Origin of the sequence: Hymenobacter qilianensis (assembly GCF_014489555.1) — a bacterium.
GTDB classification, from domain to species: domain Bacteria; phylum Bacteroidota; class Bacteroidia; order Cytophagales; family Hymenobacteraceae; genus Hymenobacter; species Hymenobacter qilianensis.
Window position 1 is genome coordinate 1 of record NZ_CP060784.1, and the last position, 115,343, is coordinate 115,343.

At 56.7% G+C, this 115,343-nt stretch carries 105 protein-coding genes, 1 tRNA gene, 10 pseudogenes and 1 riboswitch; of the genes and pseudogenes, 68 read left to right on the forward strand and 48 right to left on the reverse strand.

The genetic code is table 11. The features are described from left to right. Window positions 1–97 precede the first annotated feature (97 nt). Complete coding sequence (locus H9L05_RS00005; protein WP_187732515.1) at window positions 98–442, reverse strand: hypothetical protein; 345 nt, start codon at window positions 440–442, stop codon at window positions 98–100. A 391-nt stretch (window positions 443–833) separates the two neighbouring features. Between H9L05_RS00005 and H9L05_RS24525 the strand changes: the two genes are divergently transcribed. The 6 genes from H9L05_RS24525 to H9L05_RS00035 all read left to right on the forward strand — a co-directional run bounded on the left by H9L05_RS24525 (window position 834) and on the right by H9L05_RS00035 (window position 7,578). Next, on the forward strand, window positions 834–1,790 hold the full coding sequence (locus H9L05_RS24525; RefSeq protein WP_187732516.1) for a serine hydrolase domain-containing protein: 957 nt from the start codon (window positions 834–836) through the stop codon (window positions 1,788–1,790). Next, window positions 1,715–2,314: a serine hydrolase gene (locus H9L05_RS24530; RefSeq protein ID WP_187732517.1), complete on the forward strand. Its 600-nt coding sequence runs from the start codon at window positions 1,715–1,717 to the stop codon at window positions 2,312–2,314. Before H9L05_RS24525 ends, H9L05_RS24530 begins: the two co-directional genes overlap by 76 nt. Before the next feature lie 444 nt (window positions 2,315–2,758). Then, window positions 2,759–3,655, forward strand: a complete 897-nt coding sequence (locus tag H9L05_RS00020) for a hypothetical protein (protein WP_187732518.1) — start codon at window positions 2,759–2,761, stop codon at window positions 3,653–3,655. Window positions 3,656–3,657: 2 nt separating this feature from the next. Continuing rightward, complete coding sequence (locus H9L05_RS00025) at window positions 3,658–4,287, forward strand: sensor histidine kinase (RefSeq protein ID WP_223284624.1); 630 nt, start codon at window positions 3,658–3,660, stop codon at window positions 4,285–4,287. Between the two features lie 215 nt (window positions 4,288–4,502). Further along, on the forward strand, window positions 4,503–5,174 hold the full coding sequence (locus tag H9L05_RS00030) for a LytR/AlgR family response regulator transcription factor (protein ID WP_187732519.1): 672 nt from the start codon (window positions 4,503–4,505) through the stop codon (window positions 5,172–5,174). A 784-nt stretch (window positions 5,175–5,958) separates the two neighbouring features. Further along, window positions 5,959–7,578, forward strand: a complete 1,620-nt coding sequence (locus H9L05_RS00035) for an SBBP repeat-containing protein (protein ID WP_187732520.1) — start codon at window positions 5,959–5,961, stop codon at window positions 7,576–7,578. 141 nt (window positions 7,579–7,719) lie between these two features. Here H9L05_RS00035 and H9L05_RS00040 read toward each other — a convergent pair whose 3' ends face one another. From H9L05_RS00040 to H9L05_RS00055, 4 genes are all read right to left on the reverse strand, one after another. Continuing rightward, on the reverse strand, window positions 7,720–9,519 hold the full coding sequence (locus H9L05_RS00040; RefSeq protein ID WP_187732521.1) for a DUF885 domain-containing protein: 1,800 nt from the start codon (window positions 9,517–9,519) through the stop codon (window positions 7,720–7,722). 139 nt (window positions 9,520–9,658) lie between these two features. Continuing rightward, on the reverse strand, window positions 9,659–10,738 hold the full coding sequence (locus H9L05_RS00045; protein WP_187732522.1) for an alpha/beta fold hydrolase: 1,080 nt from the start codon (window positions 10,736–10,738) through the stop codon (window positions 9,659–9,661). 175 nt (window positions 10,739–10,913) lie between these two features. After that, window positions 10,914–11,312, reverse strand: a complete 399-nt coding sequence (locus H9L05_RS00050; RefSeq protein ID WP_187732523.1) for a hypothetical protein — start codon at window positions 11,310–11,312, stop codon at window positions 10,914–10,916. Window positions 11,313–11,592: 280 nt separating this feature from the next. Further along, window positions 11,593–12,711 carry a mandelate racemase/muconate lactonizing enzyme family protein gene (locus tag H9L05_RS00055; protein WP_187732524.1) on the reverse strand — a complete coding sequence of 373 codons (1,119 nt, stop codon included), beginning with the start codon at window positions 12,709–12,711 and terminating at the stop codon, window positions 11,593–11,595. Window positions 12,712–12,854: 143 nt separating this feature from the next. On the opposite strand from H9L05_RS00055, the gene H9L05_RS25570 reads away from it, so the two are divergent. The 10 genes and pseudogenes from H9L05_RS25570 to H9L05_RS22790 all read left to right on the forward strand — a co-directional run bounded on the left by H9L05_RS25570 (window position 12,855) and on the right by H9L05_RS22790 (window position 25,100). After that, the gene (locus H9L05_RS25570; protein WP_317175044.1) at window positions 12,855–13,397 is read left to right on the forward strand and encodes an FAD-binding protein; all 543 of its coding nucleotides are present in this window, start codon (window positions 12,855–12,857) and stop codon (window positions 13,395–13,397) included. A 20-nt stretch (window positions 13,398–13,417) separates the two neighbouring features. Further along, window positions 13,418–14,170, forward strand: a complete 753-nt coding sequence (locus H9L05_RS25575; RefSeq protein WP_317175045.1) for a D-arabinono-1,4-lactone oxidase — start codon at window positions 13,418–13,420, stop codon at window positions 14,168–14,170. Between the two features lie 131 nt (window positions 14,171–14,301). Then, window positions 14,302–14,766: a hypothetical protein gene (locus tag H9L05_RS00065; RefSeq protein WP_187732525.1), complete on the forward strand. Its 465-nt coding sequence runs from the start codon at window positions 14,302–14,304 to the stop codon at window positions 14,764–14,766. Window positions 14,767–15,084: 318 nt separating this feature from the next. Next, window positions 15,085–18,186, forward strand: coding sequence for a glycosyl hydrolase 115 family protein (locus tag H9L05_RS00070; RefSeq protein WP_187732526.1), 3,102 nt, complete (start codon window positions 15,085–15,087; stop codon window positions 18,184–18,186). 33 nt (window positions 18,187–18,219) lie between these two features. Continuing rightward, a pseudogene (gene fucP, locus H9L05_RS00075) lies at window positions 18,220–19,471 on the forward strand (L-fucose:H+ symporter permease). Window positions 19,472–19,474: 3 nt separating this feature from the next. Next, window positions 19,475–20,239, forward strand: a complete 765-nt coding sequence (locus H9L05_RS00080; protein ID WP_187732527.1) for an SDR family NAD(P)-dependent oxidoreductase — start codon at window positions 19,475–19,477, stop codon at window positions 20,237–20,239. Window positions 20,240–20,271: 32 nt separating this feature from the next. Further along, window positions 20,272–21,128: pseudogene (locus tag H9L05_RS00085) on the forward strand (fumarylacetoacetate hydrolase family protein). Then, window positions 21,115–21,945: an amidohydrolase family protein gene (locus H9L05_RS00090; RefSeq protein ID WP_187732528.1), complete on the forward strand. Its 831-nt coding sequence runs from the start codon at window positions 21,115–21,117 to the stop codon at window positions 21,943–21,945. Before H9L05_RS00085 ends, H9L05_RS00090 begins: the two are co-directional and overlap by 14 nt. A gap of 9 nt (window positions 21,946–21,954) precedes the next feature. Beyond that, window positions 21,955–22,743 carry an L-fucose dehydrogenase gene (locus tag H9L05_RS00095; protein ID WP_187732529.1) on the forward strand — a complete coding sequence of 263 codons (789 nt, stop codon included), beginning with the start codon at window positions 21,955–21,957 and terminating at the stop codon, window positions 22,741–22,743. A 155-nt stretch (window positions 22,744–22,898) separates the two neighbouring features. After that, complete coding sequence (locus H9L05_RS22790) at window positions 22,899–25,100, forward strand: ATP-binding protein (protein WP_223284625.1); 2,202 nt, start codon at window positions 22,899–22,901, stop codon at window positions 25,098–25,100. Window positions 25,101–25,277: 177 nt separating this feature from the next. Here H9L05_RS22790 and H9L05_RS00105 read toward each other — a convergent pair whose 3' ends face one another. After that, entirely contained in the window at window positions 25,278–25,430 is a 153-nt protein-coding gene (locus H9L05_RS00105; RefSeq protein WP_187732530.1) for a hypothetical protein, read from the reverse strand. 174 nt (window positions 25,431–25,604) lie between these two features. Between H9L05_RS00105 and H9L05_RS00110 the strand changes: the two genes are divergently transcribed. The 6 genes from H9L05_RS00110 (at window position 25,605) to H9L05_RS00135 (ending at window position 35,508) form a co-directional block, all read left to right on the forward strand. Next, complete coding sequence (locus H9L05_RS00110) at window positions 25,605–27,248, forward strand: tetratricopeptide repeat protein (RefSeq protein WP_187732531.1); 1,644 nt, start codon at window positions 25,605–25,607, stop codon at window positions 27,246–27,248. 343 nt (window positions 27,249–27,591) lie between these two features. After that, a riboswitch (SAM riboswitch) is annotated at window positions 27,592–27,683 on the forward strand. Window positions 27,684–28,242: 559 nt separating this feature from the next. Next, window positions 28,243–28,554 carry a carboxypeptidase-like regulatory domain-containing protein gene (locus tag H9L05_RS00115; RefSeq protein WP_187732532.1) on the forward strand — a complete coding sequence of 104 codons (312 nt, stop codon included), beginning with the start codon at window positions 28,243–28,245 and terminating at the stop codon, window positions 28,552–28,554. After that, window positions 28,455–29,081 (forward strand): TonB-dependent receptor plug domain-containing protein, encoded by a 627-nt coding sequence (locus H9L05_RS00120; protein WP_187732533.1) that lies wholly within the window; start codon window positions 28,455–28,457, stop codon window positions 29,079–29,081. Before H9L05_RS00115 ends, H9L05_RS00120 begins: the two co-directional genes overlap by 100 nt. Further along, complete coding sequence (locus H9L05_RS00125; RefSeq protein WP_262892667.1) at window positions 28,979–31,282, forward strand: SusC/RagA family TonB-linked outer membrane protein; 2,304 nt, start codon at window positions 28,979–28,981, stop codon at window positions 31,280–31,282. Before H9L05_RS00120 ends, H9L05_RS00125 begins: the two co-directional genes overlap by 103 nt. Before the next feature lie 13 nt (window positions 31,283–31,295). Then, window positions 31,296–32,651, forward strand: coding sequence for a RagB/SusD family nutrient uptake outer membrane protein (locus H9L05_RS00130; protein WP_187732535.1), 1,356 nt, complete (start codon window positions 31,296–31,298; stop codon window positions 32,649–32,651). A gap of 163 nt (window positions 32,652–32,814) precedes the next feature. Beyond that, a complete protein-coding gene (locus H9L05_RS00135; protein ID WP_187732536.1) occupies window positions 32,815–35,508 on the forward strand; it encodes a M14 family zinc carboxypeptidase in 2,694 nt (897 codons plus the stop codon). A 79-nt stretch (window positions 35,509–35,587) separates the two neighbouring features. On the opposite strand, the gene H9L05_RS00140 is transcribed toward H9L05_RS00135, so the two are convergent. After that, window positions 35,588–36,406: an alpha/beta hydrolase gene (locus tag H9L05_RS00140; RefSeq protein WP_223284626.1), complete on the reverse strand. Its 819-nt coding sequence runs from the start codon at window positions 36,404–36,406 to the stop codon at window positions 35,588–35,590. An 827-nt stretch (window positions 36,407–37,233) separates the two neighbouring features. Between H9L05_RS00140 and H9L05_RS00145 the strand changes: the two genes are divergently transcribed. From H9L05_RS00145 to H9L05_RS26600, 5 genes are all read left to right on the forward strand, one after another. Next, window positions 37,234–37,716: a hypothetical protein gene (locus H9L05_RS00145; protein ID WP_187732538.1), complete on the forward strand. Its 483-nt coding sequence runs from the start codon at window positions 37,234–37,236 to the stop codon at window positions 37,714–37,716. Next, window positions 37,644–38,276 carry a hypothetical protein gene (locus H9L05_RS00150; RefSeq protein ID WP_187732539.1) on the forward strand — a complete coding sequence of 211 codons (633 nt, stop codon included), beginning with the start codon at window positions 37,644–37,646 and terminating at the stop codon, window positions 38,274–38,276. Before H9L05_RS00145 ends, H9L05_RS00150 begins: the two co-directional genes overlap by 73 nt. A gap of 11 nt (window positions 38,277–38,287) precedes the next feature. Continuing rightward, window positions 38,288–38,734, forward strand: coding sequence for a hypothetical protein (locus H9L05_RS00155; RefSeq protein WP_187732540.1), 447 nt, complete (start codon window positions 38,288–38,290; stop codon window positions 38,732–38,734). 84 nt (window positions 38,735–38,818) lie between these two features. Then, on the forward strand, window positions 38,819–40,162 hold the full coding sequence (locus H9L05_RS00160; RefSeq protein ID WP_187732541.1) for a HAMP domain-containing sensor histidine kinase: 1,344 nt from the start codon (window positions 38,819–38,821) through the stop codon (window positions 40,160–40,162). A 26-nt stretch (window positions 40,163–40,188) separates the two neighbouring features. Then, the gene (locus tag H9L05_RS26600) at window positions 40,189–40,416 is read left to right on the forward strand and encodes a sensor histidine kinase (RefSeq protein ID WP_394368454.1); all 228 of its coding nucleotides are present in this window, start codon (window positions 40,189–40,191) and stop codon (window positions 40,414–40,416) included. A 92-nt stretch (window positions 40,417–40,508) separates the two neighbouring features. Here H9L05_RS26600 and H9L05_RS00170 read toward each other — a convergent pair. The 11 genes from H9L05_RS00170 to H9L05_RS00215 form a co-directional block, all read right to left on the reverse strand. Further along, window positions 40,509–40,596, reverse strand: a tRNA-Ser gene (locus H9L05_RS00170). Between the two features lie 83 nt (window positions 40,597–40,679). Beyond that, complete coding sequence (locus H9L05_RS25580) at window positions 40,680–40,979, reverse strand: L-asparaginase family protein (RefSeq protein ID WP_317175171.1); 300 nt, start codon at window positions 40,977–40,979, stop codon at window positions 40,680–40,682. Further along, complete coding sequence (locus H9L05_RS00175) at window positions 40,886–41,746, reverse strand: asparaginase domain-containing protein (protein ID WP_317175046.1); 861 nt, start codon at window positions 41,744–41,746, stop codon at window positions 40,886–40,888. Before H9L05_RS00175 ends, H9L05_RS25580 begins: the two co-directional genes overlap by 94 nt. 11 nt (window positions 41,747–41,757) lie before the next feature. Beyond that, entirely contained in the window at window positions 41,758–42,525 is a 768-nt protein-coding gene (locus H9L05_RS00180; protein ID WP_187311067.1) for a TatD family hydrolase, read from the reverse strand. A 76-nt stretch (window positions 42,526–42,601) separates the two neighbouring features. Next, a complete protein-coding gene (locus tag H9L05_RS00185; RefSeq protein ID WP_187732543.1) occupies window positions 42,602–42,772 on the reverse strand; it encodes a hypothetical protein in 171 nt (56 codons plus the stop codon). Further along, window positions 42,751–43,704 (reverse strand): glycosyltransferase, encoded by a 954-nt coding sequence (locus tag H9L05_RS00190; protein WP_187732544.1) that lies wholly within the window; start codon window positions 43,702–43,704, stop codon window positions 42,751–42,753. Before H9L05_RS00190 ends, H9L05_RS00185 begins: the two co-directional genes overlap by 22 nt. Window positions 43,705–43,799: 95 nt before the next feature. Continuing rightward, a complete protein-coding gene (locus H9L05_RS00195; RefSeq protein WP_187732545.1) occupies window positions 43,800–44,432 on the reverse strand; it encodes a polysaccharide deacetylase family protein in 633 nt (210 codons plus the stop codon). Window positions 44,433–44,517: 85 nt separating this feature from the next. Continuing rightward, window positions 44,518–45,621, reverse strand: a complete 1,104-nt coding sequence (locus H9L05_RS00200; RefSeq protein ID WP_187732546.1) for a glycosyltransferase family 4 protein — start codon at window positions 45,619–45,621, stop codon at window positions 44,518–44,520. 245 nt (window positions 45,622–45,866) lie between these two features. Then, window positions 45,867–46,775, reverse strand: a complete 909-nt coding sequence (locus tag H9L05_RS00205; RefSeq protein ID WP_187732547.1) for an FkbM family methyltransferase — start codon at window positions 46,773–46,775, stop codon at window positions 45,867–45,869. Between the two features lie 50 nt (window positions 46,776–46,825). Then, complete coding sequence (locus H9L05_RS00210; RefSeq protein ID WP_187732548.1) at window positions 46,826–47,311, reverse strand: polysaccharide biosynthesis C-terminal domain-containing protein; 486 nt, start codon at window positions 47,309–47,311, stop codon at window positions 46,826–46,828. Then, complete coding sequence (locus H9L05_RS00215; protein WP_187732549.1) at window positions 47,308–48,243, reverse strand: oligosaccharide flippase family protein; 936 nt, start codon at window positions 48,241–48,243, stop codon at window positions 47,308–47,310. The genes H9L05_RS00210 and H9L05_RS00215 overlap by 4 nt, the downstream gene beginning before the upstream one ends. Before the next feature lie 295 nt (window positions 48,244–48,538). Between H9L05_RS00215 and H9L05_RS00220 the strand changes: the two genes are divergently transcribed. Beyond that, a complete protein-coding gene (locus tag H9L05_RS00220) occupies window positions 48,539–49,675 on the forward strand; it encodes a GumC domain-containing protein (RefSeq protein ID WP_187732550.1) in 1,137 nt (378 codons plus the stop codon). An 88-nt stretch (window positions 49,676–49,763) separates the two neighbouring features. Then, window positions 49,764–51,239 (forward strand): O-antigen ligase family protein, encoded by a 1,476-nt coding sequence (locus H9L05_RS00225; protein ID WP_187732551.1) that lies wholly within the window; start codon window positions 49,764–49,766, stop codon window positions 51,237–51,239. A gap of 60 nt (window positions 51,240–51,299) precedes the next feature. Here H9L05_RS00225 and H9L05_RS00230 read toward each other — a convergent pair whose 3' ends face one another. The 9 genes from H9L05_RS00230 to H9L05_RS00270 form a co-directional block, all read right to left on the reverse strand. Further along, window positions 51,300–52,538: a PP2C family protein-serine/threonine phosphatase gene (locus tag H9L05_RS00230; protein WP_187732552.1), complete on the reverse strand. Its 1,239-nt coding sequence runs from the start codon at window positions 52,536–52,538 to the stop codon at window positions 51,300–51,302. A 140-nt stretch (window positions 52,539–52,678) separates the two neighbouring features. Then, window positions 52,679–53,389, reverse strand: a complete 711-nt coding sequence (locus tag H9L05_RS00235; protein WP_223284628.1) for an ABC transporter permease — start codon at window positions 53,387–53,389, stop codon at window positions 52,679–52,681. Window positions 53,390–53,397: 8 nt separating this feature from the next. Beyond that, window positions 53,398–53,535: a hypothetical protein gene (locus tag H9L05_RS00240; protein ID WP_187732553.1), complete on the reverse strand. Its 138-nt coding sequence runs from the start codon at window positions 53,533–53,535 to the stop codon at window positions 53,398–53,400. Continuing rightward, a complete protein-coding gene (locus H9L05_RS00245; protein ID WP_187732554.1) occupies window positions 53,511–53,870 on the reverse strand; it encodes a hypothetical protein in 360 nt (119 codons plus the stop codon). Before H9L05_RS00245 ends, H9L05_RS00240 begins: the two co-directional genes overlap by 25 nt. Further along, on the reverse strand, window positions 53,870–54,127 hold the full coding sequence (locus H9L05_RS00250) for a GAS domain-containing protein (protein WP_187732555.1): 258 nt from the start codon (window positions 54,125–54,127) through the stop codon (window positions 53,870–53,872). The genes H9L05_RS00245 and H9L05_RS00250 overlap by 1 nt, the downstream gene beginning before the upstream one ends. Before the next feature lie 92 nt (window positions 54,128–54,219). Beyond that, complete coding sequence (locus H9L05_RS22795; RefSeq protein WP_223284629.1) at window positions 54,220–54,870, reverse strand: c-type cytochrome; 651 nt, start codon at window positions 54,868–54,870, stop codon at window positions 54,220–54,222. 29 nt (window positions 54,871–54,899) lie between these two features. Next, the gene (locus tag H9L05_RS00260) at window positions 54,900–55,148 is read right to left on the reverse strand and encodes a hypothetical protein (RefSeq protein ID WP_187732556.1); all 249 of its coding nucleotides are present in this window, start codon (window positions 55,146–55,148) and stop codon (window positions 54,900–54,902) included. After that, window positions 55,145–56,056 (reverse strand): glycosyltransferase, encoded by a 912-nt coding sequence (locus H9L05_RS00265; protein WP_187732557.1) that lies wholly within the window; start codon window positions 56,054–56,056, stop codon window positions 55,145–55,147. Before H9L05_RS00265 ends, H9L05_RS00260 begins: the two co-directional genes overlap by 4 nt. Further along, entirely contained in the window at window positions 56,053–57,096 is a 1,044-nt protein-coding gene (locus H9L05_RS00270) for a lysylphosphatidylglycerol synthase transmembrane domain-containing protein (protein WP_223284630.1), read from the reverse strand. Before H9L05_RS00270 ends, H9L05_RS00265 begins: the two co-directional genes overlap by 4 nt. 164 nt (window positions 57,097–57,260) lie before the next feature. Between H9L05_RS00270 and ruvC the strand changes: the two are divergent. Together ruvC and H9L05_RS00280 are read left to right on the forward strand one after the other, a co-directional pair. Then, a pseudogene (gene ruvC, locus H9L05_RS00275) lies at window positions 57,261–57,808 on the forward strand (crossover junction endodeoxyribonuclease RuvC). Window positions 57,809–57,825: 17 nt separating this feature from the next. Then, the gene (locus tag H9L05_RS00280) at window positions 57,826–58,041 is read left to right on the forward strand and encodes a KTSC domain-containing protein (RefSeq protein ID WP_187732558.1); all 216 of its coding nucleotides are present in this window, start codon (window positions 57,826–57,828) and stop codon (window positions 58,039–58,041) included. A 173-nt stretch (window positions 58,042–58,214) separates the two neighbouring features. Here the strand turns inward: H9L05_RS00280 and H9L05_RS00285 are convergent, their stop codons facing one another. Continuing rightward, entirely contained in the window at window positions 58,215–59,018 is an 804-nt protein-coding gene (locus tag H9L05_RS00285) for a PhzF family phenazine biosynthesis protein (protein ID WP_187732559.1), read from the reverse strand. 259 nt (window positions 59,019–59,277) lie between these two features. On the opposite strand from H9L05_RS00285, the gene H9L05_RS00290 reads away from it, so the two are divergent. After that, window positions 59,278–60,807 carry a T9SS type A sorting domain-containing protein gene (locus tag H9L05_RS00290; RefSeq protein ID WP_187732560.1) on the forward strand — a complete coding sequence of 510 codons (1,530 nt, stop codon included), beginning with the start codon at window positions 59,278–59,280 and terminating at the stop codon, window positions 60,805–60,807. A gap of 48 nt (window positions 60,808–60,855) precedes the next feature. Here H9L05_RS00290 and H9L05_RS00295 read toward each other — a convergent pair whose 3' ends face one another. Continuing rightward, window positions 60,856–62,028, reverse strand: coding sequence for a spore photoproduct lyase family protein (locus H9L05_RS00295; protein ID WP_223284631.1), 1,173 nt, complete (start codon window positions 62,026–62,028; stop codon window positions 60,856–60,858). 117 nt (window positions 62,029–62,145) lie between these two features. Between H9L05_RS00295 and H9L05_RS00300 the strand changes: the two genes are divergently transcribed. Further along, a complete protein-coding gene (locus H9L05_RS00300) occupies window positions 62,146–63,117 on the forward strand; it encodes a hypothetical protein (protein WP_187732561.1) in 972 nt (323 codons plus the stop codon). Here the strand turns inward: H9L05_RS00300 and H9L05_RS00305 are convergent. Further along, complete coding sequence (locus H9L05_RS00305; RefSeq protein ID WP_187732562.1) at window positions 63,114–63,929, reverse strand: class I SAM-dependent methyltransferase; 816 nt, start codon at window positions 63,927–63,929, stop codon at window positions 63,114–63,116. The genes H9L05_RS00300 and H9L05_RS00305 overlap by 4 nt on opposite strands. Window positions 63,930–64,174: 245 nt before the next feature. Between H9L05_RS00305 and pncA the strand changes: the two genes are divergently transcribed. The 5 genes from pncA (at window position 64,175) to H9L05_RS00330 (ending at window position 69,269) form a co-directional block, all read left to right on the forward strand. Beyond that, window positions 64,175–64,816, forward strand: coding sequence for a bifunctional nicotinamidase/pyrazinamidase (gene pncA / locus H9L05_RS00310; RefSeq protein WP_187732563.1), 642 nt, complete (start codon window positions 64,175–64,177; stop codon window positions 64,814–64,816). Then, window positions 64,813–65,331 carry a 2'-5' RNA ligase family protein gene (locus H9L05_RS00315; RefSeq protein ID WP_187732564.1) on the forward strand — a complete coding sequence of 173 codons (519 nt, stop codon included), beginning with the start codon at window positions 64,813–64,815 and terminating at the stop codon, window positions 65,329–65,331. Before pncA ends, H9L05_RS00315 begins: the two co-directional genes overlap by 4 nt. A 44-nt stretch (window positions 65,332–65,375) precedes the next feature. Then, window positions 65,376–66,488, forward strand: coding sequence for a mechanosensitive ion channel family protein (locus H9L05_RS00320; RefSeq protein ID WP_223284632.1), 1,113 nt, complete (start codon window positions 65,376–65,378; stop codon window positions 66,486–66,488). A gap of 398 nt (window positions 66,489–66,886) precedes the next feature. Next, entirely contained in the window at window positions 66,887–68,410 is a 1,524-nt protein-coding gene (locus H9L05_RS00325; RefSeq protein WP_187732565.1) for a malate:quinone oxidoreductase, read from the forward strand. A 268-nt stretch (window positions 68,411–68,678) separates the two neighbouring features. After that, a complete protein-coding gene (locus tag H9L05_RS00330) occupies window positions 68,679–69,269 on the forward strand; it encodes a GNAT family N-acetyltransferase (protein ID WP_187732566.1) in 591 nt (196 codons plus the stop codon). On the opposite strand, the gene H9L05_RS00335 is transcribed toward H9L05_RS00330, so the two are convergent. From H9L05_RS00335 to H9L05_RS00360, 6 genes and pseudogenes are all read right to left on the reverse strand, one after another. Continuing rightward, on the reverse strand, window positions 69,229–70,422 hold the full coding sequence (locus tag H9L05_RS00335; protein WP_187732567.1) for a DUF1624 domain-containing protein: 1,194 nt from the start codon (window positions 70,420–70,422) through the stop codon (window positions 69,229–69,231). The two genes, H9L05_RS00330 and H9L05_RS00335, sit on opposite strands and share 41 nt — an antisense overlap. A gap of 25 nt (window positions 70,423–70,447) precedes the next feature. Beyond that, window positions 70,448–71,257, reverse strand: coding sequence for an alpha/beta hydrolase (locus H9L05_RS00340; protein WP_187732568.1), 810 nt, complete (start codon window positions 71,255–71,257; stop codon window positions 70,448–70,450). Window positions 71,258–71,333: 76 nt separating this feature from the next. After that, window positions 71,334–72,295 (reverse strand): annotated as a pseudogene (gene ctlX / locus H9L05_RS26605) (citrulline utilization hydrolase CtlX). A gap of 27 nt (window positions 72,296–72,322) precedes the next feature. Beyond that, window positions 72,323–72,958: a class I SAM-dependent methyltransferase gene (locus H9L05_RS00350; RefSeq protein WP_187732569.1), complete on the reverse strand. Its 636-nt coding sequence runs from the start codon at window positions 72,956–72,958 to the stop codon at window positions 72,323–72,325. 262 nt (window positions 72,959–73,220) lie between these two features. Beyond that, complete coding sequence (locus tag H9L05_RS00355; protein WP_187732570.1) at window positions 73,221–73,922, reverse strand: hypothetical protein; 702 nt, start codon at window positions 73,920–73,922, stop codon at window positions 73,221–73,223. A gap of 275 nt (window positions 73,923–74,197) precedes the next feature. Continuing rightward, window positions 74,198–75,061 carry an NmrA family NAD(P)-binding protein gene (locus tag H9L05_RS00360; protein ID WP_317175047.1) on the reverse strand — a complete coding sequence of 288 codons (864 nt, stop codon included), beginning with the start codon at window positions 75,059–75,061 and terminating at the stop codon, window positions 74,198–74,200. Window positions 75,062–75,483: 422 nt separating this feature from the next. Here H9L05_RS00360 and H9L05_RS00365 point away from each other — a divergent pair, with 422 nt between their 5' ends. Next, window positions 75,484–76,383: an MBL fold metallo-hydrolase gene (locus tag H9L05_RS00365; RefSeq protein ID WP_187732571.1), complete on the forward strand. Its 900-nt coding sequence runs from the start codon at window positions 75,484–75,486 to the stop codon at window positions 76,381–76,383. 56 nt (window positions 76,384–76,439) lie between these two features. On the opposite strand, the gene H9L05_RS00370 is transcribed toward H9L05_RS00365, so the two are convergent. After that, window positions 76,440–77,246 (reverse strand): DUF4097 family beta strand repeat-containing protein, encoded by an 807-nt coding sequence (locus H9L05_RS00370; protein WP_187732572.1) that lies wholly within the window; start codon window positions 77,244–77,246, stop codon window positions 76,440–76,442. A gap of 33 nt (window positions 77,247–77,279) precedes the next feature. On the opposite strand from H9L05_RS00370, the gene H9L05_RS00375 reads away from it, so the two are divergent. The 25 genes and pseudogenes from H9L05_RS00375 to H9L05_RS00465 all read left to right on the forward strand — a co-directional run bounded on the left by H9L05_RS00375 (window position 77,280) and on the right by H9L05_RS00465 (window position 98,914). Continuing rightward, window positions 77,280–77,471, forward strand: a complete 192-nt coding sequence (locus H9L05_RS00375) for a hypothetical protein (RefSeq protein WP_187732573.1) — start codon at window positions 77,280–77,282, stop codon at window positions 77,469–77,471. A gap of 215 nt (window positions 77,472–77,686) precedes the next feature. Beyond that, the gene (locus H9L05_RS00380) at window positions 77,687–78,421 is read left to right on the forward strand and encodes a YebC/PmpR family DNA-binding transcriptional regulator (RefSeq protein WP_187311038.1); all 735 of its coding nucleotides are present in this window, start codon (window positions 77,687–77,689) and stop codon (window positions 78,419–78,421) included. Between the two features lie 160 nt (window positions 78,422–78,581). Then, window positions 78,582–79,648 (forward strand): annotated as a pseudogene (locus tag H9L05_RS00385) (proline iminopeptidase-family hydrolase). A gap of 418 nt (window positions 79,649–80,066) precedes the next feature. Further along, window positions 80,067–80,198, forward strand: coding sequence for a hypothetical protein (locus H9L05_RS24540; RefSeq protein WP_262892596.1), 132 nt, complete (start codon window positions 80,067–80,069; stop codon window positions 80,196–80,198). 124 nt (window positions 80,199–80,322) lie between these two features. Next, on the forward strand, window positions 80,323–80,649 hold the full coding sequence (locus H9L05_RS22800) for a S4 domain-containing protein (RefSeq protein ID WP_223284633.1): 327 nt from the start codon (window positions 80,323–80,325) through the stop codon (window positions 80,647–80,649). Continuing rightward, entirely contained in the window at window positions 80,541–81,335 is a 795-nt protein-coding gene (locus tag H9L05_RS00390; protein ID WP_223284873.1) for a pseudouridine synthase, read from the forward strand. The genes H9L05_RS22800 and H9L05_RS00390 overlap by 109 nt, the downstream gene beginning before the upstream one ends. Before the next feature lie 231 nt (window positions 81,336–81,566). Next, on the forward strand, window positions 81,567–82,127 hold the full coding sequence (locus H9L05_RS00395; protein ID WP_187732574.1) for a sugar O-acetyltransferase: 561 nt from the start codon (window positions 81,567–81,569) through the stop codon (window positions 82,125–82,127). 102 nt (window positions 82,128–82,229) lie between these two features. Then, a complete protein-coding gene (locus H9L05_RS00400) occupies window positions 82,230–82,685 on the forward strand; it encodes a DUF1569 domain-containing protein (RefSeq protein WP_187732575.1) in 456 nt (151 codons plus the stop codon). A 222-nt stretch (window positions 82,686–82,907) separates the two neighbouring features. Beyond that, window positions 82,908–83,903 (forward strand): biotin synthase BioB, encoded by a 996-nt coding sequence (gene bioB / locus H9L05_RS00405; RefSeq protein WP_187732576.1) that lies wholly within the window; start codon window positions 82,908–82,910, stop codon window positions 83,901–83,903. Window positions 83,904–84,286: 383 nt separating this feature from the next. Next, entirely contained in the window at window positions 84,287–84,712 is a 426-nt protein-coding gene (locus tag H9L05_RS24545) for an aminotransferase class I/II-fold pyridoxal phosphate-dependent enzyme (RefSeq protein WP_262892668.1), read from the forward strand. After that, window positions 84,712–85,218, forward strand: coding sequence for an aminotransferase class I/II-fold pyridoxal phosphate-dependent enzyme (locus tag H9L05_RS24550; protein WP_262892669.1), 507 nt, complete (start codon window positions 84,712–84,714; stop codon window positions 85,216–85,218). The genes H9L05_RS24545 and H9L05_RS24550 overlap by 1 nt, the downstream gene beginning before the upstream one ends. 299 nt (window positions 85,219–85,517) lie before the next feature. Then, entirely contained in the window at window positions 85,518–86,105 is a 588-nt protein-coding gene (locus tag H9L05_RS00415) for a hypothetical protein (protein ID WP_187732577.1), read from the forward strand. A gap of 283 nt (window positions 86,106–86,388) precedes the next feature. Next, window positions 86,389–87,155 (forward strand): annotated as a pseudogene (gene bioD, locus H9L05_RS26610) (dethiobiotin synthase). A gap of 149 nt (window positions 87,156–87,304) precedes the next feature. After that, a complete protein-coding gene (locus tag H9L05_RS25595; protein WP_317175049.1) occupies window positions 87,305–87,877 on the forward strand; it encodes an aminotransferase class III-fold pyridoxal phosphate-dependent enzyme in 573 nt (190 codons plus the stop codon). Then, window positions 87,811–88,599: an aminotransferase class III-fold pyridoxal phosphate-dependent enzyme gene (locus tag H9L05_RS25600; RefSeq protein WP_317175050.1), complete on the forward strand. Its 789-nt coding sequence runs from the start codon at window positions 87,811–87,813 to the stop codon at window positions 88,597–88,599. Before H9L05_RS25595 ends, H9L05_RS25600 begins: the two co-directional genes overlap by 67 nt. Before the next feature lie 195 nt (window positions 88,600–88,794). Further along, window positions 88,795–89,997, forward strand: a complete 1,203-nt coding sequence (locus H9L05_RS00430; protein WP_187732578.1) for a beta-ketoacyl synthase N-terminal-like domain-containing protein — start codon at window positions 88,795–88,797, stop codon at window positions 89,995–89,997. A gap of 572 nt (window positions 89,998–90,569) precedes the next feature. Next, complete coding sequence (locus H9L05_RS00435) at window positions 90,570–91,580, forward strand: M20/M25/M40 family metallo-hydrolase (protein WP_223284634.1); 1,011 nt, start codon at window positions 90,570–90,572, stop codon at window positions 91,578–91,580. Between the two features lie 2 nt (window positions 91,581–91,582). After that, window positions 91,583–91,828, forward strand: a complete 246-nt coding sequence (locus H9L05_RS22805; protein ID WP_223284635.1) for a hypothetical protein — start codon at window positions 91,583–91,585, stop codon at window positions 91,826–91,828. 154 nt (window positions 91,829–91,982) lie between these two features. Further along, window positions 91,983–92,432, forward strand: coding sequence for a GNAT family N-acetyltransferase (locus H9L05_RS00440; protein WP_187732579.1), 450 nt, complete (start codon window positions 91,983–91,985; stop codon window positions 92,430–92,432). Window positions 92,433–92,481: 49 nt separating this feature from the next. Continuing rightward, window positions 92,482–93,453 carry an MBL fold metallo-hydrolase gene (locus H9L05_RS00445; protein ID WP_223284636.1) on the forward strand — a complete coding sequence of 324 codons (972 nt, stop codon included), beginning with the start codon at window positions 92,482–92,484 and terminating at the stop codon, window positions 93,451–93,453. Window positions 93,454–93,612: 159 nt separating this feature from the next. Further along, entirely contained in the window at window positions 93,613–93,918 is a 306-nt protein-coding gene (locus tag H9L05_RS00450) for an antibiotic biosynthesis monooxygenase family protein (RefSeq protein ID WP_223284637.1), read from the forward strand. 692 nt (window positions 93,919–94,610) lie between these two features. Then, complete coding sequence (locus H9L05_RS00455; protein WP_187732580.1) at window positions 94,611–96,005, forward strand: alpha-amylase family glycosyl hydrolase; 1,395 nt, start codon at window positions 94,611–94,613, stop codon at window positions 96,003–96,005. 148 nt (window positions 96,006–96,153) lie between these two features. After that, window positions 96,154–96,744, forward strand: a complete 591-nt coding sequence (locus H9L05_RS00460; RefSeq protein WP_187732581.1) for a hypothetical protein — start codon at window positions 96,154–96,156, stop codon at window positions 96,742–96,744. 39 nt (window positions 96,745–96,783) lie between these two features. After that, window positions 96,784–97,392: a glycoside hydrolase family 97 N-terminal domain-containing protein gene (locus H9L05_RS25605; RefSeq protein ID WP_317175051.1), complete on the forward strand. Its 609-nt coding sequence runs from the start codon at window positions 96,784–96,786 to the stop codon at window positions 97,390–97,392. Continuing rightward, a pseudogene (locus H9L05_RS00465) lies at window positions 97,392–98,914 on the forward strand (glycoside hydrolase family 97 catalytic domain-containing protein). The gene H9L05_RS25605 and the pseudogene H9L05_RS00465 overlap by 1 nt, the downstream one beginning before the upstream one ends. Window positions 98,915–98,982: 68 nt before the next feature. On the opposite strand, the gene H9L05_RS00470 reads toward H9L05_RS00465, so the two are convergent. Next, on the reverse strand, window positions 98,983–99,855 hold the full coding sequence (locus H9L05_RS00470) for a DUF2911 domain-containing protein (protein WP_187732582.1): 873 nt from the start codon (window positions 99,853–99,855) through the stop codon (window positions 98,983–98,985). 371 nt (window positions 99,856–100,226) lie between these two features. On the opposite strand from H9L05_RS00470, the gene H9L05_RS00475 reads away from it, so the two are divergent. Together H9L05_RS00475 and lysA are read left to right on the forward strand one after the other, a co-directional pair. Then, entirely contained in the window at window positions 100,227–101,546 is a 1,320-nt protein-coding gene (locus tag H9L05_RS00475; RefSeq protein ID WP_187732583.1) for an aspartate kinase, read from the forward strand. 98 nt (window positions 101,547–101,644) lie between these two features. Beyond that, a pseudogene (gene lysA, locus H9L05_RS00480) lies at window positions 101,645–102,786 on the forward strand (diaminopimelate decarboxylase). A 144-nt stretch (window positions 102,787–102,930) separates the two neighbouring features. On the opposite strand, the pseudogene H9L05_RS00485 reads toward lysA, so the two are convergent. Further along, a pseudogene (locus H9L05_RS00485) lies at window positions 102,931–104,459 on the reverse strand (ArnT family glycosyltransferase). Between the two features lie 249 nt (window positions 104,460–104,708). Between H9L05_RS00485 and H9L05_RS00495 the strand changes: the two are divergent. Further along, window positions 104,709–106,202, forward strand: a complete 1,494-nt coding sequence (locus H9L05_RS00495) for an SDR family oxidoreductase (RefSeq protein WP_187732586.1) — start codon at window positions 104,709–104,711, stop codon at window positions 106,200–106,202. A gap of 158 nt (window positions 106,203–106,360) precedes the next feature. Here the strand turns inward: H9L05_RS00495 and H9L05_RS00500 are convergent, their stop codons facing one another. The 3 genes and pseudogenes from H9L05_RS00500 to H9L05_RS24560 all read right to left on the reverse strand — a co-directional run. Continuing rightward, a complete protein-coding gene (locus H9L05_RS00500) occupies window positions 106,361–106,582 on the reverse strand; it encodes a DUF2905 domain-containing protein (protein ID WP_187732587.1) in 222 nt (73 codons plus the stop codon). 48 nt (window positions 106,583–106,630) lie between these two features. Continuing rightward, a complete protein-coding gene (locus H9L05_RS24555; protein WP_262892597.1) occupies window positions 106,631–108,100 on the reverse strand; it encodes a DNA topoisomerase in 1,470 nt (489 codons plus the stop codon). A gap of 98 nt (window positions 108,101–108,198) precedes the next feature. After that, a pseudogene (locus tag H9L05_RS24560) lies at window positions 108,199–109,131 on the reverse strand (DNA topoisomerase); the annotation flags it as partial. A 288-nt stretch (window positions 109,132–109,419) separates the two neighbouring features. Here H9L05_RS24560 and H9L05_RS00510 point away from each other — a divergent pair. Further along, complete coding sequence (locus tag H9L05_RS00510; protein ID WP_187732588.1) at window positions 109,420–110,499, forward strand: NAD(P)-dependent alcohol dehydrogenase; 1,080 nt, start codon at window positions 109,420–109,422, stop codon at window positions 110,497–110,499. 94 nt (window positions 110,500–110,593) lie between these two features. Here H9L05_RS00510 and H9L05_RS22815 read toward each other — a convergent pair whose 3' ends face one another. From H9L05_RS22815 to H9L05_RS22825, 6 genes are all read right to left on the reverse strand, one after another. Next, window positions 110,594–110,956 (reverse strand): hypothetical protein, encoded by a 363-nt coding sequence (locus H9L05_RS22815; protein ID WP_223284638.1) that lies wholly within the window; start codon window positions 110,954–110,956, stop codon window positions 110,594–110,596. 47 nt (window positions 110,957–111,003) lie between these two features. Further along, window positions 111,004–111,666, reverse strand: a complete 663-nt coding sequence (locus H9L05_RS22820; RefSeq protein ID WP_223284639.1) for an SDR family oxidoreductase — start codon at window positions 111,664–111,666, stop codon at window positions 111,004–111,006. Between the two features lie 209 nt (window positions 111,667–111,875). Continuing rightward, window positions 111,876–112,577, reverse strand: coding sequence for a carbonate dehydratase (gene can, locus H9L05_RS00520; RefSeq protein WP_187732589.1), 702 nt, complete (start codon window positions 112,575–112,577; stop codon window positions 111,876–111,878). Between the two features lie 75 nt (window positions 112,578–112,652). Next, window positions 112,653–114,128, reverse strand: a complete 1,476-nt coding sequence (locus tag H9L05_RS00525) for a SulP family inorganic anion transporter (RefSeq protein ID WP_317175052.1) — start codon at window positions 114,126–114,128, stop codon at window positions 112,653–112,655. Then, complete coding sequence (locus H9L05_RS25610; protein WP_317175206.1) at window positions 114,041–114,271, reverse strand: SulP family inorganic anion transporter; 231 nt, start codon at window positions 114,269–114,271, stop codon at window positions 114,041–114,043. The genes H9L05_RS00525 and H9L05_RS25610 overlap by 88 nt, the downstream gene beginning before the upstream one ends. A 172-nt stretch (window positions 114,272–114,443) precedes the next feature. Further along, entirely contained in the window at window positions 114,444–115,340 is an 897-nt protein-coding gene (locus H9L05_RS22825) for a sensor histidine kinase (protein ID WP_223284640.1), read from the reverse strand. Between the last annotated feature and the right edge of the window lie 3 nt (window positions 115,341–115,343).

The window sequence follows — 115,343 nt, forward strand, 5'->3', positions numbered from 1 at the left end:
AGCCAATGCGGAAATCTATATTCGCGTCTCCGGGAGGCAAGGTTATGTCGAGCTTATGTAGCGCAAGGCTGCCAAGGTGCTGGTTTGGGAAGCGCCGCTAGCTCTTATCAGCTACCCTCCTTTTCACGGGTTTGCGCGGCGCACCAGCCGATTTAGGTGGCAAGGCTTCCGGCTTGGGCGGTTTCTCTTCGGTTTTGCCTGGCACCAGGGAAGGCAGGACGCTGTCAGTGGAGATGAAGTCATCAATTGCCTGCTTATTAGCCACGTACGCGATGGCCGCGGCAAGCAAGCCTATTCCGCCAACTATTTTCTGGGTGGTGCTGAGCTTGCCGATTTCCTTACTCACGCGGCGATACTTGCGGATGGATTCGGCGGCTACGTCCAGCGCATCTCTTTCCAGCTTCTTGGCCTTTTTTGAGCCTTTCTTTTTGCCTTTACCCATAGTAGTATACGCTGGTTAGAGATGACAATCAGTTGCGGGGAGCAGCGGGCGCTTCTCGCTGTACTGGCTGCTTTTCAGCGGGTCTTCTTCATTCGCAAAGCCGGCCCGGAAGGTTGTCTTTTTCCCTTACTTCTTTTGCTTGTGTCTGGGGGGCTTTTTTTGCCCGTTTGCCAGCCTATATCCAGCCTTGAAGCTCTGTTGCTCCGGAGAGTTGCCGGGGGGCAAATTCGTCACTGGGTGGGGGGCTTTTTTCGGGTAAGTCGGGGAGTTCGTCCCAGCATTTTCCTGTTCGTCACATTTAGTTTCCGGGGCAGTTTCGGCCGTTTATTCTTGCTCATGATAGGCCCCGGCAGAAGGGCCAGTTGTATCCAACTCTACAGCCCTACGCATCATGAGAACTTCTGACACCACCAGCTTCCCTTCATTTGCCAGCTTGTTGCGGCGCGCCCGCCCGTTTGCCTGCGGCCTTCTTCTCGTGCTCGGCATGCCCACGGCAACGAGCTGCGTGCGCGAGGCCACCGCGCCTGCGGTAGCCTCACCCCAGAGCCAGACCACAACTCAGCCTCTGGATATAAAACGCCTTGCGGCCGTAGCCGACTCTGCCGCGAAAGCCCAGATAACGGCGGGCATCACGCCGGGCCTGAGCATAGCAATTGCCCGGCATGGCCAGCTTGTTTTTGCCAAAGGCTACGGCAAGGCCAACGTAGAGATGGACGTGGCGGCCGGCCCGGAAACCGTGTATAAGGTGGGCTCCATCACGAAGCAGTACACCGCCGCTATTGTAATGCGCCTGGTGGAGGAGGGCAAAATGTCGCTCACCGACCCCATCACCAAGTACCTGCCCGACTACCCCACCCAGGGCCACCACGTCACTATTCATCATCTGCTGAACCACACGTCCGGCATCAAGGCATTTCGGGTGATGCACGAGGAAAACCGCCAGCGCTTCCGCCTCGACCTCACGTACCCTGAGATGATTGAGCTGTTTGCCAAGCAGCCCTTCGAGTTTAAGCCCGGCGAGAAGTATGAGTACAACAACTTCGCCTACTACCTGCTGGGCGAGATTATCGGTCGGGTGACGGGCATTCCTTACCAGGACTATCTGGAGCGCCAACTCCTGGGGCCGCTGGGCCTGAGCAATACCATGTACTGCGAAGCCAGCCGCGTGATTCCGCACCGAGCGGCGGGCTACGAGTATGAGGAAAAAGCGCTTATCAACGCCCGCTACCTGAGCATGCGAGTGGGCCCCGCGGCGGGGGCCTTTGCGCTACCGTGGGCGACCTGCTCCAGTGGACCACTTTGCTGCACGGCGGCAAGGTGGTTTCGCCCGCGTCATTGCGACGAATGACGACGCCTACCGTTCTGGCTAGCGGCGACACGGTTGGCTACGGCTACGGCTTGCAGCTGGCCGAGCTGGGTTCGCACGAGCAGGTATTTCATTCGGGCGGCGCCAATGGGTTCGTGTCGGCGCTGGCTCACTACCCTAAAACTGGCCTGACGGTGGTGGTTTTGACTAATTCGGTGAAGGCCAATCCGGCGGCTATCACGAAGGCGCTGGCCCGCACGGCCCTCGGCATTAACGTTCGCGACTTGCCCCTGACGCCCGAGAATATTGCCCGCTACGCCGGCACCTACACGTACAAGTCGGGCGCCAAGACGCGGGTGCTGAAAGTGTATGAGGAAAGCGGCAAGCTGCACGCCCAGGTAACCGGCGGGCCGGTTTTTCGGCTGCGTAGTCAGGGCAGCAACGTGTTTATCCCCTCCGGCAACGACGACAACCAGATCATATTCACGCCGGCCACCGATCGGGCCGCTGGCCTCACCATCCGGGAGGGCCGCTGGGAAGTGACCGAAGCCAAGCGCCAGGAATAGAAAGGAAGCTTATCCAGAATCAGATCATCTCAGCTCCGCTGCCCATGCAACACAAGCTACTATTTAGCAAAAAAGCCCCCCAGACGCACAAACCCGCATAGATTGCCTCTTTTAGAGACTGATAATTTACACCTAATCGTGTGTTGGAAACTTTCAAACCATACCGTCATGCAGAGTGGCGCGAAGCATCTCGCTCACGCCGTTAGATCAGTAATCCTACTACCGCGAGCGAGATGCTTCGCGCCGCTCTGCATGACGTTCTGTTAGGTGGATTACAACTACAACCTCAGCACGCGCGATGCTTCAGGGCGTTCTACATAACAGCCTTTTTAACGACTAAACAACAATCGCACGCGAACTACATCACGCCGCGATACATAAGATAACACAACCAGCATGACACCGACTTTGCATGAGGCGCAGCCTCAACCCTCGCCCTTCCCCATGAAAGATCTTACCGAGTATATCGATAAGCCGTCCACCCTTGCCCGGATTGAGTTTGGGGTGGCTACCGTCCTGCTCATTTTTTCGATTCTGCTGCTCGATTCCAGTGATGCGGCCACGGCCCGCCGCTTGTTCGAGGAGGCAGGTATGCCCTTCGGATACTACTCAAACTTCTTCTACCCGCGGGTTATCGTATTTGCTACCGTCTATCTCACCTTTCTGCTGGTCAATTTTGTGGTGGTGCCCCAGCTGCTGCGGCGGGAGCGGGTAACCCGGAATGTGCTGCTGCTAGTAGCAGCCTACGTGGTAGCGGGGCTCGTTTTTGGCACCACCGACACCTATGCCGCCACGTATCTATTCCATGAGTATCCCACGGAGCAGGACACCTACAACGCCCTGTTTCAGCAAGGATTCGGGGGGGCTTTTCAGCTGTTGGTTTTCCTAGGAACGTACTCATTATTGAAGTACGCGGTTCTGCGCTTTATCCCGAGGCCGCTAACCATCACGCCGAAGAACCGACCCATTGTGCGCGAAGCCGCGCTGGCAGTCGGCGTGTGGCTGGTGACCGTATTGCTACTCATGGCGGTGGGAGCCGAAGAGATGATCCTGTATGGGGCGATGCTTGTGCCGCTTACGGCAGCCTTCTATTTCTTCGCCTATTACTACCTCATCCCGAGGCTGGTAACGAAGCGGCGGCCGGTGCGATCATACATCCTGTGGGTGCTACTGTGCCTGCTTATATCATTCGGGCCGGTGATGCTACTGGTTCTGATCTTCTGCAATGATCCGGATGTAGCGGCGGGTTTCGCCTTTTTCAATGAGGGCTTTCAGCTCTTTCTGACGGCCCGCTGGCCTGGATTCTCTATAAGCGGCGCGCCAAAGTCACGCAGGAAATAGGCGTGCTGCAAACCGAGCTGGGCCAGTCGACCGCCAACCTGGATTTTCTGCGCTCCCAGATCAATCCGCACTTTCTGTTTAATACCCTGAACACGCTCTACGGCACGGCCTTGCAGGAGAATAGTGAGCGCACGGCCCAGGGCATTCAGATGCTGGGCGACATGATGCGATTTATGCTCCACGAAAACCACCAGCGCCAGATTTTGCTCACCCGTGAGGTAGAGTACATGCGCAACTATATCGAGCTACAGTCGCTGCGGACGAGCACCTCGCCCAACATCAGCCTCGAAACCAGCATTGAGGATGTGGTGGCTGAGCGCTGGATTGCGCCCATGCTGCTGATTCCGTTTGTGGAAAATGCCTTCAAGCATGGCATCAGTCTGAAGCGCAAATCGTGGATACGGGTGACCCTGCACTACGAGGCCGACAAGCTGTATTTTGATGTGTACAACAGCACCCACCCCAAGCAGGAGCTGGACTTAGAGAAAGACCACTCCGGCGTGGGCCTGGAGAACGTGCGCCAGCGCCTGGCCCTGCTCTACCCCGGCAAGCACGAGCTGCTAATCAGGGAAACGCCGCAGGAGTTTTTTGTGCACCTTACGCTGCAGTTGAGCGGCACCGCTCAGCAGTAGACAGCAGCGCGTGTGGAGAGCAAACGAAAAAGCCCCCAGAACGTCATACAGAGTAGAACGTCATGCAGAGCGGAGCGAAGCATCTCGCTCGCGGTAGTAGGATTACTAATCAGACGTCAGCACGCGAGATGCTTCGCTCCGCTCTGCATGACGTTCCGTTTTGTTGCTGTACACAGAACCATGAATAAAGGTCAGTGACACCCGACTGAATATCTATGAAGGCAATTGCAATCGACGACGAACCGATGGCGCTGGAGGTGGTGCGCTCCCTGGGGGGCAAAATTCCGTTTCTGGAGCTCAAAGCCTGCTTCACCGATGCCTGTGAGGCCATGGAGTATCTGCAAAGCCAGCCCGTAGACCTGCTTTTTCTGGATATCAAGATGCCCGACATTTCGGGGTTGGAGTTCGTAACCAGTCTGCAGAAAAAGCCGCTCGTCATCTTCACCACCGCCTACTCCGAGCACGCCGTGACGGGCTTTGAGCTGGATGCCGTCGATTACCTGCTGAAGCCTTTCTCGTTGGCCAGGTTTATGAAAGCCTGCAACAAGGCCCACGAGCTGCTCCGCCTCCGCGACCAGGCCGCCCCGCCCAAAGATTACGTGTTTGTAAAAACGGGCGCCGAGCAGGTGCGCGTGCCCTACGCCGACATTCTGTACATGGAGGCGGCCGGCAACTACGTCACGTTTGTGCTGGGGGGCAAACGCCTGCTCTCCCGCATGACCATGACTGAGCTAACCGAACTTTTGCCCCCCGACAAGTTTGTGCGCGTGCATCGCTCCTTCGTGGTGGCCAAAGACTACATCGACAAGCTGGAGCGCCACCAGGTAACCGTGCGCGGCCACGCCGTGCCCGTGGGCGCTTCGTATCTGGGGCAGCTTCAGGTATGAAGTAGAAGCCACGCTGCATTCACCGTGGCTTCTACTTCATACCTGAAGGCTTAACGGTCTTGTCTGAAGCAATAGTTTTTACCGGCACGTTGCTTCAAAGTCATAGATCGTATTGTGGCCGTTTACCCCAATGATGAACGCGTCCATGTAGCCGGTAAACGCGCCACCCCAGTATTCAGTAAAGGGAGAGACCCGAGGTGTGCCAACGTTAAACCTGATTCCCCCAAACCACCTCCAACCTGAGGGTTAACGATTCGGGCATCAGGGTTTTGGGCGATATAGGAAGCCACTATGTTGCTAGGCAGGCTTTTATAGGATAAGCACGGAGTATTGCATTTATAACTATAAAGAGTTAAATTTTACTTATTACCAGCTAACAGATTTTTGTGCTCCCGTCCGGCGTAGCTAGCCGCGCCGGCCTTCTTCGGGAAATCCCGAGGACTCTCCTGGTAAGCCATCTATGGCTTCTTCTGTCCACACATGCGTGTTTGTAAGCGGCATAATGGCTGCAGTATCCTTTCCGCACTTTTGCTATGTGCTACTCTTTTACTCACTACCTATTGCTAGCAGGAAGCCTGATGTGCGCGTCTGCTAGCCACGCTCAACAAAGCCGTCTGGCTCCTGCTCCCCTCCCGCTCAGCTCGCCTCAGGAGCGACTATTGCCCCCAGCGCACCAGCCTCACACTCCCAGCTTCCTGACCAGTCGGCATTACGCAGCTATGAGGTCCAGTCCCAGGTAGGACCTGCCTCCGCTAGCCGACTATTACCGTGTAATGCCGAAGGTGTGGAAGCCTGGGTATCGCGCTATGATGGACCGAACCATAGCTCGGATGAGGGCAGGGACATCGCCGTCGACCTTGCGGGTAACGTGTACGTAACGGGCTACACTGTCAGCAGTAGTGTTTTTGTCCCTGGGGGCGTCTTTAATGACTTTCTTACCATCAAGTACGATGGCCGCACTGGCCAGGCCCTATGGGTAGCCCGCTATAATGGGCCCGCCAATGACTATGATGTGGCTCGCGCCATCGCGGTAGACCTCGTGGGTAATGTGTATGTAACGGGGGTATCGTCTGACGGGAACGATGAAGATTTAGTCACTATTCGCTATGATCAGTATACGGGCCAAGAGAAGTGGATAGCCCGCTATAATGGAGCCGGCAATGGCGAAGAAACTGCTACTGATATAGACGTGGACCTCGTGGGTAATGTTTACGTCACCGGCACCACCACCAACCTAAGCGGCAACTCAGATTATCTTACCCTTAAGTATGAACCGCGGAGAGGGCGCCAAGTGTGGGCGGCAGTGTACAATGGTCCTGCTAATGCGCTAGATCTCGCATGGGCCCTAGCGGTCGACCTAGCGGGTAACGCCTACGTCACAGGAGCCTCGTTCAGTGATACTGAGGGTGATTTTGCCACCATAAAATACGATGGCCGAACAGGCCAGCCACGGTGGGTGGCGCGCTACAACGGACCTGCCAATGGCTATGATGCAGGCTGGGATATAGCGCTGGACTTAGCCGGCAACGCCTACGTGACTGGCTTCTCTCCTCACACGGGCCAAAATATGGCTACGCTCAAGTACGATGGCCGCACAGGCCAGCAACTCTGGTTAGCGCGCTACAATGGGGTCGCCAACAACGTCACGGCCCGTGGGGTTGCCGTTGATCTAGCGGGCAACGCCTATGTTACCGGGTCATCATTCAATGGGACGACCGATGAGATTGTTACTTTAAAATATGATGGGCGAACGGGACAGGAACGTTGGCTGACACGCTACCTTTCACCCGAAAGGACCTCCTCTAATGATATAGCGGTGGACTTTTATGGCAACGTCTACGTGACAGGCTATACTGTGGACAGCCGTAGTAATAACTTTGATTACCTCACCCTACAATATGACCAGCAGTCGGGGCAGCTAGGCTGGCAAGCGCGCTATGATGGGCCAGCCAGTCGTAGTTTAGAAGTAGCCATGGCCATGACAGTGGATATTTATGGCAATACGTATGTGACAGGCTTCTCGCCAGGCCCTGGCACAGACCTCGATGTGGCTACCGTCAAGTATCTCCGTGAGCCGAGCCCCTGCTTAACTACCACTTTCTCCAATCTCAGCAGCTTGGCCGGGCAAAACGATGCATCGCCAAGGCTACCCGTGAAAGCTTTTCCCAACCCGGCCCGCGACCAAACCACGCTGCAGTTCCAACGGACCTCAGCGGCTTCGGCGCAGCTGCTAATCTACAATGCCAGAGGCTCGCTGGTACAAACCCACAATCTTGGTATCAACACTTCTGAGGGTGTACAGACAGTCCAGCTGTCCACCGCTGATCTGCCCAACGGTGTCTATCTCTGCCGCCTCATTCAGGGTAAGACTACTGAGACGATACGCATCGGTGTGCAGAAATAGCCTACGGAATTATAATCAGCAATGCGGAGAAGTGACTTAGGTAACTATAATCTCCTCAGCAGGTTTTATTACGATGAGTCTTATAAGTAAAAAGCCCCCAACTAACGTTGGGGGGCTTTTTTAACTAATACAGTATTAGACTTACTTCTGCGTAGCTGCCCACGCATCCATCGTCTTCTCAGCAATGGCTAAAGGCATGGCGGCATTTTCCAGTAGCTCGTCATGAAAGGCGCTGAGGTTGAATTTGCCCCCCAGCTGCTTCTCATACTTCTGACGCAGCTCGCTGATCTTCAGCTGCCCGATTTTGTAGCTCAGCGCCTGTCCGGGCCAGGCCATGTAGCGCTCAATCTCGGCCGTGGCTGCCTGCTCATCGATGCTGCGGTTTGCCCGCATGTAGGCGATGGCCTGCTCGCGGGTCATATTTTTGCTGTGCATGCCCACATCCACCACCAACCGGATGGCGCGGTGCATCTCCCCGTTCAAAGCGCCCATGCGCTGGTAAGGGTCGGTGTAGAGGCCCAGCTCCTTGCCCAGACTCTCCGTGTACAGGGCCCAGCCTTCGCTGAAGACGCTGTAGCCGCCGTAGCGACGAAACTTGGGCAGGTTGGTGTTTTCCTGCTGCAGGGCAATCTGGTAGTGGTGGCCCGGAATAGCCTCGTGCAGAAACAGCGACTCCATGCCGCGAGTCACGTTGTACTTGGTGGGGTCGATGATGGGCACGTAGAAGATACCGGGGCGGGAGCCGTCGGCCAGGCCACGGTTGTACTGGGCGCTGGCCGAGGCGGCGCGGAAGGCTTCGGTCTGACGCACCTCAAAGCCTGTTTTGGGCACCCGGCTAAACATCTTTTTCAGGTTGGGGTCAATCTTGGCCTGAATGCCGCGATACACGTTGAGCACCTCCTCCGCCGTCTTGAAGGGCATAAACTTGGGGTCGGTGTTCAGGTAATTGAAGAACGCCGGCAAGTCGCCCTTGAAGCCCACTTCCGTCTTGATCTTTTCCATCTCCGCCCGAATGCGCTTCACCTCGCTCAGCCCCACCTGGTAGATTTGGTCGGGGGTCATGTCGGTGGTGGTCGAGTTCTTCACGGCGAAGCGGTACATGCTTTCCCCGCCGGGCACAGCCGAAATACCCGTAGTGGTGCGCGCCTTGGGCAGATACTCGTTCTTCAGGAAGTCGTGCAGCTTCTGGTACGTGGGCGACACCTGCTCCTTGATGGCCTGCTGATACGCGGCCGTGAGTCGCTGCTGATCGGCGGCGGGCACAGCCGCCGGAAACTTGCCTATGGGCCCGTAAAAAATACTCTTGGTAGCGTCCGGCGTGACCATGGCCTGAAGCTGGGGCAGCATTTTTTCTACCAATGGCCGGGGCAGCACCACGCCAGCGCGCATGCCCCTACGAAAGTTGCTGATGGCTGTATCGGCCCAGACCGGGTAGGCACGCACGCGGCCCAGCCAGTTGTCGTAGTCTTTGGTGGTTTTGAAGGGCTGATTGCCGGAGCCCGCGCCCAGCTGCGCCAACCCAATCGGCAGGCCGCCCATCTGATTGAAGGGTATCATCCAGGTGGGTTGCTTGAGGCCTTCTAGCCGCATCTGCATCTCATAGAGGAAGATATCGTAGCTCACCCGGTCGTTGTCGGAGAGCTTGCTGCGGTCGAACTTCTTGATCTGGTCGAGGTACTGCTGAAAAAACTGCCGCTGGGCGGCGCGGTACGCCACGGTGCCGTCGTTGGGCAGCTGGTCGTTGTAGCGGTTGTCGCCCTGCCCGGTGGCTTCCAGCGGATAGAGCATGGCGCGCTCGTCCCAGTACTTATCGAACATAGCGGCCAGCGCCGGCGAGTCGGCAGCTACGGGCGCGGCGGTGAGGCTGGTTGCTGGAGTATGGCTGGTCAGGGTGCCCAGCAGGCCCGCCGCCAGCGCCGCCGACAGGAAAAGATGTTTCATAGGGGGGATGGTTGAGGTGGTGAGTAAATATAAGGCGGTATGAGCCGGTGGGGGGCAAAAGCTAGAGCTAGAAGTGAAGCGACGTGGAGTAGAAGTAGAAGTACCGGTAATGGCTCCTACCCTGCTACTTTATTGGAAGCTACTGCTTCTCTGACAACGTCAGCAGTTCTTTCAAATAATGTCCCCACAAGGCAGGGTGCGAGTGGGTGCCGTGGCCGACAGTCAGGTCGGAGATGGGCAGGAGGATGTAGCGGCCTTTGGGTACCTTCTTGATTTCCTGCTCCAGAATAGCCAGTTCCGGCGGGTTCACCTGGTCGTCGGCGGAGTTGATGGCCAGCAGGGGGGCTTTTATTTTGGTCAGGTGCGGGGCCGGGTCGTAGTCGCGGGAGGCGTCGAACTGGTAGATGAAGTCGTTGGCGTCGAGGGAAGTCAGCAGCTGGGTTCTTCGCTTATCCAGGGCTGCTTCGGCCAGCTCGCGCGTGGGGGCCGCTTTCTGCATCTGGTACGGACTGCTGGTCATGAAAATCAGGGAGGAAATAGCCCCGGCCAGGCCCGTGCGGGGCTGGGTGGTGTAGTTGCCGCCCTGCCAGGCCGGGTCCATCTGAATCAGGTCGATGGCCATTTTGCGCAGCATGCGGTTGCGGCCCGCAATTTCCACCGGCAGGCTGGCCAGGGGCATCAGGGCATCCATAAAATCGGGGTAGCGGTAGCCCCACACCCAGGTTTCCATGCCGCCCATGGAAGTGCCCATCACCAGCCGGGCGTGCGCCACGCCCAGGTGCTCGGTCAGAAGGCGGTAATTGGCCGTCACCATGTCGTTGTAGGAGTACTTCGGGAAGCGCATGCGCAGGCCGTTGCTGGGCTTGCTCGACTGTCCGTGCCCGATGGCGTCGGGCAGGATGATGTAATACTTAGCCGCATCCAGCACCTGACCGGGCCCAAACAGGTTGCCGGCAAACTGCTCGCTCAAAAACTGCTCGCCGCTGCCCGTGGTGCCGTGCATGATAACCACCGCATTCGCTACTCGCCCCTTTGCGTCCTTGCGCGGCTGACCAATGGTGGTGTAGTGCAGCTTTAGCTCCGGCAGCTTCTCCCCGCTCTCAAACGCGTAGTTTTTCAGGCTGAAATCTGCCTCTGTGGGTGCCGGGTATTTTATCGCTCCCGTTTGGGCATAGCAAAGCAGCGGCAGCCAGAGCAGCAGAAACAGTAGTTTTCTCATGTTCGGTGAGGCAGAATAGATATAGGTGAGCGAGGCAGGAGGTGAAAGCATGTATCTGTTGGAAGTAGACACTCGATTTCTACACTTGGGAGGCTTTTTAACGCTGAGAAGACACTTAGGCCCTCATCCCCTGTCTCTCGATTCAGTTACTAGATGGCAGTGATTTCTGTACAAGCTACCCGCAGACCCAGGCCCGCGCTGCCTGCAGATCTGTAAATGTGCGCAGCTCAAAGGGCAGCTGCTGCTCGGCTGTTTCCTGGGCTTGCCCTATCAGCAGTTTATTGAGCGGATCGAATGCCTCGATGCGGGCGAATCGTTTCACACCAAGGCTGATCAACTGGGGCAGCACCTGCTGGGCAATCCAGTCAAGATCGATGGGACGCACGGCCCCCAGGAGCCGGTCGTCGGCCATCCAGCCGGTAACGCGATACTGCCGGGCCAGGACTACGGCCTCCAACGTAGCCTGGCGCAGCACAGTACCACTGGCAAAACCCAGCCACTGCGCTTCGATGGCGCGGGAAGTACCTTGGTGCAGGTAGAGAGTCAAATAAGAAGAAGCAGTCAGGAGTTGCATGAAGAACGGATAAGAAAGCGCTATACAGCCAGCAGCTTTATAGCTTAAATTTTGATGGGTAATACTTTGCTGAGAAGCGGTTTAAAACAGGTTTTGTGCCGTCAGAACGGGGTAGAGACGCGATACTTCGCGTCTCGTCGTTGGACGACATATCCGAACGGTGCAGACGACGAGACGCGAAGCATCGCGTCTCTACCCCGTTCTAATTAATTCATACAGCTTCTGAGATGAGCAAGTAGGCGATAAATTGCCATTCTCCCTATGTGCAGCCTTACCTGCTCTACCCCATAACCCATTTTTCCGCATTTCGCAAATACTGCTCATCCATTACGGCACCCAGGCCCGGCACCTGTGGCACCTCAATCACGCCCTGCGCCAGGTAGCGGATTCCGCCCACCACCGGGTCCTCGGCGTACATCAATGGCGTGTCGAAATCGCAGTGCCGGATGGCGTCGCTGGTGAGGGCTAAGTGCGCGGCGGCCGTCATGCCCAGGCGCGACTCCATAAAGCCCCCCACCTGCAACGTCAGGCCGGCGGCCGCGCCCAGATCGACGATTTTCCTGGCCCGGTGCAGTCCCGACGACTTGCCCAGCTTAATGTTGAACTGCGGACAGGCGCGCAGCTGGATCAGGCGGGCCGCGTCGTGCTCATCGCCGCAGCTTTCATCGGCCATAATGGGAATTGGCGACGCCGCCGACACCCTGGCCAGATCCATAAACAGGTGGCGGGCAATGGGTTCCTCACAGTGCGCAATGCGATAAGGAGCCAGCGCCTGCAAAACGGCTATGGCCGCCTCCGCCGTGTGCCAGCCCTGATTGGCGTCGATGCTGAGTGGGTGGTCGGGCCCGATGCCTTCCCGGATGGCCCAGATTCGCGCTACATCAGCTTCCAGCGTTTCCCCCAGCTTTACTTTAATGAATGGAAAGCCCTGCCGCTGAAAGCGAATGGCGTCGGCCTGCATCTTCTGGGGCGGACCCAGGCTCACGGTCATGTCGGTGGTGAGAACTTTATCAGATTTGCCCCCCAGAAAAGCGTAGAGCGGCAGGCCGGCCTGCTGAGCGGCTATGTCGTGCAGGGCCATATCGAACGCGCTTTTGATGCTGCTGTTGGCGTAGATGATACGGTTCATCATGGCCACGCAGCCGGCAATATCCAGCGCATCGTGCCCGCGCAGGCCGCGCGCTAAGTACTGGGCAACGGCAAAGCAGGTATCGACGCTTTCCCCATTAATGGTCATGTAGGGGCTGCATTCGCCGTAGCCGGTGCAGCCATCGGCGGTCCGCAGGCGGATGACCACGTTCTGCACTTCCTTTATCGGGCCCAGAGAAATAACAAACGGCTCTTTCAGCGGCAGGAAGAGCTTAAAAATCTCAATAGAGCGAATAGAAGTTTGTAGCATGAGGCAAAATAGCTAGCCGGCGTATCATTCCCTATTGACGAAAAAAAAGCCCCCCAGCCGCTCACGCCAGCTTACGCCGCCCGATGCCATTCTCATAATATCGTAATTTTGCCCCCCAGCTTCTTTCGTCGCTTCCGCATCTTATGGAATCACCATCTTTCCTGCCTTCATCCTCCCCGGTGCCCGTTGGGCCGCCTCTGCTGAACTGGGCCGGCAACTACCGCTATAGCACCACCCGGCTGGCGCAGGCCGACACCACAGAGCAGGTCCGGGAAGCGGTGCGGGCCACTGACCAGCTAAAGGTGCTGGGCTCGCGCCATTGCTTCAACGGCATTGCCGACAGCACCCAGCAGCTGCTGGCGCTTGGCGCGGCGGAGCAGTCGATTTCTCTCGATGCGGACGCTCGCACCGTAACGGTGCCCGCCTCCATCACCTACGGGCAATTGGCGCTTTATCTGCACAGTCGCGGCTTTGCCCTGCACAATCTGGCCTCTTTGCCGCATATCTCCGTGGCCGGGGCCTGCGCTACGGCTACCCACGGGTCGGGCATCGGGCACGGCAACTTAGCTACGGCGGTTCGGGCCATGGAAATGGTGCTGGCCTCGGGCGAGATTTGGGGGCTGTCGCAGGAAAATGACGGCGACGAGTTTCGGGGGGCAATTGTGCATCTGGGGGCGCTGGGGTAGTTACCAAGCTTACGCTTGCGGTGGAGCCTACCTTTCAGCTGCGCCAGGATGTGTACGAAAACCTGCCTTTAACGCAAGTATATGAGCACTTCGCGGCCATTCAGGCCAGCGCCTACAGCGTGAGCCTGTTCACCGACTGGCAGCAGGAGCGCGTTACGCAGGTGTGGCTCAAACAGCGCCTCACGCCCGGCGCGCCGCTTCAGCACACCCCTTCCGACTTTTTTGGGGCCCCGCGAGCCACGCAGAATCTGCATCCGCTGGCCGGCCTCTCCCCTGTGAATTGCACCGAGCAGATGGGTGTGCCGGGCCCCTGGTATGACCGGCTGCCTCATTTCCGACTGGGCTTCACGCCTAGCTCGGGCCAGGAGCTGCAATCGGAATACTTTGTGCCCTTGCGCCACGCCGAGGAAGCAATTCGGGCCGTTGCGCGCCTGCATGAGCACTTGCGTCCGTGTCTGCAGATTTCGGAGATGCGAACGGTTGCGGCCGATGCGCTGTGGCTAAGTCCGTGCTACCGGCAAGACTCGCTGGGAATTCATTTTACCTGGAAACCAAATTGGGCCGCTGTGAGTCAGGTACTGCCCTTGCTGGAACGGGAGTTGTCGCCCTTTGGGGTGAGGCCCCACTGGGGTAAGCTGTTCACCTTGCCGGCCGCCCACCTGCAACGGCAGTATGAGAAGCTGCCCGCCTTCCAGGCCCTGATGGCGCAGTACGATCCAACAGGCAAGTTTCGCAATGCCTTCGTGGATACGTATCTCGGCAGCTCCCTCTAATGGCTTAAGATGCGATAAGGGCATAAAATTCATAAAATCTAATATTTATTTCAAACAACACCAGACTCCTGCATGATTCTTGATAAAAGCATACTTATCTCTCAACCTATTTTATTTTATCAAGTCTCAGCATGCTTTCCTCCGTGTTCACCCGTTTAGTATTACTGTTTTTTTCGCTTACGATTTTCAGCTGCTCATCCAAGGAAAAAGAAGAAGTAGCGCCCGTGCCGGTCAAGAGTCTGGTTGGCCGGTGGGACGTGCTGGAGGCATCGGTAACCCATTATTCCCCCGATGGTCAGTACCTGCGCACCCAACCCTTGTTTGCGGCAGACAAGCGGTATTACATTTTCTCAGCTGATGGCAAGATAGAGCCCTACACGAAGGAGAAATCGTTGCAGGCTGGCTCTTACAGCAATACCAACAACAGTCTGTCGCTCTCTTTCGACTACGGAACCTTTCAGTACACGATTCCCCCCACAATCAGCGACACGGAGCTAACAGTGATTGAAGATACCCGCAACCTTACCTCCGTGCCCGAAAGCCGCCGAAACCGAGTGACGCTGGTGCAACTGAAGAAGCACACGTCGCCTGAATAGGCACCGCAGCAGCGCTTTAAGCCTGTACAAGCATTTTTTCAAACGCTCCTTTTCTTCCGTTAGCGTTTGAATGCGCACGCACCAGAAGAGCCCGCTAAACACACGTTTCGCGGGCTCTTCTGGTGCGTGCGCATTTATAAAATCAGGACAGTACGGGACGGTTACCGACGAAGGGTGAGGCACATTCGCTTTCGGAGGTCGAATGCTAGGGGTGGCGCGCATACAACGTTGCGCCATTCTTGGGGATGACCAGCGAGCAGTAGCAGAGCGAAATCTGGGCTCTCTACTACGACACCGTAACTCTTGTTCTGTCGCCTGATGAGAAAGTGCTTTTCCTGGCTCATTTGCTGGCTACTTCTGCTCCCCTCACCCCTGACGCTCGCCCAGTCTGCGCCGGCTGGGCCCCTCACGTTGGCCGGAAGTTATAGTACTGAGGTGTTTGCGCTGGTGCATAAGCAGCAGGCCGCGCCTTTCTACCTCGACGAGCAGGATGCTGAGGTTGTTCGGGTGGCCGCCGATGCTCTGGCCCGCGACATTGCCAGCATTACGGGAACTACCCCGGCGCTGCGGGGGGCAAATCAGCCGCTGGGGGGCTTTTCTGTACTCATTGGCACGCTTGGAAAGTCAAAACTAATTGATCAGTTGGCTGCTGGGGGGCAAATTCAAACCACCAGCCTCAGGGGGAAGTGGGAGTCATTCAGCATTACTGTAGTCGATAAGCCCCTGGGGCAAGCGGGTAAGGCCTTGGTCATTGCGGGCAGCGACCGGCGCGGCACGGCATTCGGTGTGTTCGAGTTGTCGCGGCGGCTGGGCGTGTCGCCGTGGTACTGGTGGGCCGATGTAACGCCCCGCCAGCAACCCAATCTGTACCTGACGGCTGGCAGTTTGCTGGCTTCCTCTCCTACGGTGAAATATCGGGGTATTTTCCTCAACGACGAAGATTGGGGCCTTCAACCCTGGGCCGCGCAGAACATGGATCCAGACATCAAGGATATTGGGCCCAATACCTATGCACACATATTTGAGCTGCTGCTGCGCCTGAAAGCCAACCTTATCTGGCCGGCCATGCACCCCAGCACGCGGGCGTTTTTCGCTTACCCCGACAACCCCAGGATGGCCGACCGCTACGCCATTCTGGTGGGCACTTCCCATGCCGAGCCCATGCTGCGCAACAACGTGGACGAGTGGAAGGAGCAGATGATGGGGCCGTTCGACTATTTCCGCAACAAGCCGGCCGTGTACCGCTACTGGGAGCAGCGGGCGCAGCAGGCTGGCCCGCTGGAGGCCATATACTCGCTGGGTATGCGCGGCGTGCACGACAGCGGCATGGAAGGCGCCAAAACCCCAAAGCAAGCCGCCCAGATGCTGCTTAGTGTCATTGCTGACCAGCGCGAAATTCTGCGGCGCCGCGTAGCCCCCGACGTGCGAACCGTGCCCCAGGTGTTTACCGCCTACAAGGAAGTGCTGGATATTTACGACGAAGGCCTGAAGCTGCCCGACGACGTGACGCTGGTGTGGCCCGACGACAACTACGGCTATATCAGCCGCCTCAGCAACGCCGGGGAGCAAGCGCGCGGGGGCGGCTCGGGCGTGTATTATCATGCTTCCTACTGGGGCCGGCCCCACGATTATCTGTGGCTGAGTTCCACGCATCCGGCCCTGATTCGGGAGGAGATGATGAAGGCCTATGCCCTCAGAACCGACCGCCTGTGGGTGCTGAACGTGGGCGACATCAAGCCGCTGGAATACAACATTCAGCTGTTTTTGGACATGGCGTACGATGCGCGTCCCTTCCAGCAGAGCACGCATGTGCCGGCTCACTTGCAGGCATGGGCGGGGGACATTTTTGGCGACAAATTCGGCCCTGAAATTCAGGCCATCCTGTGGGAATACTACAACCTGGCATTTGAGCGTCGCCCCGAATTCATGGGCTGGAGCCAGACCGAGCCTACTACCCCTACCAAGCCCACCGCCTACAACCACTTTGCCTACGGCGACGAAGCCCAGCGCCGCCTCGACCAGTACGCCGCCTTGGTGCAGCGCGTCCAGCAGCTGCGCCCCCAAATGGAGCCCGCGCGGGCCGATGCTTTCTTCGAGCTGGTGTATTACCCGGTGGTGGGCGCGGCGCTGATGAATCAGAAGTTTTTGTATCAAGACAAATGCCGCCTCTACGCTACGCAAAACCGCGCCAGCTCCACCGATTACGCCCTGTGGGCCCAGGAAGCGTACGCGAGCATAGAGCGCGAAACGGAGTATTATAATAACCAGCTGGCGGGTGGCAAATGGCGCGGGATGATGTCGATGAAGCCCCGCAACCTGCCGGTGTTTCAGGCGCCGGCGGTGCCGCCGCTCGCCCTCGATACCACCCAGATTTGGGGCGTGGCGCCGGAAGAATTTGCCCCCCACGACTCCGCTCAGACTATTACCGTAGCGCCTTCTCTGAAGCTGCCGACCTTCTATCCGTGGGGCCCAGCCTCGTACTTTCTAGATGTGTTTCTGAGCCGGCGCCGGTCTGTTGCCTGGAAAGCCAAATCGACGGTGAAGTGGCTGACATTGTCTGCCCAAAAAGGCACGCTCACCTCGGCTGGGGGGCAAAAACAACAGCGGCTCCAGGTCCGCATCGACTGGAGCAAAGTACCCAAGCGCGGCCCGGCCACGGGTTTCCTGACGTTTAGCGGAGCCGGCAAAATATTCCGCGTGGCCGTGCGAGCCGCCGTGGCAGAAAGCAAAATAGCCGCCGATTATCAGGGCTTTATCGAAACCAATGGGTACGTTTCGATGCGGGCCACGCACTACAGCCGCAAAATAGATAACGCCCAGCGCCGCTGGACGCTGGTGGAAGGTCTGGGCCACGCCGGTCAATCTTTACAAGCGTATCCTTTGCAAGCAGAGGCCCTGGTTGATACCGCCAACCTAAGGACTCAGGCCCCAACCGTGGAGTACGATTTTTATACCTTCTCGCGGGCGGCTCCTACCATTACGGTTTCTACCCTGCCCACGCACCCCATCACCCGGGGTAGCAGCATGCGCTACGGCGTCGCCGTGGACCACGGCCCAATCAAGATTGTCGATTTTAAAACGGTGGGCCGCTCGGAGGAGTGGAAGCAGAATGTGCTGAGCAACCGGGCACAGCGGCAAGTTAAAAGCGATTCGCTGAGTCCCGGCCGGCACACACTCACCATTTACCTCATTGATCCGGGCGTGGTCTTCGACCACCTGACTATCGACCTGGGCGGCTTGCAACCTGCTTACAGCCTCATTCCCGAAACCTGGAAAACAGTGGCTCCTGTCTCCACACCCCGAAAAGCTTCGGCGCAGCAGCCTTCTTCCTCGCACAGCAGCCCGGAGCAAGCCCTGGGGGCAAAAGCTCGTTTCCGTAGCTGTAGTCAGCTTGCTACCGCGCCACTTGCGTCCCCCTAAACCCACGTTTTTACCTTTTTCAAAGCCCACTTAATGACTACCGCCCGGAAGAACCTGTTTGCCGTTGCGCTGATTACGTCGCTGTTTTTCCTGTGGGGCTTTGCGCTCAATCTGAACCCTATTCTGATTCCCCACCTCAAAAAGGCCTGCCAACTCACCGATGCCCAGTCAGCACTGATTGATTCGGCGTCGTATATCGCCTATTTTCTGCTGGCCATTCCCGCCGGCCAGTTTATGAAACGCTTTGGCTACAAGGGCGGTATCCTGCTGGGGCTGCTGCTGTTTGCCGGGGGGCTTTTTTGTTCTACCCCGCCGCGGCGGCCCGCTCCTACTCGTTTTTCCTGACCGCCCTTTTCATCATTGCCTGCGGCCTGACCTTCCTGGAAACCGCCGCCAACCCTTATATCACCGTGCTCGGCGATGAGGAAAGCGCTACCCAGCGCCTCAACTTCGCGCAGTCGTTCAATGGCCTGGCGGCTACGCTGGCGCCCTTTCTGGGGGCATTTTCATCTTGTCGGGCAACACGCTTTCGGCCGCGGAAGAAGCCAGCATGTCCAGGGGGCAGCTAAATGCCTACCTGAATGCGGAGGCGGCTTCCGTGCAGGTGCCTTTTCTGCTTATTGGCGGCGTGGTGCTGCTAGTGGCCTTGCTCCTGTACTTCACCCGCCTACCCGATATTGTAGGGGAAGATCGGGGCGCAGAGGCTAATCGGCCCTTGCTGCGGGAGAAAAACCTGCTGTTGGGCGTGGTGGCGCAGTTTTTCTACATCGGCGCGCAGGTGTGCGTGAGCAGCTTTTTTATTCGGTTTGCTCAGCAGGTAGCAAACATTGGCGAGAAGTCGGCGGCCCGGTATCTGTCGGCGGCGCTGCTGGGCTTTATGATCGGGCGCTTTATCGGCACCTTTCTGATGCGCTACATTCCGGCGCCGCGCCTGCTGGCGGTGTACAGTTTGCTCAACTTTTTCCTGGTGCTGCTGGCCGTCATTCTGCCGGGCAAATTCTCGGTGTACGCGCTCATGGGCGTCGAATTCTTTATGTCTATCATGTTCCCTACCATCTTCTCGCTAAGCATTCGCGGCCTGGGAGGCAAAACCAAAGAAGGCTCCTCGCTGGTGATTATGGCCATTGTGGGGGGCGCGGTGTTTCCGGTGCTCATGGGCCGCGTGTCGGATATGAGCACCATTCAAACGGCCTATCTGGTGCCCGCCTTTTGCTTTCTGGTGGTCTTTTATTTTGCCCTCAAAAATGCGCGTGTCAAGCATGTACAGCTCGCTACAGCCCACTAACCTATGTTCGATTTAACTGAAAAACACGCCGTCGTTACGGGCGGAGGCAGCGGTATTGGCCAGGCCATTTCCCTGCTGTTTGCGCGTCAGGGTGCTACCGTCCACATTCTCGATCGGGATGAAGCAGCCGGCCAGCAAACCGCCCAGCAAATACAAGCCAGCGGCGGCCAGGCCCACGCCTACGCGGCCGATGTAAGTCAGCAGGCGCAGATAGTCGACATTTTTCAGCGCATCGGCCGCGCCGATATTCTGGTTAATAACGCCGGCATCGCCCACGTGGGCAACGTGGAGAACACCTCCGACACCGACTTCGACCGCGTGTACCAGGTGAACGTGAAGGGCGCGTACAACTGCCTGTTTGCGGCCGTGCCGCTGATGAAAGCGCAGGGCGGGGGCATTATCGTGAATATGGCTTCCATTGCCGCGCACGTGGGCCTCACCGACCGTTTCGCGTATTCCATGAGCAAGGGGGCCATTTTCGCCATGACGCTTTCCGTGGCCCGCGACTACCTTTCCAGTAATATCCGCTGCAACAGCATCTCCCCGGCCCGGGTACACACGCCCTTCGTTGATGGCTTCATTGCCCAAAACTATGCTGGCCAGGAAGCAGAGATATTCGCTAAGCTCTCCAAAAGTCAGCCCATCGGCCGCATGGGCGAGCCCGCCGAAGTAGCCGCCTTGGCCTTGTACCTGTGCTCGGCGGAAGCCGGTTTCATCACCGGCTGCGACTACCCCATCGACGGCGGTTTTATCAAGTTAAATAGTTAATCACCAAGCCTAAAAAAGCCCCCAGCGCTCATATGAAACTCATCCGCTACGGTGCCCCCGGCCAGGAAAAGCCCGGCGTCATTCTCCATGATCAGAAGTTCGACGTGTCAGCCTTCGGCGAAGACTACAACGAAGCCTTTTTTGCCAATAATGGCCTCCAGCGCTTGGCCAAATTTTTACAAAAGAACGAAGGCCAGCTGACACCGATTGCTGATTCGGAGCGGCTCGGCCCACCCGTGGCGCGGCCGTCCAAGCTGCTGTGCATTGGCTTGAATTACAGTGATCATGCCCGCGAAACCGGCGCCACCCCGCCCCCGAGCCGGTATTGTTCATGAAGGCCACCACCTCGTACACCGGACCCTTCGACGAGATTATCATTCCCAGAAACTCCACCAAAACCGACTGGGAAGTAGAGCTGGCCGTGGTTATCGGCAAGCGCGCATCCTACGTAGAAGAAGCTGACGCTGCCGATTATATCGCCGGATATGCCCTGCACAACGACGTGTCGGAGCGGGAGTTTCAGCTGGAGCGCAGCGGTACCTGGGACAAGGGCAAGGGCTGCGACACGTTCGCGCCCGTGGGTCCGTTTATGGCGACGCCGGATGAAATGGGCGATGTAAATAACCTGCGGCTGTGGCTGTCGGTGAATGGGCAGATGATGCAGGATGGCAACACAGCCAACCTGATTTTCAACATTCCATTCCTGATCAGCTACGTCAGCCAGTTTATGACTTTGCTGCCCGGCGACATCATTTCTACGGGTACCCCGGCGGGAGTTGGCTTGGGCTTCAATCCGCCCGTGTACCTCAAGCACGGCGACGTGGTGGAGCTGGGCATCGATGGCTTGGGCACTTCGCGCCAAGTGCTGAAAGCCTATGGCCAGAATTGACGCTCATCAGCATTTCTGGCAGTTTGATGCCGCACGTGACGCCTGGATCAGTGATGACATGGCCGTGCTTCGGCGCGACTTTTTGCCCCCCGATCTGCAAGCGCTGCTCCAGCACTACGGCTTCGATGGCTGCGTAGCAGTGCAGGCGAGTCAGTCGGAAACGGAAACGGATTTTCTGCTCGAACTGGCAACTCAGTATGACTTCATTAAAGGCGTAGTTGGCTGGGTGGATTTGCGGGCCGAAAACCTTGGCGAGCGGCTGGCTTACTACCGGCGGTTTGCCAAGCTCAAAGGCTTTCGGCACATTCTGCAAAGTGAAGCTGACCGGGCGCTGATGCTGGGGCCGGAATTCCGGCGCGGCATTGCCGCCCTGAGTCAGCACGGCTTCACCTACGATCTCCTCATCCTCCCCGATCAGCTCGCATACGCCACCGAGCTAGCCGCCGCTTTCCCCAATCAGGCTTTCGTGCTCGATCATTTGGCCAAGCCGCTCATCAAAACGGGCGAAGTGGAGCCTTGGCGGCGCAACATCCAAGTCCTGGCCGCGCACCAAAACGTGGTTTGCAAAGTCTCCGGGCTCTTAACCGAAGCCGATTGGCACAACTGGCAGCCCACCGATTTCCGGCCTTATCTGGATGTGGTTTTCGACGCTTTCGGGCCTAATCGGGTGCTATTCGGCTCCGATTGGCCGGTGTGCGAAGTGGCGGGCGGCTACAGCCAAACAGTGAGCTTGCTGAAAGATTATCTAGGTTCTTTTTCACGCACAGAGCAAGCCCGGTTTTGGGGCGACAACGCGGCCTCCTTTTACGCTCTCTAATCCTACCTTATGGACTTATACCTAGCTGACAAAATCATCCTCGTTACCGGTGGCGCCAAAGGCATTGGCGCAGGCATTGTGCAGGTGCTTGCCGACGAAGGTGCCATTCCCGTCATTGTAGGGCGCAACGAGGAAGAAAACCGCCAAACCGTAGCCGACATTGAAGCCGCGGGGGGCAAATCATGGCAGGTAACGGCCGAACTGACGGACCCTGCCGCCTGCGAAAAAGCGGTGCAGGCTGTGGTAGCGCAGTTCGGACGAATTGATGGGCTCGTTAATAATGCCGGCGTAAACGATGGTGTGGGGCTGGAAAACGGCACCTACGAAGGCTTCATGCAAAGCCTACACCGCAACATAGTGCATTATTACCTGATGGCTCACCATGTGTTGCCAGAATTGAAGAAGTCGAAAGGCGCGATTGTAAACATCAGCTCCAAAACGGCTGAAACTGGCCAGGGCAACACCTCCGCCTATGCCGCCGCCAACGGCGGACGCAATGCTCTGACGCGGGAATGGGCCGTGGAATTGCTCAAATACGGCATCCGGGTGAATGCTGTGGTAGTGGCCGAATGCTGGACGCCGCAATACGAAACCTGGATTCAGACCCTGCCCAACCCCGAGGAAAAGCTGCGCGAAATCACCAGCCGGATTCCGCTGGAAAACCGCATGACCACGGCCGAAGAAATAGCCAACACCACCGCTTTCCTGCTCTCGCGCCGCAGCAGCCACACCACCGGCCAGATTCTGCACGTCGATGGCGGCTATGTGCACCTCGACCGGGCCCTGGCCAACGCCTGACCCGACCGGACGAATACTCGGCATGTCTGGGGGGCAAATCAGCCAACTTTAGCCTTCACCCGGCAGCCGAAATTTCTGCTGGTGCGCTGGGTGTTAATGCGTTGCATACCAGCATAAATTGCTATTTTCGCTAGGATTAATACCACTTGCGAGAGGTGGCTCGCGAGGTGGTGCCAACTACTGCTATGCGCTACTTGCTGCTGCTCACCGTTCTGTGGTTGCTTCCCGCTGTTGCCTTGGCCGCGTCCCCGCCCGCCGATAGCTCTTTGCTGATCAATAGCTTGCCCAAGAAAGGACTCCTGCTCGAAAAAGGCTGGCGCTACCATAGGGGCGACAACCCAGCATGGGCCAAGCCGGACTTCGATGACAGCGACTGGGACACCATCAGTCCCACCCTGTCCCAGCGGGAGCTGGCCCCGCGCTTGCAGATCGGCATCAACTGGCTGCGGCTGCGCTTTCGCCTCAGCGACAGCCTGCGCCAGCGGGCGCTGATGGTGCAGGCCGGCCAGCTGGGAGCCATGGAATTGTATTGCAATGGCCGGCTCGTGCAGCGTCAGGGCACGCTCCACCCCGTTCCCAGCCAGGCCACGCCCGGCTCTATCAATCCCGACCCCGTAGAAATGCCGATAGATGCTGGCGCGGCGGAACAGGTGCTAGCCGTCCGGTTGGTGGTATGGACGCCCCCGTTTCAGTTAGGTGCCGACGAGAATTCCCTGTTGCGGGTCCGATTGCGGACAGTGCCGCAGGTGATGACGTGGCATGCGGAGCAGGAGGTAAACCGAACTATTTTTTATGTTGTGGGGGGCATTTTTGGGCTGCTTATGCTCCTGCACTTTGCTTTTTTTCACTACAATCCCGCCCAGCTGGCCAACCGCTACTTCGCCCGCTACGCCCTGTCGCTGACCTTGGCCTCGCTCGGCGTTTATTATGGCAGCACCCTACCCTTGTCGCTGATTCCGGCCCTGGTGTTGAGCAGCGTCACCTTTACCCTCTTCTTTCTGGGTAGTATGTGGGCAGTGCGGGCGCTGTATGCGCTATTCAACTTTCGCTTAGGCTGGATTTATTACGGCCTGTGGGGGTGCCTGATCGTGTTATTGCTGCTCCATCAATTCAACGTATTTTCCTCAGTCAGCTTTCTTACCTACTTAACGTTTGTGGTACTGGCCACGGCCGAGCAGCTGCGCCTGACGATGCAGGCGTTGCAGCAGCGGCAGCGCGGTGCCTGGATCATCGCAACGGGCTTTGCCATCGGGCTGCTGTGCGCGGTAATTTTCGCCAGCCTGGTTGTGTTGAAAGTAGAGTTTTCCATGGTGCTGGAAAACTTCTTTTTTCCGCTGATCTACTTGCCGCCGGCGCTGGGCATCTCCTTGTTTCTGGCCCGCGAGTTTGCTTTGGACAGCCAGCTGCTGCAACTCAAGCTGAACGAGGTGAAGCAGCTTTCGGCCCAAACGCTAGCCCAGGAGCAGGAAAAGCAAGCCCTGCTGGCCCAGCAAAATGAAACCCTGGAGCAGCAGGTGCAGCAGCGCACGGCCGCTCTGCAACGCTCCCTCACGGAGCTGCGCACGACGCAGGCCCAACTGGTGCAGCGCGAGAAAATGGCGAGCTTGGGCGAGCTGACGGCCGGCATTGCCCACGAGATTCAAAATCCGTTGAACTTCGTCACCAACTTCGCCGACGTGAGCACCGAGCTATGCCACGAAGCGCAGGAAGTAGTGGCCGGCTCAGCTTACCCGGTTCCGCAAAAAGGGGCTTTAGCTGAGCTATTAAGCGATTTAGGCGAAAATCAAGTCAAGATTACGCAGCACGGGCAGCGGGCGGCCAGCATTGTGCGGGGCATGCTGGAGCACGCCCGCGCCAGCACCGGCGAGCGTCAGCCCACCGACGTGAACGCGCTGTGTGAGGAATATCTGCGCTTGGCGTATCAGGGCTTGCGGGCCAAGGACAAGACTTTCAACGCCACGCTAGCCACGGATTTAGCCCCCGATTTGCCCCTGGTTACCGCTGTAGGCTCGGACTTGGGGCGGGTGCTGCTCAACCTCCTGACCAACGCTTTTTATGCCGTGCGCCAGCGCCAGCAGCAAGGCGCCGAAACCAGCTACGTGCCTACCGTGCGCATCAGCACCTGCCATGCAGGCAACCAGGTTGAAATACGGGTGCAGGATAACGGCACCGGCATACCCGCGCACGTGAAGGAAAAGATATTTCAGCCCTTTTTCACCACCAAGCCCACGGGCGAGGGCACGGGCCTGGGTCTTTCTCTCAGCTACGACATCATCACCCAGGGCCACGGCGGCACGCTCACCGTTGACAGTAAGGAGGGCGCAGGCAGTACATTTTGCATCACGCTGCCCGCGTAAATAATTGAGTGGTGAAAAGGGATATTATTACGCTTTGGTTAGCCCTTATGATAAGCAGGCCGTGCATCCTGACAGCCGCCCACTAACTAGTATTGCCGCTGAAGAGCCGAAGCAGAAACCGAAGCATCGTCAGCTAAAAAAGCCCCCCACAAACGGCAGCGCTACCTCTGGGGGCTTTTATTCCAGCTGCTGAGCCGTCGAGGCTGGCCGGTCGTTGGCGGGTTTGCAAATGCGCACGAAATCGGTATCAGAATGGGCTTTCAGGAAGCTGGCCTGCAACAGACCTATTTCCTTCTGCCATATCCTGCAAAGGATTTGTTGTATTTTCACCCTTAGTCAGTCCGCAGGCCCTACAGTGCAGATGTAAGACTTACATAGTCCACTCTAACGTCGGAGTAGCACATGATACCCTATTGGCTTCAGTCACTGTTGGCCCCAGGCCTTGTACTTTCTCTGCTCTGCTGCTCGTGCCAGGAGAAAAAAGCTGCGCCCTCGCGCCAAGCGTTGAATAAGCTAAATCTTAGGTCCGGCCAGCTCATTACCTGCGGCCCGCCGAATCAACAGCTTGGCTCCCTAACCTTTCCCATTGCCTGCCGCACCGAAACCCAGGACGACTTTGCCTTAGGCCTAAAGCTGCTGCATTCCTTTGAATATGAGGAAGCGGAAAAAGTCTTTGCGTCCATCATCAGTGAGCAGGCAACCTGCCCGATGGCTTATTGGGGCGTGGCCATGAGCACGTTTCATCCGCTCTGGACGCCTCCCTCCGAGGCTGAGCTACGGAAGGGCGCCAACGCCCTGGCCATCGCGCAAGCCCTGCCGCCTTCCTCGCCAAAGGAAGCAGCATACATCAATGCCTTAGCCGCTTTCTACCAAGATTGGGCGACGGTCGGCCACCGGCCCCGGTGTCTGCGCTTTGCCCAGGCGATGGAAAAGCTTGCCGCCCGCTACCCCGACGATCCGGAAGCCACCATTCTGTATGCCCTGGCCCTGACGGCCGCCGCTGATCCGACCGACAAAACGTTTGCTCAGCTCAAAAAGGCTGGCAGCCTCCTCACGGCGCTGGCACCGAAATACCCCAACCATCCGGGTATTATTCATTACCTCATTCATGCTTATGATGTGCCGGCGCTGGCCCCGCTGGCCTTGCCCGCAGCGCGCAAATACGCATCGGTGGCACCATCGTCAGCCCATGCCTTGCACATGCCCTCGCATATTTTTACCCGCCTGGGGCTCTGGAATGAAGCGGTAGCCTCGAATCTTGGTTCAGTGGCTGCCGCTCAGTGCTATGCTGAGCAGGCGGGCCTAAAGGGCCATTGGGACGAAGAACTGCACGGTCTGGATTACCTTATGTATGCTTATCTGCAACAGGGCGACAACCCGCGCGCCAAGCAACAGTGGACCTACCTGCAATCGATTACTGCCGTCGAGCCTCTCTCCTTCAAAGTGGCTTATGCTTATGCGGCTATTCCTTCTCGGTATGTACTAGAAAACCGGCAGTGGCAGCAGGCAGCGGCGTTGGAAGTGCCCGGCGCACTTGTTCCGTGGGAGCAGTTTCCCTGGCAGCGGGCCATTCTTCACTTTACCCGGTTGCTGGGCGCCGTGCATACCGACAACAAGGCCGCCGCCCAGGCAGAATGGGCGGCTTTGCAGCGCCTGGAAACCATTCTGAAGCAGCAAAAAGATGCGTACAAAGCCCAGCAAGTGCATGTCCAGCTGACGACGGGTGAGGCGTGGATGCGGTGGCAGGAAGGCAAGCTAGAGGAGGCGGAAGCGCTGATGAGGCGCGCTGCGGCCCTGGAAGACAGCACAGAAAAGCACCCCGTCACGCCCAGCGAAGTGCTGCCAGCTCGGGAGTTGCTGGGAGATATGCTTTTAGCGATGAACCGCCCAGGCGAGGCCTTAGCTGCGTACGAGGTCAATCTGCAGAAACATCCCAAACGATTTAATGGACTCTACAGCGCCGGGCTTGCGGCCGAGCGGGCTGGCAAGCTGAGCAAGGCCCGCAGCTATTATCAGCAATTGCTTTCCGTGGCCGCTGCAAGCGCCACCCGAACCGAACTCACGGAAGTACGGCGCTTCGTACAAAGTCAGGCGTCACCCAGCATTCACACTACTAATTCACCAAGTCTGGGGGCAAAAACGGCTTGATAATCGGGTACTAGTCGGGTTAAAATAGTCAGTTGAATACGACGGTTTAGCCTCAGAAAAACCATGATATGAAGTAACGACCGGGACGTTTTTCGATCAGGCTGAGGTGCAATAGGCAGGGTGCACTGAGGAAATTATCGACTTATTTTGACCCGACGCAATGCCTGCCTTCCCGTGTTGCTGGGGGCAAATATTGGCATTAGTGCGCGCAATAAAGGTTTTGAGGTTGACGCAGGCTTTTAGTTTAAAAACGAATCGAAGCGTTGGCGCAGAATAAAATTTGCGTTTCTGAAAAACGCGTCTTTACCTTTACAGTATCAATTCTTTCCCACTAAAAGGATTGTTTTTATACAGAGGCGTGGAGAGACAGGCTCGACGAAACGCCGGCAACCCCCAACACAATTGGAACGGTGCCAAGTCCTGACCATATAAAAACAAATTGCCGTGAAAAGCTCCCCCAGTACCCCCGCTTCCTCCGCCACGCTCGTTGCTGTACAGCATCGGTGTTGTATGATGTGTTGTTGTGCCATTGGTACGCCAATGGCGGGTGTGGTCGGCTAGAACGCCGGGAAAGACTCTGTTTTTTCTGCTAATCCACTGCCGAGGAAGGTAGCGTTGCGCCGCAAAGCAGCCCCGCCGACCTGTATCCATCCGGCAGCGCCCGCAGCCCCCGCCCGCTTGCCCATTCCGCCCCGAACGTCTTCGCGCTTCGGCCCCCGGTTTTAGGCTGGCTCCGCCCCAACCTTCCTTGTCAAAAGCTGCTGCGTGTTTCGCGGTAGTGCTAAGCCCAGCTGTGCACAAGTTGGGCCGCGAGGAAGAAAGCACGCGCCACTAAAGCTTTGTTTGCGGCGCGCCAGGGGCGAAAATCCACTTACTGCTACTGCCTGCTCGTCCTCTTCAGCATCTGTGCGCCCCTAAGCAGCGCGGGTTGGCTAGGGGCAAAATGAGGCCGGCCAGATGGGTTCATTCAACCCTTATCCTCTACTTCTTCCTCATGAAATCTTCTACTTTTCTGGCTTTGCCGGCCGCCGTCCTGCTGGCGGGCACTACCACGGGATTCGCGCAAACTACGGCCGCCCAGCCCGCCACCCAAACCGTAGCCGGCACCATCACCGACGCCGCCGACCGAAGTCCGCTGCCGGGCGTCACGGTCATAATCAAAGGCACGACCACCGGCGCCTCCACCGACCCTGGGGGCAATTTTCGTTGCCCATCCCCGCTGGCGGGGCCACGCTGGTTATCACCGCCATCGGCTATGTGCGGCAAGAGGTGCGCACTACCGGCGGCGAGCTGCGCGTGGCGCTGAAATCGGATGTGCAGCAGCTCTCGGAAGTGGTAATAACGGGCTACAGCGAGCAAAACCGCAAGGCCCTGACCAGCGCCATTTCCTCCGTAAAAGGCGACGCACTCAAGGACGTGCCCGCCGCCAGCCCCGACCAGCTGCTGCAAGGCAAAGCGCCCGGCGTGCAGGTATCAGCCAACTCGGGTGTGCCGGGCGGCGGCATTTTCATTCGGGTGCGGGGCAGCAACTCCGTCAATGCCAGCAACGACCCGCTTTACGTGGTGGATGGCGTGTTTATCAATAACACCAACCTGATTGCCACCGGCCTCGGCAACCAGGTGTCATCCAACCCTTTGGCCGATATCAACCCCCAGGATATCGAGAGCATCGAGATTCTGAAAGACGCCAACGCTACGGCCATTTACGGCTCGCGGGGGCAAATGGGGTGGTGCTCATCCGCACCAAGCGCGGTAAGGCCGGCGAAAAAACCCGTATCACTTTGGATACTTATCAAGCCGTATCCAACGCTCCCAAGCAGTACAAGCTGGTGACCGGCCCAGAGCTGGCAACCCTCGAAAATGAGCGGTTTTTGAACGATGGCGGCAACCCCTCGCTCTTGCCTTATCGGCCCGTAGCGGACGGAGGCCGGGGACTGCCGGAAGAGCAGCAAACCTACGACCGCCTCTCCGATGTGTTTCGCACAGCCCGCACCCAGAGCTACGAAGTATCGGCAGCCGGTGGCTCCGACAAAACGCAATTCTACATTGGCGCGGGCTATTTTGACCAGGAGTCTATTGCGCGGCCCAGTAAGTTCAACCGCTTCAGTTTGCGGGTAAACCTGGATAACTCCGTGACGGACAAGGTACGCATCGGCACGAGTACGGCCCTCACCCGCACTCAGCGCAACGTGAGCAGCAACGACAACAACCCCGTCGGCGTCATCAATTCGGCCCTGTTTCCGCGCACCAACCTGCCGGAGTACAACCCCGACGGCAGCTACGCCAAGTACGGCTCCTTCGACAATCATCAAGCCCTCATCGACAACCTTGATAACGACGCGGTGGGCACCCGCGTCATCTCGAACGTGTATGGCGAGTACCGCATTCAGCCAAATCTGACCCTGCGTAGCAGTTGGAGCATCGACTTCAACGACATGTACGAGAACAACTTCAACAACACGCTCATCCTGGCTGGCCAGCCCCGCGGCACCGCCTCCTCTTTCCTCTCCCGCGACATTACGCTGCTCAATGAGCAAACGCTGAACTACTCGGTCAACATCGGCGAAAATCACTTTATACAGGCATTGGTGGGCAATACGCTCCAGCGCAACACCTTCCAGCGCACGACCCTGGCCGGCCAGCAGTTCCCCGGCAACGACCTGCCTACCATTGCTTCCTCGGCCACCCAAACCGGATCTTCGGCTCGCTCACAGGCTGGTTTGGTGTCGTTTTTTGGCAAAGCAACTTACTCTTTCAAAGAGCGCTACACCGCCGACGTAAGCGTGCGGGCCGACGCCTCTTCGCGCTTCGGCGCCGACAATCGCTGGGGCTATTTTCCGGCCGTGGGCCTGGGCTGGCGCCTGGGCGAAGAACACTTTATCAAGGACCTGAACGTGTTTGAGGAGCTGAAGCTGCGTGCCAGCGTGGGCCGCACCGGCAACCAAGCCGGCATCAGCGACTTCGCTTCCCTGGGCTTGGTGCAGGGCGGCGCCAACTACCTCGATTTGCCCGGCACCACGCCCTTGCAGCTCGCTAATCCCAATTTGAGCTGGGAAAGCACCGAGCAGTGGAACGTGGGCCTCGACGCGGCCGTGCTGCAAAATCGCGTGATATTGGAGCTGAACTACTACGACAAATACACCTCCGGTCTGCTGCTGAACGTGCCCGTGCCGCGCAAAATCGGCTTCTCCTCAGTAGTAGAAAACTACGGCGCTGTCAGCAATAAGGGCGTAGAGCTGCAAGTCACGACCAACTGGCTGCCCAAGTCGGCGGTGCAGTGGAGCACTACGTTCAACATCGCTCGCAATGTGAACAAAGTGGAGAAGCTGGCCGCCCCGATTACAGCTGGCTCGCGTGATATTTTCCGGCTGGAAGAAGGCCAGTCTTTGTACTCATTCTGGCTGTATAAGCAAACCCGCGTGAACCCCGAAAGTGGCGACGCGGAGTACGAAGACGTGAACAGCGACGGCGCCATCACCGTGGCCGACCGCCAGCTGGTGGGCACGGCCTGGCCCGATTTCTTCGGGGGCCTCACCAACTCCGTGAATTACAAGGGTTTTGATCTGGGCTTCACGCTGAACTTTGAGCGGGGAGCAAAAATCATGAACATGAACCGCTTCTTCCTTGTGCACGGCGGCACCCAGAGCAACATTGGCTACTTGGCCAACCAGCTCGACCGTTGGCAGCAACCCGGCGACCAGACCGACATTCCGCGCCTCACCACCAACGCTGCCAGCAACAACTACGGCGGCGTGGTGCAGAATCTAAGCGACCGTTACCTCGAAGATGGCTCTTTCCTGCGCCTGCGCACGCTGTCGTTGGGCTATAGTGTGCCCAAAGAAGTCGTGGCCAAAACCCGTTTGAACTCGCTGCGCCTCTACGTGCAGGCCGCTAACCTGTTCACTATCACGCCTTACTCCGGCCTCGACCCAGAAGTAAACTCCCAGGGAGGCGTAGCCAACACCAAAAACTTCGACTGGGCCACTGTGCCCCAGCCCCGCACTTTCCAGGTAGGCCTCACGGTCGGACTCTAAGCCTTTGCTCGTCATGAAACATACGTTATATCGCCTCTTATTTGCGACGCAGGTTGCGGCCGTTAGTCTTAGCCTATCCGCTTGCAACGACCTGCTGGAGCCCCAACCCGTCCAGCAGCTACCCGCCGACCAGGCCATCACCGACGCCGGCAGTGCCCGCGCCGCCACCATCGGCGCCTACGACCGGGTGCAGGCGTATTACCAGCTCAACTGGCCCGTGCTGGGCTTTTTGCCCGGCGAAAATGTGCGCTTCAACGGCACGCTCAATCAGTTTTTGCAGATCGACCAAAACCAGCTCAGCGCCGACAACGTGCTGATTACGGAAGCCTGGACGCAGATGTATCAGGCGGTGAACGTCGCTAATAACCTATTGGCGGCGGTGCCCGACGTAAATGACCCGCTGCTGCCCGCGGCCGAGAAAAATCAACTGCTAGGCGAAGCTCATTTCCTCCGGGCACTGGTTTATTTTGACTTGGGCCGGGGCTGGGGCGGGGTGCCGCTTATCCTCACCCCCACCCGCACCAAGGAAAACGGCCAAGGCATCGGCCGCAGCACCCAGGCCCAAACCTACGACCAGGTGCTGGCTGACCTGACCGAAGCCGAAACCCTGCTGCCCGACGCTACCACGCGCAACCGCGCCGTGAAAACCACCGCCCGCGCCCTGCGCGCTCGTCTTCATCTCTACCGCCAGCAGTACGCCGAGGCCGAAACCTATGCTACCCAGGTCATCAGCAATGCCAATTACAGCCTGGTGACGCCTTACCGGTCCATTTCGACGGCGCCATTTCTGAGTCGGGAATCGGTGCTGGAACTAACGTTCAGCAACTCCGACGCGAACACCATGTGGAACAACTGGTTTCCCAGCGCGCTTGGGGGGCAATTTAACTTCCAGCCCGTGCCTACGGCTATTGCCTTGCTCAACGACCCAGCAGTGGGGGGCAATCGCTCGGCGCTGCTGGCTACTACCACCATTGCCGGAGCCAACGTAACCTATGGCAACCTGTACAGCCGCTCCGCCCAGCGCGACGACCCTAGCTACGTGCTCCGTTTGGCTGAGCAGTACCTCATTCGGGCCGAAGCCCGCGCCCGCCAAGGCAAACTCACGCAGGCCTTGGCCGACCTGAACGCCGTACGCGCCCGCGCCGGCGTGCCAGCCAGCACCGCCACTACCGCCGACCAGCTGCTGCTGGCCATCGAAAACGAGCGTAAAGTAGAGTTTGCCTTTGAAGCTGACCGCTGGTTTGACCTTGTGCGCACCGGCCGTGCCGGCACCGTGCTCGGTGTCACCGATCAGCGCCGCTGGCTGTTCCCATTGCCTTTCAACGACTTAGTAGCCGACCCCGCTTTGGAACAGAACCCAGGGTATTAAATAAATTACAATGCTACAATAGCCCGTCATGCAGAGCGCAGCGAAGCATCTCGCGTGTTTAGTTGGATTACTACTCTGCCATCAGCACGTGAGATGCTTCGCTGCGCTCTGCATGACGGCCTTTATTTATCCGTACCCGCATCTTCTTTCAACTACACCTTCCATGATCAAAACATACTTTTCGGCGGCGCTCCTGACGTTGGGATTAGCCTTAGCGACGCCGGCTGCGGCCCAAAACAGCTATTTTTTCCCTGAAGCGGCAGCGGGCTCCTTCGACCCGGCCATTCCCACGCCGGAGAAGTTTCTGGGGTACCCGATTGGCTCGCACTACACCCGCACCGACCAGATTGTGGCCTACCTGCGGGAGCTGGACCGGGTGTCGGATAAGGTGAGCTTGCGGGTGCTTGGCAACACGTTTGAGGAGCGGCCCCAAGTGGTGGCCACTATTACAACGGTAGCCAACCAGCAGAACCTGGACCAGTTGCAGCAGCAACGCCGCGCTCTGGTTGACCCCAGCCAGCCCGCGCCCGACTACAAGCGTTTGCCGGTGATTATAAGCCTCAACTACGGCGTGCACGGCAACGAAAGCTCCAGCTCGGAAGCCGCCCTGCTTACGGCTTATTACCTCACGGCCTCTACCAGCCCCGAAACCCAACAGTGGCTGGAGCAGTCGGTCATCACGATTGATCCGCTGGAAAACCCTGACGGGCGCGACCGGGCCTCACACTGGTTTGACCAGAGTAAGTCGTGGCCCGTGGTGACGGACCCGCTGGACCGGGAGCATACGGAGGCCTGGCCCGGTGGGCGCACCAACCATTTTTACACTGACCTGAACCGCGACTGGCTGCCGCTAACGCAGCCCGAAAGCCGGGCCCGCATGGCGTTTCTGCACGAGTGGTACCCCAATGTCATGATTGACTTTCACGAAATGGGCACCAACAGCACGTACTATTTTGAGCCCACCAAGCCCCTGAGCACCGAAAACGACCTGATCCCGCGTGCTACTTATGAGGTGCTAAACGTGCGTTTGGCCAAGTATCACGCCCAGGCCCTGGATAAGCTCGGCGCTTTATACTGGACCAAAGAGCAGTTCGATAACCTGTCGCCCATCTACGGCTCCACCTATCCTGATTTTCAGGGCGGTGTGGGCGTCACGTTTGAGGTGGGCAGCTCCCGCGGTCTGGCTCAGGAAGGCACGAATGGCGTCGTGACGTTTCCCTTTACCATTCGCAGCCACGTGGCTACGGGGCTGGCCACCGTGCGAGGGGCCGTTGAGGAGAAAGATCTGTATCTGCGCCACCAGCGCGAGTTTTTTGCCTCGGCGCTGACTTCCGCCAAGAAGTTTCCGACCAAAGCCTACGTTTTTGGAAGTGCGAAGGACGAAACTCTCACCAACCGCTTCCTCGACCTGCTCTTGCAGCACAAAATTCAGGTGCACGAGCTGGGTAAAACGGTAACGCTTGATAAGCAAACGTTTGAGAAGGGCAAGACCTACGTAGTGCCCACCGCCCAACCGCAATATCGCATCGTCAACTCCCTCTTTGAAGAGCTGACTACGTTTCATGACAGCGTATTCTACGACGTAACTGGCTGGAGCCAGGCCCACGCCTACGGTCTGCCGGTAAGCAAGCAGAAAAACACGAGCCTGGTGCAGGGCGCGCCCATCACAACGCCCAAAGCGTTGGTTGGCAACGTGCTGGGGGGCAAAAGTAGCTACGCCTACCTCTTGCCCTGGACCGATTACAACGCCCCGAAAGCCCTGGTAGCCTTGCAGCGCGCCGGCGTCACGGCCAAGGTTGCTTTTAAGCCATTCCGCGCCGGCTCGGCTTCTCAACCCACCGATTTTGGCTATGGTACCGTGGTAGTACCAGTGGCAGGCCAGAAGCTGCCGGCCGATTCGGTATTTCAGGTATTGAGCCGGGTAAGCAAGCAGGCGCAGGTCACGTTTACGAGCGTCACAACTGGGTTTAGTGTGGGTGGTATCGACCTGGGTTCCAACAACGTGCGCACGGTGCCCGAAGCGAAGGCCGCGATGCTGGTTGGGGCGGGCACCACGGCCTCGGAAGTCGGCGAAGCTTGGTTTGTGGCCAGCCAGCATTTGGGGCTACCCTTGAGTAAGATAGAAGTAAGCAATGTGAGTCGGGCGCCGCTGGGCCGCTACACCAGCCTAGTGCTCGTGGGGGGCAATTATGGCGCGCTGGACAAAGTAACTGTGGACAAAATCCGGCGCTGGGTGCAGGAGGGCGGCACGCTTATTACTTTGAAGAACGCATCTGAATGGGCCGTTAAGCAAGGCATCGTCAAGGAGAAGCTGTTGATTCCGGCCAGTGGCGGCTGGGTCGATACCACGGCTGTGCGCACAGCCACCACGGCCCCAACTACAGCAGGTAAAAAGGGCAAGGAGACCGCCAGCACTGCACCCCAGACTTCGCGCCGCACCGATTTTGTCGATCAGGAGCACGAGGGCACCCGCGCCATTGCCGGCTCCATCTACCGCGCTGATGTGGACCTGACCAACCCCATTGCCTTCGGCCTCACCGACCGGCGCTTGTACGTATTCCGCAATGGCACCACGTTCCTGCGCCCCAGCCGCAACCCCTACGCCACCGTGGCTCAGTACGCGGCTACGCCGCTGGTCAGCGGCTACGTATCAAAGGCTAACCTGAAGCAGATCAGCAACTCAGCGGCGATTGTGGTAAGCAAGGTAGGAGCCGGTCGGGTGATCCTTTTCGCCGACGACCCCAACTTCCGTCACTACTGGCACGGTACGGCCCGCCTCTTCACCAACGCCCTGTTGCTGGGGCCGCTGCTGAATTTGCCCGAAGGCCCGGCTAGCATTTCGGCGGAGGAAGAGTAGAGTTAAAACTTAGTATCGGGCTGTTTCATAACACTTTATTGGATTCGCTGACACAGAAACACAGCCGATGGATAGATGGCTATTTCGTCGGGGCTGCTTTGCGGGGCCTGAACACGATTCGGAAAGCTCGCAGCGCCGCCGGGTGATAGATGGTGGCGTGCGTTTCTTCTGGCATCGCCTGATAGTAGTGGGTAAGCTTGGCAGGGGCCGCACTCTTCAGGATGGCAGCAAAGCGCTGGGTGGTGGGGGCCGTTTCCGTGTCGCTGCTGAAGGCTACATATAGTGTCTTCGCCGGTCCGGCATAAGTCCGTAATATCTTGTCGGCCTGGGCAACCAGCTGGCTGTTATTCCACCACAAACTCGGGTCGAAGGCCACGTAGGTATCGAATAGGTCGGGCTCCAGCAACAAGGTTTCGACCACAAACAGGCCAGCCAAAGACTCCCCCACGATGGCAGTCTCAGCGGTGGTGCGGTAGCGCTGCCGGATGGCGGGCATCAGCTCCGTGCGGATAAATTTGCGGAAGGCTGCCGACCCACCTACCCGGGGGGCAATTTTCCGGTCCTCGGCGTTGGTGGTGGGCCCGGTCGTATCCCGCCGCCGCTCCGTATTCTCAATGCCCACCACAATAAATGGCCGCATGGTGTTGTTGCCGGTGCCAACCTGCACCAGACCAGCCACATGCAGGAAATCTTCTGCCATGCCGCCATCGGGCATGTACAGAACCGGCAGCCGCATGGTTGCCGAGTCCGCGTAGCCCGGTGGCAGGTACACGTTGATGCGGCGGGTTTCCCCAAGGGCGCTGGAGACGAGCGTAAAGGTCTGCCCTATCGTCAGCGGGGCGGCCTGGTTTTGCGCGGCGGTGGGTTGGCTGTAAACGACGCCTAGCAGCAGGAGCATAAGCGGAAGTAGAAAGGTATATTTCATTTTGAACTCGGGACAAGACTGAATCCTATTGCTTTGACTTAAGAAGGTGCTCTAACGAAACTGCTTTACCAACGACCACAGGGATCGGCCTTTCTAGCCCTTTCTCTTGCGATGGCTACCGGAACAATAGCGTAGCCACTGCATTAGCAATGAGAATTGCAGTAGAAGCCAAAATTGAGTCGGTGAACAATCCCGGCGGGAACGTCGGAAAAGATGTGGTACCCTTGCCAGGGTTGCGGTGGGTCGCTGATGCAGTCATAAGATTTTTTCCGGAAGGTTGATTTTAGTTGTGGGCAGAGAGGATGCAAGTGAGGTCGTGATATTATTAATCATCCTCTAAGGCTTGATCCTCTCCCAGCTAGCAGGTACCGAAGCGTGCGCAGGGCCCCAACAAGGAGATAGATACTCCTATTTTAAATTCGACGGCGCGCAATCTATTTCTAATAAAATAGGAAGAAATAAAGTAACTTTAAAAGTTATCTAATACCTTATTAGTCAGATTTCGAAGCCTTTATTTCCTCTTGCAGCTCCCCTTTATCCAGTCCTGCTTGGACCATCTATCACTGTACTATGAAGCTGCCTACTTCCAAGAACGATGTCAGAGGCTAGAAGACCGATCCCCAGTCCTAGCTACTGCGCTTTTCTGCCCCCGCCTGCTTCTGGTTGGTATCCCGATCGGGCTATATGGCCGCAGACAATGCCCCTATTTATTCCTGAACCAGTGAGCGGCGATAAAGTCAGCGAGCCTCGCTGCTCGCCGGTACCTCAGATCATCCCCAGCATTCGTCAAAGTCTCAAGTATGATTAGAAACTGTACTCTGATTACACTATTCGTCGTGGGTTTGCTGCTGGGTTGGGTCCATCCCTTAGCGGCGCAACGCACCCAAATTCGGGGATTCGTAGACACCTACGCTACTTACCAGAAAGGGCAAGTGAACTTTGGCCTGGGTGAGCAGGACTTATTTATCACGTCGGAAATAACGCCGCGCTTATCCTTTCTGGGCGAAACCGTGTTTAAGTTTTCGCTGGCCTCTCCCACTGATTTCGCCATTAGCATTGAGCGCATCATCCTCAAGTACAATTATGCGGGTAATCACAGCTTCCTGATTGGCAAGCACCACACCCCGTCAATTACTGGAATGATACCTACCATCATGGCCGGGTGTTTTTCCCCACAATCGACCGGCCCTTGCTGTTTGCCCAAGGCATCGTGCCTCTGCACACGACGGGGGTTAGCTTACAGGGGCAGAATCTGGGGGCGCTCCGCTTCGGCTACGACGTGATGGTGGGCAACGGGCTGGGGTCAGGAGAGCTATTAGACAACAACAGCTTCAAGTCCCTGACCGTTGCGGTGCACGTGAAGCCCAGGGATGGATGGCGTATGGGTGCTTCCCTCTATCATGATGTTATCTCTAAAGGAAGTGTGCTGCACAATCACTCAGGCGGCATCAGCACCCGGGCCCTAGCCAAAATCAACCAAAACATTCTGACCGCTTCCTTCGCCTACAATGACTCTGTGTTCACGAAGAAATATGAGTTGCTAGCCGAGAGCAGCATGGCCTTAAACAAAGCCGATAGCCTGGGAAGGCAAAACACCATCGCCTCCTACGCTTACGCGGGTATCCGGCTGACCGATAAAATCATCCCTTACATCCGGGTAGATGATATTCAGTACCGCCAGGAGGAAGTGTATTTCTCGGACCGCAACGTGCAGTCCTTCACGGGCGGAGTTCGTTATGAACTCAACTACTTGGCGGTGGTCAAGTTAGAATACCAGCGCATAAAAAGCCACCGAGCCACGGCGGTAGATAGAGTATCGTTTCAGATAGCCGTGGGCTTTTAATTAACAACGTTATGACGTGGGTAGGTCGACTACTTTTCCTGATAGTATTTCTTAGTATAGGCACCTGTCTGCCCGCCCGGGCGCAGGTATTGCCTCTGGTGGTGATTGCCAATAGCAAAGGGGCGCCGGCGGAAATGAAAATGGCTCAGCTGAAAGCCGTCATGCGGGGCGAGCGATTGCGCTGGCCCGATGGAAGTAAAGTGGTTATTGCTTTGATGAAGAGCAGCACGCCCATTGGCGTCAATACCGGCCAAAAGATTTATAACATGAGCGCCAATGAATTAAATAAGTACTGGCTGGCCCTCGTCTTCCAAGGGAAAGCGGATGCGCCAAACTTCTTTAATTCCGAAGCCGAACTGGAAGAGTTTATCGCGCAGACCACAGGAGCCATTGGCGTGGTGAATCAGCCTCCCACCGGCGGCAAAACTATCCTCATCGATGGAAGAAAGTCGCTGTAAGTATGCGTCGCCATTCCCTACTGCTGCTCGTAGCTTATGCCAAATAGCTTGAAATGGTCCTTGCTCCTCCCCAGTTTTAGGCTCTTGCGCCTGACGGTCAAGACCAAGATATGGATGACGGTGACCAGCATCGTTCTCCTCTTTTCCTTCTTCGTGATGTTTTATCTGCCCACGATTCAGGAGCGGTATCTGCTGAACAACTTCAATAAGGAAGTGCAGAACCACGCCAACACGGTCGCGTTAGGGGTAAAGATTGCGATGACGGAGCAAAATTTTGAGGGCGTGCAGACGGCGATGGATTTCGTCAAGCAAGATCCGCTCTTACAGTTTGTGAGCTTGCTGCAAACCGATACGATTTGGAATAACCAGCACACGAAGTATCAAATCAAGCGAACTGTATTTAAAACCTACCCGACGAACCAGGTGGTTGCGGTGCAGGCAACTTCCAACGATACAACGGTGATAAAGCGGGCGCCTTTCAGCACGCCCATGATGAGCGGCGAAATCCTGTTGGCCTCCTCTACCCGGGATATCATTCAAAGCCGCAAGCAGATTCGGCTGACATCTCTGCTGTTTAGCTTCCTGGTATTCAGCATCGGTATCATCATTGGCTTCGGCTTAGCCCGCAATATCTCCGTGCCCGTGCTGGAGCTGCGAGACGCGGCTACGCGCGTGGGCCGGGGCGACCTCACCCAGCGGGTCTATAGCAGATCGCGCGATGAGATTGGGGAGCTGGGGATTGCCTTCAATAAAATGGTTACCGACCTGTCCCTGGCTCGGCAGGAGGTGGAAGATCGCACCCGCGAGCTGCTGCTGGAAAAGAAAAAGTCCGACGAGTTGCTGGCTGACCTGCGAAAAACGCTGACCGACCTTAAAGAAACCCAGGAACAACTCATTCGCCAGGAGAAGCTGGCCTCGATGGGGCAATTGACCAAAGGGCTGGTCGACCGACTCCTGAACCCACTAAACTACGTCAGCAACTTCGCCGCTTTGTCCAACGAATTCCTGAAGGAAAGTAAAGAACTGCTAACCAGCCCACCCTACGTCGCCGATGACTACGTGCAAACCGAGGTAATCCCACTGCTTACAATGGTTGAGCATAACACCGGAAAAATTGAAGAGCACGGCTTCAGCTTAACCAGAATAGTCCGAAGCATGGATAAGCTGTTGCAAGCCAAGTCCGACATCTTTATTGAAACCAAAGTCAACGCCTTTATCGAAGCCCAGCTACTTACTTATGAGAAGGAAAACCAGATAACCAGTAAGGGCATCTCCGTGGAATTTATAAAAGACATAGCACAGCCTACCTGCTGCGTGAACATCCTACCGGCGGAAATGACTTTGGTGCTCGTGAACCTGCTCAATAACGCGGTCTATTCTTTACAGGAAAAGTTGCTATTAGGGGAGCCTTTTGCCCCCAGGTGCTAGTGACAACGTCTTTCTCCCCGGCAGGCGTGGAGATCAGCATCCAGGACAACGGTCAAGGCATTTCCGCGGTAGATAAAGCCCAGTTATTCTCTCCATTTTTCACGACCAAGCCTACCTCCAAGGGAACTGGCCTAGGACTATTTATTAGTCAGGACATTATCAAAACTCATAAAGGGAATTTAACCGTTGAGTCGGAGCCAGCTGGATGGACTCGTTTTATCATTTCCTTGCCTTTATCAATACCAGTTTCGTGATACTATAATCCATACATAGATGAACCGGAGGTAAATCTTTTGTTGGTAAAAGCAAAAACCTCCATCGGCAAGGTGCCAATGGAGGTTTTTAGCAGAGAGGATGGGATTCGAACCCACGATGACCTTTTGAGCCATACACACTTTCCAGGCGTGCTCCTTCGACCACTCGGACACCTCTCTGGATGGGAAAGCGGTGGCAAAGTAACGCCCCTTTTTCCGCAAACGCAAGCTAGCCGCGGAAGTAGCCTTCAGCGGAGATTGGGTTAGAGGGTAATTTCGCCGCGCAGGTTGCTGGTGAGCAAGCGAATGGTTTCTGGGGGGCTTTTTTTCTGACCCAGCACAAACATGAGTTTGGTGATGGCGGCTTCGGTGGTAATGTCGTCGCCGCCCAGTACGCCGCGGGCCAGCAGCGAAGCGCTGGTTTCGTAGCGGCCCTGCTCTACGCGGCCTTCTTCGCACTGACTCACGTTCAGGACGTGAATACCGCGGGCCTGGGCGGTTTCGAGGCAGCGCAGAAACCAGGGTTGAGTTGGTGCGTTGCCCGAGCCGTAGGTTTCGAGAATACAGCCCGCAGACCTTCAACACCAAGAATTGCACCCACCACCTTTTCAGTTATGCCGGGGAAAAGCTTGAGAATGGCCACGCTCTCGTCGAGGTGGGTGTGCACGCGCAGGGGCGCCGTGGGCAGGGGGCGAATAATAGCATCGTTGAAGTCGAGATGGATGCCCGCTTTAACCAGGGGGGGCAAATTTTCGCTTTTGAAAGCGGCAAAATGCTGACTCTCCACCTTTTTGGCCCGGGTACCGCGCAGCAATAAGGTGTTGAAGAACAGGCTGACTTCGGGCACGCGGGCCGAGCCATCGGGGTGGCGGGCGGCGGCAATGTCGAGGGCCGTGATGAAGTTGCGGCGTGCATCGGTGCGGATGCGGCCTACGGGTACCTGCGCGCCGGTAAATACCACGGGTTTCGCCAGGTTTTCCAGCAGATAACTCAGCGCGGAGGCCGAGTAAGCCATGGTATCGGTACCGTGCAGCACCACGAAGCCATCGTACTGGTCGTACAGGTCGCGGATGATACTGGCCATGAGCGCCCAGTCGGCCACGGTCACGTTTGAGGAGTCGATGGGATGCGGCAGGCTCAGCACCGACACGCGCATGCGCAGATGACGCAGCTCGGGCATCAGCTTGCTGACCTGGCGAAAGCGCATGGGGGCCAGCTCGCCGCGCTTGTTGTAGGCCATGCCCACCGTGCCGCCCGTGTACAGCACCAGGATGGAAGCGCTAACCTGCCCGTCGTGGGCGGCGGTCTGAATATCAACGATAGGGAACAAGGCGGAAGGGGCTATAAGTTGAACAGGGCCTGCGCATTGCGCGTGGTAGCAGCGGCCACTTCTTCCACGTCTTTTTGCAGCAATTCGGCTACGCGCCGGGCTATCAGGGGCAGATAGCCGGGCTCGTTGCGCTTGCCGCGGTGCGGTACGGGCGCCAAGTACGGGCAGTCGGTTTCGAGCAACAGATGCTCTAACGCCATATCGGGCAGTACCTTGTCGGAGCCGCCGTTTTTAAAGGTTGCCACTCCGCCGATGCCTAGCTTAAACCCAAGCTTAATAGCGCGCTCGGCCTCTTCCTTAGTTCCTGAAAAACAATGAAAAACGCCCCCCAGACTGCCATCCTGCGCTTCTTCAATAAGGTCGGCGGTTTCGGTGAAGGCCTCGCGGGTGTGCAGCACGAGGGGTAGCTTAAACTTTTTGGCCAGACCAATCTGGACGCGCAACGCTTCCTGCTGCTGGGCAAAAAAGGTTTTGTCCCAGTGCAAATCGAGGCCGCACTCCCCTACCGCCGCAAACGGGCGCTTGCCCAGCCAATCTTCCACCTGGTACAGCTCTTTCTCGAAGTGCTTGCCCACCGAGCACGGATGCAGCCCCATCATGGCGAAGCATTGCCGGGGAAAGCGGGCCTCGGTTTCGAGCATACTATCGACGCTGGTGTGGTCGATGTTCGGCATGACGATGGTGGTAACGCCGGCCTCGAAGGCACGGTGCAGGGTGGCGTCGCGGTCGGTTTTGAACTGCTCAGAGTAGATATGAGCGTGCGAATCGGTCAGGTGCATGGGGTGGAATGCGGGTGGTGAAGCAAATGTACGGCACGGCGCGTTGTAGCCGGAGCCTCACCCCCAGCTCCATTGCTTACGAGTACGTACGACCTTTCCAGTTGAAGCGCCGGCCCAGGAGCCGAAACCCGATCAGGCTCACCGTAAGCCAAACGGTATAAAGCTCGAAGGCAGGCAGCAGTTCCAGAGGCGCGCGCAAGCCCACGCGCCGAAAAACGATGGCAGCTAATAGCCCCTGAGCCAGCATTTTGCCCCCAGCACCGCCAACGCCGGTCCGGGTCCGGCTAGCCACGCCAAGGCAAGCACGCCCAGGTAAAAATTACCATAAACCAGCAAGCCCAGCTTCAAACCCCAAGGCAGGGCCTCGACGCCGCGCAGCCAACGCCGACGCTGGTGGAGCAAGCCCAAAGGTGTAGCAATGGGCAGGGACAGGGCCAGAACTTCGGGTCGGAATACATTGCAGAAGCCAAAGCCGCGCACTACTATGGCCTTAAACAGCTCAAAATCCTCGGTTACGGAAAAAGGCAGCGCCTCGTAGCCGCCAGTGGCCTCGTAAGCTTCGCGGGTCACGAGCATGTTATTGCCCATGGCCGTCACGGGCTTTCCCAGATCGGTCACTACCTGCACTAAGCTCAACGACAGCAGCCAATCCAAGCCCTGAAGCCGGTCGAAAAGCCGGGGGCCGCGCACAACGGTGAGGCCCGTAACGGTACCGATACCCGGCCGGGCATACGCCAGCATACCCGACAGCCAGGTGCGAGGCACGGCAATATCGGCATCGGTAATAAAGAAAAAGTCGGTGGTGGCGGCGCGGGCGAGGTGAGCCAACACATTGGCTTTGCCACGGGCGGCTCCCAACGTTTCGGTGATGGAAATACAGCGAAAAAGCCCCCCATAGCCCTGCATTGCTTCTTCGGCATGGGCACGCGTCTGGTCGGTGGAGCCATCGTCGCCGAGCAGTACTTCCACTAGCGCAGCGGGGTAATCCAGCGCCCGAACAGCACTCAGGCAGCGCCCAATAGCGGCTTCTTCGTTGCGGGCAGCAATCAGAATGCTAACGCGTGGCAACGGCTTTGCTACGGGAGCAGGCTTCGCCCCTTTTCGCAGCGCAAATAGCAGCGTTGAAACCAGCATCACCCCAAACCAAATCCCAAAATACCCTGTGAGCAGCGCCAGCATGAAATGGTGAGTGGTGAGATAGTGAATTTGCTGTTCTGTTTGCGCTATCTGAGCGGTTTGCGCCGTAATAACAGCAAACTCACTATTTCACTACTTTAAAGAGAAGCGAAGGTAAAGCCCTGCTCCGCAAAATGCGCCAGATAGCGCGGCAGCACAAAGCGCAGGTTGCGCCTGGCCTTCTGGCTATCATGAAACACGACAATATCGCCGGGGCGGGTGGCGGCTATGGACTGATGCAGGCAGCGCTCGGCGGGCAGATTTTGGTCGTAGTCCTGGGTCAGCACCGACCACATGATCAGGCGATACTGCGGACGCAAGCGGCGCAGCAGCGGCCAGGTTAGCCGACCGTAAGGCGGGCGCAGCAAGGGCCGCTTACCGGCTTCCAGCAAGCTCCGCTCCGTCAGTACTTGCTGGCACTGAGCTACATCCTGCAGATACGTAGCGCGCGAATGAGCCCAGGCGCTCAGATGATGATGGGTGTGGTTGGCGAGGCGGTGTCCTTCGGCTACCGTGCGCTGAGCAATGCTGGGGTAGCGCTGCACATTGTCGCCTACGCAGAAAAAGGTTGCGCTGGCCTTATAATCAGCTAGCTGATCGAGCACCCAGGGCGTTTCTTCGGGAATGGGGCCGTCGTCGAAGGTTAAATACAGAATACGCTCCGCCGTCGGGTGCTGCCATTCGCAACCGGGAAACAACGAATGTAAGAGAGCGGGCGGGCGAGTAAGCATAGGGTTTAATACACTGACGGATAAGATGTTATTTGTTCAATTGTTTAGCTTAGGCCATCATTCATATAGGTATAAGAAACCCCATTTACTTTTTTATTACCTCCTGCAGGCAGGACCATAGCTGCTCGGCGCTTCGCTCCCAGGAAAAACGCTGCACATTTTCCAGGCCACGCGCTATCAGGCGCTGCCGCAGCTCAGGGTTCGTATCGAGCTGCTCGAGGGCATTGGAGATGTCGGCCACATCAACAGGATCAACCAATAAAGCACCTTCCAGGCCGGCTACTTCCGGCATGGAGCTAACACGGGAGGTAATGACAGGGCAGCCGCTGGCCTGGGCTTCAACTATGGGGATACCAAAACCCTCAAAGTAAGGAACATACGCGCAGCCGCGGGCGGCGGCATACAGTTGCACCAACTCTGCGTCGCTCACGCGGCCAGTGAGCCGGACTGCCTCTCGGTGGCGCATTTGCTGGTACACTTCGAAGATGGGGCCCGCTTTCCAGGCCTGCCGCCCCACAATAAGCAGCTGCGTAGCGGAGCCCGTATGGGTCTTGAACGCCTCAAAAGCCCGCAGCAGATTGACCAGGTTTTTGCGCGGCTGCAAGGCTCCCACAAATAAAATATAGGGCTGCTGCTGGCTAAACCTGGCGCGGGTAGCGGCCTGCTCCGGAGCGGCCTGGGGGGCAAAATTGCCCCCCAGCGCATTATAAACCACTCTTATGCGGTCGGCGGCGAGGCCATAAGTCTGCATCAAATCCTGCTTGGTCGCCTCCGATACGGCAATTACCCGCGCGGAGGCCCGCACGAAGCGCGGCATAAAAAAGTGGTAGTAGCGGCGCACCAGCCAGCTTACATCCTGCGGGAAATGCTCGAACGCCAAGTCGTGGACCACCGTTACGCGGGGCACCGAGGTAGCCAGCGTGGTGAAGCCATCTGTGCTCAGAAACACGGCCGGCTTGTGCCGACGGAGCCACGCGGCTACGGCACCTTCAAACCAGGCCACAAACAGAAGCGGATGGCGGGCCGGCGGCGACAGCACGTGCGGTATTACGTTGGCGGCAAACACATAACGCGCGTCGTAGGGCCGGTCGAAAAGGAAATGAAATGTGTGCTCCGGATGCTGGCGCACCACCCGACTCAGCGTTTCAAAAGTGAAGCGTCCGATTCCCTCCAGCGTGTCGCCCGGCAACAGAAAACGGGTGTTGACGGCTATGTGTAGAGGGCTGGGGGCATTTTTGAAAAGGTTAATGAGCTATAATTTGATGTAACTTCAGCTTAAGCGGGAAGTAAAATCTTAGACCGTCATGCAGAGCAGAGCGAAGCATCTCGCGTGTTTATTTGGGTTACTAACCTCTCATCAGCACGCGAGATGCTTCGCTCTGCTCTGCATGACGGTCTAAGAGGACAGCTTTAAGCTGATTGCAGGGTGGTACTTCATTTCACGAACACAAAATTATCGGAGTCAATCTGCTCAGCTTGCAGATAGGCATCAAGGTCGGCGCAGACGATAAGTTGTCCATCGGGGCCGATGCGGTGCGATTGATAGCCTAATTCGCGGAGCAAGGCCGCTGCTTGCTGGTGGCCGGTATTATGGCGCTTGGGCTCCAGATATTCCAGCACGACGGCCGGCGCGGCGCGCTCCAGCAGCTTCACCGCCCCTTTTATCACCTTTAGCTCTGCTCCTTCCACATCAATTTTCAGCACCGCGGGCACTTGACCGGAGCGCGTGAAGAACTCATCGAGCGTCACGGCGGGCACGGTGATTTTGGTAGGCTTGAACTCCTTAAACCATTTTTCACCCTCAAACTGCTTTACATCCAGCGAGTTGAATTCGTTGTACAGAATAGGAAACTCGTAAAAGGAAATGGTTTCCTGCTGGTCAGAAACGGCGCAGTGGTGCGCCTTCACAACGGCGGCAGCGGCTACGTTTTGGCCTAACACGGCGTGGGTCGTGGCCGATGCCTCGAAGGCAATCACCTGCCCCTTTGGGCCAACCAGTCGGGCCGCCAGCAGCGAGAAGTAGCCAAAATGTGCGCCAACGTCCGCAAATACGTCACCGGGCTGCAGGCGCTGAATAAGGAAGCGAGCTAGACGAATCTCTGAATCGTGGGACTTGCCGCCGGTGAGGTAAATATCAGTACCGGCGGGCAACACGACCGTCATAGGAGTGCCAAAGAAGGTATCGGCCTGCTTCATCACACCTTTTTTGGTGGCCCGATAGCGCAGCAAACGAAACCCAATTGCATACAAGTAACGGCCCGGCGCTCGGAGCAGCCGGAGCAGCTTGGAGGCCGTTGCCAGCTGCTCTACGCGCTCGAGTTGGTGCAGCAAATCGGTATTCATAGGAACAAATCAAATACAATAGAACAAAGAGCCGGGAGTCTGGGGCGGCTTTATGGAGCGTTGGGGGGCAATTTTGCGCCGGCCCCAAGCCGCAGAAACGACTTCAGCTCAGCCAAGGGCACTAAGCCCAGCACCACACTAAGCACGCCAAAGCCAATGGTTGCCAGCAGACTTTCCAGCAGCCAGTGCAGAGCCAACGTTTGCTGCAAACCGTACCAACCCGCGCACAGCAGCAAAAAGCCCCCCAGCAGCTTTCCCAGCAACAGCCACGGCACAGCCACCCCCGCCCTATTCTGCACCAGCCACACGTAGCCACCCGACACCAGCACGGCGCAGCCGAGCGTATTCAGCGCGGCGGCTACGGCTCCAAAGCGAGGCAGTAGCATCAGGTTCAGGCCTACATTGAGTGCTAGGCTCAAGGCTACCAGCCAACTTACCGTTTTCACGTAGTGCGTACTGTTGAGCAGAGAGCTGTAGATGGCAAAGAACCCGTGCACGAGCACATTCAGGAATAATATCTTGAGGCACAGCGTCATACGGGCCAGCTCGGCGGGGTGCTGTGGGTAAACTGCCAGAATAGTACCTCTCCCCGAAACAGTACGAAGGCGCAGGCCAGCAGCAGCGGCAGCGTAACAATGCGCTGCCCAAACCACAGCAAGTCGCGCTGCTCTGAGCGGCTATTTAAAGCAGCGGCGAAGCGGGCGAAAAACAAGGGCATAATGGTCCAGACGTACATCATCACGGCATCAACCCAGCGGTAGGCACCGGCATAATAGCTGGCCTCAGCCGGCGAAGCGAGCCGTTCCAGCATCACCATATCTACCCGCTCATTGGCACCATAGAGCAGCGTTATCAGGGCGAAGGGTAGGGTTTCGCGGAGTACCATGCGCGCGTGGCCCCAGTGCCAGCGGTAGCGCACCCGCCCAAACAACCGCACCATGAGCCCATAGAGCAACACCGCAGCAAAAGCAGCGGCGGCAAACCGCATCCACACATAACCAGTTAAGGTTAAGCCACTGGGCAACAAGGCCAGCACCAAACCCAGCAGCAGCACCTTCTCCAGCACCGACAATACAGCATCGGTATTAAAGCGCTGATGCGCTTGCAGGGTGCCCCGCAAAAACTGTCCGTACTGTGTTAGCAGCAGAGCTGAGCCAATAATAGCCAGCAACGTAAGCTGCCCGCCCTGGTAGCCCACTATCCAACCCAGACCCAGCAAAGCGCCCAACGCCAGAAAGTTGAGCGAAGCACGCAGGGGCAGAATGGTCGGAAAATAGGTGGCCAGATATGTCGGCTCGGCTGCCACCCGCTTCACCGTGTAGTGCGTCAGGCCCACATCGGAGAAGGTAGCCAGGATTATGGTGAGCGACGACAAGGCCGTGAATGTGCCAAACGCCACGTGCCCAAGCTGGTTTTGCACCAGGTTCTCAACAAATACCCACCCCGGCTTTACCAACAGGTTGAGCAATACGGCAAAGCTGATGTTTCCGAGGAAGCGTTTGATACAAGTAAAGCTGAGTGGGGGGCAAAATTAAGCAAAGGTAGCAGGGCGACTCAAGGCAAGCACCGCAATCATTATATTGAGCCAGATAATAAATAAGGCCTCTGCGTGGTTGGGAAGGCAGGACTTAGGTGCGCGTTGGCAACACTTGTAGTAAGGCACAAGCCAACTATAAGCCGATTCGAGTAACTTTGTCCCCGTTTTGGCCCTTGTGACAACCGACTGCAGCAATTTGCACCGGCTTGATTCTCTAACTTCCTTTATGTCATCCCGTTCGTTCTCCCTTATGGGCTTGTGGCCCGTTATTCTTCGGTGGCGCAATCTGATTCTTTTAGCTGTCACCCTGGCTTTAGTGGTAAGTGCCCTAGTAGCGTGGCAAATGCCCAATGTCTACCGTTCTACGTCAATTTTTTATCCTACAAACCCGGAAAGCACCGACCCTGACCGCATTGTAGAAGAAGGCGGGCGTCTGGCACTGGGCGGCCGCGCCGAAGACCTAGACCGAATTATTACCATCGGTCAGTCTCAGCCTGTAGCTGCTATAATTATCAAGCGGTATAATCTGTATGAGCATTATGAGGCGGGCAAGCCAGGAACCGAAAAGGCTGACCAAGCTGTGCTCGACGAGTACACTGACAACCTGAGCATTGTGCATAGCAACCGTGACGCCATTGAGCTCGCCTTTCATGACACGGATAAGGTGCGAGCGGCTAACATTGCCAATACCCTGGTACAAGTCATCGACTCCATCAACCAGCGTCTGACCATGGAAAACCGGGGTCGTATTATTACGCTGTACCGCAATCGAACTACGTTTCTGGAGAAAGAGTCGGCCCAGGTGCGCGATAGCCTCGAAGATGCGCGGCAGCGGTACGGCATCTTCGGCCGATTAGGCCTAGAGACCGAATCCGGCTATGAATCGCGCTACCTGGCTAAAGAATTGGCCGAAACGGAAACTGAGCTACGCCGCGCTGAAGGCGAATTAGCGGCTGGTGGTGGTTCGGCAGCGCGAGTAGCCGGCCTACGACGCGCCATGCGTGGCCTTACTCAGGCAGATGGTGGCAACATTATTAACCTGGAAAACTACCTAGCGGGTGCCGACCTGGTAACTGCTCTTTACATGCGTTATGAGTCCTTACAAGAGCGTTTAGTGGAGGCACAGGCTACGTATGAGAATGCGCGCCTAGCCATCAGCAGCGACATTTCATCTATTTATGTAGTACAAAAAGCCTATCCGGCCACTCGCGAGGCTAAGCCTGTTCGGCCCCTTATCGTGCTTTCGGCCATGTTTATCACCTTTGCGCTATCCGTAATCTTTATTACGCTGCTGGAGCTTTATCGTAATAATCTGACTTTAATGAAGCCGAAGGTCGTTAACCGGTCGGAGCAGGTAGCCTAGCCAATACGAATGAAGTGGTGAAGGCATGCTATCTCACCGCACTGGGGGGGCATTTTCCCACGGACTTTTCTTACGCAAAAGCTGATCTATGGAGGGCAAATCCTCATTTCCTGCTCCTACCACTGCTATTCCTAAAACCGACCGCCGCCTGTTTTTGGCTTTCATAGGAATCGTACTGGTGGCTGGAGGCAGCGCGTTGTTCTTCGATCAACCGCTCTGGATAGCTCTGCCCCTTGCTATGGTAGGCTTAGCCGTTTTGGCTGTCGATTGGCGTTGGGTATACTATGTATTACTCTTTACCTTGGCTTTCTCAGTTGAGATTCCGCTGCCTGGCGGCCTGAGTCTCGACGTGCCTTCCGAGCCACTGATGTTGGTATTGGTGGCCTGTTTTGGGGTAAATACCCTGCTAGGTCGCGCTAAGATTCCCCGCCGATTCTGGGTACATCCGTTGGTTATCCTGATCGGCCTAGCCCTGCTCTGGTCGATGGTAGCTACCCTAGTTTCAGTTGATACTGTCAAGTCGATCAAGTATTTACTGGCCAAAACATGGTACATCATTCCATTCGTTTTTGTGACGCTCCTTATCTTGCGGCGGCCCAAAGACATTTGGGGTGTAGTCGCCTGCCACGTTGCCGGAGCTACCCTTACGGCCGTCTACGCCTTCGTGCGCCACGCTGGGCTCGGCTTCTCATTTGATGGCATTAATCCCGCTGTACTGCCCTTTTACAAAAACCACGTTGCCTACGCGGCCACCATCTCCATGCTGCTTCCTTATGCTTTGTATGGGGCGCGTCGGCCGGAGCTGAGCTCGTTTTGGCGCTGGCTGTGGCGGGGGGCATTTGTGATGCTGCTGTTGGGCGTGTTCTTCTCCTACACGCGCGCTTCTATGGCCTCGCTGCCGCTAGCCATAGGCTTCTACTTTATTGTTCGCTGGCGGCTAACACGAGTAGTACTGGTAGCGGTAGCCATAGCCACAGCGGTGGGTACCTATTACTTTGTGAATCAGAATAACTACATGCTGTATGCGCCCAACTTCGAGAAAACCGTATTCAACGGCCAAGACTTTGGCAAGCACCTACAGGCAACCTACAATCTAGAAGACCTCTCCGGTATGGAGCGTGTGTACCGTTGGGTGGCAGCCGGTCATATGATCAGCGACCGACCCATCATGGGTAGCGGCCCCAACACGTTTTACCCCGAATACAAGCGCTACACGGTATCGAGCTTCCGCACCTACGTCAGCCACAACCCCGAAAAATCAACGACGCATAATTATTTTCTGCTCATGCTTGCCGAGCAGGGTATTGCTGGCTTTCTCCTGTTTACCCTCCTCGTTGTTACGGCTCTGCTTATGGTAGAACGCCTTTACCATCGTAGCCAGTCGGCTGAGCACAGACGCATTGTACTAGCGGCCGGCTTGTCGCTTTTTATCATCACTGCTCATTTGTTACTCAACGAGTTGGTGGAGGTCGATAAAATAGGCTCCTTCTTTTATATCGCGTTAGCCATTCTCATGCGAGCAGAAGGCTGGATCAGAGACGAGAACGTAGCGCTTGAGGAATAAGATATTCCACAAAAAAGCCCCCAGCTAATAATTGGGGGGCTTTTTTGTGAAATAGTGTTGTTACTTAAACCGACAGCTCAGGATAGTTACGTCGTCGGCGAAGGAGTTGCCATCCTCGTTGAAAGCTTCGATTTCTTTGAGAATTTCCTGGTGCAATACTTTCAGCGGCAAGTAGCGGGCACGATGCAGGAACTCGATTACGCCCTCTTCGCCGTACTCTTCACCGGCCGCATTAAACACTTCCGTCAGGCCGTCGGTGTAGGTAAGCAGCAGAGAGCGAGGCGGTACCATGAGCGACTGCACGTGCAGAAATGGCAAATCCTCGAAGATACCCAGCATAGTTGTGCCTTCCGATAGCAGCTGGTGCGGGCCGGAGTCGGGCAGTAGAATGGCGGCATTATGGCCGGCGCTCACGTATTGCAGCTCGCGGGTAGCGCGGTTATAAATGCCGAAAAAAGCCGTGATAAACTTCTCTGACACGGCATTGCGATAAATCAGGTTATTCAACTCCGATACTACCGTGGAAAGGTCGGCTTGTTGGCGCAGCAGCGTACGCAGCCCCGCCTGGAAGTTCGACATGAGCAGCGAAGCCGGTACTCCCTTGCCCGAAACGTCGGCCACACAGAACAGAAACCGATTAACATCGATGTTTACTACATCGTAATAATCGCCTCCTATGGCCGTATGAGGCACATAGCTGGCACATACCGCCACACCAGCATCGTTGGGCAGCTGGCGGGGGAAAAGCATAGTTTGCACTTCCTGGGCAATCTCGATTTCCTTGCGCATGGCCGCCGACTCGATGCGCTGCTTCGCCAGGCGGCGGTTCTGAATAGCGCCTACCAGAATATTGCTGAGGGTTTCCAGAAACTTGGTGGCCTCATCGCTGACGTAATCGGCCTGCACGTTGCCTATGAGCACGTAGGCCAGCACGTTGCCGTTGTTCACGACCGGAATGACGGTTTCCAGATTTTGCCACTCCGGACCCAAGTTCAGGGCGGGCACCGGACAAGGGGTGGTAATACAGTTGTCGCTAATGGCCTCAGGAAGCTGGATACGCCGGAAATCAGCCAGATCGGACCCAAACGACACCATACAGGCCCACTCCCCTTCTTCCTTCACGTACAGCACCAGCCGACGAATATTGAGCTGTCCGAGCAGGGTAAACTGAAATATTTTGTAAAGCGCGTCTTCCGTGGGGTCGTGATTGATAGCTTGGGTAATTTCCAGCAGTGCATTCAGTTCCCGCTCCCGTAAGAAGAGCTTTTTTTCTGGCGACATGGCCTGCAGAGTAGGCATGGAGTAAGTAGTGTGTTGTGGACTGCACGCAGCGCAAAGGCTGCTGCCCAAGGAGTAAGAATGAATACTCTCTACGTGCAGTTGTGTTGAAAGTACTTCAAAATACTAACTGATGCTAGCAATTTCGCCGCAGCGAGGCGCTAGCTCAGCGGTGTTTTGGGGTCGTAGGCGTCGCGCAGCCCATTTCCTAACAGATTGAAACTGAGCACCAATAGGCTTATGGCTAACCCTGGCAACAGCGTAAGCCATAAGCCGGCCTCTGTGCCCAAAAGCTGGAAGCCTTCATTCACCATCAAGCCCCAGGAAGGGGCCGGGGGCTGCACGCCAAGTCCCAAAAAGCTCAGGCCCGCTTCCAGCAGAATGGCCGCCGCAAAGTTACTGGTTGCAATTACAATAAGTGGCCCGGTCATGTTGGGCAGCAGGTGGCGGGCAATGAGGCGGCTTTGGGGCAAGCCCAATACGCGGCCCGCTTCTACGAAGGTTTTCTCGCGCAAGCTCAACATTTGCCCCCGCACCACGCGGGCCACATCAACCCACATAGTAAGGCCCACAGCCACAAAGGAGGTCCAGACGCCCTTGCTATCAAGGGCCAGCGAAATGGCAATAACCAGCATGATGCCCGGAATGCTCCATACCACCGTCATCAGGCCCATCAGCACGCTATCGACCCACCCGCCTACGTAGCCCGCCACGGCCCCAATGAGCATGCCCAGCGTAAGCGAAATCAGCACCGCTACCAGCCCGATACCCAGCGAAATGCGCGTACCCAACAGCAAGCGGCTCAGCATGTCGCGCCCCGATTTGTCGGTGCCCAGCCAGTACGTGCGGTGAATGATGCGCTCATTTTCCACGGTGTTTCTTAACTCGGATTGGGGGGCATTTTTGCCCCCAGCTCGGCCAGAGAGTAGCGCGTGGGCAAATCGGCGAGGGCCGAGTGGTTGCGGTAGGGCTGAATCCGCACCGAATCGCCAACTACCTTATACCCGCCAATAGGCACTTCCTGAAAGCGCGGCGCGCGGCCCCGGAGCCAGGTACGGAAGATATTATCCGAATCGGTGCTCTGCGCGGCTTCGGGCAAGGGCGGCGCAGCACGGTGGCTGAAAAACCTGGCGGCTCCTTTTGCAGCTGCACCAAGCCGTTATTGGCATTGGGCGAGTTGTCGGGCAGCACCCAGTAGCCGGCCAGCGCTATCAGCGTACAAATCAGGATGAAGCCCAGCCCAAACATAGCCGGCCCATTGCGCCACAGGCGGCGGCGCACATAATAACCAGGCGGCCGGGCCGGCGGCGTGGCGGGCGCTACGGGCGCCAAAACCGGGGCAGCCGTCGCCATTAGCGGGTATTGTGGGCCAACAAACCGGCTTTGGTGGCCAGATAGAAACTGTCGCGGCTGATGGCGCCGAAGGACGTGGTTTCGTAGGCCTGCTCGGTGTCGGGGTCCGGGTAGAACGACTTGATGTACTCCTGCTCCAGCAAGTTGCGTAGCCCTTTTTCGAGAGCTAAGGCAGAAAGACCTGTTTTTTGCAGCAAATCGCGGAAGGAAGTGACGAAGTACAGCTCGTCGAGGATATCAAATTCGGAATCAGTCACGGCAGCGGGCTTCGGGGCAGAAGAATGGAAAGCAAATGTACTGTCAGCGGGCGGGATTCTTATGTAAGCTCTTTTACCTTATACTTCTATTCCTATTGACTACAGTACACAACACTGCTTTTCATACTTTCTATCTCAATGTATTTAACCAACTGCGTAACCTCCGCATCGGTAAGCGCGAAGCTAGGCATCTCCTGTTTCTGGTACTGGTTATAGATTTTCACGGCGTATGCGTCGCCAGCGGCAACCATTTTACTGGAATTTTGAATCCAGGAAATAAGCCAGGAAATCGGGCGACGTTCGTGTATATCTTTCAATGCTGGACCCACTACTACTTCGTTAATAGTGTGGCATTGAACACAGTTAGCTTTAAATAGCTTGTCGCCAACAGCTACGGCAGCTGCATCAGCTTCTGATAAGTTTTCCATCAGTGGATCAGAAGCCGGCAGATACGCCAACGCGATAGAATCAGGAACGCGCTCCAAACCTTCGCTAGTCACGCGCATCACGCCATATTCCGTTACAACAATAGAATCGAGAGCCGCTACTTCAGTGCTGTTGTCAACTGTGAAGGCAGCATCATTCGGCTCATACAATAGCCCGGCGGCGGAAAGAAACAAGACGCCTAGGGTACATACCAGCAGGGCGATGCCGACCGGAAAAATCCCAGCTAATAGCGCTTTTCTCATGACAGTGGAAGCCGTGTTGGGGCCGTTGTTAACAGCGGATAAGGTCGCCGACAAATGCCGAGAACTCAACTGATTTGCCCGCTTTATTTCGTCCTTCTCCCCTTCCAAACATAGTCGCCGCGCAAGCCCAGCAAGCCTGTCAGCAAAGCATACGGCGCATAAGCAACCTGAAGCAGCCCGATGTAGCGCAGCCACCGCTGCCGGCCGAAAAAGCGGAGCACAGGAGTCAGAAACCACGCATCGGCGCTGAGCTTTGTTACCCACGCAGCCGAGGCCCAGAGCCATAGATGGGGATACCCCACAAGCAGCAACAGGCTCACGAATAAGCTCACATTTGCTCCGAGCACCAGCAAAGCCAGCCGCTGGGGGCTTTTTGCTGATAGTGCCGCCACTTGCTGGCCCACCGTACCCGCTGCGCCAGCAGGGCGCGCAGCGTGGGCGGCCTGGAGGTGCGCACGATGGCGTGTGGAGTTTTCAAAAACAGGATGCTGCCGGGAAAAACAGCGTGCAGCTTGTGGAGCAAGAACTCATCGTCGCCGCTGGCCACGTGCTCGTTGCCGGCAAAGCCCTGCACGGCGGCAAAGGCATCGCGGCGGTAAGCTAGGTTGGCGCCGTTGCACATGGTAGGCTGGCCCCGGCCGATGCTGGCCGCCCCTACTCCAATAAGGCCCGCAAATTCCAACCCCATCAGGTTGTTTAACAGAGAATTGCCCCCCGTAAGCAGCACTGGCCCACTAACGAACTGTACTGCCATATCAGCTTGAATTAGGGTATTATAGCTGCTCAGCCAGTCGTGGCCCACGCGGCAGTCGGCATCGGTGCAGACCACCCAAGGGGCGCGGGCGACGCTCAGGGCGGCTTGCAGGGCGGCTTTTTTGCCGGTTGGGGCGCCGGGCTGGGCTTGCAGCTGTATGAGACGGAGCGCGAACGAGCTACGCGCAGCCGCGGCCTGCACGATGGCGGCAGTGTCGTCGGTGGAGTCATCATCTACTACAATGACCTCAAACCGGGCCGCGGACAGGGTTTGCTCGGCTAGGTCATCGAGGAGACAAGGCAGCGTGAGAGCTTCGTTGCGGGCGGCCACGAGCACGGAAAACCGGGGCTCATCGGCGACGTGGGTGGGCGTCGGGCTTGGCTGCTTCAAGAGTGTTGGCAGCTGCTGCCAGCTTCGGCGCAGCCGCACCATCAGGACGGCATAAAGCGCCGGCAGAACCAATAAAAAAGCCCCCCAGCCACTCATAAAGCTGGCGTAGGCCGCTGGGGGGCTTTTTTCTTGCGAAACACTTTCAGACGAAGCACAAACAGCAATCCAGTGGCGCTGGGCAAGGCAATATTGAGCACCCACAAGCTCAGGCTGGCGCTTAATACCGGCAAAGCTGGCTGCTCCAGCAAACCGAACAAATGCGTGGCCGATAGCTCGCGCACGCCTACATCGGCCAAAGCGTTGAGCGAAGGAATCAGAGATTTCAGCAAGAAGGTGCTACTGATGGCCGCGAGCGCCGGTCCGAAGCTGGGCCGGGCCCCATACGCTACCAGCAGCAGCCCAAATTGCAAACAGAAAACCGCATACCGCAGCCCCGAGATGGCTAATACCGCGTGCAGCGCCCGCGCCGGATAAGTAGGCATCACGGCCAGAAACGGTTGCAAGCGCCGCAATGGCCGCACCAGCCCCAAGGCCGTCAGCAGCAGGCGCGAGCGATACAGGGGCAGCAGCACAGCGGCGTTAATCAGGAATGCAGCAACCACCAACCCTAAGCCAGTAGCCGGATATTCAGCCACATAAAACGTCAGCAGAAAGTACAGCAGACCTATGGTTCCGGCCAGCACCGTGACTACCAGCTGGCAGTAGCGACCCAGAAAAACGGCCCCCAGCGCATCCAGCCGCCGACTTTTCAGCTCCATAATCCGGCCAGCGTAGTCGCCCACCCGATTGGGCGTTACGAAGCCCAGCGTAAGGCCCACCAGCACCGCCCGGAAGCTGCGCCGATACGAAACCGGCTCCAGATGCCGCGCCAGACGCCACCATTTCCAGGCTTCCAGGCCCCAATTGACGGGCACCAACGCCAGAGCCAGCAGCACCGGCCCGCGCCCCGCTCCGCTCAGCGCCGACGTCAGCAGGCCGCGCCAGGCCGCCGCCGTATCGGGCGTAGTAAACACGGAATGGTAGAGCAGACCCAGGGTCAGGGCGGTGATCAGTAGCTTGCCCAGCACCACCAGCACCCGGCGGCGGGTAGCACGTTCCAGCTTTTGAGCGTAGTTTTGTAGAAGGTGGTTGGGCAAAGCGGGTAGCACGCATTCAGTTGAAGGCGGCAAGTTACCGATGGAAATCCAAGGATAGGCTTGCGCCCCGCTACCGCCTACCCTTAAGCCCCATGATTCTGCCCGTTACACCTACCGACCTGCTGCCCAAAATTATCATGGGCGTCGACCCCGGCACCAATATTATGGGCTACGCCCTGATTGAAGTGCAGGGCCAGCGCGTGAAGGTGCTGCAATACGACGTGATTGATATGCAGAAAATGGGCTCCAATCATGCCCTCAAGCTCAAGAAGATATTTGAGCGGATGCTGGAGTTGATCGACGAGTATTTGCCCGATGAGCTGGCCATTGAAGCTCCATTCTATGGCGTAAACGTGCAGAGCATGCTCAAGCTGGGCCGGGCGCAGGGCATGGCCATTGCCGCCTGCCTTTCCCGCCAGATTCCGTACGTGGAATACGCACCTACCAAAGTAAAGCAATCGGTAACGGGCACGGGCACAGCCACGAAGGAACAGGTAGCCCACATGCTGCGCCAAACGCTGACGCTGCCCCCATTGCCGAAGCCTCCAAGTTTCTGGACGCCACCGATGCGCTGGCCGTGGCGCTTTGCCACCACTATCAGAAAGGCAATAATCTGAAAGCGGGGGGCAAAAGCTGGGGCAAGTTCCTGGCCGACAACCCCGACAAGCTGGCCACAGTAGCGCGCAAGAAGCCCGCTGCCAAAACAAAGTAAATCAGCTAGTTACTCACATGAAGTGCCAGCCTGTCCGCTCTACTTCCCTCAAAGCCGTAGGCTACGACCCCGCCACCCTGACACTGGAAATTGAGTATCGCAACGGGCGGCTGGTGCGCTATACGGGCGCCAGCGCGGCAGTACATCAGGCGCTGCTGACGGTGCCGGGCAAGGCGTTGTTTGTGGAGCAGGTGGTGGAGAAGAGCGGCTACATCCGCGAACAGGTAGAATAAAGATTAGAAGTGGTTTGCGCTAGCTTCTCCGCCAACGAAACGGGGTAGAGATGCAAGATTTTGCGTCTCTACCCCGTTTCGTTGGCGCGGTTGCGGTCGTTCAACGACGAGACGCAAAATCTTGCGTCTCTACCCCGTTCTACTATTCAAACTTTAGCGCGAAGCTCTTCGCGCTACACTCCCAATTCAATCTCACCCTTCAGATAAGTTACGGCGTAGCCGCTGATCAGCACCCGGTCGCCGCGCAGCTCGCACCACAGGTCGCCGCCGCGGGGCGAAACCTGACGGGCGCGCAATTCGGTTTTGCCCAGCTTTTCGGCCCAATATGGGATGAGCGTGGTGTGGGCTGAGCCCGTCACCGGATCTTCGGGAACACCCACGCGGGGGCCAAAAAAGCGTGATACAAAATCGATGTCGCCGCTGCCGGGCGCCGTCACGATAACGGCCCGGTACGGCACTTCTGCCAGGTGCAGCTGATTGGGATGAATGGCGCGTATCTCTGCTTCGGAGTTAAACAAAGCCACCAGATCGGGGCCGGCCAGCAGCTTCAGGGGCGTAGCACCAAGGCCATCAATCAGGCCATCGGGTGCGGTGGCCAGCGGCTGGGGCGGCCGACTCGGAAAATCCAGCGTGAGGCGGCCATTCTCCTGCTGAGTGACGCGCAAAGGGCCGCTTTTGGAGTGAAACGTGATTTCTGTGCCCTTGAAATTCAGGTGGCGCAACAGCACATGGGCCGAGGCCAGCGTGGCGTGCCCGCACAGCTCGACCTCCACAGCCGGCGTAAACCAGCGGATTTCGAAATGGCCATCTGTGCCGGGCTGGGGGGCAAAAAAGGCGGTTTCGGCGAGGTTGTTTTCGGCGGCAATGGCCTGCATGGTGTCGGCGGGCAGCCACTCCGTGAGCGGGCAAACTGCGGCCGGGTTGCCGGCGAAGATGCGGTCAGTGAAGGCGTCTATTTGGTAGAGAGGCAGTAGCATAGAAGATCGTGGGGGGCAAAATATGCGGTAAGGATACGCTGCTGAGCGAATAGCACAAATCAAAAGTAGAAGGAATAGCCAGCATAGAAAAAAATTCGTAAAATAGGTAAGTGGGTTCGCGCCTACCCGAAAATGCTTTCTTATGTAGCTGAACGGTATTTATTCACTGCTATTCAGTTCCCGTTGGGCTCAAGCGCCGCCCTTATTCTATCCTCCTCTCCACGCCGCATGCTAAACGAACAACTACTCTATCGCTGCCATGAAAAACGTGCTACTGGCCCTGGGCTTGTTGGCGTTTACGCCACCTTTATTAGCTCAAATACCAACTAACAGCTACGCTGTTACTTCTATCGGCACAGCCGCCCAACGTAACCCATCGGTTCTTCAGCTAATTCTTCCCAGTGGGCAGATGCAGCAAATCAGAACATTAGAAGCCCCGGATGGTGCTACTATATTTGACGGACTCGGACATAACTCCTCCGATCCGAGCAGCCTGTTTGCCATGAACGCGATTCTGGCAACTCCGCTTTCGGCCCCCAACCTGTACCGCATCGACCGGGAAAGTGGCCTTACCACCGTGCTAGGCGATATTGAGACACCACCGGCTCCATTCGGCAGCATATCTACGGCCTTCAACTTTATAGCGGCCGGCGGAGATAATTCCGATTATTACATAGCGGGGTTGGCGGTAAGTGTGCGGTTCGAGCTTGATTTTTCCGTCTTCCCTCCTGTTTTGCGCCCTGTCTTAAGCAACCCGCGCTTCTATGTAGGTGAGCTAGAGCTAAATTCGCCTAACCCAACCAACGCCATCTGGCGCCTAGCCGACACCAGCGACCCAGCCGCGGCCGCGATTATCAATAATTACCTGACGGCAATCAATGCCAACCCCGCCAACCCAAACCTTAGCGGCGGGCCCCGCGACTGGGTGTTTGTGCGGGAAAATGGGGCACCAACGCTGAAAAGCTATCTGGGTGTGGAGGGGCAGCTACTGACGGTGAGCAACATACGCAGCGCGCCGGTAGTGCGCGTAACTACCCCTGCCGTGCCGCTGCCCGTTAGTGCCGAGCTAGGCGCTATGTTCTCCGGCGAAAACAATACGCTGTATGCTATTAACACCGATGGTGGCCCCAATGCTGGTGAGATATATCAGATTGACGCCACTACGGGCAACTACCTGAATGTAACGCTGAACTCTGGCGTTGGCCTCTTCCGCGGCGACGCTACAACTATCCTTCCCAACAGGCCGCTGCCCGTAACGCTCACCAGCTTCGAGGCCCGCGCCGAACGGGCCAGCGTAGCGTTGCGCTGGGCCACGGCTACTGAAGAAGGCACCGATAATTTCCGCGTGGAGCGCAGCACCGACAACGGCCAGACCTGGGCCGCCATTGGCTCAGTGAAAGCCAAAAATGCCCCCCAGGGCCGCACGTATTCCTTCGTAGATGATGCGCCCCAAACGGGCCTGAACTACTATCGGCTTGCCATTCTGGACTTCGATGGGAGCTTGGCCTTTTCGCCCGTCAGGTCAGTGGACTTCCGGGCGGCGCAGCAGACAATCAGCGTTTATCCTAATCCGGCACAGGACTACTTTGCCGTAGAATTGCCACAACTGGCCGCGCCTGGCAGCACGCTGCAAGTGCACAACAGCCTGGGCCAGCAAATCTGGACGCAGCGCCTGGAAGGGCAGCGCACGGTGCGCGTAAACACGCAAAGCTGGGCCGCCGGCGTCTACCACTTGAAGGTCTCGACCAACGGCCGGTCCGAAGCGCAGAAGCTGGTCATTCAGCCTTAACCCAAAAAAGCCCCCCAGATTAAGTCTGGGGGGCTTTTTTTTATACAACTACGTCCAGTAAAGCACGGGCGCCTGCGGGAAGCGCTGCTGCCACTCTTCGTAGAAGAACTGCTTGAGCGTGCGCATGTCGTCGGGCTGGTACACGTATTTCACGCCCCCAAACTTGTTGCGCTTCTGGGCGCGCGTGCTCTCATCCAGGTCCAGCGACATGTTCGGGTACCATTGCTGCAACACGTCCTTAGAGCCGGGCGTGAAGCGGTGGCTGATAAACTCGGCCGTGAGGTCGCACTCAAAATCGAGGGTGGCGGCCAGACGGTCGAGCAGGTGGCGGTAATGGTCGCGCCAGTCGGGAATAGGCATAATGGGCGCCACCACGGCTCCTACGCGGTAGCCGCCTCCGCCCTGCTCGCGGGGCAACGCCAGCTGGCGCATGGCGCGCAGCCGCGCTTCCAGCGAGGCCGTACCGCCTTCCAGACGGCGCGTTACGGGCTCCGCGTTCAAACTGATCCGGGCGCGCACCTGCCCATTATGGGGCAAGTCCAGCAATGGTTCTACCTGATCATACTTGGTTACGAAACGCAGTTGCGCGCCCTCGCGGGTGCCAAAGTAGCGAATGCACTCAGCCAGGCTGCCGGTCAGGTGCTCAATGCCGAGCACATCGGTATAGCAACTCACTTCAAAGGTCGTCAGCTTGCCGGGTTGCTCATATTGCGCCGTGTTCTGGAGCATCTGGGGCAGGTTGGCGTAAGCGCGCACCACCGGCGGACCTTGCAGACTACCAGCCAGATAGCAGTATTGACAGTGCGCGGGGCAACCTTCGGCCAGGTTCATTTGCCAGTCGGCGGAAGGTGGAATGGGCTGAAGGCGGAAGGCGCTCGGGGGGGCTTTTACCACGGCCAGCGTGTTCTTGGCGTTGCGGTAGGTTTCACGCTCGTCGGCACCGCGCAGGCCGGTAAGGCGGTTGCTCTTGAGTATTTCGATGGGCAGGCCGGCCGCGCTGATGCGCTCAAACATCTGCTGGCCAAACTCTTCTTCCAGCGCATCGGGCGTAAACAGCACCCGCTTGGGCAGCCACACCCGCGCCGAACGCGTGAGAATAGAAGGCTGCGGCGCGGGGGTTTCAGTAAGTACAGGTAACGAATCGAACAGGGATAGCTGGGGGGCTTTTTCGAGCATCAGGAGCTGGTTTTGGCTTGCTCTTGACAACGTTTCGCGGGCCATTTTAGGTCCTTCGGATCGGAATTAAGCACCATCATAGCCTACGGTTTTCACCTTGTTTATCAGTTACTTACAACATTCATCTTGAGCCTCGGTTGTTTATTTTTTATCTTACCTCTGATGGTCACGATACTGCGCAGCGTATGCTTCTTACTGATGGGCGGTTGGGCGCTAAGCGCCTGCGAGAAAAGCACCGACCCGGCCGCCGTGATTCCATCTACCCAGAGCCCGCTGGTCGCATTTCAGATGCGCAACGGCGTGACGCCGGAGTTTTTCACTTACAACCCGCGCCGCATTCCGCGCTACGTGTCCAGGCGCGGCAGCGCCATTGAGCTTGGAGCCGAAGCGTTTGTTACGCTGGGTGGGCTTCAGCTGTCCGACGCCCCCGTACGCCTGGAGTTTCGGGAGGTGCTCGACAAAAAGGACATGCTCCTTAGTGGCATTCCCAGCGGCACCGATGAGCTGATTCTGGAGTCTGGGGGGCTTTTTTACCTGCAAGCCACCCAGGATAATCGTCCGCTGGAGCTGGTGCCGCGGGTGCGGATCGGGCTGGCCAGTCGGAGCCCGGCCCGGCTGAGCCGACTGACGGATATGCGGATGTTTTCGGTGAAAGGCCCGCTCCTGCCCGATCCGTTTACCTGGCAGCTTTCCACCGATCAGCAATCGACTATACAACTAGGCATCCGCTTAACGTCCGATTCGCCTGATTATCTGCTGGCTGTGCTCAACCATGAGCTGTTTAATCAGAGCATGGGCTGGATCAGCTACCAGCGCCAGCTATATACCGGCACGCCCACCACCACGGTTCAGGTGACCGTGGAGGCCGCCGCTCAAGACCCGCAACAGACACTGGTTTACCTCGTTTTCGCCGATTACAATGCCGTAGCCCAGTTTCATGCTGCCGGCCCAAACAGCTTCAGTCTGGCCAACGTCCCGACGGGTACGGAAGCTACGGTGGTGGTATTGCGCGGGGCGGGAGGCAAATTTTATCTGGGTCAGCAAACCGCCTTTATTCAAGAGAATCAGCGCTTTGCCCCAGCCCTCACGGAGATGAGTGAATCGTCGGTGGTGGCTGAGCTGAGCAAGTTTTAACGCGGGCTTTCGGCTGCTTTGGTGGCTACCACGGAGTACATCATCGGTAGCTTACCAGCCAGATGCTCAATGCGATATTGGCGCTCGCCTACCTGTTTCATGTGCGCGAAGCAGTTGTAAGACGAGTAGTCGTACTCGGCGAAGTGCTTTATTGTGAGGTCGTTGTGCAATAAGCTGCCCAGCACTTCGCCCAGATCGTGGTTCCAGGAAACGGAGGTTTGCTTCAGTGGGGCGTCGCGGTCGGCGTAGGTGCCGGTTTCGACTTCTGTGATGGCTTCCCGGTTGAAATACGAGTACTGCACGCGGGTGAAGTCGTTGTCGAACATCCACACCACCGGGTGAAACTCAACCAGCACCAATTTGCCCCCCGGCTTCAAAAAATGACTTACCACGCTGGCCCAGCGCTCCAAATCGGGCAGCCAGCCCAGCACGCCGTAGGTGGTGAATACGATATCAAACTGCCGGTCCAGGTTTCGGGGCAGCTCGTACACGTCGCTGCACACAAACTCGGCCGGCAACCCGAGCTGCGCCGCCAGCTCGCGGGCTTTGGCAATCGCTTGGTCGGCCAGATCGACGCCGGTTACGTGCGCCCCCAAGCGGCTCAGCGACAGCGAATCCTGCCCGAAATGACATTGCAGATGCAGAACCGACTTACCCCGCACATCGCCCAACAACCCCAGCTCCACGTCATTCAATGACGATTTGCCCCCCAAAAAGCTTTCCACGTCATAAAACGCCGACTGCACATGGTAGTCGGTTTTGGCGTTCCACAGCTGGCGGTTCAGCTCGGTATAGTTTGCGGGCGTTTCCATGTTTTCGCTGTTGTTTGATCAATTTTATCGTAAGCGTAAAAATTCGACCGTCATGCAGAGGCAAAGCCGAAGCGTCTTACGCGATTGCTTGCAACGGTATTGTTATGCAGAGCGGCAGCGACGCATCTTGCTCGCGAAGTTAGATTACTATTCACATATCGGCACGCGAGATGCGTCGCTGCCGCTCTGCATGACAGCTAGTTTAAATAGGCGATTAATTCTCACTTCTAAGGTCTAAAAAGTACATGAAAGCCTTATTGCTCATTGATGTACAGAACGATTTCGTGCCCGGCGGCGCGCTGGCGGTGTCCGCGGGCGACCAGATAATTCCGCTTCTGAATCAGCTACAGCCCCATTTCGACTTGGTGGTTGCCACCCAGGACTGGCATCCGGCCAACCACAAAAGCTTCGCCGTGAATCATGCGGGCCGTCAGCCATTCGAGGAAATTGAGCTGCACGGGCTGGCGCAAGTGCTCTGGCCCGCGCACTGCATGCAAAGCACGCCCGGCGCTGAGCTGCACCCGGCGCTGCATACAAACCAGGTTGAAGCCATCTTCCGCAAAGGCACCGACCCAGAAATCGACAGCTACAGCGGGTTTTATGACAACGGCCAACGCAAAGCCACCGGCCTGGCCGCGTACCTGGCCGGGCGTGGCATCACCTCGGTGTATGTAGCCGGTCTGGCCGCAGACTATTGCGTGTATTTCACCGCGAAAGACGCTCTGAATGAAGGGTTTGAGACTTTTTTGATTGAAGATGCCACGCGCCCAATAAGTCCGGAGGGTTTTGAGCGGGCCAAAGCCAACCTGGAAAACCTGGGGGGCAAAATTATCAGCAGCGCCGCGCTGCTGTCACCTGAAAAAGCCCCCCAGCCCGCGCAAGCATGACCGACGCCGATGCTCCCCTGATTCTGACTCTGGCGCTCGATGCCGAATCGTTTGCTTTCTTCAACGGCCTGCGCCAACAGCATTTTCCGCCCGAGCGCAACTTTCTGGCCGCCCACGTCACGCTGTTTCACCATTTGCCCGGCGCCCGCCGCCCCGATATAGTAGCGCAGCTGGCCACTCTGTGCCAGAAGCAAGCGCCGCTTACGTTGCAGGTTACGGGCCTGCGGTTTATGGGCCGCGGCGTAGCCTACGCCCTCGAAAATGACGCTCTGCAAGCCTTGCACCGCGAGCTGCAAGTGGCGTGGCAGCCGGCCCTCACGCCCCAGGATCAACAGAAGCTGCGGCCCCACGTAACGGTGCAGAACAAAGTGGACCCGGCGCAGGCGCGCGGCCTGTTTGAGCAGCTCAAAGCTGACTTTGTGCCCTTCGAGGCTACCGGTACGGGCTTGCAGCTGTGGGCGTATCGGGGCGGGCCTTGGGAAGCTATTCAAACATTTGATTTTCAGCAGCTATAGGTTGCCATTCAGCTTAGCCGCCACTTGGCGCTAGCCTCCTGACTATGAAAGACATGTCTTGGGAAATATCCTTCCAATGGCGCGAGATTCTGACGACGCTGGGCATTCTGGCGGGCGGCCTCGCAGGCGGGCTCGTTCTGAAGTATTTATTTTTTGGCGTCTTGAACCGGTACGCGAAGCGGCCCGATTCGCCCCTGCTTATTCGGTCCATTGTCAGGCACCTGAGCCAGCCGAGCGCCTTCTTTTTTCCGGTGCTGGTGCTCTCGTTTATGCTGCCGCTGGTGCCGCTTACGGCCCGCCCCTTCGAAGTGCTGCGCCGGGTGGTGGAAACCAGCCTGATTGCCTCCTTCGCCTGGGGCCTGGTCAAGACGGTGAATGTGATTGAGGACCTGGTCCTGCAGCATTATCGCCTTGATGAGGAGAATAATTTTCGGGTGCGCAAGCTGTTTACCCAGCTCCAGTTTGTGCGCAAGGTGGTGGTATCGCTGATCGTATTTGTGGCCGTGGCGCTGGTGCTGATGAGCTTTGCCACGGTTCGCAAAATCGGGACGGGCCTGCTGACTTCGGCGGGCATTGCCAGCGTTATCGTGGGCTTTGCGGCTCAGCGTTCCATTGGCAACCTGCTGGCCGGCTTTCAGTTAGCTTTCACGCAACCCATCCGACTTGATGACGTGCTGGTGGTGGAAGGCGAATGGGGCAAGGTGGAGGAAATCACGTTTACGTATGTAGTGGTGCGCATCTGGGACGAGCGGCGGCTGGTGCTGCCGCTCACCTATTTCATCGAAAAGCCTTTCCAGAACTGGACCCGCAACACGTCGCAGCTGATTGGTACCGTGTTCGTTTACACCGACTACAGCATTCCGGTGGATGCCGTGCGCGCCGAGCTAAAGAACATCGTGGAGAATCATCCGCTCTGGGACAAGCGCGTGTGCGTGCTGCAAGTCACCGATTCCAAAGAGCGCACCATGGAGCTGCGGGCCCTGGTCAGCGCCGCCGACGCGAGTCGCGCCTTCGATCTGCGGTGCCACGTCCGGGAAAAGCTGGTCGCTTTCATTCAGCAGAATTACCCCGAATCGTTGCCCAAAACCCGCTCTGTGGTTGATACCGATGAGCGGCTGCTGTCGGCTACATCCGGTATTTCGGGCGAAACAGTTTAGAAAAAGCCCCCAGCCTTCTCACAAGGCATTTGAGCAATCCGAAATTCAATCAAATGGCGATCATGCCGAGCGGTAGCGAAGCATCTCGCGTGCTGATGTTGCCACACTAACTGTCATGCTGAGCTTGTCGAAGCATATCTGCCGCTTCGTTGCAATGGTATTGATTCTACTAACTAGTAGAGATGCTTCGACTCCGCTCAGCATGACGTTCTTCTTAGCTGAGCTACTACTCCCGCTAAACACGCGAGATGCTTCGCTCCACTCTGCATGACCGCCATTTTGCGCTGATAATAAACACGGTAGGCAGATTAAGCTGCTCTTAAAAGATTCTCTTAGTAGGCACTCTGCTACTTTTCTTTCCTTCCCTCGTACGCTGTCAGGACTATCAATCTATCCCGATGAATACAGAAACCACTTCCTCCGACCCCATCACTGATGTTGTGCTGATCGGGGCCGGCATTATGAGTGCTACGCTGGGTATTATGCTCAAGGAGCTGGATCCCAACCTCACGATAACCATCATTGAGCGCCTCGATGTAGCTGCGGCCGAAAGCTCCGACGCCTGGAACAACGCCGGCACCGGCCATTCGGCTTTCTGCGAGCTGAACTACACGCCCCAGCGCCCCGATGGCTCCGTAGACATCAGCAAAGCCATTGGCATTGCTGAGTCGTTTGAGGTTTCGAAGCAGTTCTGGTCTTTTCTGGCCGAGCAATATCACGTGGAAGGCATACAGCGCTTCATCAATCATATTCCGCACATGAGCTTTGTGTGGGGCAACGAGAACGTGGACTTTCTGCGCACGCGCCACGCGGCCCTCGTGCAGTCGCCGCTGTTTCAGGGCATGGAATACTCCGAAGACCCAGACCAGCTCCGCGAGTGGATGCCGCTGGTGATGGAGGGCCGCGACCCCAGCCAAAAAGTAGCGGCCACCCGCATGGATCTGGGCACCGACGTAAACTTCGGCGCCCTTACCCGCGGCATGTTTTATCTGTTGCAGGACAAGCCAGGCATTACCTTTCACTTTGGCCACGAGGTAGATAAGATCCGCCGCAAGGACGATGGCACCTGGCGCGTGCGGGCCCAAAACCGCGCTACCGGCGAAAAGCGTAAGCTGCGCGCCAAATTTGTGTTTATCGGGGCGGGCGGGGGCTCTTTGCCGCTGCTGCTGGCTTCGGGCATTCCGGAAAGCAAAGGTTTTGGCGGCTTCCCCGTGAGTGGGCAGTGGCTAAAATGTGTGAATCCGGCCGTCATTGAGCAGCACCAGGCCAAAGTGTACGGCAAAGCCAGCGTCGGCTCGCCGCCCATGTCGGTGCCCCACCTGGATACGCGCGTGATAAATGGGCAGCGCGAGCTACTGTTCGGCCCCTATGCGGGCTTCAGCACCAAGTTTTTGAAGTTCGGCTCCTTCCTCGATTTGCCGGGTTCCATTAAGGCCACCAACCTGAAGCCTATGCTCATCGCGGGGGCCAAGAACCTGCCCCTCACCCGCTACCTGATCAACCAGGTGCGGCAGTCGCCGCAGGACCGCCTGAATGCGCTGCGCGACTACTTGCCCACGGCCCGCGCCGAAGACTGGAAGCTAGAAGTAGCCGGCCAGCGCGTGCAGGTTATCAAAAAAGACGAAAAGCAGGGCGGCGTGCTGGAGTTCGGCACCGAGATGGTGAGCGCCGCCGACGGTTCTATTGCCGCTTTGCTGGGCGCTTCGCCCGGCGCCTCTACGGCCGTCAGCATTATGATCAGCCTGATTCAGAAGTGTTTCCCCGCGCAGGCTGCTTCCCCGCAGTGGCAGGCACGGTTCCGGGAGATGATTCCCACGTTCGGGCAGCCGCTGGCCGACAACCCGGAGCTGGTGGAGCAAACCCGCGCCCACACCAGCGCCGTGCTGGAGCTGAGCGTGGATGCGCCGCTCGGCAGCCAATAAGCTGATTTACTACAAAAAAAGCCCCCCAGTCTCGGCTGGGGGGCTTTTTTTGCGACCAGCCGAACGAATATGTGCAGGTTTTGGTATCTCTTATAGCTTAGCTGCAGTGCTGCCGGATGCGCAGTTATCGGCCCTGATTTTTTCTAATTAGGAAGCTAAGCAAGCAGAACCGTACATTGCTTTTCTTTTTTGTGGGCCTTAGCTGCGCTTTGCAGTTTGTAGAGCTCCAAAGCACGTCTGTGCTTGAATATTACCGGGAGCTTTCTTCATGATCCGACTCGAATACTTCACCCCCGCCGATTTCCAACAGCTTATTCAGTGGATTGATACTGAGAAGCTTCTAAAAGAATGGAGCGGCTCCTTGTTCTCGTTTCCGCTTACCGAGGCAAGCCTCACCTGGTACATTGAAGGTGCGAACGACCTGACTGACCCGGATGCATTCATCTACAAGGCCATCGACACGGAAACCGGCGAAACCGTGGGGCACATTTCCTTGGGCAGCTTCAGTGAGACGAATAAAGCGGCCCGCATCACGCGCGTACTCATTGGTAACACCGCCGCCCGCGGCCGTGGCTACTGCCAGGGCATGATTAAGGCCGTATTGCGCATCGGCTTCGAGGAGTTGGGCCTGCACCGCATCAGTCTGGGCGTGTACGATTTCAATGAGGCCGCCATTGGCTGCTACAAGAAAGCCGGCCTCAAAATCGAAGGCGTTATGCGCGACGTGGTGCGCTACAAGGATGGATACTGGTCGTTGGTGGAAATGGCTGTGCTGGAAGACGAGTGGCGGCTGGCTAATGCTGCTGAATCGCTACCTATTACACATACGACAGCCACCAGTACGAGTGCCGTTGCTTGAAGCCCTGATACCAGCGGCACGGCAGATACAATAGCAGCACCACTACTGCCCACACCACATAGGCCCGCAGCAAGCTCGGGTGGTAGTCGGTGGGCCACTGGGCGGGCGGCGTAAAGGACAGATTGATAGGCTTACCGAAAGCCACCGTCGTCCAGACCAGCGCCCCGAAGCTGATAAGAAACAGGTGCAGGATGTAATAGAAAAACGGTACTTGCCCAAACGTGCGCAGCCATTGGCTCAGCCGGTTCGTGGCCGTTTCGACACCGGAAAGCAAGAGCAGCGCAACCCCCAGCGTAAGGCACAGAAACAGCAGGGAAGACGGGTATTTCGTGACGTTAACGAACGATAACACGCTGTAGGCCAGGCCTCGTGCCTGGGTGCTCCAGGGAAGTGGGTCGCCGTACCAGTTGGTGGCGCGCAAGGCTACAAATACCGCGAGCAGAGCTATTCCGGCCAGGCGCAGCACCCGTGTACGCTGCGGGAGCGGCAGCTTAAACCACGGCCCAATCAGGTAGCCGGCGAGCATTACGCCCAGCCACGGCCCGATGGAATACGCTACCAGGAAAGGCGGCAAGGAAGCAGGATCGAAGAGGAAAGGGCCGTTGTGCAGGAGCGCCAGAAATACGTTGTCGGCGGTGACAGGCTGAATGTTGGGCAATGCATTGTGCCCGGCAATTATAATGAATGCCAGCAGCGCCAACAACCAGCGGGGCAGCCAGATCAGGCCGGCCAGCAGCACCATGGCCCAACCGATCACCCAAATTACTTGCAGCAAGATCATAGAGTAGCCCCAGAACAGCATCAGGCTGATAACCAGCAGCTCCAGCGCTACCAGCCACAGGCCGCGCGTGAGCAGAAACCAGCTGACCTGCCTTTTATTGGGCCGTTTCTGCTGATACAGATAGATACTCGTACCGGACAAAAACACGAATGTAGGCGCGCAGAAGTGGGTTATCCAGCGCGTGAAAAACAGCAAGACCGACGTCTGCCCCAGATCCTCGGGGCGAAAGATAGTGGGGCTCCAAAAGTCGCGCACATGATCGAGGGCCATAATAACCATCACCAGGCCCCGCACGATGTCAACTGCCTGCACCCGCTCTGTGGTAGCACGAGTAGCCACAGGCACCGAAAATTCTGTAGAAACCTGTTGCATAGGGAAGGCGCATTAGGCAAGTTGACTACTTCGTTTTCAGGAAGTTATTAATCGTTCGGTTTATCTCCTGCTTTTTTTCTTCGGTGGCTCCATCCCAGATATCATTATGGGTCATGTTCTCCATTTTGACGATCTGAATGTCGAATTTTTTCTGTTCGGCAGCCGTCGGCAGCACGCCATCATCGGCCACCTGGTCGCTGGAGCGGATGCTTAAAATGTGCGGACGCCGGGTGCGGGGCAGCGGCATGCGGCGGTTATCCAGCGAGATAATATTTCGCGCCAATTTGGGGTACTTGTGGGCAAACAGCATGGCCATATCGCCGCCGTTGGAATGGCCTACCAGCAGCAGGCTTTTAAAGTCCAGCTCCGGGTTCGACTTTTTGAGGGTTTGCAGCACAAACAGCATATTTTGCGCGCCCCGTTCCCAGTAAGGTCGCCGCACCTGCTGCGGATTGCCCGTGGTAGGCATGGGCGCTTCCTTGGGCAAATCGTGCTGAATGCTAGCCACCAAGTAGCCTTGCGCCACCAGATTGTAGGCAATAAAGGAGTAACCCGTGTGCGGGCTGCCGTAGCCATGATTCAGGATGGCTAGCTTGAGCTTCGACCGCTTTTGCGGGTTCAGCTTCGCGCCCGAACCCGGCACATACACAGCAATAGGAACCGGCCGATTGCGAGCCTCGTCGAAGAGCGCCAGCTGGTAGCTTTTTACCTCTCCTTTGGCGGTTTCGGTAACGTGCTGCGGCACTGGTGCCGGGTGCCCTACTTTCTGGCTGCTATCGGCGCAGTTGTTTACCAGGAGCGCGATGCCTAGAACCACGGCTATTCTTATGCTCATACAATGATTGGTCAGACGCTGAATGTTGGGATTTTGTAGGCTGAATAGCTGGCGAAGCACGGCGCAAAAAAGCCCCCTACGCGCTGGGCAGAAATACTTCGGCCAACATACAACGGGCGCTGCCTCCACCGATGGTTTCGATGGTAGGAATGGGCAGCGCAACCAGCCTGCAGTAGCGGCTGAGCGTTTGGCGCTGGTCGGCGGTCAGCGCATCGTGGGCACTCCGCGACATAACGAGTAGCTCCTGACCGCCAGCGGCGGGTTGCAAGGTGAGCATGTTGCCGGCAAAATGCGTTACCTGCGCCAGCGAAATAGCTACTATTTCGTGGCCCGTAGAGGCCAGCGAATCCGTTACCGCTGCCTGCTCGGCCGGGTCGGTTATGCTTTCCAGACAGATGACCGCAAATTTGCCCCCACGCATAGCATTACATTGGTGTGGTAGATGGCGTGGCCCTGCGCGTCGGTGGCGCGGAAAGCTAGCGGCTGGTAGCCCAAAAGGCTGGTTACGTGCTGAAATAAATCCGCATCGGTGCGGGGTGAGAGGCCGGCGTAGGCCACGCGGTGCTGGTGGTCGAAAATAACGCTGCCGGTTCCTTCCAGAAACCGGCCCTCCTGCTCGTAGTGCGATAAGTCGATTACCTCTCGAATGGTGAACTGGTTACCCAATGACTCAAGAATATCGGGTCGCCGCTCGGGGCGGCGGTTGGGTGCGTGCATCGGGTAGAGCACTACGCGGCCATCGGGGTGCAGAGTGAGCCAGTTATTGGGGAAAACGGCGTCGGGCTTGGGTGGCGCGGGCGTATCGTCCATCACCAGCACCTGCACGCCGTGTGCCCGCAGCTTGGCCACGGCCGCATCAAATTCGGCAAATGCTTTCTCTTGAATTATGGCCTGATCTAAGTCTGCTATGGTCTGCTGAAAATGATTGGACCCCGCCGTCTCGGTGTTAAAACCAAACCGAACGGGCCGCACAAGAAAAACGGTGGAAGCAGACTGCATATACGTGGCTGGGGGCTTTTTTGACACAAAGAAAGTCATTCCGGCCACGCCAGCAGCGCGCGTACTCTACGGTTTTTGCACCCGCCCTATTACGGCGTACAGCGGGTCGCTGCGCCGGGGCTGCGGACTGCGGTCGAGCAGTTCAATAGGGTGCCAGCTGCCGGCGGCCAGCAGATATTGTTTCACGAGGGCCATATGGCCACGGTCGTCGAGGGCGTGCCAGGCGGCTACGGCTTTAGTCGGGAAGCAGCGGTTGGAGAACGTAATGACTACGGGCGCCTCCGGCCGGAGCACGCGCGCAAGGTCGCGCAGCACTTCCACGGGCCGCGTCAGGTAATCCACGGATACGCAGATGGCGGCGCCATCAAACTCATTTTCCTCAAAAGGAAGCTGCGGCTCCTGATTCAGATCCTGCACCACGTAGCTTGCCAGCCGGGGGTTTGCGCGCAGCTCCTGCTCGTTCATCCCCAGGCCTACCACGCGCCGATACGGCACCTCGGGAGGCAAATGGCTTACCCAGCTGCTCATCAAATCCAACAGCGTACCGTTGGCCGGAAAATACTCGCGGTAGAGCTGCGTAACGGCCGCAATTGCCCCCTCGTCGATGTGCGTTACGAAGCGGGGCTGCTGGTAGAATTGTGCGTCGGGAGTTTCGTCGGTGCGGCGGAAAGCGTCGGCAGGAAAAAGCGGATCAAAAGCCATAAAGGCGAGTAGTTTTATAGAGTCAGTATTTAATAATTAATCAACAATCAATCAACCAAACCAGCACGTCATGCAGAGCGGGAGCGAAGCATCTCGCTCGCGGTCGTTGAGTTACTACTCAGACATCAGTACGCGAGATGCTTCGCTCCCGCTCTGCATGACGTTCAATGGTATAGTATAACCGCCGTTTGGCGTGACGGCCATTTACAACCATACGGCGATGATATTATTGCCTTTGTATCCCTCCTTCACCAAATCCTTCCTACCGGATATTTAAATCTTCTTTTCTGATCCAGCCGGTCGTTTTCACCTTTTCCCAGTTTATGAATGTGGCAAAAACCGCCTGCTCGGAAGAGTCGGTTAGTGTCATTTTATCGCCCCGAATGCAGAATGCGCGGCGGCGCTGGGTCAGGTCGGGTGAGTCGTAAAAGTAGGTGGTGTCTACCCGCACGGTGCCGGTAGTGGCGGGCTTTCGACTCGCGCTAACAGGGGTTTCTTTTGGCTCTGAATCTGATGAAGCTACTGCGGGCTTTTTGGTTTGGGTGCGTGCTACCGCTGGCTCCGGTGTCGGGCGGCGCGGACTAGTGGGCGTAGCGCGGGGAAGCGCGGGCTTCGCGGCAGCTTTAGTAAGCTGCACTTCCGTTTTTTTCAGCCACCCGGCTACCGGGTCGCCGGCCGAATTGAAGTAGCGGGTTTTGATAAAATTGCCGCTCTCCCCTTCCGCGTACACAATATCTCCCCGCAATACATACTTGCCGGTAGAGCTGCTTACATCCGGACTGGAATGAAAATAAGCTCTGGCTGGCAGCACTTTATAAGCACCTGCAAGAGGCTTGATGCTTGTGCTGGCTTGTACAGGTGGCCCCTGTTTTTCGTTTTCCGGGAAAGCAGAATCTGTCCTGGCGGGGATGTTCGCCGACACTTCCGTAACGGGAGTTGTTGGGGGCAGCTCCGTGCTGGACAATGGCGCTTCCTGGCTTCGTTCGGAGCTGTTTTTCTTTGACAGCCAATATGCTGAACTCGCAACCAGTAAAAATATCGCGGCCAGCAGTACGTAAATCAGACCTGTCCGGGGCCGCCGTATCGTGGTGTGTCTGTTCGAATAAAGGCGTCCCGACTGCGCTTGGTTGCTCATGTTACGGAGTGGTGATGGCTACTATACCTGATCCGTAATGTTTACGTAGTTTTTAAGGTTCTGGGGGCTTTTTGATTGATGTCAGGCCAAGAAAAACCTATTGCTTAAGCCAGTACCTGCTCCCGACTGGCCAGCACCTCGCGCACAGGAGTCCAGCGGATATCGGGGTAGCGGGCATTGTCCAGAGGTTCTAGTTTGGGCTGCCCAGTGAACATGTTGTGCAGGTATTGCATGCCTTGCCAGGGCGGAAATACGTCGTCGGTAGTGGGCATGAGGGCCTTGGTCACCTTGATTACGGTTCCGAAAGCGCCCAGGCCACCTACCCGGAATAAGCGAAACGGCTCGCCCGACACGGCACCCGCCACTGCCTGCAAGCCGCGAATAGTGGCTACTTCGCCGGCTACGCGCAGAAAGCGGGGCGTGGTGGCATCGAGGGCCGCGGCGGCTGTGAAGGCGGCTGTGTCTTCGGTGGTGGTAAAGTCCAGCGGCTGGTCTGCGTTGCCCCAATACACCACCCGCTTGAAGTTGAAGAGGATAACCGGGGCCTGCCCCGTCAGCAGATCGGTGAACATGCCGTTGAGAATGGAAGTAGCCCGGATGGGTGCTTTATCGAGCCGCTCGGCAAACTCCCGGCGCAGATCGAGGTTGCGGTTGGAGCCGATGGCGAGCTTAGTGTAATCAATACAATAATCGGAAGGGATGAAGCGGGGAACCCCTGCGGCTACGGCCGCTTGCAGCAGACGCGTCTGCGTCTCCACAATCACCTCCCGCAGCCCTGATAAAGCCGATACCACGCAGGTTGCGCCGGCGCAGGCTTTCGTCAGCTCGGCTTCGTTGTTAAAATCGACTTCGATAATAGCTGCCCCCTGCTCGCGCAAGGCCACCACGGCCGGGGCCGCACTGCCCGCCCGAACCAGCGCCCGCACATTTGCCCCCGCAGCAGCAAGTGCTTCGCAATTCGCCCCCAAGGTCGCCGGTGGCGCCGGCAAGTACTATAGTTGCTTGCTGAGCGCCAGGGGCGGCGGCGGTGTCTGTTGTTGATTCTGCCAAAATGAGGGGAATTAGCTACGTAAGGAAGTACTGGGGCGGCCTGCCGGACCGGAGCGCGTGTTCAATCAGCTTAAATTCGACAGGCTAGGGCTGCTAATACAAGGACCCATGCCGGAAGGTTATTGACAGCCAGTAGAATAAGGCTGGCATTGGCACAAAAAAGCCCCCGCAGTCGACCATGCCGGCCGTATCTGCGTACGTTCAGGATAGATATTTCACTAAACCCGGATACAATGAAACAGGTAGCTGCTGGCGTCAACCAGCTTCTCATTCAGCGCTTTGTCAATGTATACTTTGTGGAGGCCGGTGCCCCGGCGAGTGGGTACTGGTAGATACCGGGTTGCCCGGCTCGGCCAAAACAATCATCGCGGCGGCCGATAAGCTATTTTATCCTGGTACCCATCCGCAGGCTATAATCCTAACCCACGGCCACATGGACCACGCCGGCTCGGCCCAGGAGCTGGCTGACCACTGGCACGTGCCCATTCTGGCGCATCCCCTGGAAATGCCTTTTCTGACTGGTAAAGCCGTGTATCCGCCCGCCGACCCAACGGTGGGGGGCTCTTTGGCGTTTGTCAGCCGTTTTTTTCCGCCCCAAACCTTTAATCTAACCGGCATTCAGGCACTACCCGAGGGCGAGGAAATACCCTACATGGCTGGCTGGCAATGCATTCATGTACCTGGCCACGCGCCCGGCCAGGTAGCGTTTTTCCGCGCTGAAGACAAGACCTTGCTCGGCGCCGACGCCTTCGCCACCACCGAACACGATTCGGTGCTGTCGGTGCTGCTTGGGGTGCCTAAGATCAGCCGCGCCGGCACGCCGTTTAACTTTGATTGGGAGGCCACTCATGCTTCGGTGGTGAAGCTTTCTAACCTGGAGCCACAGGCTATTGGTTGCGGCCACGGTCCGGCCGTACAGGGCCTCCACCTAGCGAACGAGCTTCGGGAGCTGGCCCTGCATTTTCCGGTGCCGCCCAAAGGGCGCTACGTGGATAGTCCGGCGCGCACAGATGCAAACGGCGTGGAGTTTATTCCCCCTGCCCTACCCGATACTTTGCCGGCGCGGGCGGCTATGCTAGGGGGCGGACTTGCAATAGCAGCCCTGGCAGCGGTATTGCTGAGCAAGCGGGATGGCAAGAAAGGGAAAAAGCACAAGCGCCTGAAAGGCTACAGACCGGCGCCCGCCACAGCTTACGAGCGGCCTTTTCCTGATTATCCTTACAAAGAGAAATACTACTAGGCACACAGAAACGGCGGGACTAAGTTCCGCCGTTTCTGTGTGGTGCCGGGCCGCGCTTACTTTCCGGTCCTGTCTATTTTAATACCCCCATTGGTGGTTACAGCCTTTACCGGCGCGCCGCCTTTGCCCAGTGTGGTGGCAATCTCGCGGCCGAGCATGCCGTTTTTAGTAATGGGCAGGTCTGCTTTTAAGCCGCCCACGGCAGTGCTGGTGGTGAGGCGGGCCGAGTAGTTTTGGGGCACTTCCCATTTGATGCCGCCATTGGTGGTGGCTATATCGAGGCCGGTGCCGTCCCATTTGTCGCCCGTCAGCTGGATGTCGAGGCCGCCGTTGGTGGTGCGGCCCTTCACATTGCCGCCCACGCCGGCCAACGACACGCCACCATTCTTGGTTTCGAAGGTGATGGTGCCGCGCACATCCTGCAACCGAATGCCGCCGTTATTGGTGTTGAGCGCCAGGCTGGTTTGCTGGGGCACGAATACTTCGTAGCTCACCGACCATGTGTCGCCGCCGGGCGCTTCGGCCCGCAGGGTGTTGTTAGCGGTGCTGATGCGGATGGTGGGAATCTGCTGGCGGGCGGCAGCTTCGGTGTTGCCCCAGGCCTGCACTACAGCCCGTATCCGCACCTCGGAGCCCGACCAGCCGCGCACGGTAATTCCGCCGTTCTGCCGCCCGTCGATGGTGAGCGTTTTGCCCCCCAGCGCCGGCATGGTCAGGTCGCGGGTTTCGCAGATGCGCTTTGTGGTTTCGCTGCTGGAGCTGTTGTATTTACCTTCGCAAGTAGAAGTAAACACGGGGGCCGTTTGGGCCGCGGCCGTCAGGGCTAGTGTGTTTAGGAGAAGCGCAGCAAGTAGGTTTTTCATAGGAAGGTCAGGGTTGGGTTTCACGGTTTTCCCATGGACAAGCTGCGTTGCCGGAAGGCTGCATTCAGCAACGAAACCATTCGTACTTTCAGCCTGACAAATGGCGCGGTCGGTCGGTTTGGTCCGGCTTATGAGTACATCCAAATGTGGCTTAAGGAACGCCCATATTGCTGGAGTTCCGGAAGAATTGAGCACTTCCTGACGCTGTTTCTGCCTGAAATATGAGTCTAGCGGCAACGGGAATCTAGCCAATAAGTATTTCGGGCATCTTCACTGAGTGCTTGACGACTCTGGAAACGGTTTACTTATCCGTTCTTCTACAGCTGATGGCACCCTGTTTCTGCGGGCTTGCAATTTGCCCCCCGCCGGGCTTTCAGCTAACTTGCGCCCATTCGGCGCCCCACCCTATCGCGCCGCCGCACTAAGCATCAATCACTACTATGGGAAGAGCATTTGAATTTCGCAAAGGCCGCAAAATGAAGCGCTGGGACCGCATGTCCAAAGATTTCACCCGCATCGGCCGCGAAATCGTGATGGCCGTGAAGGAAAGCGGCCCCAACCCTGACACCAACTCCCGCCTTCGTGCGGCCATGCAGAACGCCAAGGGCGTGAACATGCCCAAAGACCGCGTGGAAGCCGCCATCAAGCGCGCCAGCAGCAAGGAAGAGAAAGATTATCAGGAAGTTGTGTATGAAGGATATGCACCCCACGGCGTGGCCATTGTGGTAGAAACTGCCACCGACAACCCCGTACGCACCGTGGCTAATGTGCGCATGTACTTCAACCGCGGCAATGGCGCCCTGGGCACCGCCGGCTCCTCCGATTTCACCTTCACCCGCAAAGGCGTATTCAAGCTGGCCGCCGAAGGCCTCGACCGCGACGAGCTGGAGCTGGAGCTCATCGACTTCGGCGCCGAAGACATCTACGAAGATCAGGAGGAAGACGAGCACGGCAACGTGAAGGAGCTGATTGTGGTAGAAACCGCCTTCACCGACTTTGGCCAGATGCAGAAAGCGCTGGAAGAACGCCACCTGAACGTGGTCGGCGCGCAACTGCAACGCATTCCCAACGCCACCGTCACGCTGGAAGGCGACGAGCTGGAAGAGGTGATGAACCTGATTGAGAAGTTCGAGGAGGATGACGACGTGCAGGCCGTGTACCACACGTTGGGCTAAGCTTCCCTTGCCACTTAGGCTGCTGTAGAAACGCGGGGCGCTCCAGTTGGGGCGCCCCGTTGTGTTTTGGGAAGGAACTGAATTATCAGTACGTTTAGCCATGTCGCAAAACACCTGAAGGCCTCCCCATCCAACTCACGTTTCCCACCATCGCCACACCATGCTACCACTGAAGAGAATAACAAGTGCTTGCCTGCTTTTTACCGGCCTCTTCAGCGCGGCCTGCTCCACGCCAGCTAAGGAAACTGAAGCCGCTTCAGCCTCCGCCACCAGCTACTTCCAAAGCCAGGAAACGGGCGTGCAGGACGGCGGCGTAAAGATGATTCCGATTACCACGCCCAAGGGCAAGTTCAACGTCTGGACGAAGCGCTTCGGCAACAACCCCAAGATAAAGCTGCTTCTGCTCAACGGCGGCCCCGGCGCCACCCACGAGTATTTTGAATGCATGGAAAGCTTCCTGCCCGCCGAGGGCATTGAGTTTATTTACTACGACCAGCTCGGCTGCGGCAACTCCGACAACCCCAAGGACACCGCCATGTGGAGCCTGCCGCGCTACGTGGAGGAAGTGGAGCAGGTGCGCCAGGCCCTGAACCTGACCAAAGACAACTTCTACCTGCTGGGCCACTCTTGGGGGGCATTTTGGCCGCCGAGTACGCTTTCAAATACCAGGACAATCTGAAGGGCCTGATCATCTCGAACATGATGATGAGCTGCCCTGAGTACGGCCGCTACGCCCAGGAAGTACTAGCCAAGCAGATGAAGCCCGAGGTGCTGAAAGAAATCCGGCAGATAGAAGCCAGAAAGGATTTCGACAACCCGCGCTACATGGAGTTGCTTATGCCCAACTTTTACGCCGAGCACGTGCTGCGCCTCCCCCTCGACCAGTGGCCCGAGCCCGTAAACCGTTCCTTGGGCAAAACCAACCAGTCGCTCTACGTGACCATGCAGGGTCCCAGCGAGTTTGGTATTGCCGGCAAGCTGGCCAACTGGGACCGCACCCCAGACCTGCCTAAGCTCACCGTGCCCGTCCTCTCCATAGGGGGCAAATTCGACACTATGGACCCCGAGCACATGCGCCGCATTGCCACCCAAGTGCAGAATGGTACCGCCCTGATCTGCCCCAAGGGCAGCCACATGAGCCTCTACGACGACCAGCAGACGTATATGACGGGGCTGATTAAGTTCATGAAGGGCGTGGATAAGGGCGAGAAGAAAGTCGCCTTATAACTATCCGTGATACAATTATTCGTTTCATTATCAAATGCTTACGCAAGCAGAAACAATACATTGCAAGCCTGGAAACGCAGTGAGTCAGCTATTTAATTTTTCTCGTAAGCTCATCTGTATTTTTTGCTTGCTATATTTTGGTCGTTAATTTCTTCTCAACATATCTAACCATTTCTTTAACCACGTTTAATTAAATGAAACGCCTAACAAGTACTTTATTTAACCTCCTGATTATCTTAACTTTATTTTCCTGCAACAAAGAGGAAATAGCCCCCAGACTGGTAACCTGACTGTAAAATTCCGCTACGCAAATGACCTTAGTGGTGCCACTTACTTGCTCTTCACTGAAGGAGTATGGGCGAGCACCAATCGCTTTGCGACGGCACTTCGAAGCGGCACTTTACCAACTGTATCATCGATGGCTAATGGCGGTGAGGCAACAGTCGAGTTCAAGGACTTGAATGCTGGCAACTATGTCTTTGTTCTAGGTAATGCCAACAGTTGGTCCGTGCAGGTTACGGCAGGCAAAACCACCGAGGTAAACAAGTAAGCAAGCGACCTGCTACCACACATCAATTTTAGTTCTCCGTACCTTGCGGCCCATTCGCAGCTTCATAGCTCCGAATGGGCCGTTACCGTTACCACGAATTCCTGACTTTCTAATACCCAGCACCATGTCTACCCGTCTCAATAAATACATCAGCGAAAGCGGCGTCTGCTCCCGGCGCGAAGCCGACAAATTCATTGAGCAGGGCAACGTGTTTGTGAACGGCAAGCGGGCCAGCATCGGCGACCAGGTGACGGAGAAGGACCGCGTGGTGGTGAATGGCAGCCTCATTGAGCCCCGCGCCCCGAGGACGCGATTTATATTGCCTTCAATAAGCCCCCCGGCATCACCAGCACCACCGAAACCAGCGTTAAGGACAACATTATCCGCTACATCAAGCACAGCGAACGGATTTTCCCCATTGGCCGCTTGGATAAGGATTCGCAGGGCTTGATTCTTCTGACCAGCAACGGCGACATCGTCAACAAGATTCTGCGTGCCGGCAACAAGCATGAGAAGGAGTACATCGTGATGGTGGACAAGCCCATCACCGACAGCTTTATCGAAGGTATGCGCGGCGGGGTGCCCATCATGGGTATTATGACCCAGAAGTGCGAGGTAAAGAAGGAAACCAACTACATCTTCCGCATCACGCTCATTCAGGGTATGAACCGCCAGATCAGGAAGATGTGCGAGCATTTTGGCTACGAGGTGGTGCAGCTGGAGCGCATTAGGGTGATGAATATCACGCTCAAAGGCCTCGGTGTCGGCGACTGGCGCGAGCTAACCGAAAAGGAGTTGGAAGGCATCATGAAGATGACCGAAACCTCTTCCGGCACCAAGGAAGCCTCCTTGCCTAAGCGCCGCGTGGGTCCGCCCACTACGGCCTGGAGCAGCCGTCCCGCCCGTTTCAGCGAAGGAGAAAGCGAGGATAAACCCGCCCGTAAACCAGCTGGCGCCGGCGGGAAATCGGCCCCTCGCGCTGCTACTCCTAGCGGGCCTAAGCCGGGGCGCAAACCCGCCATGGGCAAGCCAAAACCAGCAGCTTCAGCGGCGGCTTTTGGCACAGAAAAGCCCCCAGAAAGCCCGGCCGCCCCACCAGTGCCGGCTCCAAGCGCAAGCCCGCCGCCAAAACCCTGAACCGCGCCCCAAAGGCAACGCCGGCCGCCGCGGCAGCAGCCGGTAGCGGCAGTTTCTACTTAATCAGCAACCCTTGAAGGATCAGTTATGATCTGACAATCAAGTGGCGGTCATGCAGAGCGCAGCGAAGCATCTCGCGTGCTGACGAAAGATTAGTAATCCTACTACCGCGGGCGAGATGCTTCGCTCTGCTCTGCATAACGTTCTTTATAAATACGTACCCTTTAGCCTATGCCTACTGAGCGCGAGAACATGATGGCTGGCGAGCTGTACCAGGCCAACGCCCCGGAATTGTTAGCCGCTCGTCAGCGCGCGAAGGCACTGTGTCACCGCTACAACCAGCAGCCATTGGAACTAGACCGCGCTGTGTTGGCCGAGCTGCTGGGCTATGAAACCGATGCTTACGTTGAGGCCCCATTGCGCTGCGATTATGGCTTCAACATTTACTTGGGTCGGAATTTCTACGCCAACTACAACCTCACCATTCTCGACTGCGCGCCGGTACATATCGGCGACAATGTATTTGTGGCGCCGAATGTGGTGCTGAGCACGGCGGGGCATCCGGTGGAAGTGGGCCCGCGCGTGGCGGGGTGGGAGTTTGCGCGCCCTATCACGATCGGCGATAATGTGTGGCTGGGCGCGGGCGTCATTGTGCTGCCCGGCGTGACCATTGGCGCGGGTACTACCATTGGGGCGGGCAGCGTCGTGACGCGGGATATTGCGGCCAATTCGGTGGCGGTGGGCAATCCGTGCCGCGTGATTCGATCGGCGCTGCCACCCGACCAGCAGTAGCAGGAACAGGGCTGTTTAGTGGGGAGTTGTTTGGCTTTGGCCTTTTGCGCAATCGTGAAGTAAATCCTATATTTCTTATGCGATTTAGCGCTCCTTATTCCTATGTCAGCCAGCTTCCTCGACCCGAACGCACACGCAGCTCTCGTGGCCCGAATTCAGACATTAACACCTGATAGTCAGCGCCAATGGGGCAAGATGACCGTGGGGCAAATGCTGGTGCATTGCGCCGATCAGCTGCGGGTGAGCCGGGGTGAAAAGGCGGTTACTTCTTTGCGGATCCCAGGCTTTTTGAAGCCCTTAGCGAAGTGGTTTTTTGTTACCCGTCTGAAGAGTTTCAAGCCGAACATGCAAACGCTGAAAGAGCTGGATTCTCAAGTCGGCATGACGTCGCCCACCACCTTTGAGGCCGACCGTCAGACGCTGCTGGATCTGCTCAATCCGGCTAAATATAGCCCGTCTGGGGTGGAGCATCCGGTGTTTGGGCATTTGTCACACAATGAGTTGGGGGAGGTTACGTGGAAGCACCTCGATCATCATTTACGGCAGTTTGGCGTGTAGCAATTCTTGCTGGCTCGCTTCTGACTTGCGGGTGTCTGACTGGCTGTTCTGTTGAGCGGTAGAGCTGCGGTTGAGAACCTGATTTAAGTAGTCAGCTTTTGACTGCTGGTACTTCTGCTGCTTAAACATCATCCCAACCCACTTTCCTGCTTATCTTGCGGTCAGCCTTTTGGGCCATTAACAAACTATTTTTGCCCCCGCACCCCTCAACCACCCCTTTTCATGCTCCGCACCGACTGGACCCTCGACGAAGTAAAAGCCCTGTACCACCAGCCCGTGCTGGAACTCGTGACCCAGGCCGCCGCCGTGCATCAGGCCAACCAATCGACCGGTGAGGTGCAGGTATGCACGCTGCTGTCGGTAAAAACCGGCGGCTGCCCCGAAGATTGCTCCTACTGTCCTCAGGCTGCCCGCTACCACACCGGCGTAGAAGTGCACGCCTTGCTGAAGGATGAAGTAGTACTGGATGCCGCCCGCCGCGCCAAAGACTCGGGCAGCACGCGCTTCTGCATGGGCGCCGCCTGGCGCGAAGTGCGCGACAACCGCGACTTCGACCGCGTGCTGGGCATGGTGACGCAGGTAAACGACATGGGCCTGGAAGTGTGCTGCACCTTGGGCATGATCAACGAGTATCAGGCTGAGCGGCTCAAGCAAGCCGGCCTCTACGCCTACAATCACAACTTGGACACCAGCGCCGAGCACTACTCCGAGATCATCACCACCCGCACCTACGACGACCGTCTTAATACGCTCGAAAACGTGCGCCAAGCGGGTATTTCAGTGTGCTCGGGGGGCATTATTGGCCTCGGCGAAACAGACGAAGACCGTATTGCCATGCTGCACACGCTGGCCACCCTGCCCGCCCACCCCGAGTCGGTGCCGGTGAACGCGCTGGTGCCCGTAGCCGGCACGCCCCTGGCCGAGCAGCCCCGCGTGAGCGTGTGGGAAATGCTGCGCATGATTGCCACCGCCCGCATCTTGATGCCCCGCACCATGGTACGTCTGTCGGCTGGCCGTCAGGAAATGCCCGTGAGCGAGCAGGCCTTGTGCTTCTTAGCTGGCGCTAATTCTATCTTCTCCGGCGAGAAGCTCCTCACCACGCCCAACCCCGATTTCGACGCCGATAAGCAGATGTTTGCAACGCTGGGCCTGAAGCCGCGCAAGTCGTTCAAGGACATGCCCCAAGGCGCTACGGTATTGGCGAAGGCTGCTGTATAAAGTTCAACGAGGGACCTCACCCCTAGCCCCCTCCCCTCGGGGAGAAGGGGAACTAGCCTTAAAAATAGATTTATAGTAATGACTAGTTAGCTAGAAAGACTAGAAGCTAGTTCCCCCTCTCCTCGTGGAGAGGGGGCTAGGGGGTGAGGTCCCATCAGAACAAGCAACATGCACCCATCTCCCCTCCTTCAGCGCCTTACGCAGCAACTCGTACAGCGCGAAGCGGCCGGCACCCGCCGGCAGCTGACAGTCGCGAAGGCGGGCCGGATAGATTTTAGCTCCAACGACTACCTTGGCCTAGCGCAACACAGCGCTTTGCAAGCGATTTTACAACGAGTATTAACCGAAAAAAGCCCCCAGCCGCCGGCAGCACTGGCTCGCGCCTGCTCACCGGCAACTCCGCCGCCGCCGAAGTGCTGGAAACTCAACTGGCGAACTTCCACCGCGCTGAGTCGGCTTTGCTCTTCAACTCCGGCTACGCCGCCAACCTGGGCTTTTTTGCCGCCGTGCCCCGCCGCGGCGACACGATTTTTTACGACGAAGCCAGCCACGCCTCCGTGAAGGACGGCATCCGGGGCAGCTTCGCTACGGCCTACAGCTTTAGGCACAATGATATAGGCGACTTAGAACGGCGCCTGAGCCGAGCCACGGGGGCCGTTTTTGTGGCCGTGGAGGCGCTCTATTCCATGGATGGCGACCAGGCGCCGCTGCGGGAGCTGGCGGCCTTTTGCCAGCAGCGCGACTTGCATCTGATAGTAGATGAGGCGCACACCAACGGCATTTACGGTCCGCGGGGGAAGGTTTGGTAGTGGAGTTAGGGTTGGAAGAGCAGGTATTCGCCCGTATTCTAACATTTGGCAAAGCCCTGGGCAGTCAGGGGGCATGCATAGCCGGACCGCAGGTGCTGCGCGAGTATCTGCTGAATTTCAGTCGGCCGTTTATTTATACCACCGCCCTGCCGCCGCTGGCTATAGCTACGTTGGCCGCAGCATACCAGATGCTACCGAATATGCAGCAGGAGCGGCAGCGGCTTTTTGCCCTTTCCGATTTGCTGAAAACCACGCTCAACGCGGTGCCTGGCTTGCACGTGCCGGAGGAAAGCCACATTATTCATCCCGTCTTTTTCCCTGACCACGCAGGCCCGGCGCACGTGAAAGCAGTAGCCCAGGCCGCGCAGGCGCAGGGCTTCGATGTGCGCGCCATATTGCCCCCCACCGTGCCTGCTGGTACCGAGCGCCTGCGGCTGATTGTGCACAGTTATAATACGGAAGCAGAAATTGAGGGACTAGCGGCCGTGTTGGGACGGATTAATTGATACCGAAATTCTTAAGCCGTAATACTAAGTTGACAACTGCAAGGAAGCGAAGTCATACTTTGATTACTAAAAGATGTGAGTAACCTCGTGTTGCATACCACAACTTTATATATTGCTGTCGCAATTTAATTTTTGCGATTTTTGCCCTTCAGAGGCGGGCTTTACGAAGATTGGTGCAGTGAAGTCATGCGGATATTACCGCATCTTGGCATTCGGTTAGTTGCAGCAATTCAGGTCATCACTGTCGGATTAAACGGCGACAGGAAATAAACTGAGGAAAATATTTAAAATCAGTTTCTATGAACGAATATTTGTTTTTTAAAGCCCGGTTGTATTTTACAGCAATAGTAACTATTGCTATCTGGTTGCTATTAGCTTGGGGGCATTATAATGGGGGTGTACCAAGCCATCACATTATGGCTCGTGCAGACATGCCTGAGATTTCTAACTGGTGGGGAGGAATATTACTTCCTTTACTTTCTTGGCTTTTACTTTATCGCGTCCACAAGAGAATTATTAGCAGTAAGAACAACGAAATACATAGCTCAGTGCTGTATACAAATGTAGCTTATGGACTCATTGGTGCTCTATTTTTCGGAATCCTACTTTCCATATTTTTCACTTTTGGCTATTCAGATATACAGGGCTATATGATGAACGGATTGTTTATACTTGCATTGTTCCTCCCAATTTATCGGGCAGAATGCTTACTTGGATTTGTTATTGGTATGTCTTTTACATTTGGCGCAGTGCTCCCAACTATAGCAGGGTTAATATTTGCACTAATAGGAGCAGTATTATATCTTTTTGTTCGGCCAGCAGCACTATACATAGCATCAGCTCTTGCACATAAAGTATCGTCAAATAAACATAAGGTAAATAGGTAAATATCGGTAGCAATTAAATTATATATTAAACACCTACTGCGTTAATAACCTTAAAGGTCAACACTACTAATACCAGCTAAAAAATACATTTATCAAAACTCTTCAGAAGTATTTTGCATAATCCTGAATGTGTGATTTTTTTAAACAGTATTATTTAAAATCAGCAGCGTAACCACGCGAAAAACTGTTACATCTGCCATACGCTTCTGAAGCTTACACATCTTGATATGGCTTTATGCAAGTCTATCAGCTCAACCGCAGCCGCTAATAGCAGCTTTGCTTAATGACCACTTTTTTGGAACAACTTTTCGTCACCGGCATTGGCACCGACGTCGGTAAAACCCTGGTAGCTGCCATCCTCACCGAAGCCCTGCAAGCCGACTACTGGAAGCCCGTGCAGGCCGGCCTCACGCCCACCACCGATACAGCCACAGTACGCTCGCTGGTAACTAATCCGGTTTCCCGGTTTCACCCCGAAGCATATCGCCTTGTATTGCCCGCCTCGCCCCACGCCGCCGCCGCCGCCGAAAATATCCGCATTCAGCCGGAGCGTTTCGTGCTGCCCCGCACCACCAACAACTTAATTGTAGAAGGTGCCGGGGGCTTTTTGTGCCGTTGGCGCCGGGCTTCCTGCTGGTCGATCTGCTGGCGCAACTACAGCTGGCGACGGTGGTTGTGTCGCGCAATTATCTGGGCAGCATCAACCATACCTTACTCACGCTGGAGGCCTTGCAGCGGCGTGGGTTGCCTATCCGCGGACTGGTGTTTAACGGGGAGGTTACGCCCGCTACGGAGGAGTTCATTCTGGAGCACTCCGGCGTTCCGGTGATGCCGCGGTTGCGGCCCGAGGCGGTGACCGATGCGGCTATGGTGAGCCGCTACGCGGCGGAGTTTCGGGCGTGGGGCCTCACCCCGGTTCCGTGGGGCCTCACCCCCGGCCCCTCTCCTAAGGGAGAGGGGAGCCTGACTTTAGTCTTTCTACGCCGTACCTTCCGCTTTCGCTTCAGGCACGGCTACCGTATTGTGATTTTGCAACAAAGCCCCCTATGACAAATAGGGGGCTTTGTTTATTAAGCTAGCATCTAGCAATGGTAGCCGTAGTTGAGGCGGGAGCTGAAAGTGCGCGTAGGCCGGGCGGCTGGCTCCCCTCTCCCCTAGGAGAGGGGCCGGGGGCGAGGCCCAATTCTTACCTTTGCGTCATGCCCACCCTAGCCGCCCGCGACCACGCCGTACTCTGGCACCCTTATACCCAAATGCAAACCGCTCCCCTGCCCATTCCCATCGTGCGGGGTGAGGGCGCGTGGCTCTACGCCGAAGACGGCACCGCCTACCTCGATGGTATTTCGTCGTGGTGGGTAAACCTGCACGGGCACGCCCACCCGCGCATTGCGGCCCGCGTAGCCCAGCAGCTCCAAACGCTTGAACATGTGCTATTTGCTGGCTTCACCCACCCGCCCGCCGTGGAGTTGGCCGAAGGATTACTGGAGATTTTGCCCCCCAACCAGCGCCGCATCTTTTACTCCGATAATGGTTCGACGGCTGTGGAAGTGGCCCTGAAAATGGCTCTGCAATACCACCACAACCATGGTCAGCCGCGCCGCACGATGGTGGCTTTCCGCGATAGCTACCACGGCGACACCTTCGGGGCCATGGCTGTGAGCAGCCGGGGGCTTTTACGGCACCCTTCGCGCCGCTGCTGTTTGATGTGGCCTTTATTGATGTGCCAGTGCCCGGCCGCGAAGCCGAAGCGCTGGCTCAGCTGGAAGCCCTAGCCGCGCAGGGCGATGTGGCGGCCTTCATTTTTGAGCCCCTGCTGTTGGGCACGGCCGGCATGATTACGTACACGCCCGAGGTGCTGAACGAGCTGATTAGCTGCTGCCACCGCCACGGTATATTGGCCATTGCCGATGAGGTAATGACCGGTTTTGGGCGCACCGGCCGGCTTTTCGCCTGTGACTACCTGACGGAAAGGCCCGACATGGTGTGCTTATCCAAGGGCCTCACCGGGGGTACGATGGCGCTGGGCGTCACGAGCAGCACGGGGCCGGTGTACGAAGCATTCCTGAGTGATGACAAGATGAAGACCTTCTTTCACGGCCATTCCTACACGGCCAACCCGGTGGCGTGCGCGGCGGGGCTGGCCAGTCTGGAACTGCTGCGCGAGCCAGCTTGCACCGCAAATTTAGCCCGCATCTCTGCGGCACATCAGGCGTTTGCGGCGGAAATAACGGGCCAGCCCGGCGTGCGCGCGGTGCGCTTGCTGGGCACTGTAGTGGGCATAGAATTCGAAGAGCAGGCCACCACGTCCTACTTCAGCAGCCTGCGCGACGAGCTGTATCAGCTGGCCCTGCAGCGCCGCGTGATTCTGCGGCCGCTGGGCAACATTATTTACATCATGCCGCCCTACTGCACCAACGATGCCGAGCTAGACCTGCTCTACAACACCGTGCGCGCCATGCGCGAACTGGTCATTGCTCGGACTACTTTGGCTTAGCATTCAACAGGAGTAATTATTGATTTACCCGTATGTCATGCAGAGGCGGAGCCGAAGCATCTCGCGTGCTGATGTGAGGTTAGTAGTCTCACTAAACAAGCGAGATGCTTCGGCTCCGCCTCTGCATGACGACCTGCCCTAAGGCTGATCCAATCTACTGGGCCTAGCTTGCGGCCTGTTTGAGCTTTTAAAGTAATGTCCGACGACAACCTGATTCTGATTCGAGGCCGGGGCAGCGTGTCTGCGCTGGAGCTGCGGGGCAATTTCACAGCCTCCTCACCGCAACCTGCCTTTGCAAGCCGGCAAACCGGCACGCGCACCCTACCCGTTGGCAGCGTGCCCGCCGGAGTGGAAGAAGCAATAAGTAGTTTGCGCCACGCGCACGCCCCTTACCGCCAGCTCGACCGCACCGTATTATTGGGCTTGCTTGCCGCCCGCCAAGCCACGGCCCAGGCGGGCTGGGCAGCGCAGGATGCCAGTCTGGGCGTGAGCATTGGCTCCTCGCGGGGCGCAACAGGACGACTAGAGCAATTCCACGCCGATTTTCTAGCCGATGGAGTTGTAGCTGCGGCAGCGTCGCCGCTCACCACGCTGGGCAATGTGGCGAGTTGGGTGGCCTACGATGCGGGCGCTGTTGGCGGGGCAGCGCTAAGTCACTCCAGCACCTGCAGCAGCGCTTTTCAAGCGTTGGGCAACGCGGTAGCCTGGCTGCGGGCCGGCCTCGCCGATCGGTTTTTGGCCGGTGGGGCTGAGGCTCCGCTCACCGATTTTACATTGGCACAGATGCACGCCCTAGGCATCTACTCCACTTTTGCCCCCCAGGATTGGCCTTGCCGCCCTGGCGCGGGCGCACCTTCCACCTTCGTACTGGGCGAGGGCGCGGCGGTTTTTGCCTTGGAACGAGTTAGTCGCGCGACACTGGCGGCGGAGCAAGCCACGGCTTCGGCTCTTCAGTTTCGGCTGGAAAGTGTCGGCTTTGGCTTCGAGGCAATCCCAAGCAAAACCGGGCTTTCGCCGGATGGTCAGCACTTCCAAACGGCCATGCGCCAAGCACTCCAGCAGGCAAATTGCCCCCCAGACGCCGTGGATGCCCTCGTGCTGCACAGCCCCGGCACCCCCGCCGGCGACGCTGCCGAGCGCCGTGCCGTAGCAGCCGTTTTTGGAACCGAAGAAGCCCCCCAACTCGTCTCCAACAAATGGCTGGTCGGCCACACGCTTGGCGCCTCCGCAGCCCTGAGTCTGGAGTTTGCGTTGCAGATTTTAACACACCAAACCTGGCCTGCGCCGCCGTTCGGCACCTACTTGGCCCCCGCTCCTACTCGGCCCATTGGGCGTGTACTGGTGAATGCAGCCGGTTTTGGCGGCAATGCATCCAGTGCCCTAGTATCGTTAGTGTAAGAAATTCCTCTTACTTAACCTTGCTCTTAACCAGCACGTCATGCAGAGCATTCTGCGCATGAAGCAGAGACGAAGCATCTCGCGTGTTTAGCTGGATTACTAAAGTCAACCAATAAGAACGTCATGCTTGATCTGGCGTCCGCTGGTCGAAGCATCTCTCTCGCTTCGTTGAGATTACCATTGCAGTAGAGATGCTTCGACCAGCGGACGCCAGATCAAGCATGACCGCCTTTTTACAATCAGACGACTGCGAGCGAGATGCTTCGTCTCTGCTTCATGCGCAGAATGCTCTGCATGACGTTCTGGTAAACAAGAATAACTGCTGCCTTGCTACTGCCTTACCGCTCTGCTTGACGAGCGATTATTACAGTATTGTCCTAACTATTCCGGCTTACCCCGTATTTTACATCACCAAAATCGTCTATCGGTTCTTGACCACCCGCTTACTCCATCACCCAAATACCCCTCATGAAATTTCTTCGCTCCACACTTTTAGTTGCCGCGGTTGCCAGCTTCACCGCCCTGCGCGCCCAAAATGCCCCCCATCCACCCCCGACCCAGCCATCAAGCAAATGGTGGAAGCCATTTCGGCGAAAACGCTGGAAGAGGATATTCGCAAAATGGTCTCCTTCGGTACTCGCCACACCCTGAGCGACACCAAAAGCAAAAAGCGCGGCATTGGGGCGGCGCGGAACTGGGTGGAGTCGGAGTTTAAGAAGTACGCCAAAGCCAGCGGCGGCCGCATGAAAGTAGAGCAGGACACGTTCACGGTGAAGCCCGACGGCCGGCGCATCGATAAGCCCGTGGTGATGGCCAACGTAATGGCGACCCTCCAAGGCACCGACCCCAACGACAAGCGCATCATCATCGTCAGCGGCCACCTCGACTCGCGCGTAACCGACGTGATGAACGCCACCGCCGACGCGCCCGGCGCCAACGACGACGCTTCGGGCGTGGCCTTGGTGATGGAAATGGCCCGCGTAATGGCCTCCAAACAGTTTCCCTGCACCCTCATTTTCGTGGCCGTACAAGGCGAAGAGCAGGGCCTATATGGCTCGACGCACATGGCCAAGCGCGCCAAAGCCGAGGGCTGGAACATCGTGGGCATGCTCAACAACGACATCGTAGGCAACTCCACCGGCTTCGACCCCGAGATTAAAGATCCCAAGCACGTGCGCATTTTCAGTGAGGGCGTGCCCGCCAACGAAACTCCCGAGGAGGCCCGCGTGCGTCGGCAGCTGAGCAGCGAAAACGACTCGCCCAGCCGCCAGCTAGCCCGCTACATCAAAACCACCTGTGAGCAATACCTGAATGACTTCGGCGTGCTCATCGAGTACCGCCCCGACCGCTTCCTGCGCGGCGGCGACCATACGCCCTTCAACCAGCAGGGCTTCACGGCCGTGCGCTTCACGGAAGTAAACGAAAACTTCAACCACCAGCACCAGGATCTGCGCACCGAAAACGGCATCGAGTACGGCGACAAGCCCGAATTTGTGGACTACGAGTACCTACGCAAGAACACCGGCGTAAATCTGGCCACGATGGCCAGCCTGGCCTGGGCGCCCCCGCGCCGCAGAATGTAGGTGTGCTCACTGCCAACCTCACCAACCGTACGCAGCTGAAGTGGGACGCTCCCGCCGCCGGCGAAAAACCAGCCGGCTACTACGTGCTAATGCGCGAAACCAGCAGCCCCGTGTGGCAGCAGAAGTTCTTCGTGACCGGCACCACCGCCGATTTGCCCCACAGCAAAGACAACTTCATCTTCGCCGTGGCGTCCGTCGATGCAGAGGGCCACGAGAGCCTCCCCGTAACGCCGAAAGTGGTGCGGTAGGCAGGTAGCTTGACGACTAAGCAGGCTACACCTTTTGTTTTTATAGTGCATAAAAAAGCCCCCCAACATATTGGGGGCTTTTTTATGCCTTTTGATTCCGATTCGAGAAGTGTTTGTTCACCTATTAATTCATGTCGCTCACTATCTTAACAACATGCTCTACCGCGAAGCCCAAGTAGCAGACATTCCGCAGTACATGGCCGTACGCATGGCGGTCAAAGAAAATAAGCTTTCCAGCCCTGATCGGGTAACAGAGCAGGATAACATCGACTACCTCACCCGGCGCGGCAAAGGCTGGGTTTGCGAGACTGGGGGGCAAATTGTAGGATTTGCCATTGCCGACCTCCAAGACCACAGCGTTTGGGCGCTCTTCGTGCACCCCGATTACGACCGGCAGGGCATTGGCCGGCAGCTACAGACGCTGATGCTGCGCTGGTATTTCAGCCAAACGCAGCACCCTGTATGGCTGAGCACAAGTCCGGGCACGCGGGCCGAAGCCTTTTACCGGCAATCGGGCTGGCGCGAAACGGGCCGGACAACTAGTGGAGAAATCCGGTTTGAGCTGACCGTGGAGGAATGGAGTAAGCGCTCAAATCAGATTTAGAACTGGTTGTGGCAGCCTGATACGCTGAATCTATGGCTACCTTGTAGGTATGGAGACGACGCGTTTATTGCAACGGTGCTTGCTGCTCTTGCTGCTTCTGATGGGTCATTGGGTTCTCGCGCAGCGCACAGTTTCTCCCACTTTCAGCGTCGTGCCGCTGGGCGTGAAGGGCGGACTGGATGAGGGCAACCTTTCGGCCTATCTGGTTGCCCCGGCGGGCTCCAGTTCCTATGTGTGTCTGGATGCGGGCACTGTGTACAGCGGCGTGGAAAAGGCCGTGGCACGCAAGGTATTCGCGGGGCCAGCGACCGAGGTAATTCGCAATACTATCAAGGCTTACCTGATCTCCCACGCCCACCTCGACCACGTAACCGGCCTGCTCCTGAATGCCACCGACGACTCGCCCAAGAGCATTTACGGCCTAAGCGACTGCCTCAAAACCATTCAAAACGATTATTTCAACTGGCGCACCTGGCCCAACTTCGGCAGCAGCGGCGCCCCGCCGGCCCTGCGCAAATATCAGTTGCGTTCTTTATCGCCCGGCCAGGAAACAGCCATCGAAAACACCGATTTGAGCCTTCAGACGTTTGTGCTGAGCCACGGCAAACCTTATCAAAGCGCGGCCTTCCTGCTGCGGAGCAAGCAGAGCTACCTTCTTTACCTAGGCGACACTGGCGCGGATGCCGTTGAAAAAGCCCCCCAGCTGCGCAATTTGTGGCAAGCCATTCAGCCCCTGGTAAAAGCCGGCCAGCTGAAAGCCATTTTCATAGAGACTTCCTACGCTAATGCACAGCCGCCAGCCCAGCTTTTTGGGCATCTCACCCCGGCTTTGCTTATGCAGGAGATGACTGCCCTTAGTCAGCTAACCGGAGCCGCTGCGCTACGCGGGCTGCCAGTCGTAATCACCCATATCAAGCCCACGGCCGGCAATGAAGCGACCATCAAAAAGCAGCTCACCGAAGCAAATTCGCTGCAGCTGAAACTCATCTTTCCGGAGCAAGGACGGTTGCTGCAGTTTTAGCGTAAATCGTCTTTTGTAAAGAGGCAACATACTGCGTCTCGTCGTTTGCACCGTCCAGGCTTTGTTACAGCAGATTGTGCAACGACAAGACGCAAGATATTGCGTCTATACCGCGCATCAGCGGTCCAAAACTTCATGCAAATACCTTATAATGTTCTCATGATAATTACCCGCATTTGGCACGGCGTGACCCACGCTCATCACGCCGATGAGTACCTCAAATATCTGGAAGCATCCGGCCTTGCCGACTACAAGAAAACGCCCGGCAACTTAGGTGTGCAGGTGCTGCGCAGCATAGAGGGCGAAGTCTGCCATTTCTGGACCGTCACCCGTTGGGACAGCTACGAAAGCATCAAACATTTTGCCGGCGACGACTACGAAAAAGCGCGCTATTACCCCGACGATGCACGCTACTTGCTAGAGTTTGAGGCCAACGTCGTTCACTGCGATACCTTTGACTTTTAACTATTACCCTTTAATCAGCCTAATCTATTGGGTTAATGTATTTCATGAAGGTTTTCATACTATTCCTGACACTCACAATGGCTCTTATCCAGTCTCCGATAGCACACGCCCAAAAGCGAATGCAATCAGGCTACATCGTATTTGCGCATGGTGATACGTTACGGGGTGAATTAGAGGTCCCAACCCGTAGCACAGTGGCCCGTGGTGTGATGTTTCGGAAAGATCCAGCTTCGTCCAATAAGCAGTTTTATTCCATTAAGAAACTGCACAGCCTTCATTTATCAGATGGCAGGACCTACGTAATGCGCAAGATGCTGCCAGTGTCAAAACGTAACACACTGTGTTTGCTACTCGAACGCTTGGCCGGCGGCCGCGCTAACCTGTACCGTAGCACCTATAATCTGTTTGGCAACAATCCAGATGAAGTGTACGCCAACCAGTCCGCGCTCATTTACTACTATATCGAACGGTCAACTGAACGTACGCGCGCTCCCTATCTCTTGCAAGCCACGACATTCAGAAACGACTTGCGTAGTCTTTTTAGTGACTGTTCCACAGCCCCTATTATTACCGGTAAGTTCAGCGAGTCAAACTTGCTACACCTTGTACAACAATATAATACCTGTAAGGGCAACCTCACGCCCTAGACAAAACACTCATCCTACATCGCGGCCCCTACCAAACTCCTACTTATGCTTGATTCAAAACTCATGCGGAAGCTGGCCTTCCTGTGCTGGTCTGTGCTACTTCTTTCCTGTAGCAAAGGCACAACCATCAGCCCTACAGTTCCGGTTCTTCCCTCAGTCACGGCCGATCCGGCCCAGTATGGTACGCCCTTCACGGAAGTGCCGGATGCGGCCAATGCCACCGTGTATCAGGTTAATATGCGGGCGTTTAGCGCGCAAGGCAACTTCAAGGGCGTACTAGCTCGCCTGGATTCAATCAAAGCCCTCGGCATTAATGTGGTGTATCTGATGCCGATTTACCCTGTTGGTAAGGTCAAGGCATTTGACTCGCCTTATGCCATACAGGACTACCTGGCGGTGAATCCGGAACTCGGTACGCTGGCTGATTTGCGGGCCCTTGTGGATGGCGCTCATGCCCGCCGCATGGCCGTCGTGCTCGATTGGGTGGCCAACCACACCGCCTGGGACCACCCTTGGATAACGGCCCACAAGGATTGGTACCAGCAGGACGCCGCCGGCAACATCAAGAATCCGCCCTTAGGCTGGACCGACGTAGCCCAACTCAACTTCGCCAACGCCTCCATGCGGGCAGCCATGATTCAGGCTATGCGCTACTGGGTATTTCAGGCCAACATTGATGGCTACCGCATCGATTACGCCGACGGACCGACTTATGAGTTTCTCACCGAGGCCGTCAGCAACCTGAACTCCATCAGCACGCACAAGCTGCTCCTGATTGCGGAAGGCTCGGATAAGACCTACTACTTCCAGGCTGGTTTTCCGCTTCGCTATGGCTTCGATTTCCTGGCCACCATGAAAGACATTTTTGCCAAGCGAGCCAGCGTCAAGCTCCTCGATAAGCTCAATGAGGTGAATTATGCCAATGCTCCGGCCGGGGCCCGCATGCTGCGCTACATTTCCAACCACGATATAAACAGCTCGGACGGCACCCCGCAGGAGCTTTTCAATGGTCAGCAAGGGGCTATGGCCGCCTTTGTGGTGGTCGCTTACATGCGCGGCACACCCATGATTTACAACGGTCAGGAAGTAGGATTTCCGGCCCGGCTGCCTTTTATGGGAGCGCGCCGAACGATTGATTGGTCGCTCAACCCGGCCGTTACCAAGGAATACAAAAGCATCCTCCGCTTCCGCAACAGCAGCGACGCCGTGCGCAATGGAGCACTTACCTCCTATAGCAGCGACGATGTGTGCGCGTTCACGAAAACTGTCGGCAACGAGAAGGTCTTAGTGCTGGTCAACCTTCGAAATGCGGCAACAACGTATGGGGTACCCGCTGGCTTGGTCAACTCACCTTGGCTAAATGCTTTAAACGGTCAGCCTTTGATGTTGAGTACGCAGCTTATTTTACAGCCGTATCAGTACCTGATTTTGCGCAACTAGTTCTATCCAGCCGAAAGGAAATAAATGATGTTTACACAGTCGCACTGACACAGTTACATAGTTCGATTTATATTCTATCATCGAAAAAATCAGTATGAATTTAAATCCAAGGTTATTGCACTTAGTTGCTTTGTTAACGTTTTACTTAATGGTTCACTCTGTTAAAGGTCAATATAAAAAGTCTCCACTTGAAATTCGAACAGACAGTTTAGTTGCAGAGTTGCATAAGCGAAGGGTAGATTCAATATGCGTTTATAGAAGCTATTGTGTTGGATGTAGAGGAAGCAGGATTACAGAAGACTCATCCTGTTCATCTAAAGGAGACTTTACACCAACCTATGTATTATGGAAACAGCATTCTAAAACCTATCTAACCTATTTAGATAATTGCTCTATTATATCGCCAGTCGTGGTTTATAAAGATATGTTCTGGTCGTACTTGAGTGTTAACTGGAGCGAAATAAATAAAGGTACAATAAAAGATTTTACCACAATAGATAGCGACAGCGGTGAGGCTGAAGTTATTCATCGAAACCATGGAGATAATTATAGTTTTGATTTTATAATAGGGAAGGATACTATCAGTCAATATTACGACCATTTTGCCCTAATCAAGCGAACTATTTTTTTTCACAAGAAGACAAAAAACATTTACTACAAACAAAATAGGAAAAGCCCAATTCGGAAAATTCAATTGCAAATCGATCACGCAATTGTTGAAGCCAGAAAAAGACACTAAACCGAACGGCACCTAATTAATCTTACTATGAATTGCCTAATGAAATATATTATTGCTGGCTGTTTCATAACACTAGCAATCTATTCTACTCAAGCCCAAACGCTGCACTCCCCAACCAAAAAGCTGACGCTCAACTTTCAAGTAAACACGGCCGGCGAGCCAACTTACCAACTCCGATTCGGCGCGAAGCCCGTTATAAAGCCCAGCCGTTTAGCAGTTCTGCTCCAAAACCAACCCGGCTTTGATAAAGGCTTTACCATCGCTAAAATCGACTCGTCGGCGACGGATGAAACGTGGGCGCCGGTGTGGGGTGAGGTGAAGCAGATTCGCAACCGCTACAAGGAACTGGCCGTGACGCTGCAGCAGGCCGCCGCGAAGAATCGGCGGCTGGTGGTGCGCTTCCGGCTGTACGATGATGGACTGGGCTTTCGCTACGAGTTTCCGGCTCAGCCGGGCTTCACCTACTTCACCGTGCAGGAGGAAAAAACCGAGTTTAACCTCACCGGTGACCACAAAACCTTCTGGATTCCGGGCGACTACGACTCCAACGAGTACACCTACAGTACCACCCGCTTAAGCGAGATTAATACCACGCCTATTGAGGCTATTCAGCTAAAATCTGCCCCCAGCGGGTGCAGACGCCGCTGATGCTGAAGACCCAGGACGGGCTGTACGTGAATATACATGAGGCGGCGCTGGTGAATTATCCGGCTATGATGCTGGATGTGGACACCAAAGCGTTCGGTCTAACCAGCCATCTGGTGCCCTCGGCCACCGGAGCGAAGGCCTATCTGCAAGCGCCCGAGCATACGCCGTGGCGCACGATTGTGGTTAGCGACAAAGCGCCCGAGGTACTTGCCTCCAAGCTCATTCTGAACCTAAACGAGCCGAGCAAAATAGCTGATACGGGCTGGATTAAGCCCCAGAAATTTGTGGGCGTGTGGTGGGAAATGCACGTAAACAAAGCCAGCTGGAACTACGCCGACACTAGCAACATCAAGCTGGCGACTACCGACTGGAGCAAGCTGAAACCCAACGGTCGCCACGGCGCCAACACCGCCAACGTGAAGCGCTACATCGACTTTGCCGCCAAGCACGGCCTGCAAAGCGTGCTGGTGGAAGGCTGGAACGTGGGTTGGGAAGACTGGGCCAATAACTGGAAAGAGGAAGTATTTGACTTCGTGACGCCCTACCCCGACTTCGACGTGCAGGAGTTGCAGCGCTACGCAGCCAGCAAGGGCGTGAAGCTGATGATGCACCACGAAACGTCCAGTTCGGTGACCAACTACGAGCGCCGCCAAGAAACCGCCTTGCGCTTCATGAAAGAGCACGGCTACGACGCCGTGAAAACCGGCTACGTGGGCCGCATCATTCCGCGCGGCGAGCACCATGATGGGCAATGGATGGTGAATCACTACAACCGCACCGCCGCCAACATGGCCCAGCAGCAGATTATGGTGGATATGCACGAGTCGGTGCGGCTGACGGGCCTGCACCGTACATACCCCAACTGGCTGGCCTCAGAAGCTGCCCGCGGGAACGAGTTTAACGCCTGGAGCACCGGCAATCCGCCCGAGCACGAAACCATTCTGCCCTTCACCCGCCTCATGGGTGGGCCTATGGATTATACGCCGGGCATTTTCCAAATCAAGCTCGAACCTTGGAATCCGAAGGCCAACAAAGGCCGCCAAGTACACACGACATTAGCCAAGCAGCTGGCCCTGTATGTGACCATGTACAGCCCCGTGCAAATGGCCGCCGACTTGCCCGAAGCCTACGAGCAGCACCTCGACGCGTTCCAGTTCATTAAAGATGTGCCCGTGGATTGGGACGACACCCGCATTCTGGCTGCCGAGCCAGGCGAATACATCATCACGGCCCGCAAAGCCAAGGGCAAAGACGAGTGGTACCTGGGCGCCATCACCGACGAGCGGGCCCGTCGCCAGACCGTAAAGCTGGACTTTTTGCCCCCAAGGCCCGATACACTGCCACCATCTACGCCGATGGCAAAGATGCCGACTGGGAAAAGAACCCCATGGTTTACCAGATCCGGCAAGTACTGGTAGACAGCCGCACGCAACTTCCGCTACAACTGGCTCCCGGCGGCGGCACAGCCATCAGCCTAAAACCCGCAACAAAAGAGGAGCTGCGGAAGCTGAAGAAGCAGTAACTCAAGGAAAAAGCCCCAGAACACATCTGGGGGGCTCTTTTAGTTGCAAACTTGATAGCGAGGTCACCTTATTTCTTACCGCCAATATCCGCTAACAGCTGCTGATTCAAGCGAACGTACTCCTCTTTAATTGACGGCGTTTTTTCCGCTTTTACCAGTTCCAACGACTGCTTGGCAGCGGCTGTGGCTTCGTCGGGGCGCTTGGCTTTTTGCAGCACGCGAGCCTTCCAGTAATAGGCGTAGTAGCTGGGCTGCTGCTTAATGGAAGCATCCAGCCAGGTGAGGGCTTGGTTGAGGTCTTTATTATTGTTGTAGTAATACTGTGCGGCAGAGATGTAAGGCTTTTTTTCGCCTTGCATAGCCTGCGCAATCTGGGCTTCTACCTGCGCATCTGAGTCGGCGGTGAGGGGCACGCTTACCTGGGTTTTGTCCCAGCGCAGGGTGAGGTCGGCGGCGGATGGCTTCAGGTTTTCCAGGGTCAGGCTCATGGTTTCGGCGGGGTCGCGCAGGGTTACAGGCACGGCTTTTACTCGCACCACGTCCATTTCGGGCTTGTAGGTGTAGGCGCCCCACTGCGCGGTATCCCGATTCAGAATCAGCGTCCACTCCTTGGGGCCCGGAATGCTGAACAAGGCGTAGGTGCCCGCTGGCACGGTTTGGCCACCAAATTTTACTTCTTCCCCGAAGCGAATTTTAGTATTGGTGTTGGCGCCCGTGCGCCACACCTGGCCGTAGGGCTCCAGCTTGCCAAAAATTTCGCGGCCTTTCTTGGAAGGGCGCGAGTAGCTCAGCTCCACGAAGGAAACCGAGAAATCCTGACGGATGCGCACGGCCGGACTAGCTACCGGAATTCGGAGTGTTTGCTGGGCTTGGGTGTGGGTGCTAGCCGCTAGCGAACCAGCCAGAAATAGCAGGAATGGAAAGCATAAACAAGGTTTCATGGGTGAGTGCTTGAGAATGTGGGAACAGGTTGAATATAGTAACCAGTGAATTAAAAGAGTTGCTTGTGCTGAATGATTTAGCGAAGTAAAAAGGAGGTTTTAAATGCGGTAGAGACGCAAGATTTTGCGCGTCCTCGTTGAACGACAGACTTAGCGCTATTCAGAAATAACATCCTCTGCAACGAGGAAACGCAAAATCTTGCGTCTCTACCGCGTCATGACTTTTGGCAGAATAATTTGCTTCCTGCATCGCGCATCGGTTTGGCTGTGTCTCTTGCCTTCAGATCTTAAAAAAAAGCCCCCCAGACAAGCATCATTTCACATCTTGCGGCTTGGGCCTTACCTTGGGGTTCCTACGCTTTATATTTTTCATGAGAATTCTCAAGTTTGGCGGCACGTCCGTCGGGTCGGCGGCGCGGATGCATTCGGTGGCCGACCTCATTCAAAGTTCCGAGCCGCGCATTGTGGTGTTGTCGGCCATGTCGGGTACAACCAATTCGCTGGTTGCTATTGCGAAGCTGCTTTTTGAAGGTGAAATCCAGGCCGCTACGTCTCAGACCGAGATTCTGCGTCAGCACTATATGATGGTGGCCCGCGAGCTGCTGCCCGAGCCAGCCGTAGCCGAAGAGGCTATAAGTCAGCTAAGTACCAGCTTCAAAACCATCTTCAATCTGATGCGTCAGCCCCTGTCGACCTCGGGCGAGCGGGTGATTCTGGCCCAGGGCGAGCTGCTGAGTACGCTGCTGTTTCACCGCTACCTGACGGCCGTGCGCGGGCAGGATGCGGTATTGCTGCCCGCTTTGGAATTCATGCGCCTTGACACCAACGACGAGCCCGACGACGCTTACATTCGGGAGCATCTGGCCCAGCAATTAGCCCCCCACGCCGGCCAGAAGCTGTTTATCACGCAAGGCTACATCTGTCGTAACGCTAAGGGCGACATCGACAACCTCAAGCGCGGCGGCTCCGACTATTCCGCTTCGCTTATCGGCGCGGCGGCCAGCGCCGACGAAATCCAGATCTGGACGGACATTGATGGCTTACACAACAACGACCCACGCGTGGTAGAAGGCACCTACCCTATACGCGAGTTGTCGTTTGATGAGGCGGCCGAGCTGGCATATTTCGGAGCTAAAATTCTGCACCCCAGCTCAGTGCTGCCCGCTCGCCAGTACAATATTCCAGTGCGCCTGCTCAACACGATGCAGCCTGAAGCGCCCGGCACGCTCATTTCCAGCAAAACCGGCTCGGAGGCTATCAAGGCGGTGGCGGCGAAAGACGGCTTAGTGGCTATCAAGATCAAGTCGAGCCGAATGCTGCTGGCGCACGGCTTTCTACGCAGCGTGTTCGAGGTTTTTGAGCGCTACCGCACGCCCATCGACATGATTACGACGTCAGAAGTGGCCGTGTCTTTAACTATTGATGATGCCACGCACTTGCAGGAAATCCTGACTGAGCTGCGCGATTTTGGCAACGTGGAAATTGATGAAAATCAGACCATTATCTGTTTGGTTGGTAATCTGATTCAGGAAAACCACGGCTCGGCCCGGCTGGTGTTCAACGCGCTGGGCGACATTCCGCTGCGGATGATTTCCTACGGTGGCTCGCCCAATAATATCAGCCTGCTGGTACACACCGCTGATAAAACGCGGACGTTGAAGGCGTTGAACGCGGGGCTGTTTCAGCGGTAGATTTTCTCTTCAACGATGGGCCTCATCCCCTAGCCCCGGTTCGCTTCATGCGCGAAGTCCTAGGGGATGAGGCCCATCGTTGCTTATCACTTTTTATAATGTCTTTCTCTCTTTCCGGCGAGCTTCTCTCCCGCCCTACGCCTTTTTATCACTACGATCTGGGCTTGCTCACGCGCACGCTTGAAGCTGTGCAGCAGGCGGCGCGGCCGCGGGGGTTTCATGTGCATTATGCCCTGAAAGCCAACGCCAACGAGCCCATTTTGCGCCTTATTCAGCAGCACGGCCTTGGGGCTGATTGCGTGAGCGCCAACGAAGTACAGCGCGCCCTCGACACCGGATTTGCCCCCAGGACATTGTATTTGCGGGCGTTGGCAAAACGGACGCGGAAATCAACCGGGCGCTGGCGGCGGATATCTGGTGCTTTAATGCGGAGTCGGCGGAGGAGTTGGTGGTGCTGAACGAGCTAGCTGGGGGGCAAAATCGGCGGGCGCGGGTGGCGCTGCGCGTGAACCCGAACGTGGACGCGCAGACCCATCACTACATCACGACGGGCCTAGAAGCCAACAAGTTCGGGATTGGCCTGGGTGATCTGCCGGCGGTAGTTGAACAGCTACCCAGCTTGCCGCACCTGGAGCTGGTGGGTTTGCACGCGCATATCGGTTCGCAAATCACTGATTTAGCGGTGTTTGCCGAGCTTAGCCAGAAGCTAAACGAGCTGCAAGCTTGGCTCGAAGAGCAAGGCCACCACTTACCGCACCTCAACGTGGGCGGCGGTCTGGGCATCGACTACAACGACCCCGACACCAACCCTATTCCCGACTTCGAGGCCTACTTCCGCACCTTCGAGCAGCACCTGATCCGGCGGCCGGGCCAGCAGGTGCACGTGGAGTTAGGCCGCGCCATCGTGGCGCAAAGCGGCACCCTGGTAAGTCGGGTGCTGTACGTGAAGCGCAGTCAGCAAACCCAGTTCGCCATCCTCGACGCGGGCCTCACTGAGCTCATTCGGCCGGCTTTATACGGTAGTCATCATCACATTCAAAACCTCAGCAGCCAGGGCGAAATTCAGCCCTACGACGTGGTAGGGCCCATCTGCGAGTCGTCAGACACATTTGGACGCGCGGTTCCTTTGACTGAGACGAAGCGCGGTGACCTGATTGCGCTGCGTTCGGCGGGAGCCTATGGCGAGGTGATGAGCTCGGCTTATAACCTGCGGGAGAAGGCCGAGGCGGTATACATCTAGAAGAAAATATCATATCACTAAAAAAGCCCCCAGAGCTACTCTGGGGGCTTTTTTAGTGATATGATCGAAAACGGATAAGAGCTTACAACCTTCGTAGCGTTTGCCCATTGTCTTAAAAAAATCAAGCTGATCAGTATCCTCTCCCTAATACCACACGGTCCATTTGCCTAAGGTCTCATGCTGCTTGAAATATGGCAGCAGCCACTGTCTTTCGGGGTTTAGCTCGCCTTTCACGATGAGTACGGGGCGTTGCTGGAGCATCCAGTCGAGGGCGGGCCGCTGGGTGGAGTCACTGAGGTAGATCAGGTTTTGTTGCCACCGCCGATTGGGCTCAAACTGCGTTTCGCGGTTGAGGTTGTGGTTGCCGTCGTTGAGAGAAACGGGAATTTTGCCCAGCTCGAACGCTAGGGACGGCAGCAGTTCATTGTACACCAGCACAGGCTGTTGCGTAAGCTGGCGCTGGCGCAGCAACTCAGCCAGCGGACGTGTGCCGTTGGCGGCCAGCTCATTTTGGTGCAGAATGGGCTTAGCGGCCAGTAGCAGCGTAAGCGTGAACATGACAGCCGCCGCCAACAAACGGGGCGCTACACGTACCTGCTCCCAGAGCGTGAGCGTAATAACCAGCACCACCACGCCCGCCGCCGGCACCGCCGCCGCCATAGGACGCAGGGCGAAAGGCAGATCCAGCACCCCGGCAAACGCAGGCGCCAGGCATAAAATGGCCAGCAGGAAGCCGAAGAAGGCTACAATTCCCACGTACCAGCGAAACAGCGCCGCCTCTGTGCACCGCCCCAGGTAATACACCGTTAGCAGGGCCATGCCGGGGAATATCGGCAGCACGTAAAGCAGCAGCTTGGAGCTGGACAAGGAGAAAAAAAACAACGGCAGCAGTACCCAGAAGATGAGCACATTGCGCCAGAGTTGAGGCACGCTTTCCCAGCCAGTACGCACGGCCAGCACTACCAGCGCTACCGACCACGGCAAACTGGTGGCCGGGGCCAGCACCAGATAAAACCACCACGGCTTGGCCCGGCCAAAAGTGTTAGGATTGGCAAAGCGCTCCACGGTGTGCTCAAACAGAAAATACCGGATAAAGGCTGGATTCTCGGCTATGAGGTACAAATACCAGCTGAGCCCGACCAGCACAAACAACCCGAAACCCAGCGCGTGGTGCACCGTGAAAGGTCGGCGGGCTTGCTTTTGGTCGGCATCTTGCTTGAAGTAATGACTGATAACGGCCATCAGCGGCAGAATAAAGCCGACCGGTCCTTTGGTCAGAAAAGCTAAGCCGAGGCCCACCCAAAACAGGTAGAGCCAGCGAATTTGCCCCCGGCGTAGTAGCGCAGAATGCCGTAGGCCGCTGCCAGCTCCAGCGTGGCCAGGTAGGCATCGGTGGTTACGTTGAGGGCCGAAATGAGCACCACGGGCAAGGTGCCATAGACGACAGCCGCCGCCAGCGCGCGGGCCCGGTCACCTTTAAACAGCAGCTCGCCCAGCTTGTACATGAGCAGCACTTGCAGCAATACGGCCAGCACCGGCAGAATGCGCACGCCGGCCGCGTGGGGGCCAAAAATAGTAAGTCCCGCCGCCGTGAGCCAGTAGGTAAGCGGAGGCTTATGAAAGTGCTGAATACCGAGCAGGCGCGGGTGCAGCCAGTCGCCGGTGACCAGCATTTCGCGACCAATTTCGGCGTAGCGCGCCTCACTGCTTTCTAGCGGACCCCACGCGCCCAGGCCCACAAAAAATCCCCCCCGAGGACTAGCAGCCAGAGCCAAAGCCAGGTACGGGAGGTAAGCGGAAGGGGCATAAGCAGGTGATTTGGGAAAGTGGCGGCAACGGTAGCCCAAAGGTAGGGCAAGCTTGGCTCTACAACTAAGTACTGCTTCAGCGGTTCTTAGTTCGTACCATTTACGAGCCCGCCCATGAAAATTCTGCTTACCGGCGCCAATGGCTACATCGGCCAGCGCTTGTTGCCGCTGCTGCTGGAGGCGGGCCACGAAGTGGTGTGTCTGGTGCGCGACCCGCGCCGCTTCAGCACGCCCGAGCGGCTGCGCACCCAGGTCACTGTAGCGCAGGGCGACTTGCTACAGTCCTCCTCTCTGCAAAATTTGCCCCCCGACATCGATGCGGCTTACTACCTGGTGCACTCCATGAGCGGCACCGATCAGGATTTTGTGCAGGCGGAGCGCCAATCGGCAGAGAACTTCACCCAGTATATCAATCGAACGTCATCGCGGCAGATTATCTACCTCAGCGGCATTGCCAATGATCGGGGCTTATCTGCGCATCTACGTTCGCGCAGGGCAGTGGAAACGGTATTGCAAAAGGCCGAAAAAGCGGCTCTCACGGTGCTGCGGGCCAGTATTATCATCGGCTCGGGCTCCGCATCGTTTGAGATAATTCGGGACTTGGTGGAGAAGCTGCCGGTGATGATTACGCCGCGCTGGCTCAACTCCCGCTGTCAGCCCATCGGGGTGCGCGACGTAATGTTCTACCTGACCGCCGTGCTTGACAACCCCGCTTGCCTAGGGCAAAGCTTCGACATTGGCGGGCCTGATGTGTTGACTTACAAGCAGATGCTGCTGGGCCTGGCTGAGGTGCGAGGCTATCGTCGCTATATACTTACTGTGCCCGTGCTCACGCCGCGGCTGTCGTCGCTGTGGCTGTTTTTGGTCACCAGCACCACGTTTTCGCTGGCGCAGAGTCTGGTTGACAGTCTGCGCAATGATACCATTGTGGCGCCCAAGCGCAGCATTTCGCAGGTTATACGGCACGAATGTATGGGCTACGCGGAGGCGCTAAAGCTGGCTTTTACCCGCATCGAGCAGAATGAAGTTATCAGCAGCTGGACCGATGCGCTGAGCAGTGGCGTGATGGAGCGCAACTATATGGACTTCGTGCAGATTCCGCAGCACGGTATGCTCTTCGACCGTCAGGAAATGGCCTTCACCCGCGACCCCGACGAGGTGCTGCAAAACGTATGGAGCATCGGCGGGGAGCGCGGCTGGTACAAAGTGGACTGGCTCTGGCGCGTGCGCGGCCTGCTCGATAAGCTGGCCGGCGGCGTGGGCTTGCGCCGGGGCCGCCGCTCCCCCTCCGACCTGCGCGCCGGCGACCAGCTCGACTTCTGGCGCGTTCTTGTAGCCGACCGCCCCGGCCGCCGCTTGCTGCTTTACGCCGAAATGAAGCTGCCCGGCGAGGCCTGGCTACAGTTCCGTATCGTGCCCGACGAAGCGACGGGCGGCCACCGCCTGGAGCAGCTGGCCGCCTTCCGGCCCCGCGGCCTGGCGGGTCGGCTGTACTGGTATTCGCTGGTGCCTTTTCACTTCATTATTTTCAAAGGCATGGTGGAAAATATCGTGCAATATGGCGCCGCACCCGGCACCACCCGGATTTCTGAGCCAGCGCGTGTTTGATTGATTTGTGAGGCGGCCATGCAAGACAGTAGTAAAAGCCTAAAAGAACGTCATGCGGAGCGAAGCATCTCGCGTGCTGACGTTGCCAACCTACTCCTACTAAACACGCGAGATGCTTCGCTCCGCTCTGCATGACCGCCTTTGATTATAAAACGCGCTCAGTTCAAGCGCCGCACCACCCACATTATCAGACTAAACAACACACTCAGCAGCAGCATCGACACGAACGGCATATACAGCCGAAACCCTGGCCGCTCCACGCGTACGTCGCCGGGCAGGCGGCCGAACCAGCTAAACCAGCTACCGCCACCAAGCCATAAAATGCTCCCCAGCAGTGCCAAACCCAGGCCGAGAAATACAAGTAGTTTACCGATAGGCATAGTGTCAGGTACTGAATTGCCAGCTATGAGTTGCTAGTGTTGAGCTACTTACTTCTTCTCAAACACAAATTCCACCTTATCACCTGCAAGCTGCAAGGCGGCTTCAAACTTCTGGCCGGTGCGCTGGGACGTAAAGCCGCGGATAACGCCCGTTTTGCCCCGGCGCAGGAGCTGCGCAATCTGTGCCTCGGTGAGCGTGCGGCCGCATAGCTCCAGCGGCACCCGAAACTGGCAGTCTTCGCGGAAGCGGGAGCAGCCGTAGGCCGCTTTGCCGCGCAGCATGGTGCCCAGGCGGCACACCGGACACGGAATCTGCTGGGGAGCTTCGGTGGTGGCGGGCTTGCTTTCGGCGGCGCGCACCAGCTCCAGCGTGTGCTGGGGCGTGAGGCGTACGGCCGCATCGAACTTCTGGCCTACGTCGTCGATAAAGCCTTTGATGACAGGCGTACGGCCTTTGCTAAGCAGCGCCGACACTTGCTTGTCCGTCAGGTTTTTGCCTTCAAACTGACCGGGTAGACGCAAGGCGCATCCCTCGCGCCAGCGCGAGCAACCAAAGGCCGTTTTGCCCCGCATGATGTGGCCCTGGCCGCAAGCCGGACACGCACCAAGGCTACCCGGTACGGCTGGCGCTACAGGCTTGGCAGCTGTGGGGGGCATTTTTGCTGCTGACAAAGCCGATTTTTGCCCCCCAGCGACCGCACTGCCCGGCGCACTAACGCTGATGCCGCGCCCCGAGCCATCGGATTTCACTTCCAGCACCATCTCGCGCACCAGCGTTTTCAACTCACCCAAAAACTGCTCGGAATCGAGGTTGCCGGCTTCAATCTGGCGCAGCTTCTGCTCCCACTGCCCCGTCAGCTCCGCCGATTTCAGGGTGGGGTTGCGGATGAGGCCGATCAGCTCGACGCCGGTGGGCGTGGGCAGAATCTTCTTTTTGTCGCGGCGGATGTAGCCGCGCTTGAACAGGGTTTCGATGATGGCGGCGCGGGTGCTGGGACGGCCGATGCCGTTTTCCTTCATGGCCAGGCGCAGTTCGTCGTCGTCCACATTGCGGCCGGCGGTTTCCATACCGCGTAGCAGCATAGCCTCGGAGTATTCGCGCGGAGGCTGGGTTACTTTTTGGTCGAGACGAGGCTTGTGGGGGCCATTTTCGCCTTGGGTAAACGACGGTAATACGGTACTGACCACATCGTCGTCGCCTTCGCCGGCAGCTTTGGGCGCTGAGGGAGCTTGCTGCTTTTCGGGGTCGCCGTACACAATGCGCCAGCCGGGATTCAGAATTTGGCGGCCCCGCACGCGGAACGGATGCGCAGCGGCTTCGCCGGTCACGGTCGTGTTGCTGACTTCGCAATCGGGGTAAAACGCGGCCAGGAAGCGGCGCACAATGATATCGTACACGCTGCTCTCGGAGCCGCCCAGGCCGCCGGCACTCGCGCCCGTCGGGATGATGGCGTGGTGGTCGGTGACTTTGTTATTATTAAAAACCTTGGTCGACTTGCGAATTTTGCCCTCCAGCAAGGGCGCCGTAAGCCCGGAATAGCCCCCAGGCCGCGCATGATGCCGGCAATTTTGGGGTACTGGTCGTCGGGCAGAAACGTGGTATCGACGCGCGGATAGCTGACGACTTTTTTCTCGTAAAGGCTCTGCACCGTTTTGAGCGTGTCCTCGGCCGAGAGGCCCAGCTGGTTGTTGCACTGCACCTGCAAGGAAGTCAGGTCGAAGAGAGAAGGCGGCGTTTCGAGGGCCTTCTTGATTTCCACGTTGGTGACGGTGAAAATTGCCCCCCGCACGGCTTCTAATGCCACATCGGCTTCTTCCTGACTCACAAAGTAGCCACGCGCTTTCAATCGGGCTTTTTCGTCGGGCTCATCATCATCATCGGCTTTGCCTTTTTTGGGTGGCGCAACGTGACTGAACATGGTGCCCCGATACTCGGTACGCAGCACCCAATACGGCTCCGGCTTGAAGTTCTGGATTTCGTGGTACCGATCGACGAGCAAGGCCAGCGTAGGCGTTTGCACCCGCCCGATGCTCAGCACCTGCTTCTGACCAGCGGCGTATTTAAGCGTAAACAAACGCGTGGCGTTCAGGCCCAGCAGCCAGTCGCCCACGGCGCGGCTCTTGCCGGCCTGGTAAAGGCGGTCGAACTCGGAGCCTTCGCGCAGGTTGGCAAATCCCTGACGGATAGCTTCTTCCGTGAGTGAAGAAATCCAGAGACGCTTGAAGGGCTTGCGGTATTTAGCCTCCGTCAGCACCCAGCGTTGAATGACCTCTCCCTCCTGCCCCGCGTCGCCGCAGTTGATGACTTCCTCGGCGCTGGCCAGCAGGTTTTTAATGACGTTGAACTGGCGCACCACGCCGTCGTCGCGGCGCATAAGCTTGATGCCGAACGAGTCGGGCATCATGGGCAAATCGTGGATGCTCCAGCGCTTCCATTCGGGGCGGTAGTCCTCGGGCTCGCGCAGTTGGCAAAAGTGCCCAAACGTCCAGGTGACCTGGTAGCCATTGCCCTCATAATAGCCATCCATGCGCCGGCTGGCACCGAGCACGTTGGCTATTTCGCGGGCTACGCTAGGCTTTTCGGCAATGCAGACTTTCAAATCGCAGGGTTTCGCTGATTAAATACTGATTTCGCTGGGTGAAGGCAGCGAAGAATCAACAAAGATAACGCGGTAAAAGGTCGCTGACAGGGTCTGTCTGTAGATGAGGATTCAGGAGACCTAAATATAACTCAACCCCAGGTAGTTGCAGCCGTAACTCATCAGTAGCCTGGCCGCTTGCGTTGCTGAGGTTTCACACCGCTCTTTTCCACCTCCAAAACCAACCTTTTCTATTCTATGGAAGCTATTAAAACCAAAGCCTACGGGGCCACTAATTCGATTTTTAACGGCCTCGCGCCCATGGAAATAGAGCGGCACGCACCCCAAGCCGATGAAGTGCACATTGATATTCTCTACTGCGGCGTGTGCCACTCCGACTTGCATCAAGCGAAGAATGACTGGGGAAACACGATTTATCCCTGCGTACCCGGCCACGAAGTAGTGGGGCGCGTGACGGACGTGGGCAGCGCCGTAACCAAGTTTAAAGCCGGCGACATCGTGGGCGTGGGCTGCATGATTGACTCTTGCGGACAGTGCCAGCCTTGCCAGCACGGCGAGGAAAACTATTGCCAGGGACCCGTAAGCTGGACGGCCACCTACAATGGCCCCATGAAACCAGACGGCAGCGGTACCAACACTTTCGGCGGCTACTCAACCAACATGACCGTGAAGGAATCGTTTGTGCTACGCATTCCGGACGGCCTCGATATCAATGCTGTAGCGCCTATTCTGTGCGCTGGCATAACCACGTATTCGCCCCTGAAGCACTGGAAGGTGAAAGCCGGCGACCAGGTAGGTGTAGTAGGGTTGGGTGGCCTGGGCCATATGGCCGTGAAGCTCGCTAAAGCATTGGGAGCCAATGTAACAGCCATCACCACCTCCAAAGACAAGCAGGCAGACGCTGAAGCAATGGGCGCCGACAAAGTGCTGTTCTCCACCGATGCCGACGCCATGAAGCAGCACGAAGCCTCCTTCAGCTTCATTCTTAATACCATACCTGATAAGTACGATATCAACGACTATGTGAACCTGCTCAACTTGGATGGCGCCGTGGTAGCAGTGGGACTACTGGGCGAGTATAAGAAGCCGCTCAACAATATGGATGTCGCCAAGTTTCGGCGCACAGTAGCGGGCTCTATCATCGGCGGCATTGCCGAAACCCAGGAAGTGCTGGACTTCTGCGCTCAGCATAATATTCTGCCCGACGTTGAAATGATTCGGATGCAGGACATTAATAAAGCCTTTGACAAGATGATGGACAAGGAAGTGCGCTACCGCTACGTCATCGATATGCAGTCGTTGAAAGACGCGGAATAGCGGCGGCTTCCACAGACCAAGCTACTCGACGGGCACTCTTAAAAAAAAGCCCCCAGATGCTGTCCGGGGGCTTTTTTACTTACCGAAATCCTGATTAATGCACTTCGCGGGTGCCATCGGGGTAAGTGGTGGTTACGTGCTTCGGGCGGCGAGCGGAGTTTTTATCCTTGGATGAGTTCAGCAAAGCCGCCGTAATAGCTACGCCCGCACCAATGAGGGCCGCAGCCGCTAGTGGATGCGTAGTAGCTTGCGTATAAAAGCTGCTTTCGCGGGTGTAGCCAGGATAGTTGCCACGCTCTTCCAACGAGCCAATGGCGCCGTCGAGTCCGTTATTGTCGCGGGGCTGAGGCGGGTAATCGGCCTTTTCCTGCTTGACAAACACGTTCTCCATGAACTTGTCGAGCAGGCTCGGCACCCAGTTGTTCAGAGCCGTGATGGCGCGGCCACCACCGCCCACCGTTATTTCGCGCTCGGGCGTTTCAGCGCAGTGCAGAATAGCGCGGGCTACGGTTTCGGGGCGTAGGCGGGCGGCGCGTGCTGGGCTTCGCGCTCCATATAGTTCTTGGCGTGCAGCGGATACGGCGTATCAATTGCAGCCGGCTTGATCAGCGTAACTACCACCGGCGCTTCGTCCATTTCCAGCTCCATGCGCAAGCCATCGGTGAAGCCTTTCACGGCGTGCTTGCTGGCGCTATAAATGGTTTGCAGAATGGCCGTCGTCTCAGACAGGATGCTGCCGATATTGATGATGGCACCGCCCTTCTGCTTGAGGTGCTTGGTGGCTTCCAGCGAGCCGTAAACCAGCCCCCAAAAGTTGGTCTCGAACAGCTTGCGCATGTCCTCAATGGGCACCTCCTCAATCTTGCCATAAATCGACACGCCGGAGTTATTTACCCACGTATCGAAGCCGCCAAAGCGGTTTTTGGCTGACTCGGCAATGTGGCGCACATCATCCTGATTGCTTACATCGGCTACTACGTGGATGGCCTGGCCGCCGCCTTCCTTTATCTCGGCCACCAGCTGGCGCAGGGCTTCTTCACTGCGGGCAGCCAGCACTAATCGGGCACCTTGCGCGGCAGCCATGCGGGCCGTAACCAGACCAATGCCGGATGAGGCGCCTGTAATAACGATTACCTGATTGGAAAGCTTTTTTAGTTTAGTCTTCATAGTAGTAAGAATCAATTTGTTCATTTCTCTTACGGCATCGCCACAGACTAGTGTTACGTGGGGGGCTTTTTTGGACATAAAAAAACCTCCGTGACTACTTAGTCACGGAGGTTCCCAGTTACCAACGTATCCCCCTCAGTTTACGTCGGCTAGTGGTAGCTAAATACACTTAAAGTCAACGTTTGCTGGCTTCATTCCTTAGCGAGATACTAATTAGAAGCTTTGTTTTTGGCACCTAAGTCATCGGTAGCCTCTACTTGATCCTCAAGCACTTCCTCAGCATGCTCCATAGCTTCGGTGCCATAGATATGCTCGAAATCACTCATTAATGCATCATCGACTTTCAGATCCTTTAGAAGTCCTTCTCTGATATCGTATACCAAGCCGTGCAGACGGACAGGATTGCCACCTCTCATGGCATTCTGAATGATGTTAGTCTTGCCCAGGTTGCGCACCTGCTCAATAACATTCATCTCAACCAAACGCCGGAGACGCTGATCCTCATCCTCAATGCCCAAAAACTCTTTTTCGTGCAAACGAATAACGTCCCGGATATTGGTTAGCCAGTTGTCAATCAGGCCATACTGCTTGCCGGCTGCTGCTGCTGCCACCCCACCGCAACCATAGTGGCCGCACACGATAATGTCTTGGACCTTCAATACTTCTACTGCATACTGGAGCACCGACAGCAGGTTCATATCGGTGTGCACCACCATGTTGGCGATGTTACGATGCACGAACATTTCGCCCGGGCCGGTTCCGGTGATTGCGCTAGCGGGTACGCGTGAATCGGAGCAGCCGATAAACAGATACTGAGGCTTTTGACCCAGAGCTAGCTTTTCGAAGTACTGCGGATCCTGAGCCAGCATTCGCTCAACCCAGATACGGTTATTTTCCAGAATCTCTTTCATGGGGATGTATAAGGACTTAGTGAGGCCAACACTAGCCGGGAAGACGGTGTTGGGGGGTGTAGGGTGGAATTAAAATTAGTGCGCGATCAGGCTTACCTCAGGAATATCACGGAGTTCGAGTTTGATATCACGCTCAGCCGCCGTAATTCGGTAATTCTGAATGGCTTCGAGCACATCATAGTCAATATACGATGATTCAGTGCCATCCAGAATAACGTGCTTACCCGCCGGAATTCTGTCCAAAGTGGTAACAATACTCGCTTTATTCAGGAAAGAAACGTGCTCCGATAGCTTAATGTGAACCGTGTCAGGATCCTGGCTTGGCTCATGATGGTAAAAGTAAGCCGACTCAAGGTTAGCCTTCAGAATATAGAACACTCCCACGGCCAGACCGATGCACACACCCTTTAGAAGGTCGGTGAAAAGAATAGCAACAATTGTTACGATAAACGGCAGGAATTGGGCTAATCCTAAGCGCCACTGACTGGTATACAAAGCCGGCTTGGTTAGCTTAAAACCTACCATCAACAGGACAGCAGCCAACGCTGACAGCGGAATCTCATTGAGGAAGTCAGCCAGGAACAGCAAACTGGCTAGCAATAACAAGCCATGAAAAAATGCCGACACCTTAGTTTGCCCCCCAGCATCGATATTGGCTGAGCTACGCACGATAACAGCCGTCAGTGGCAGACCACCGATCATTCCGCTTATAAGGTTACCCACCCCTTGTGCTTTCAACTCTCGGTTTTGAGGAGTGTGGCGCTTGTGCGGATCCAGTTTATCAACCGCTTCTACGCTAAGCAAGGTCTCCAAAGAAGCTACGATAGCAATGGTAATGGCGACAACATAAGTAGAACTATTAGATAGCGCGCTCCAATCTGGGAAGCGCAGGATGCCTACCACATCGCTAAATGAGCTGATAACAGGAAGATTAACCAAGTGAGCAGCTTGCACCTTTAGTTCAGGAGCCACTACACCCAGCAATTGGTTTATTGCTATCGATACTATAACTACAATCAGGGCACCCGGAATCATGCGTACAAATGACAAGCGACGCAGGGCCTTAGAACCCCAGGCAATTAGAATAAGCAGGGAAGTGATACCAATTATAGCCGCGCCGACATTGATCGACGTTAGAGCCGCCCCGATTGCCGTGAAAGTATTTTGGCCATTAAACTGAAGAAAGTCCAGATCCTCAAAATAGTCGCTATCAGCTCCTAAGAAGTGTGGTATCTGCTTCAGAATCAGAATCACACCAATAGCAGCCAGCATGCCCCGAATAACAGATGTGGGGAAGTACATGCCGATAATGCCCGCCTTCGCAAAGCCGAGAATAAGCTGTAGAACACCAGCAATTACTGTTGCGGTCAGCACGGCTTCAAACGAGCCTAGCGTGCTAATGGCCATTATCATAATGGCTGTAAGACCAGCGGCCGGACCGCTCACACTTAATTGGGAACCACTCAGCCAGGAAACCACAACGCCCCCACAATACCCGTAATAATCCCTGATAGCAAGGGAGCATTCGAGGCTAGAGAGATTCCCAAACACAGCGGCAGTGCTACCAGAAACACGACCAGGCCCGATGGGATGTCTTTACTTAACGTTTTGAGATAATTAGTAGGCGGTATCTGCACCTCCGTAGGAGATGTAGGCGGCACTACATGGGGAGTGGAAGAAGCAACTTGTGGCATGGAGGAGGAGGATGCGTTGTAATTAAAACAACAGCCCAACAGCAGACAGCAAATATTGCTGCTTTAGCTACTAGATACGATACAAACCTATTCCTTAGTCGTTAAGACTCGGTTAAAATAGAATTAAAATAAGGTTAAAAACCCAGTGTCTTAATTCGGTCAGTTCCACTCGTTATGCTTTTACTCTCATTTGGGAGGCAATAGGCCATTCTAATATTACTCGCGTTCCGATATTCAGTTGACTTTCAACCTGCACCGAGCCGCAGTGCAAACCCATTATTTTGGCAGTAAGCGGCAAGCCAATACCATGGCCTGGAACATTACGTACCGTTTCGGCCCGGAAGAATGGCACGAATACTTGCTGACGGTCAGCCTCATTCATGCCCAAGCCATAATCCAGTACCTCAAGCATAACACGTTTTTCGTTAGAGCTGAGGGTTGCCATAATAGGCTTTTTGGAATCGCGGGAAAACTTACAGGCATTCTCTAATACGTTGAGAATAGCGGCCAGCAGCAAAGCTTCGTTGCCGCGTACTTCAAATACGGTGTCTTGTTCCGCTTTGCCATTCTCATGAAAGGCCAAGTCGATGCGACAGGTAGGCTGGCGGCGCTGCATTTCCTCATGGGCCTGCAGCAACAGCTCATCCAGCCGGACCAAGCCAAGCGTAATTTGCGACGGGTCATCAGAGGCACGCGCTATCTGGAGCAGGCCATTGGTAAGGTTGCTGAGCAGGCGGGCCGCATCGAGTGTGCTGCTTAAGGTGCGGCGGTACTCTTCAGGAGTTCGTTTCTGCAGCAAAGCAACCTCCAGCTCACCCATGAGGGCAGCCAGCGGTGTTCGGAGCTCGTGGGAAGCGTCGCGAACAAAGTTTTTCTGCCCTGCAAAAGCTGTTTCGAGTCTATTGAGTAAGCTATTGAAGCGTTGTGCTAAGTGGGACACTTCATCTTGGCCATCAGCCTGCGACAAGCGCCGATGCAAGTCGGAGGCGGTGATGGTATCTACCTCCTGCACAATACGCTGCATCGGCCGCAATGCCTGACGGGCAAAAAACCAACCACCAAGCCCCACTAT

What these genes read in the sequence shown, in the direction of transcription:
- H9L05_RS00130 (WP_187732535.1), top strand. Translation starts at nt 31,296, where the DNA reads ATGAAACATACGTTATATCGCCTCTTATTTGCGACGCAGGTTGCGGCC.
- H9L05_RS00295 (WP_223284631.1), bottom strand. Translation starts at nt 62,028, where the DNA reads ATGGCCCGCGAAACGTTGTCAAGAGCAAGCCAAAACCAGCTCCTGATG.
- H9L05_RS00330 (WP_187732566.1), top strand. Translation starts at nt 68,679, where the DNA reads ATGATCCGACTCGAATACTTCACCCCCGCCGATTTCCAACAGCTTATT.
- H9L05_RS00320 (WP_223284632.1), top strand. Translation starts at nt 65,376, where the DNA reads ATGAAAGACATGTCTTGGGAAATATCCTTCCAATGGCGCGAGATTCTG.
- H9L05_RS00230 (WP_187732552.1), bottom strand. Translation starts at nt 52,538, where the DNA reads ATGCCTACTCTGCAGGCCATGTCGCCAGAAAAAAAGCTCTTCTTACGG.
- H9L05_RS00280 (WP_187732558.1), top strand. Translation starts at nt 57,826, where the DNA reads ATGAAGTGCCAGCCTGTCCGCTCTACTTCCCTCAAAGCCGTAGGCTAC.
- H9L05_RS00460 (WP_187732581.1), top strand. Translation starts at nt 96,154, where the DNA reads ATGGTTCACTCTGTTAAAGGTCAATATAAAAAGTCTCCACTTGAAATT.
- H9L05_RS00090 (WP_187732528.1), top strand. Translation starts at nt 21,115, where the DNA reads ATGGCCAGAATTGACGCTCATCAGCATTTCTGGCAGTTTGATGCCGCA.
- H9L05_RS00340 (WP_187732568.1), bottom strand. Translation starts at nt 71,257, where the DNA reads ATGAGCATAAGAATAGCCGTGGTTCTAGGCATCGCGCTCCTGGTAAAC.
- H9L05_RS22800 (WP_223284633.1), top strand. Translation starts at nt 80,323, where the DNA reads ATGTCTACCCGTCTCAATAAATACATCAGCGAAAGCGGCGTCTGCTCC.
- H9L05_RS00040 (WP_187732521.1), bottom strand. Translation starts at nt 9,519, where the DNA reads ATGAAACATCTTTTCCTGTCGGCGGCGCTGGCGGCGGGCCTGCTGGGC.
- bioB (WP_187732576.1), top strand. Translation starts at nt 82,908, where the DNA reads ATGCTCCGCACCGACTGGACCCTCGACGAAGTAAAAGCCCTGTACCAC.
- H9L05_RS00395 (WP_187732574.1), top strand. Translation starts at nt 81,567, where the DNA reads ATGCCTACTGAGCGCGAGAACATGATGGCTGGCGAGCTGTACCAGGCC.
- H9L05_RS00020 (WP_187732518.1), top strand. Translation starts at nt 2,759, where the DNA reads ATGAAAGATCTTACCGAGTATATCGATAAGCCGTCCACCCTTGCCCGG.
- H9L05_RS00375 (WP_187732573.1), top strand. Translation starts at nt 77,280, where the DNA reads ATGGACAAGCTGCGTTGCCGGAAGGCTGCATTCAGCAACGAAACCATT.
- H9L05_RS00350 (WP_187732569.1), bottom strand. Translation starts at nt 72,958, where the DNA reads ATGGCTTTTGATCCGCTTTTTCCTGCCGACGCTTTCCGCCGCACCGAC.
- H9L05_RS00335 (WP_187732567.1), bottom strand. Translation starts at nt 70,422, where the DNA reads ATGCAACAGGTTTCTACAGAATTTTCGGTGCCTGTGGCTACTCGTGCT.
- H9L05_RS25570 (WP_317175044.1), top strand. Translation starts at nt 12,855, where the DNA reads ATGGAATCACCATCTTTCCTGCCTTCATCCTCCCCGGTGCCCGTTGGG.
- H9L05_RS00430 (WP_187732578.1), top strand. Translation starts at nt 88,795, where the DNA reads ATGTCCGACGACAACCTGATTCTGATTCGAGGCCGGGGCAGCGTGTCT.
- H9L05_RS00445 (WP_223284636.1), top strand. Translation starts at nt 92,482, where the DNA reads ATGGAGACGACGCGTTTATTGCAACGGTGCTTGCTGCTCTTGCTGCTT.
- H9L05_RS00095 (WP_187732529.1), top strand. Translation starts at nt 21,955, where the DNA reads ATGGACTTATACCTAGCTGACAAAATCATCCTCGTTACCGGTGGCGCC.
- H9L05_RS00415 (WP_187732577.1), top strand. Translation starts at nt 85,518, where the DNA reads ATGAACGAATATTTGTTTTTTAAAGCCCGGTTGTATTTTACAGCAATA.
- H9L05_RS00005 (WP_187732515.1), bottom strand. Translation starts at nt 442, where the DNA reads ATGGGTAAAGGCAAAAAGAAAGGCTCAAAAAAGGCCAAGAAGCTGGAA.
- H9L05_RS00455 (WP_187732580.1), top strand. Translation starts at nt 94,611, where the DNA reads ATGCTTGATTCAAAACTCATGCGGAAGCTGGCCTTCCTGTGCTGGTCT.
- H9L05_RS00140 (WP_223284626.1), bottom strand. Translation starts at nt 36,406, where the DNA reads ATGCTCCTGCTGCTAGGCGTCGTTTACAGCCAACCCACCGCCGCGCAA.
- H9L05_RS00070 (WP_187732526.1), top strand. Translation starts at nt 15,085, where the DNA reads ATGAGAAAGTGCTTTTCCTGGCTCATTTGCTGGCTACTTCTGCTCCCC.
- H9L05_RS00450 (WP_223284637.1), top strand. Translation starts at nt 93,613, where the DNA reads ATGATAATTACCCGCATTTGGCACGGCGTGACCCACGCTCATCACGCC.
- H9L05_RS00210 (WP_187732548.1), bottom strand. Translation starts at nt 47,311, where the DNA reads ATGACGCTGTGCCTCAAGATATTATTCCTGAATGTGCTCGTGCACGGG.
- H9L05_RS00155 (WP_187732540.1), top strand. Translation starts at nt 38,288, where the DNA reads ATGACGTGGGTAGGTCGACTACTTTTCCTGATAGTATTTCTTAGTATA.
- H9L05_RS00435 (WP_223284634.1), top strand. Translation starts at nt 90,570, where the DNA reads ATGGTGGAAGCCATTTCGGCGAAAACGCTGGAAGAGGATATTCGCAAA.
- H9L05_RS00245 (WP_187732554.1), bottom strand. Translation starts at nt 53,870, where the DNA reads ATGGCGACGGCTGCCCCGGTTTTGGCGCCCGTAGCGCCCGCCACGCCG.
- H9L05_RS00370 (WP_187732572.1), bottom strand. Translation starts at nt 77,246, where the DNA reads ATGAAAAACCTACTTGCTGCGCTTCTCCTAAACACACTAGCCCTGACG.
- H9L05_RS00065 (WP_187732525.1), top strand. Translation starts at nt 14,302, where the DNA reads ATGCTTTCCTCCGTGTTCACCCGTTTAGTATTACTGTTTTTTTCGCTT.
- H9L05_RS22820 (WP_223284639.1), bottom strand. Translation starts at nt 111,666, where the DNA reads ATGAAGACTAAACTAAAAAAGCTTTCCAATCAGGTAATCGTTATTACA.
- H9L05_RS25610 (WP_317175206.1), bottom strand. Translation starts at nt 114,271, where the DNA reads ATGCCACAAGTTGCTTCTTCCACTCCCCATGTAGTGCCGCCTACATCT.
- H9L05_RS00190 (WP_187732544.1), bottom strand. Translation starts at nt 43,704, where the DNA reads ATGCTGGCGCTGCTCACAGGGTATTTTGGGATTTGGTTTGGGGTGATG.
- can (WP_187732589.1), bottom strand. Translation starts at nt 112,577, where the DNA reads ATGAAAGAGATTCTGGAAAATAACCGTATCTGGGTTGAGCGAATGCTG.
- H9L05_RS00510 (WP_187732588.1), top strand. Translation starts at nt 109,420, where the DNA reads ATGGAAGCTATTAAAACCAAAGCCTACGGGGCCACTAATTCGATTTTT.
- H9L05_RS00285 (WP_187732559.1), bottom strand. Translation starts at nt 59,018, where the DNA reads ATGCTACTGCCTCTCTACCAAATAGACGCCTTCACTGACCGCATCTTC.
- H9L05_RS00440 (WP_187732579.1), top strand. Translation starts at nt 91,983, where the DNA reads ATGCTCTACCGCGAAGCCCAAGTAGCAGACATTCCGCAGTACATGGCC.
- H9L05_RS00055 (WP_187732524.1), bottom strand. Translation starts at nt 12,711, where the DNA reads ATGCTACAAACTTCTATTCGCTCTATTGAGATTTTTAAGCTCTTCCTG.
- H9L05_RS00475 (WP_187732583.1), top strand. Translation starts at nt 100,227, where the DNA reads ATGAGAATTCTCAAGTTTGGCGGCACGTCCGTCGGGTCGGCGGCGCGG.
- H9L05_RS00050 (WP_187732523.1), bottom strand. Translation starts at nt 11,312, where the DNA reads ATGCAACTCCTGACTGCTTCTTCTTATTTGACTCTCTACCTGCACCAA.
- H9L05_RS00115 (WP_187732532.1), top strand. Translation starts at nt 28,243, where the DNA reads ATGAAATCTTCTACTTTTCTGGCTTTGCCGGCCGCCGTCCTGCTGGCG.
- pncA (WP_187732563.1), top strand. Translation starts at nt 64,175, where the DNA reads ATGAAAGCCTTATTGCTCATTGATGTACAGAACGATTTCGTGCCCGGC.
- H9L05_RS00265 (WP_187732557.1), bottom strand. Translation starts at nt 56,056, where the DNA reads ATGAGTGGCTGGGGGGCTTTTTTATTGGTTCTGCCGGCGCTTTATGCC.
- H9L05_RS00205 (WP_187732547.1), bottom strand. Translation starts at nt 46,775, where the DNA reads ATGAATACCGATTTGCTGCACCAACTCGAGCGCGTAGAGCAGCTGGCA.
- H9L05_RS00195 (WP_187732545.1), bottom strand. Translation starts at nt 44,432, where the DNA reads ATGCTTACTCGCCCGCCCGCTCTCTTACATTCGTTGTTTCCCGGTTGC.
- H9L05_RS00315 (WP_187732564.1), top strand. Translation starts at nt 64,813, where the DNA reads ATGACCGACGCCGATGCTCCCCTGATTCTGACTCTGGCGCTCGATGCC.
- H9L05_RS00495 (WP_187732586.1), top strand. Translation starts at nt 104,709, where the DNA reads ATGAAAATTCTGCTTACCGGCGCCAATGGCTACATCGGCCAGCGCTTG.
- H9L05_RS00300 (WP_187732561.1), top strand. Translation starts at nt 62,146, where the DNA reads ATGGTCACGATACTGCGCAGCGTATGCTTCTTACTGATGGGCGGTTGG.
- H9L05_RS00180 (WP_187311067.1), bottom strand. Translation starts at nt 42,525, where the DNA reads ATGCACCTGACCGATTCGCACGCTCATATCTACTCTGAGCAGTTCAAA.
- H9L05_RS00045 (WP_187732522.1), bottom strand. Translation starts at nt 10,738, where the DNA reads ATGAGAAAACTACTGTTTCTGCTGCTCTGGCTGCCGCTGCTTTGCTAT.
- H9L05_RS00380 (WP_187311038.1), top strand. Translation starts at nt 77,687, where the DNA reads ATGGGAAGAGCATTTGAATTTCGCAAAGGCCGCAAAATGAAGCGCTGG.
- H9L05_RS00325 (WP_187732565.1), top strand. Translation starts at nt 66,887, where the DNA reads ATGAATACAGAAACCACTTCCTCCGACCCCATCACTGATGTTGTGCTG.
- H9L05_RS00185 (WP_187732543.1), bottom strand. Translation starts at nt 42,772, where the DNA reads ATGCTGGCTCAGGGGCTATTAGCTGCCATCGTTTTTCGGCGCGTGGGC.
- H9L05_RS25605 (WP_317175051.1), top strand. Translation starts at nt 96,784, where the DNA reads ATGAAATATATTATTGCTGGCTGTTTCATAACACTAGCAATCTATTCT.
- H9L05_RS24540 (WP_262892596.1), top strand. Translation starts at nt 80,067, where the DNA reads ATGGCTAATGGCGGTGAGGCAACAGTCGAGTTCAAGGACTTGAATGCT.
- H9L05_RS00400 (WP_187732575.1), top strand. Translation starts at nt 82,230, where the DNA reads ATGTCAGCCAGCTTCCTCGACCCGAACGCACACGCAGCTCTCGTGGCC.
- H9L05_RS00135 (WP_187732536.1), top strand. Translation starts at nt 32,815, where the DNA reads ATGATCAAAACATACTTTTCGGCGGCGCTCCTGACGTTGGGATTAGCC.
- H9L05_RS00225 (WP_187732551.1), top strand. Translation starts at nt 49,764, where the DNA reads ATGGAGGGCAAATCCTCATTTCCTGCTCCTACCACTGCTATTCCTAAA.
- H9L05_RS00145 (WP_187732538.1), top strand. Translation starts at nt 37,234, where the DNA reads ATGATTAGAAACTGTACTCTGATTACACTATTCGTCGTGGGTTTGCTG.
- H9L05_RS00030 (WP_187732519.1), top strand. Translation starts at nt 4,503, where the DNA reads ATGAAGGCAATTGCAATCGACGACGAACCGATGGCGCTGGAGGTGGTG.
- H9L05_RS00470 (WP_187732582.1), bottom strand. Translation starts at nt 99,855, where the DNA reads ATGAAACCTTGTTTATGCTTTCCATTCCTGCTATTTCTGGCTGGTTCG.
- H9L05_RS25595 (WP_317175049.1), top strand. Translation starts at nt 87,305, where the DNA reads ATGCCCACCCTAGCCGCCCGCGACCACGCCGTACTCTGGCACCCTTAT.
- H9L05_RS00220 (WP_187732550.1), top strand. Translation starts at nt 48,539, where the DNA reads ATGTCATCCCGTTCGTTCTCCCTTATGGGCTTGTGGCCCGTTATTCTT.
- H9L05_RS00500 (WP_187732587.1), bottom strand. Translation starts at nt 106,582, where the DNA reads ATGCCTATCGGTAAACTACTTGTATTTCTCGGCCTGGGTTTGGCACTG.
- H9L05_RS00305 (WP_187732562.1), bottom strand. Translation starts at nt 63,929, where the DNA reads ATGGAAACGCCCGCAAACTATACCGAGCTGAACCGCCAGCTGTGGAAC.
- H9L05_RS00080 (WP_187732527.1), top strand. Translation starts at nt 19,475, where the DNA reads ATGTTCGATTTAACTGAAAAACACGCCGTCGTTACGGGCGGAGGCAGC.
- H9L05_RS24525 (WP_187732516.1), top strand. Translation starts at nt 834, where the DNA reads ATGAGAACTTCTGACACCACCAGCTTCCCTTCATTTGCCAGCTTGTTG.
- H9L05_RS00290 (WP_187732560.1), top strand. Translation starts at nt 59,278, where the DNA reads ATGAAAAACGTGCTACTGGCCCTGGGCTTGTTGGCGTTTACGCCACCT.